We start from the raw sequence: 114479 nt of genomic DNA on the forward strand, positions 1-114479 counted from the left end.
AGTGTATCGGGCTTTATGGGATATCTGAAAGGTAAAAGCAGCCTGATGCTTTATGAGCAGTTTGGAGATCTAAAGTTCAAATATCGCAATCGAGAGTTTTGGTGCCGAGGGTACTATGTAGATACGGTGGGGAAAAATACATCCCGAATACAAGAGTACATAAAGCATCAATTGAAAGAGGATAAAATGGGGGAACAGTTATCGATCCCATATCCAGGCAGCCCGTTTACGGGCCGTAAGTAACCCATAGATGCAAATGTCAGATCGCGATGCGCCTGTTAGGGCGCGGCTGGTAGGAGAGCCTTATAGGCGCATATGAAAAACCTCCGGCTATGCCGGAGGATATTTATTTGCCTGCGTTTTGGCGCAGCTCAAAAGTTTTTCAGCACGTCCGTAATATGCACGATGCCTACCGCGTTCCCGTCATCGTCGACCACGGGCAGGACGGTGACGGGCCTGGGATGGTGGCTTTCCATCAGGTAGATGGCCTCCGAGGCCAGCTTATCCCGACGTATGGTCAGCGGGCTGCGGGTCATTAGCTCATGTACCGGCAGGTAGAGAATTTGTACGTCCTGCGCTAGACGTCGGCGAACGTCGCCGTCGGTAATCAGCCCAACCAGCTTTCCCTGCTCGTCAATGACTGACGTTGCGCCTACGCCTTTTTCCGTCATGATAAACAGCGCGTGCTCGACGTTGTTTTCCTGCGATACGACCGGATTTCTTCCATCGCTGCGCATTACGTGCTCCACCTTTAGAAGCAGCCTGCGCCCCAGCGCGCCGCCGGGATGGTAAAGCGCAAAGTCGTCGGCGGTGAACTGGCGCGCCTGCATGAGAACTACCGCGATAGCGTCGCCCAGCGCCAGCGCGACGGTCGTGCTGCAGGTAGGGGCGAGATCCAGCGGGCAGGCCTCTTTTTCTACCGAAGCGTCTAGGGTAACGTCGGCGAGCTTGGCCAGCGTTGACCTTTCGTTACCGCACAGCGCGATGATTCTGGCGCCGATACGGCGTATGGCGGGAAGAAGATTTAGGATTTCCGGCGTTTCTCCGCTGTTGGAGATAGCGATGACGACGTCGTTTTTAGCGATCATGCCCAGATCGCCGTGGCTGCCTTCCGCCGGATGAAGATAGTAGGCGGGCGTGCCGGTGCTCATCAGCGTGGCGGCAATCTTATGGGCAATATAGCCCGGCTTGCCCATTCCGGTGACGATGAGCCGGCCCTTTGCCGACGTTATTATCTTAATTGCCTCGATAAACTCCGAGCCGACCTTCGTCGCCGCACGCTCAATGGCCTGCGATTCGCTGAGCAAAACGCGTTTGGCCTGCCCCAGATATTTCTCATGTTCTTCCATACGTTCTCCGTTAAATCGGTTTAACGGCCTGCAACATAGCGCCGTGCGCCAACGACTTCCATGCCTCCAAAGGAAAGTTAACAGGTATTACCGGATGAAGATTAAGAAATTAGACGCGCCTAACATCTGCGATTTTAATTTGTGAAAGTGTTAATAGATTCACAGATGAAAGTATTTGCCCCCCCATACTAGCCTCAATTTTTACGCGCGGTTTTCACGCGCGTTCTGAAGTGAGGAAAGCCCATGCCTGATGTACCAAGATACAAAAAAATCCTAAATATCCTAGATAACTACGACTCTTGCAGCATCAACGATCTGGCCAGGCTGCTGGCCGTGTCCCACATGAGCATCCGGCGCGATCTCAAGCAGCTGCAGGAGCGCGGGCTGGTTCAGCTGGCCTACGGCGGTCTGGTCAAGAAGCGCTTTTTGGACCATAGCCCCGGCTATGACGTCAAAGAGGGCCGCTGTTTTGAAAGCAAGAGAATCATTGGCCAGAGGGCCTGCGAGCTGTTACAGCCGGATATGGTGGTCTTCATGGACGGTGGAACGACGGTACGGGAGATGATCCCGTATATCCAGCTGCCGATCACCGTGATTACCCTGGATCTCTCCATCGCGATGGCGCTCAACAGCAAGCCCGAGGTCAAGCTTATCCTGTGTCCGGGAGAGGTCATACCCAGAAGCCGCGCCTGCTATAACTCGGAAACGGTTCGCTATCTGTCCGAGCGTATTACCGATATTGCCTTTATCGGCGCGGATGGCTATAGCGAAGAGTATGGCGCGCTAACCACCAGCCAAATCAAGGCCGACTGCAAGTGGATGGCTATCCGGCGCTCCGTACAGCCCGTTCTTCTCGTGGACGAAAGCAAGCTGAACATCCGTTGCCGCTACAAGATTGCCGACCTGTCTACGTTTCACCGCGTGATTACCGACGGGGCGCAGCCTGAGTTTTCTCAGTGCGCCGAGTTGGCTCATCGCCCATTAGAGAAAAAATCATAATAAAACCAAGGAGAATGCGATGAAAGTTGCGATTGTCGCGGACGATTTAACCGGTGCGAACGCTACCAGCGCCCTGTTAAGCAAGAAGGGGTTTACTACCATAACCTGTCTGGAGGCGTTTCATCAGTCTTTGAGCCATTTTGAGATTGTCTCTTTTTCTACCGACTCCCGATCTATTTCGCCCGAAGAGGCCTATAGCCGCGTCAGCGAGTGTATCGAACAGTTTAGAGCCCAGGCGCCCTTAATCAGTAAGCGTATCGACTCAACGCTGAGGGGAAATATGGGCGCCGAAGTGGATGCCGTATTGGATAACTATCCGGAGCTTATGGCCGTAGTTGTTCCGGTTTACCCCTCCAGCGGGCGGATTTGCGTCGGCGGTTCGCTGCTGGTTTCCGGCATTCCTTTGCAAAACACCATGATGAGAGACGACCCGAAGAACCCGATGACGGAGTCTTCCGTCCTTGAGCTGTTTCGCCAGCAGTCGCGCTACGAGCCTCATCACATCCCGCTGCGCGACGTTCTGGCAGGCGTTGACGCGCTGTCGGAGAAGATAGCGACGGTCTACCGACAGGGGGGACGAATTGCGATCTTTGACGCAACGACGGATCTGGACATCGCCGCTATCGCAAAAGCGGTTGAGAAAACCGGCCTGCCGGTGTTCTGCGTCGACCCAGGGCCTTTTACCGCGCAGCTTGCCCACCTGCGTTATTCCAGCGCTAACGTGAAGACCAATAAAGTGTTTATCGCCATTGGCAGCGTCTCAGCGCTCACCCAGCGGCAGATCGAGAAGCTTAAGTACGACCGCAACGTCTGGCTGGAGGTCGTCCCTCCGCGTCAGCTGATTGATATCTCAAAACATCCCGGTAAGGCGGGGCCGCTGGTTCAGATGCTGCTGCGTAAGTCTGAACGGTATGACGTCGTGGGCATCGATACGGTGGAAACGCCAGAGCACGTCTGCGAGCTGGGCGAACTGGCGCAGGAGTACGGCGTCGACAAGTCGGAGGTGAGCTGCTTGATAAACAAAGGGATAGCCGAAGTGACGTCTCAGGTTTTGCTCAACGAGAAGTCGATGTTTCGGGGAATTTACACCAGCGGCGGCGACGTGACGCTCGCCGTTACCAACCGCTTGGGCAGTAAGGGATTCATCCTGAAAGATGAAGTTGAGCCGCTGGCAGTTTATGGCCACCTGCTGGGAGACAGGTGCAACGGCCTGTCCATCGTGACGAAAGGCGGATTTGTCGGTAACGACAGTACGCTCGTGCACTGCGTCGACTATCTGAGCACCAAAATTTCCAGCGGCGTATACGCCACAGAGAAAGAATTATCTAACCAACCTCAGGAGCTTAAATGAACGTAAAACCGCTAATCGGCATACCTATGGGCGATCCCGCCGGCATCGGGCCGGAGATTGTCGTGAAAACCCTGGCCAGCAGGGAAGCGCATGAATATGGAAACATGGTCGTTATCGGCGACCGGCGCATACTGGAAGAGGCGGCGGCGTTTTCCAACGTCAATCTCGACGTTCGCGTGATTGACTCTCTTCGAGACGCCGAATTCCGGGAAGGCGTGTTAAACCTTCTCCAGCGTGGAGAACTGGACTATGCGTCGTTTAAACCCGGACTTATTCAAGGGCAGTGCGGTAAAGCCGCTTTTGAATATATTAAGACGGCCACCGAATTAACGATGGCCCATAAAATAGACGCGCTGGCGACAACGCCGATTAATAAAGAGTCCCTCAAAGCGGGAAATATTAACTACATCGGCCATACCGAAATATTGGCGGATCTGACCGGCACTCAAGATCCGCTGACGATGTTTCAGGTCAAAGAGCTGAGGGTGTTTTTCCTGACGCGCCACATGTCGCTGGTGCAGGCTATTGAATCCTTAACGCCGGAGCGGGTGTGTGACTACGCCATTCGCTGCACCGAAGCGCTGCACAAGCTGGGCCTTAAAAATCCCAGGCTATCGGTGGCGGGTATCAACCCGCACTGTGGGGAGCACGGCCTCTTTGGCTCTGAGGACGACGACGTTCTGGCGCCGGGCGTTGAAATGGCAAGAAAAGCGGGCGTCAACATTGTCGGGCCTAAGCCTGCGGACAGCGTTTTCCACTTTGCGCTGCTGGGCGCTTATGATGCGGTGCTCTCCCCTTATCACGACCAGGGGCATATCGCGACCAAGATGGTGGACTTCCACCGCACGATTTCTATTACCAACGGAATGCCGATTTTAAGAACCTCGGTCGACCACGGTACGGCGAATGACATTGCGGGTAAAGGCGTCGCCAACGCGGTGAGTCTGATTGAGGCCGTTCGCCTGGCCGCGCTGTACGCGCCTTATTTCAAAAAATAAGGCCCAAAGCGATGCCTTAAATAATAAACGCAGGCCGGAACGCCGACCGCGTTATTAAATAAAAATATCAACATCATTTATTCCCGGCGCTATGCGTCCGGACGACTGCACCCGTCGTTCGGCCATAGGCCGGTATAAATACAATAACGGGGACGAACTATGAGTGTTGGATTTGCGATGTCGATGCTGATACTCGCCATTATCATCGTGGTGGTGTTATGCGTTTATTTCAAAATACATGCCTTCGTTTCTTTAATGACGGCGTGCCTGTTTTTAGCATTAACAATGGAAATGCCCTTGGCGAAAATCGTCTCGGCGTTTGAGTCGGGGCTGGGAGGGACGCTTGGCTTTTTGGCTCCCATCCTGGCGCTGGGGGCGATACTCGGCAAGCTGATGGAGATATCGGGCGCCGCAGAGCGGCTGGCGAGAACCCTGATTAACTTCCTCGGCAAAACGCACGCCCACTGGGCGATGCTGGTTGTCGGCTATATTTGCGGTATTCCGGTGTTCTTCCAGGTGGGGATCATCCTGCTTATCGCCCTGATGTTCTCGGTGACGAAAGAGTCAAACCTGCCGGTGATTCAGGTTGCGCTGTCAATGATAATGGGGTTGCTCATCGTCCACTGCGTCATTCCGCCACATCCTGCGGCGATGGCGATTGCCGGGTCGCTCAATGCCGACGTGGGGAAAGTCATTTTCTACGGCCTGCTGGTGGGCATACCCGCCGCGGCGATTGCCGGGCCGATTTACGGTAAATATATCTCCAGGCGTTTCCCGGTGGAGGTAACCGGCGCCTACGCCAATGCCGAGTCGCGTCCGGATTCCGAGCTGCCTTCTTTCGGCAAGACGCTGTTTGTCATCCTGCTTCCGCTGCTGCTGATGATTGGCAAAACGCTGGTTGAACTGACGATCGATAAGGCCAATCCTCCCGCCTATATGGTTTACGTCGACTTTATCGGCACGCCGATGATTGCGCTGTTTATCTCAGCCGTTGTGGCTTATTTCGTGCTCGGCACGGGGCAAGGCTTTACGCTGAACCAACTGGGTAAGTTCAGCGAAAGCGCGATGGCGCCGATGGCGTCTATTCTTTTGGTTATCGGCGCCGCGGGCGCATTTAACAAAATCATTATCGACAGCGGCGTCGGCGAAGCGCTGAAGGAGGTGCTGACCAGCATTCAGATAAGCCCGCTCATCATGGCGTGGGTTATTGCTATCGTTATGCGCACCGCTCTGGGGAGCGCGACCGTCGCCATGATGGCTTCGGCGGGCTTTATCCTGCCGGTCCTCAGCGGCTATCCGTCTCTTGACCCGGCGCTGGTGGCTATCGCTATCGGCACCGGCGCTATCGGCGGTTCTCACGTCACCGACTCCGGCTTCTGGTTCGTGAAGGAGTGTTTGGGCATTTCGGTCGGGACGATGTACGCCACCTATACGGTGGCGACCTGCATCGCCTCCGTGCTCGGGCTTTTGGCTACGTTGGGGCTAGCGATGGTTGTTTAGACGACGTTTTTTTAGTAAATATTTCAACATTGTTTTTTTGTCTTGACGAGAAACCGTCCGTAACAAATCTAAAAGCGCCCGGTGAGTCTTCATCTGGTGCTTTTTGCCTTATGTGAGTATGATATTTTACTTAGCCAAGTCCGGCGTACGCCCGCGCGTATGGTAAGGATTGCTGGACCATAAAGCGGCGCTCTGAAGTCGGGCGCCAGAGTTTATTTTATTGACGGATCGTAATGACATGAGCACAGCAAAAAATCTTTTAGCTATTCCCGCACTCCCTATCGTTCAAAGCGCAGTAATGTCGCTGGCGCCAACGTTCAACGGCGGCCGCCATGACGGTCACATGAACGTGCTGTGCGAGCTGGTTCGCGGTGAAAAGACGCCGGAAGCGGTCGTAGAGTATCTGAAAGCTAACAAAATTGAAGCTACGGCGGATAACGAATTTGCGCTGTTTATCGGCGAACGCCGTCCTGAGCAGGATACCGCCGCTGCGGCCTATATCGCGACAACCGTACTGATTCAGCCTAACCTTGGCGAATTCCTTGAGCCGGTAAAAAAGAGCGGAAACAGCAAGCAGCCGGAATTCTCCGTCAATCAGGAAAAGCTGACGACCTCTCTGACCACCAAGCTTGCGATTGCGCTGGCCAACGCAGACATTTTTGCGCTGATCGCGCGCGAGCTGCCGAAAGGTTTGACCGTTGACGCCTACCGCGCCGAAGTTGTCCGCCTGTTCGGTAAGCTGGCTCCGGCCTATCTGGGCCGCGTACAGTCGCACTATCTGAAAGGGTTGAGCTTCAACCTGCTGCAAATGCAGAACAACCAGTTTACCTTCGTCAGCTCTACCGGTTATCTGTTCAACTTTGACGTACAGGGCCTGTCGCTGCAGCTGGGCGGCATTAACTGGTACGGCCGTGGCCAACTGCTGGGCAAAGACTATGAGGTGCAGGTTGACTACTTCAATGACGCAACGCTGGAACTGCTGAAGTAAATTCACCTTTTGGATTGTGAAAAGCCCCGCCGGAAACGCCGGGGCTTTTTTATGCCTCGGCGTTGGCCAGCATAAGCGTGATTTCCGACAGGCGAATAGCCTCTTTGGCTGCCTCCGGCAGGGCGCTGTCGGTAATGATGGTGTCGAACACTGAGATGGGCAGCGCCATATAGGTGGCGATTTTGCCGTACTTTGAGGTGTCGCACAGCAGGATGCAGCGGTGGCTGGCGTCGACGATGGCTCTTTTTACCGACACTTTGTTTTCGCTGGGGGTCGACAGCCCGCGCATGCTCCACGACGAGGCGGAGATAAACGCAATGTCGATAAGCAGGTTGCGCAGGGCGTGAGCGGCGGCCTCCCCGACGCAGGAGCGGTTTTCCCGACAGACCGTGCCGCCGGTGTGGATAAGCGCACAGCTGCCGAATTCGATTAAATAGCTGGCGATGACAAAGTCGTTGGTGACGACGGTCAAATCGCTGCGATCGCCTATCTCTTTGGCAAGCGCCAGCGTCGTGGTGCCTGCATCCAGATAAATACAGCTGTCGGCGGGGATGATTTCCGCCGCGAGCCTGCCGATGCTGGCCTTCTGCTGGCTAAACATCGTCTCTTTATCCATGTGCGAAGGCTCGCTGATAAGCCTTTCCTGCGCCTGAACGCCACCCGACACGGGGATAACGGTACCCTGCTGTTCAAGCTTATGAAGATCCCTTCTAATGGTCATATGAGAGACGCCAAAGCGCTCCGTCAACTCGGCGATGCTGACGACGCCGCGTTCGGCAACCAGTTCTAAAATCTGTTGATGTCGTTCTACGGGTATCACGATGATTTCGCTCCGAGTGGACTATACCCAAAATAATTCGAGTTGCATGAAGGCGGCAAGGGAGTGAATCCCCAGGAGCTTACATAAGTAAGTGACTGGGGTGAACGAGTGCAGCCAACGCACATGCAACTTGAAGTATGACGGGTATATATGGCGTTAATTTTTGTTATAAGTTATCACAGTGCCCCCTAGAGTGTGAAGCGCATTAACAAAACATAACTTGCTAAAATAAATAAAGAAAAAATAAATCCTATGATTTCTATGCAATTGTTGAAACCTATGATGATGTTAATATCTGTGAATTGGATCGCGATATTGTTTTTTCAATTCCCTATAATTAACACAAGAGAACAAAGATTAACTAATTTTAACATCACGCTTTGATATTGGAGATTGGTATGCAGAATAAAGACTATTCCGTTTGTATCGTAGGGCTGGGTTCAATGGGCATGGGTGCGGCGCAGTCCTGTATTCGCGCGGGGCTAACGACCTACGGCGCCGATATTAATCCGGTTGCGCTGGAGCAGCTTAAGCAGCAGGGCGCAAAAGAGACGGCGACCAGCGCTCAGGCGTTTGCCGATAAGCTGGACGCCGTGCTGTTGCTGGTCGTCAATGCCGTACAGGTGAAAAAGATCCTGTTTGGCGAGAGCGGTCTGGCTCAGCACCTGAAGGCCGGTACGCCGGTGATGGTTTCTTCTACCATTTCCGCTGCGGACGCCAAGGAAATTGAGAAAGGCCTGGCCGAATTCGGGTTAAACATGCTGGACGCGCCGGTTTCCGGCGGCGCAGTGAAGGCCGCTGCGGGTGAAATGACCGTGATGGCTTCCGGAGCCGAACAGACTTTCAGCCAGCTGGCTCCGGTGCTGGACGCCGTTGCGGGCAAGGTGTATCGCGTTGGTGAAGAGATTGGCCTGGGCGCAACGGTGAAAATCGTTCACCAGCTGCTGGCCGGGGTTCACATCGCTGCTGGCGCTGAGGCAATGGCGCTGGCCGCGCGGGCGGGCATTCCTCTGGACGTCATGTACGACGTGGTTACCAACGCCGCCGGCAACTCCTGGATGTTTGAAAACCGCATGCGTCACGTGGTCGACGGCGATTACTCGCCCAAGTCGGCGGTAGACATTTTTGTTAAGGACCTGGGGCTGGTGGCCGACACCGCCAAATCTCTGCACTTCCCGCTGCCTTTAGCCTCCACTGCGCTAAACATGTTTACCGAGGCCAGCAACGCCGGCTTTGGCAGAGAAGACGACAGTGCCGTTATCAAGATTTTCTCCGGCATCGAGCTGCCGAAGGGTAAGGAGAACGCATAATGTTGCTAGGCGTTATTGCAGACGACTTCACGGGAGCGACCGATATCGCCAGCTTCCTGGTGGAGAACGGCCTGTCCACCGTTCAGCTTAACGGCGTTCCCGCAGACGACGTAACCGTCGACACGCAGGCGGTGGTTATCAGCCTGAAGTCCCGCTCCTGCCCGGTTGAAGAGGCGGTGGAGCAATCGCTGGCCGCGTTGTCGTGGCTTAAGCGTCAGGGCTGCCGTCAGTTCTATTTCAAATACTGCTCAACCTTCGACAGTACGCCGAAGGGCAACATCGGGCCGGTAACGGACGCCCTGTTAAACGCGCTGGGCGAGACGCAGACGGTCATCTCTCCCGCACTGCCGGTTAACGGGCGTACGGTTTATCAAGGCTACCTGTTCGTGATGGGGCAGCTGTTGTCGGAGTCCGGCATGCGCAACCATCCGGTGACGCCGATGACGGACAGCAGCCTGCTGTGCCTGATGGAAGCGCAGGCTCAGGGCAAGTGCGGCCTGGTGACGGCGTCGGATCTCGACCTCGGCGCGCAGGCGGTGAAGCAAAAGCTGGCTGCGTTGGCGGAAGAAGGAAAGCGCTACGTGGTGCTGGACGCGCTGAGCGAACGGCACCTGCTGGTGCAGGGCGAGGCGGTCAAGTCGATGAAGCTTGTGACCGGCGGTTCCGGTCTGGCTATCGGCATCGCCAGGCAGTGGGCGGTGGTAGAAGAGGCTGGGCAGGGAGCGTCTAACGCCAAGCTCGCCGGTGCGCCGCAGGGCAAAAAGGCGGTGGTGCTGTCCGGTTCCTGTTCGACGATGACCAACCTTCAGGTTGAGCGCTATCGCCAGCAGGCGGCGTCAAAGGCGATTAACGTGGAGCGTTGCGTCGCGTCGGATTCGGAGCGAGCGACTTACGCTGCGGAGCTGGCCCGCTGGGTTGAAGAGAATGCTGACGGCAAGCTTGCGCCGATGCTTTACGCTACGGCACAGCCGGAAACGCTGAAGCTTATCCAGCAGAAGTACGGCGCGCAGGCGTCAAGCCATGCGGTTGAGCATCTGTTTTCCGACGTCGTCTCCCTGCTTCACAAGGCTGGCTTTAGCCGCTTTATCGTTGCGGGCGGAGAAACGTCAGGGGTTGTTACCCAATCTTTAAACATTCACGGTTTTCACATTGGCCCCTGCATTTCCCCCGGCGTGCCTTGGGTGCGGGCGACGGAGCAGCCCGTCTCTCTGGCGCTGAAGTCCGGTAACTTCGGAGATGAAAACTTCTTTGCCAGAGCACAGCTGGAGTTTCCCGTATGAGTGAAAAGACGTTAATTCAAGCAGAGCTTGAGGCGCGCGAAGCCATGGTCCGCCTGGGCGCCTCTTTGTTCCAACGCGGCTACGCGACGGGCTCTGCCGGCAACCTTTCCATGCTGCTGCCCGACGACACGCTGCTGGCGACGCCGACCGGCTCCTGTCTGGGGGAGCTTAACGCCGACCGGCTCTCCAAGGTGGGGCTGGACGGAACGTTGATTTCAGGCGATAAGCCGTCAAAAGAGGTCAGCTTTCACCTGTCCTTATATCTCAACAATCCGGAGTGTAAGGCGGTCGTCCACCTGCACAGCACCTATTTGACGGCGCTGTCCTGCTTGGAAGATCTCAATATGGAAAACGCCATCCGCCCGTTTACCCCCTACGTGGTGATGAGAATGGGGAAAGTCCCGGTGGTGCCTTACTACCGTCCTGGCGATCGGCGGATTGGCGAAGATCTCGCCAAGCTGGCTAACGGCAACCGGGCCTTTCTGTTAGCCAACCACGGCGCGGTTACGCTGGGGCGCTCCCTGCGCGACGCCTCGGATAACTATGAAGAGCTGGAAGAGACGGCAAAGCTGATATTTACGCTGGGCGATCGTCGCATCCGCTATTTGTCTGAAGAACAACTTGCCGAATTACGGAGATAAACCATGCCGAAGTTTGCTGCCAATTTATCAATGATGTTTAACGAACTGCCGTTTCTGGACAGGTTTGAAGCGGCGGCCAAGGCCGGCTTCAAGGCGGTCGAGTTTCTGTTTCCCTATGAATACCCGGCGGAGCAGCTTGCCGAAAAGCTGAAGCAGAATGGGCTTAAGCAGGTGCTGTTCAATACCGCGCCCGGCAACGTCGCCGCAGGCGAGTGGGGGCTTACCGCGCTGCCCGGCCGCGAGCGCGAGGCGCGTGAAGATATTGACCGCGCGCTGGAATACGCCATTGCGCTCGGCTGCCCTAACGTACACGTGATGGCGGGCGTAGTGCCCGAAGGCGTAGACCGCCTGGCCTGCCGCCAAACGTTTATTGAAAACGTTCGCTACGCGGCGGACCGCTTTGCGCCGCACGGCATAAACGTGCTGATTGAAGCGCTTAGCCCGCCGATTAAGCCTAACTATTTGTTCAGCAGCCAGCATCAGGCGCTGGCGCTAATTGAGGAAATAAATAAGCCCAACGCTTTCGTTCAGCTGGACTTTTTCCACGCCCAACTGGTTGACGGCAACGTAACGGATATTATTCAGTCGATGGCCCGCCGCTACGGGCATATTCAGATCGCTTCAGTGCCGGAGCGCCACGAGCCGGACAGCGGAGAGCTGGACTACGGCTGGATTTTCAACAAATTGGATGAAGTTGGCTATCAGGGCTGGGTAGGCTGTGAATACAAGCCGCGCGGCGAAACGACGGCGGGGCTTGGCTGGGTGAAGCCTTATTTATAGTACTGATTTTTATATTGAGATGTAGCACTGAAATAAAGTTCGTAAAGTCCGTATAGAAACGAATTTATAAAAAAAAGAAACCCACCGCGTCGATGTAAAAATCGATGCGGTACCCTACTTTTACCTATTAAAGGGTCTAACCATGTCGACAATTGCACTGTTAACGATAGCGGCCTTGGGCGTGCTCTTGCTCCTGCTGCTAGTGATTAAAGCGAAAGTTCAACCGTTTGTAGCGCTGCTGATGGTCAGCCTGTTCGTTGCGCTGGCCAGCGGCATTCCTACCGGCGAAGTCATGAAGGTCATGACCGCGGGCATGGGTGGCGTTCTTGGCTCGATTACCATCATTATCGGCCTGGGCGCGATGCTTGGTCGAATGATCGAACACTCCGGCGGCGCTGAATCACTGGCCAGCTATTTCAGCAAAAAATTAGGGCCAAAGCGTACCGTCGCCGCGCTGACTATCGCGGCCTTTATTCTCGGGATCCCGGTATTCTTTGACGTTGGCTTTATCATTCTGGCGCCGATTATTTACGGTTTCGCCAAGGTAGCCAAGGTTTCTCCGCTGAAGTTTGGCCTGCCGATGGCCGGCGTCATGCTGACGGTGCACGTTGCGCTGCCGCCGCATCCGGGGCCGGTCGCCGCCGCGGGGCTCTTGAGCGCCGACGTGGGCTGGCTCACAATTATCGGGCTGCTGATTTCTATTCCGGTCGGCGTTATCGGCTACTTTGTCGCCCAGCGCCTTAACCGTAAAAACTATGCGATGTCGGTCGAAGTGCTGGAGCAGCTTCAGCTGGCGGCTCCGGAACCTGCGCCGGAAAACAGCGCGCCGATTACCGATCGCATGAATCCTCCGGGGGCGTTTTTAATCTCTGCGCTTATCATCATTCCTATCGCCATTATTATGATGGGTACCGTGTCCGCTACGGTGATGCCGGCCGGTTCGCCGATAAGAGACTTCTTCACGCTGGTCGGCTCTCCGGGCTTGGCGCTGATGATTGCGCTGGTGCTGGCGTTCTACTTCCTGGCGGTTCGCCGCGGCTGGAGCATGCAGCATGCCAGCGACGTCATGGGCGGCGCGCTGCCGACGGCGGCGGTGGTTATCATGGTGACCGGTGCGGGCGGCGTGTTTGGTAAAGTGCTGGTGGAGTCCGGCGTGGGCAAGGCGCTGGCCGACGTGCTGATGACCATCGGGCTGCCGCTGATTCCTGCCGCGTTCATCATCTCTCTGGCGCTGCGTGCGTCGCAGGGCTCGGCGACGGTAGCTATTCTGACCACCGGCGGTCTGCTGTCAGAGGCGGTGGTGGGACTAAACCATATTCAACTGGTGCTGGTCACGCTGTCCATGTGCTTCGGCGGCTTGGGTCTGTCGCACATTAACGACTCCGGTTTCTGGATCGTCACCAAGTACCTGGGGCTTTCCGTCGCAGACGGCCTGAAGACCTGGACGGTGTTGACGACGGTGCTGGGGGTGAGCGGGTTTGCGTTTACCTGGCTGCTGTGGCTGGTGGTGTAGGGTTGAGGTTGGACCATAGCTACCCGCATCGCGGGTAGCTATGGTTGCATTATGCTTTCCAGAGTTCATACATCAGAGGCTGGTTGACGGACTTCCAGAGGCTGATAATTTCACCCCATCAAGGCGCGGATTTCTTCGGACCTGCGCGCTAAAGTTAGTACCGGAAAAGCCACCTTCAGGGTGGCTTTTCTCGTTTGGAGGGACGACCCCTTTTTCCTTAAAGCGAACTAAGCGCTCTCCTTCATCACCTTTTCCGCCTCTTTACGCTGCCATATTTCTGGTGTATAAGACCGCCAATTATCGTTCAATATAAAAGGAATTAAGTTATGAGCGAACCCTCATCGTTCTTTCTGCATGTACATATCACAGAGGAAAACCTGGAACAGTATTTTGCCTCTCCTGCAAAAGATGTTGCTGATTATACGGACTGGACTGCATGGTTTAGTGAAAAGAAAAGAATGTATGGCGATCCAGTGAAAATGCTTAATGAGCTGAAGGGGTGTAACGCGGGAAGCAGCCGGGATAATATTTATGCGGAACACATCAATTACGATAAAGAAAAGCAGATCCTCACTATGGATCATATCTTCTTAGGTGAGAATTTTGGTATCTATATGCCATTAACGACCTGTCTGCGAGGTCTGGAGAGCTATATTACCCCTGCGACGCAAAATAACTTTTTGGTCATCTACCCATACTGGTGGGGAGGTGGGGCACAAGGGCTATCACCGGAGACGAGTATTTATCTGGAGTTTGCTGACGGCCACAGTCACCTTCTGTCAAAAACCCGCGAAGAAAATATCGCCATTGCCCAAGCATTTTTTGACGAGTACGGGGAAGAGTTGGCAAGGGAACTATATGATAAACAGGGATATATTTAAACTTTCGTATACCCGATAGCTGTAGTGTTTATTTGAGACTTTATCAGCAATCTTAACCACCCGCGATGCGGGTGGCTATGTTTTTGGGGACGAACTCTTCCCCTTCTTCACAACTCGCTAAGCACCCCCTCCTTCATCACCTTCACCGCCTCTTTCACCTGCTTAAGCTGGGTACGCAGCTCGTGTACTTCATCGTTATCGGGAATGAGCACAATGCAGTCGTCGGCAATCTTGACCGTCACGCCGACTCCGGTGTCGAAGCCGGCCTCTCTGAGCCATTTCCCGCCTAGGTTTATGGCGGGCGTGCTGGTATCGCCCTGATTGGGGACGTAGCCGACGGTGTAGCGGCGCTGGGTTTTAGCGGGTTTCTCGGATGAGGGGTGAGTCTGGGTAGGGATCGTAGCCATAGGGGCAGCCTCCAACAAGTCGTCAATTATACCGCCATCGGAAATGCTAATTTCACGGGTGGCGGAACCGGACGGAGTTAGCATTACCGGCCTTGTTGGACACCGGCGCGTCTTGCGACGCCACCGTCCGGCTCGCCATAGGAGTGTAGCCGTGTGCACGACATAAGAAAAGCGCAGATGCGCCGCTATGTCGCCAACAAGAGAATTTCAGGATGCTAAGCCCGGCGCCTGAATTTGCAGGCGCGGGCAAAAGATACCGCTATCGATAACGGGCGGCAAGCGATTTTATTAAGGGAAACAAGGCGTAATGCCAATATTGGAATACGCCTCGCAAAATTCGATAAGATGGTTGAGATACTAGCTCATGGCGCCCGAAATAGATTCCAACCAACGGTCAATTAAATCGCTTCTTTTAATACATATATAAAGAAGCCCGCTATTCTAATGTCGTCTATCGCCATCTTTTATCCGGGGCAGCAATATCGTCATTGAGATCTTTGATGCGGTTTTTTTATTATAGTTTGTGCAAAACGACTCACAGTTTAAAATATCATGAGGATAGTTAATTATAATAAAAAATAAAGCAGTGCGTTGACACCATCATCTTTTATTATTTAACACATCACAACTTTTCTGATAACCACCATCGCAGGATGTCTTAAACAATTCTAACGCCTTCTCTCTGGATTTAGTTATTCCCTGACCATTTTCGTACATTATGCCTAATTGATACATAGCGGCTAACTGATAATCGTTCCCCAAATAGTATTTAGCTCTATTCGACAATGTAGTAGAAAGTATTTCATAAAATTGAAATGCTTTTTTATAGTCCTGTTTAAGATAGGGTTCCACCCCATGATAGTAATAATAGGCAATTTGATGAATAGCTCTAAAGTGACGCTGTTCAGCTGCCTTTTGTAAATACTTTAGTGCCTTTTCAGTATTCGGTTCATCACGATATGTGTAATATTCATACAAAGAGTAGGCGGCGTCACTGTTGCCCTGATTATAAGCCTGAATGAAATAGTCACGGCCTTTTTCAGGATCTGATCTTAACCCGTACCCGCCTCTATAATAAATATAACCGATTTCATACTGCGCAGAGGCGCTCCCTTGTTTAGCCGCTTTTTCAAGGTAGTAAATTTTCTGATTGAGGTCGGATTTAAGCACTTCGTCGTCAGTATACATCCGACTCAGCTTATATGAAGCGTCAGCATTCCCACTATTAGACTGCTGCTCTAACTGTTTTTTATTTTCATTGCGAAATTTATGAAAACCCTCAGCGGCTTTTTTTAAATCCTGATCCGTTGCATGTTTATCATCATACATTTTACCTAAATTCAGCAATGCCTTATATTCACCTTGTAGTGCTGCTTGTAAGAACAAATTTCTGGCAAAATCTATATTTCGTGTTTGCACCCCCTTATTGGAATAATATAGTACGCCCAACCCATTCTGAGCCTGAGGGTTTCCTTTCTCAGATGCCTGCTCCCACAATTTCTTTGCCATATGATAATCTTGTGGTACACCTTCACCTGTGTAGTACATTTTCCCCAGATTATATTGTGATTGTATATCCCCCTGTTTAGCTGCCTGTTGGCAAACTGGTACATTCACCTGGCATTTGTCGTAAGATACATAACTCTCCCAACTTGTCTGTGCATTAACCAGAGGACTTATTAAAATCACGCCAAATAACGCCAGCTTTAACTGAAATCCTTTTTCTATACTATCCACCTGTATCCCCCTATATTGAGTAACACTGACAAAAGACTCAACCCACTCTTTCTCGCCATAAAACTATAAGGGACTCACTTCATTGACTACACAGCGAAACCCATAGCCAATCTTCGCCCCCTTTTTATCTCCATTTATATCGCCACTCCAGCGCAAAATAACCGGATTATTCCAGTAGGCTTTGCCACCAGACCCTCTTAACACCTTTTTATCGCCTTTTTCCGGGCCGGTGGGGTTCTTCTCCGACGAAGATTGATAATAGTCCGAAGCGTACCAGTCGTTGACCCAGTCAAAACCATTTCCCATCATGTCATATAATCCAAGGGGGTTAGGCGGATAGCTGCCTACAGGTTCAATGCTTCCTGCAAAACTTGCGTTTTCACCCTCCTCATCCTCATGCCAGATGTTATCTTTGTTCGCCATAATAAAAAACTGTCCACGGCTGCGCGCCGCATACTCCCACTGCGCCTCGGTTGGTAAGTCAACTTTCCGGCCACTTACTTTACCCACCCACAGGCAATAGTCCTTTGCTTCCTGCCAGAGAACCGCTGCGGGGTAGGAATCACCAGCAAACTTAGAAAAGGAGTCGCTCTCATTGTATGATTTAAATCTTGTATAGGCTTTTGATTTTGGTTTCCCCTGAATGTCCAGATAACGGTTATACTGCTTCCACGTTACTCGGTATTTGGACATACTAAAACTGTCAAGCGTCACCTTATGCAGCGGCTTATCATCCTGCTCAAAGCTGAAAGGTAAATGTTCCCCCATAGTCGGGCCAAAATCCCCCATCATAAAACTGCCGCCCGCCACAAACACCATATCGGCCAACTGTTCGTTTGCCAGTGTTATTTCTTCCTGTTTATCATCACAGCCGAACAACACTAAAGCCGCCATACCGGATAACAGGGTCTTACCGATATCAGACAATAACTTTGTCATGCGTACATTCCTTTAACTGCATTGTGCTGCTGACAGACCTGCGCCTTGTATATTTGAATAGCCGACCTGGCCTGCTGCGCCAGTATTCTCGCATCCTTTTTATCAATACCCGCGTCGCACAAGCTTTCTTCAATCTCGTCCCTGTCCGTAAACATCCCTTTTCTCCATGAGTCGATCGGTGTTACACAACAATAAAGCGCCGGGAAGCGTCAATGACAATCTTCCCGGCGCTTTTACTCAAAACCCTGCCGTTAATTCACTACGTTCTGCGGGTTCCCCGCCATATAGCGCTTAAGGTTTTCCACCGTGATCGCCATCAGGCGCAGGCGCGCTTCTTTCGGCGCCCAGGCGATGTGGGGCGTGAGTACGCAGTTTTTGGCCGTCAGCAGCGGGTTGCTGGCCGCAGGCGGCTCGGTGGACAGCACGTCAAGCGCCGCGCCGCCGACTTTGCCGCTGTTGAGCGCGTCGGCCAGGTCCTGTTCGACGATAAGCGCGCCGCGCGCGGTGTTGAGCAGCAGCACGCCGTCCTTCATTTTCGCAATCGTCGCGCGGTTAATCATGCCGGTATTTTCCGCCGTCAGCGGGCAGTGCAGGCTAATCACGTCGGACTCGGCCAGAAGCTCCTCCAACTGCACGACGCGAAGGCCGGGGCGCTCGTGCTTCTTGTTTTGGCTCGGCGTATAGACCAGGATTTCCATACCCAGCGCGGTCGCGACGGCGGCGAAGGCCGAACCGATTTGGCCGTAGCCGATAAGGCCCAGCGTTTTGCCCTGCAGCTCGATGAGCGGCGAGCGCCAGTAGCAGAAGTCAATGCTGCTGCTCCAGCCGCCGGCGCGTACGTCGTTGCTGTGGTCGCCCACGTGGTGGCAAAGCTCCAGCAGCAGCGCCAGGCTCAGCTGGGCAACCGAGATGGTGCTGTAGCTCGGCACGTTGCAGACGATAACGCCTTTTTCGCGCGCCGCCTTAACATCGACGATGTTATAGCCGGTAGCCAGCACGCCGATAAACTTGAGTGAAGGGCAGGCGGAAAGCGTTTGGGCGCTGATGGGCGTTTTGTTGGTCAGTACGATTTCTGCGTCGCCGATGCGTTCAACGATAAGGTCCTGCGGGGTGCGGTCGTAAACCGTGAGGTCGCCAAGCTGCTTAAGGTCGTTCCAGGAAATGTCGCCGGGGTTAAGCGTATACCCGTCCAATACCACAATTTTCATCGTTCACCTGAGAGTCCAGAGGGTTAAACGTTACTGCCGCGCCCGGTACAGGCGCGCGGCGATACGAATGCCCGCCGTGAGCGGGCTAGGCTGAGCCTAGTTCAGGCGCGATGTCGGCAATCAGCTCAAACGAGCGCAGGCGCGCCTGATGGTCAAAAATCTGTCCGTTAATCATAATCTCATCAACGCCGGTTTCTTGCAGCAGATTTTGCAATCCGTCGCGAACGTCCTCTTTATCGCCGACGATAGACAGGCTTAGCGTGTGGTTGACGCTGTAAAGCTCGTGCTTAGCAAGCTCCTTGGTCACGTCGTCTACCGGAGGCGGCAGCGGCCCCGGCTTACCGCGGATCATGTTGGCGAAGTGCAGCTGAACGGAGCTGAAAAGCCGCTCTGCCTGCAGATGGTTATCTGCGGCGATAACGTTGAGGCAAACCATGGCATAGGGCTTGGACAGCGCCGCCGAGGGGACGAACTCCCGGCGATAGACCTCCAGCGCCTGCATCAGCAGATCCGGCGTGAAGTGAGCGGCGTAGGCGAAGGGAAGGCCCATTTTTGCCGCCAGCTGCGCGCTGTAAAGGCTGGAGCCGAGCAGCCAAAGCGGCACTTTTAGCCCCTGGCCGGGAATGGCCTTAATGGGCTTGGCAGGGTTTTCATCATCAAAATAGCCCTGTAGCTCGTGCACGTTGGCCTGATAGTTTCTGGCGCTGTCGTGTTCGTCGCGCCGAAGCGCCAGCGCGGTTTCCTGATTGGTGCCCGGCGCACGGCCAAGCCCGAGGTCAATGCGGTTGGGGTAGAGCGTCGCCAGCGTGCCGAACTGTTCGGCGATAGTCAGCGGCGCGTGGTTGGGCAGCATGATGCCGCCCGCGCCGACGCGCATTTTTTCCGTTACGCCCGCGATGTAGCCTATCAGCACCGCCGTTGCCGAACTGGCGATGCCCTCCATGCTGTGGTGTTCCGCCAGCCAGTAGCGATGATAGCCGAGCCGCTCGGCCAGAATGGCCAGTTCACGAGAGTGAGCGAAGGACTGGGAAACGGAGCCGCCCTGAATAATCGGTGAGAGATCGAGGACTGAAAGAGGTATGCGGGAAGTCTGCGTCATACTAGATGTCTCCAATATCGCTGAGGGCCTGTTAAAACGGGCCCCAAGTCTCGGATTATGCCCCGCGCTTCCCGCCGTTTGCTATTTTACTTCACGGCCAGAGGGTTACTGGGCATTCGCCGCCGGTTTCTCGCCAGCCTGGTGTCGGCTGTCGTACTTACGAATAAATTCAACAATGGCCTGTTCCAGCGTCGCGCGATTGGTTCTCGCAGAGTCTATCTTAACGTAGGCGGCGCGCTCTTCGGGGACGAACGCCGCTTCGTTAACGCCGGTAAACGCTTTGAGAACGGCTGCCGACAGCCCTGCGCCGATGGCCGCCTCCGGCACGTTAATGCGCAGGCTGCTGACGTAAGGCGGCTGCTTCATAGTGGTGCTTAACAAAAACCACAGCCCGCACAGGACGACCGAGCCCAAAAACACCGCGCTGACGCCGTTTAGGCCAAACAGCCAACCGCCGATGCCGCCGCCTATCGCCACGCCGATAAACTGGCTGGTGGAGTAAACGCCCATTGCCGTTCCTTTGTAGCCGGCGGGGGCCTCTTTACTGATAAGCGAGGGCAGAATGGCTTCCATCGTGTTGAAGGCAATAAAGAATAGCTGTACGCCCGCAAACAGAAGCCACAAGCGTTGGTCGCTGGAAAAAAGTATAGCTTCAGAAATAAAAAGCAGTGCGACGCAGGTTAAAAATACCTGCTTCATTTTACGCTTTTTTTCCGCAACTATGATGAAGGGCACAACGGCGACAAACGAAACCAGCATGGTCACCAGATAAAGCTTCCAGTGGTCCGCCGGCATGAAGCCCGCATGCTCCATCGCCACGGGCAGGGCAAGGAAGGTGGTCATCAGAATAGCGTGCAGGCAGAGTATGCCGACGTTAAGCTTGAGTAGCCGCTCGTTGCGCAATACTTTGATAAAGCTGCCTTTAACCATGCCCGATTCGCGGTTCAGCACGTGTTCGCTGGTACTGGGAATAACGAACAGCGTTAGCGCGATGGCTAAGAGGCTAAGAACGGTAATGGCGAAAAACAGCGCGTTAAGGCCAAAGGCGTGCGTCACGACAGGGCCCAGCACCATAGCGATGGCGAAGGTGATGCCAAAGCTTACGCCGATAAACGCCATGGCCTTGGTGCGGTGCTGTTCGCGGGTGAGGTCCGACAGCAGCGCCATGACCGCGGCGGCGATAGCGCCCGAACCCTGAAGCGCTCGGCCCAGGATAATGCCCCAAATCGAGTCGCTCATCGCGGCGATAAGGCTGCCGCAGGCGAAAATCAGCAGGCCGCCAACGATAAGCGGCTTACGCCCCACACGGTCCGACAGCAGGCCAAACGGGATTTGAAACACCGCCTGCGTGAGGCCGTAGATGCCGATAGCAATGCCGATAAGCTGCTCGGTTGCTCCCGCCAGCGACATGCCGTAGGTGGTTAACACCGGCAGTACCATAAACATGCCCAGCATGCGCAAAGAGAATACCAAACCCAGCCCCGCCGTCGCGCGGCGTTCCTGTGGCGTCATGCGGTTATCGTTCATAGTGCCTCAAGCGGTGTGTCTGAATGGATTCGTCATACAACTCGAATATTTAGGGTATAGCATAATCGTAAGCGTGGGTTAATGCGCGGTTTTCTTTATCAACAAAGGGGTTATGCGCGTACGCCGCGCGGTTAACGCGGCGTACGGGAGAGACAAAGCTTAAGACCTGACCAGCGCCAGCAGCGTTTCCGGTGAAACGGTTTGGGTGTAGTCGACCGACATCATGACGCTCAGAGCGGTTATCGTCACGATGGAGAAGATAAACACCTTTTTCGCCCAAACGCGGTTGTCGTTGGTCTTATAGCCGGTCAGCGCCATGACCAGCCAGCAAAGGCCGACGGTGGCGGCGACGGCCAGATAGCCGTAGCCCGCATAGCCGCTAATGGCCAACATCAGCGTCGCGGCGATAAAGCCGATGATATAAAACGTGATGTGGTTTTTAGTCACCGAGATGCCGCGCTTGACCGGAAGAACCGGAATGTTCGCCGCCAGATAGTCCTTGTAGCGGAAAATCGCGATGGCGTAAGAGTGCGGCATTTGCCACAGGCTGAAGATAACCAGCAGCAGCATGGCGCCGGTGTCAAACTGGCCGCTGACGGCGCAGTAGCCGATAACCGGCGGCGCAGCGCCGGAAAGGCTGCCGATCAGCGTGCCGTAAACCGACTTACGCTTCATATAGAGGCTGTAAACGCCGACGTAAACCACAAACCCGAGCAGGGCGAAACCGACCGCCACTGTGTTTGTGAAAACGTAGAGCAGCGCGAAGCCCAGAACGCCCAGCGCGGTAGCGTAGCTGAGCGTGACAGTAGGGGAAATCAAACCCTGAACCAACACGCGGTTCTTGGTCCTTTCCATCAGGCAGTCAATATCGCGGTCAATGTAGTTATTGAACACACAGCCGGACGCCACGACGAGCGAGACGCCGACCACGGTGGCGAACATCAGGAAAGCGTCGACGTTCCCCTGGGCGGCCAGGAGAAAGCCGCCGATGACGGACACCATGTTGCCAAAGATGATGCCAGGTTTGGTGACCAGCAGATATTTCTTCATCATAGATACCGCGCTTAGTGAGCCATCATGTTGACGTTAAGGTTGTACATAATCCACAGCGAACCCACGACGACGATGGCGATGATAAGTCCAGTAAAAACCAGAGCGACGAAGTTCCAGCCGCCCTCTGACTTTGTGTTCATATGCAAGAAATAAACCAGATGCACCACTATCTGTACGACGGCAAACAGTGAGATGGCGACAACCAGCGTCTTCGGTTCCGCCGCACCCGTCATCACCATCCAAAACGGAATGGCGGTCAGAATGACGGACAGAACGAAGCCTATCAGATACGATTTTACGGAGCCGTGGCTGGCGCCGGAAACGTCAGTATGTTTCATTTAGATAGCCCCCATCAGATAAACCACGGTGAACACGCAGATCCAGATTACGTCGAGGAAGTGCCAGAACAGGCTCAGGCACATCAGGCGCGCGCTGTTTTTCGGCGTCAGTCCCTTTTTGGCCACCTGAATAATCATAACCGCCATCCAGATTAGGCCCAGCGTCACGTGCAGCCCGTGAGTGCCGACCAGCGTAAAGAAGCCGGATAGGAAGGCGCTGGCGCTGGGGCCGTAGCCTTCGCTAATCAGAAGGTGGAACTCGTTGAGCTCCATGACGATGAAGCCGAAGCCGAACAGGAAGGTGACGATAAGCCAGCCGATGACCTGGCTCTTTACCCCCTTGTTCATCGCGATAACCGCCATGCCGTAGGTGAAGCTACTGAGCAGCAGCAGCGCCGTTTCGCCAAGCACGTAGGGCAGCTCGAAAATCTCTTTGCCGGACGGGCCGTCGGCCACGCCGGTCACCAGCACCGCATAGGTGGCGAACACGCAGGCAAAGAGAATGCAGTCGCTCATCAGGTAGATCCAAAAACCGAAGACGGTTTTGGCGCCGCTGTCGTGGTGTTCATGCTCGTGCTCGTGAGCATGCGCGTTTGGCGCGATTAGCGTATCAGTTACCATGATTCACCCCGGCTTTGCTCAGTTGTTCAAAACGCTGCTGTTCGATTTTTTCTATTTCATCTACCGGCACGTAGTAGTCGGTATTGTCGTTAAAGGTGTAGGCGATGTAGGTTACCGCCATGCCAATAAGGCCCACGATAGCCATCCACCAGATTTCCCACACCATCGCGAAGCCGAAGACCACGCTGAAGGCGGCGATAATCACGCCGACGCCGGTGTTTCTCGGCATGTGGATTGGCTCATACTTGGCCGGGCGCGCGTAGGCGATGCCCTTTTCCTTTTGGTCTGCGAAGGCGTCGATGCCGTTAATGTGCGGCAGGTGGGCGAAGTTATAGAACGGCGCCGGAGAAGAGGTTGCCCACTCCAGCGTGCGGCCGCCCCATGGGTCGCCGGTGACGTCCAGATTTTTCTTGCGGTCCTTGATGCTGACCAAAAGCTGTAGGATTTGGCAGGCGATGCCCAGTGCAATCAGCACGGCGCCGAACGCGGCTACCAGCAGCAGGGTTGTCCATTCAGGCTGCAGGCTGTAGTTCAGGCGACGGGTCATGCCCATAAAGCCCAGCGCGTACAGCGGCATGAAGGCGACGAAGAAGCCGATAATCCAGAACCAGAAGGCGTACTTGCCCAGGCGCTCGTTAAGCTTGAAGCCGAAGGCCTTTGGGAACCAGTAGTTGAAGCCCGCCAGGCAGCCGAACACCACGCCGCCGATAATCACGTTGTGGAAGTGGGCAATCAGGAACAGGCTGTTGTGCAGCACGTAGTTGGCGCCCGGCACGGCCAGCAGCACGCCGGTCATCCCGCCGACGGTGAAGGTTACCAGGAAGCCCAGCGTCCACAGGATCGGCGTAGAGAACTGAATGCGCCCCTGATACATGGTGAACAGCCAGTTGAAAATCTTCACTCCGGTCGGGATGGAGATAATCATAGTGGCTATGCCGAAGAAGGCGTTGACGTTCGCCCCGGCGCCCATGGTGAAGAAGTGGTGCAGCCAGACGATAAAGGACAGCAGGGTGATAACTACCGTCGCCCACACCAGCGAGGTGTAGCCGAACAGCCGCTTTTTGCTGAAGGTCGCCACCACTTCGGAGAAGATGCCAAAGCAGGGCAGGATCAGAATGTACACTTCAGGGTGGCCCCATGCCCAGATGAGGTTGACGTACATCATCTGGTTGCCGCCGAGGTCGTTGGTGAAGAAGTGGAAGTCCAGATAGCGGTCGAGCGTCAGCATCGCGACGGTCGCCGTCAGGATGGGGAACGCGGCGATGATAAGCACGTTGGCGCACAGGGCGGTCCAGGTGAATACCGGCATGTCCATCATCTTCATGCCCGGCGCGCGCATCTTCAGGATGGTCGCGAAGAAGTTCACCCCGGTGAGCAGCGTACCGACCCCGGATATCTGTAGGCTCCATATCCAGTAGTCGACCCCCACGCCGGGGTTATATACCTTACCCGACAGCGGCGGATAGGCCAGCCAGCCGGTTTGGGCGAATTCGCCGACGCCGAGAGAAATGTTGATAAGCACCACGCCCGCCACGAACAGCCAGAAGCTCAGCGAGTTGAGGAACGGGAAGGCCACGTCGCGCGCGCCGATTTGCAGCGGCACCACGATGTTCATCAGGCCGATGACGAACGGCATCGCCATAAAGAAGATCATGATGACGCCGTGCGCGGTAAAGATTTGGTCGTAGTGGTGCGGCGGCAGGAAGCCTTCGCCCGAGGTGGCGGCGGCGACGGCTAGCTGGGTGCGCATCATGATGGCGTCGGCAAAGCCGCGCAGCAGCATCACCATGGCGACCAGGATGTACATGACGCCGATCTTTTTATGGTCGACGCTGGTCAGCCATTCGGTCCATAGCCACTTCCATTTTCCGAAATAGGTCAGCAGCGCCAGCACGGCGATGCCGCCCACGATAATCATGCCGACGGCGCCCATAATAATCGGCTCATGATAAGGAATGGCGTCTAGGGTTAATTTTCCTAACATGGTTTATTCCTCGGCTCCAGAGTGATGTGCGTGCTTGCTCTTGTCCATATCCATATATTGATTAATGATGTCCAGATACAGGCCGGGCTTAACGGTAGAGAAGTATTCAACCGGATTGTTTTCGCTCGGCTTGGCGAGCTTGCCGTAGTCGGCCCACTGTAGCTGATTGGGCGACTGTTTGACTTTTTCCACCCACTTGTTGAAGTCTTCTTCCGAGGTCACCAGCGCGTTGAACTTCATGCCGGAGAAGCCTTTGCCGCTGTAGTTGGCCGACATGCCGGGATAAACGCCTTTTTCATTGGCGATGAGGTGCACGACGTTTTGCATGCCGGCCATCGCGTAAATCTGGCTGCCGAGCCTTGGAATAAAGAACGAGTTCATCACCGTGTCGGAGGTTATCTTGAACTTGACCGGCACGTTTTCGGGGAAAGAGAGTTCGTTAACGGTAGCGATGCCCAGATCCGGATAGATGAACAGCCACTTCCAGTCCATAGAAACCGCTTCAATGGTGATCGTCTTGGCGTCGCTCTCGATAGGCGTTCTTGGATCGAGCGCATGAGTGCTTTTCCACGTCAGCGTGCCGAGGATCAGAATGATGATGCAGGGAATGCCCCAAACCACCAGCTCTATCTTGTTCGAGTGGGCCCAGTTAGGCGTGTATTTAGCGCTTTGATTGGATTCGCGGTATTTCCATGCGAAGAGAAAAGTCATAAAGATAGCGGGGATAACGACTATCAGCATCAGCAGAATTGCCGTGACGATCAGGGACTTTTGCTCCATGCCGATCTGCCCCTTGGGGTTCATCAGGGCCATATCGCAGCCGCTGAGGAGTAATCCCGTTAATCCGACTATCAACACTTTAGAAAGCGTCGTGCATTGTTTTAGTCTCATCGGTCGACCTCGTGACAAAGGACTCAAGTGCTTTGTTATATCCAGGGCTTTTGGGAATAGCCCGATTGTGAGCTGATTTTATTTAAAAGTTACAAAAATGTAAATAATATTAATTTATTGTCATCAAAAGATGATTTTTAAGTTAACCCAAATTCAGGGGAATAACGGTGCTTAATCGATTGATATAAGAAGAATAGACTGGTTTTTAAATTTTGGGCGGCGAATTGCAGTCATAAATCGCTAAATCAGTCAGATAGGGATATTGGTTAAAATGACATAAATCGCTAAAGGAGGGCGTTTTGGTGTGATATTCAGCGACTAAACCGGGATATTTAGCGGTTAACGCAGCAATAACCCACTATCCCGGCGTAAGGTAGGGATTATTGCTGTAATCGATTATTTCTATGAGGGTTGTTGAACTTCGGCCCGGTCTATTCTTCTGGCGACCATCATCGACAGCATCATGACGATCCCTGGTAGCCATACCCACACGAGCTCTGACTTGATGACGGCGATGCCGCTTGGTTCCAGATATTTTGCCAAGCTAAACGGCGCCACCTTGATGACCTGAACGGGCGCAAAAAAACGTTCCTGCGACCACGGCCACAGCCAGCCGACGCCCATGCCGCCGGTGGTCAACGAATCCAGCGCGCTGTGCGACAGTAAGGACAGCGTGAGAAAACACCATATTCTCCAGTATCCAACCTTAAACCACCGCTTGAGCGCCAGGGCCAGCGTCGGCAGCGCAAAGGCGAACAGCAGTGAATGAGTAAATCCCCGGTGGCCAAAGGCGTTGGCGTAGGCAACGCCGAACTTAAAGGAGAGCACGTCAAGGTCGGGAATGACGGCAAAGGCGACACCGGCCAGCAGTAAAGAGGGGGGAATCGCTCTTTTCCCCAGCCCAAGGCCGATACATAGGGGAACGGCGGCGTGCGTGACAACGGTTGGCATGGCTAACGTCCTGTTATGAAATCTATTGTCTATTTTTTAATGCTATCCGCGTCGTGTGAAGCGCGCATGAAGTAAGAGGGAGAACCTTAGCGCTCGCTTTTTCGTGCGGATTTACAACGAGAGGAGAGATTCTGTGCTCGCTTAGTGGAATAATAGCCGCAGTTTACCGGCGAGAAGATGAAGCCTTGCCGGCGTTTCTTTGGAGATGCGTCATGAGAAAGTTGTCCAGAACGGTGGCCGTTGCGCTGTTCCCCTGCCTGTTTGGCCTGTCTTTATTTTCGACCAGTACCTATGCGAAGTACGATCCCGCCAGGGATTATCAGGAAGTTCCTTCTATCGTTAAGCAGTTTCCCGCGCCCAGCCTCGATCTGGGAACGCCGGCCTTTGCCGCGGATAAAAGGGACTTCACCAGCCAGGACGAACTGACCGCGTTTATCGCCGGCTTGAGCAAGACCTCTCTCAATCTGCGCGTGACCACTATCGGCAAATCGCAGAAGGGCAAAGATATCCCGATGCTGGTTTTCTCCCAGACGCAGGACGTTTCCGCTCAGCAGCTGATAAAGAACGGTAAGCCGACGGTGCTTATCGTAGCGATGCAGCACGGGGATGAACCCGCTTCCGGCGAGGGCGCGTTGGCTTACGCCAAGAGCCTTGCACAGGGAAAAGAGGGCGACGTGCTCTCGTGGGTTAACGTGCTGATTGTGCCAAGGGCTAACCCGGACGGGGCCGACGCGTTTACCGAAACGTTGGCCAATGGGGTAGACCTGAATAAGGATCACCTTGCGTTAAGCTCGCCGGAAAGCCGGGCGCTGGCCTCGGTGATGAACGAATATCAGCCGGACGTCGTGCTGGACAGCCGTGAATACCAGCCGGCGGGCCGCTGGTTGGAAAAGTTTGGCGCGCTTGCGCGCTATGACTCGATGATTCAGTACGCCACCGCGCCCAACCTGTCGACCAAGGTGACGACGCTGAGTGAACGCACTTTCCGCCAGAGCCTGATTAACACGTTGGAGTCGAACGGGCTGAGCCACAGCGGCTACTTGACTCTTGACGGTGAAGGCGCCGACAAGGGGCTCGTCAACATGGGCAGCATCGACGCCAATACCTTTCGCAGTGCGGCCGGCTTACGTAACGCCGTTTCGCTCTCTTTCGCGACGCGCGGCGTTGGGCTTGGAAAGGCGCATTTTGCTCGCCGGGTTTACACCCAGTATTTATCCATACAAAGCCTGGTGAAGGCGGCGGCGAAGAATCATGACGACGTTATTGCGCAGCGCCGCGGCGTTCGCGAGGAGATTAACGCTCAGGCCGGGCAGGGCGCGATCGTCGTGCGGGGGAAGTCGCTGCCAAGCCCGATGACGCTGTCGATGATGGATGCTAAAACGGCGGACAACGTCAAGGTCAACGTTCAGGTGGAGTCGGCGTTGGACGTCATGCCGGTGCTTACCCGCCCACGACCTTACGCCTATCTGCTGCCGCCCTCTGAGAAAGCGTCGGTCGCCCGACTGAAGGCGCTGGGCGTTGACGTTTACCAGGTCAGCGAAAAGCAGACGATTAAGGCGCAGCAGTATGCGCTGGTTCCGTTAAGCAAGTCGGCGCAGACGATAAAAGCGCCGGAAGCGGCTCGCCGTCTGTTAAGCCATCTGGAGAGCGTGTCGCTGGAGCTTGCGCCGGGGTACTACTACGTGCCGCTAAACCAGCCGCTGGCCAACCTGGTAGTGACGCTGCTGGAGCCGGACGCGCCCGACAGCATGTTGGCGAGTGGCGTGATGAAAACGCCGGCTTCGCCAAAGGCGCAAAAGGGGAAAAAGGCCAAGGCGAGCGCCGCTAAAGAGGCTTCTAAAGATGATTCGCTGCGGCTGCCGCTTTATCGCGTGCATGAGAGGCCGGATATCGCCAGCGTGGCGATGTGAAGTTCGGCCATTGACCGAGTAGAGTAGATGAATATTTATCAAGGACGAGCGGGGCTGGCCGCACTAATCCTGCTGGCGGCGCAGTGCTTCTTCAGCGCATCGGCAGCGGACGACATGATGGCGCCGCTGTTTGACTGTTCGGCTTCACAATTAAGCATGGTCTCCGGCAGCAATCAGGCGCTTATGGCGGCGGAAGGCGTGTCGGAGAAAGACCTGCGCATTGAGGCCGAAGAGCAGGGCGGTAAAATCGCGCTCCACCTCTATGACCGGCGGAAAACGCAAACGCCGGAAACGCCGGGCGCGGGGGACTTGGGCTGGGTGACTTACGATCCGCAGAATAACTCGTTAACGGACGTCAACGACAGCCCGCTGACGTTTAACCAGGAAGCGGGAAAGCGCTATCAGCAGTGCCTTCAGCGGGCGAAAAAATGCCAGTCATTGTTTAGTCGTCTAAAGCTTGACGCCATTATGGTTGAATCTCCCCGCTGGGTCGTGAAAGGGAAATCTCGCGCCGGGTTTTATTCCGCACCGGTAGAACAATGTCGCAGCGAGTCCGTTTTCGTTATTCCCGGCGATATCGTTCAGGTGGTGGGATTGGGCGTGCGCGATGAGGCTTCGCAGCGTCTTTTAGACAAAGAAGCGGGAGATGAGCAAAGCGGCTATCTGCTGGTTCAGTTTAGAGACGTGATGGGCTGGGTGCGCGCTGACAGGCTGGATTCGGTGGATGATATTTGCGATGACGCCCTTCGACAGGCCAACGTCAGCACCTGGCCGGAAAGTAACTTCAGCCCCCGCCGGGTAGCGAATCACCGCCAGCGGCTATATTTTTACGATGCGCCGAACGGCGTTTGCGCGCGTGAAGATAAAACGTTCATCGTTGACGGCGACAGCGTGCAGGCGCTGAGCGAAAAGTCGTTCGCAGGCTTTACGTTTGTACGCTACGTCCATCCGGTGACGCACGAGGTTACCGAAGGCTGGGTTTTGGCCAGCGGCCTTAAATAAAATCGCCGCCGCGATAGGCCTATCGCGGCGGCGTGCGGTTAAGCCTATTCCGTCACCAGCTCCAGCCCCGCCACGCGCAGCCAGTAGCCGTTGCAGTCAGCCTGCCCTTTAAGCGCCAGCGGCGCTTCGCCGCGCTCGTTGCGGCGGAAGTCGTCAAGCAGCGTCAGGGTATCGAGCCCCATCGGCGACAGGCGAACTACGTCGACCAGCCCTTCCATATCCTTCAGGTTGTTGCCGAGGTTGTAGCAGTAGCCGCTCTGCGTCTGGATGCCGTTAAGTACGAACACGCGCTGCTCTTCCTGAGAAATCACCTCCCTGCCGTTGGGATAGTTGATGCAGCAGGTTTCGCATTCGTCCTTGGCGCGGTTTTCCGAACGGGCGGTAAAGCAGCGGGCGGAGTAGGCCAGCGGCAGGTTGCCGTAGCTGAAGACCTCAACTTCAAAGCGATTGCGGATATCCAGCGCTTCGCATTGGATCAGCAGATTGGCCAGCCAGTCGCGGGAAAGCTCGACCGGCATGCACCAGCGCGTCATGCCCTGCTTTAACAGCAGGCGCAGCGCGTAGGCGTTATAGCAGTTAAGCGCGGGGCCGGCGACGAAGGGCAGGTTGTTTTCAGCGGCCATGTTGACCGCCGCGAAGTCGTTGGCTTCAATCAAAAAGTCGCCGTTTTCAACGTAGCGCTTAAGCTCGGTCAGCTCCGACGGCGCCTGAATGAGCGTCAGCGTGGACAGCACGATTTGCTTGCCCGACTGCGCAAGCGCTTTCGCCAGCGCCAGCCAGTCGGCTACTTTCATCTCACGGCGCTTGCTGCACACCGTTTCGCCCAGATAAATCACGTCGGCGCTGCTCTCCATCGCCGCGCGATAGAAGGCTTCGGTGTCGGTTTTAGGCCAATAGTACAGCAGCGGGCCCAGTGCGTATTTCATCTCTTTCTCCTGCTACTGCCATTGACGATGGTAAGCGCCGAGGGTAGTCTGCGTACCCTCCGAGACGGCGCCCAGCGCGTCTCTCCAGGCCGGCTCAACGGTAAACGCCTGCGGGTTGGCCAGGCAGCGGTCAATCGCCTGTCGCCATACCTTCGCGACCTGACTGACGTAGGCCGGGCTGCGCTGGCGGCCCTCGATTTTCACCGAGGCGATGTTGGCGGCTAAAAGCTCTGGCAAAAGCTCAAGGGTATTGAGACTGGTGGGCTCTTCCAGCGGGTGATAAAGCTCGCCGTCAACCCGGTAGCGGCCTTTGCACAGCGTCGGATAGCCGGCGTTTTCGCCGTCCTGATAGCGGTCAATCAGCACGTCGTTAAGGCGCGACTCCAGCCCCTGCGGCGTCTGTTGCCAGCGCACGAAGCGGGCGGGCGAGCAGGCGCCGACGGTGTTGGGCGACTCGCCGGTCAGGTAGGAGGAAAGGTAGCAGCGTCCTTCCGACATAATGCACAGGCTGCCGAAGGCGAATACCTCCAGTGGAACCGGGCTCACGCGGGCAAGCTGCTTGACCTGATGCATCGAGAGCACGCGAGGCAGCACCACGCGGGCGACGTCAAAGTTGCGGTGGTAGAAACGAATGGCTTCTTCATTAGTGGTCGACGCCTGCACCGAAACGTGGCGCTCAAGCTGCGGGTGGCGCAGGCTTGCGTATTCCAGCATGGCGATGTCCGCCAGAATAAGCGCGTCCGCGCCGATGTCCGCGGCCTGATCGACCGCCCGTTGCCAGCGGGAAAAGCCGTCCGGGTGGGCGAAGGTGTTGATCGCCACGTGCAGCTTGCGCCCGCGCCGGTGAACGTAGTCCACCGCTTCGGCAAGCTTGCTGTCGGTAAAGTTAAGGCCCGCAAAGTGGCGGGCGTTGGTGTCGTCTTTAAAACCGATGTACACCGCGTCGGCGCCGTTATCTACGGCCGCCTTCAGCGCCGGCAGGTTACCGGCAGGGCAAAGCAGTTCCATCAAGAGTTCCTGAAAAATCATCACATAAAACGATTGGTGCCGATTGTAGTTAACCTTTTGATAACGAATTTTGATTTGAGGCAGCTATTTGTAGATTGGGATAATCTATCTGGCTTATGCGTTCGAGGTATCTGCCAGATTTATCGTTTGGTTACTGCGGTACGGCGTATGCTATGACGACAAAATCGTTGTCTACCGTATCTGGGGGGATAGCCACTAACAGCTTCATGTTGAATACGATGCGTGGTTTGTTCGCGTATAGTCTTAAAGAGCATAAGCCGTCAGTCAATATGTCCCGTTCAGACATGGCAATATTGATGACGGCTTAACCCGCTCTCAGGTTAGTTAATGTCGCGTGGGCTTAGGGGTAGCCCGGCCAGGCAGTTCTGCATCCGAGAGTTTCAACGTTAGCCAGGCATAGCGGCATCGCTTCCAGAAAGTATCTCCGTGTAGATGAGCAAGACAATCCCACACGACGTCACTGTCTGGATAGAGCGTTTTGGCAAAATGATACCAGCGCGCGCTTTGTTTCATATTAAACAGCTTTTTGTCCTGCTTGTTGCCATACAGCCGCGACAGCGTAACCATCGCTTCCATCGAGCCTTTGTCAGCTTCCTCATGCAACATATCCAGTCGTGCGTGCGCCAACGTGTAATCCTTCACCTCAAAAATATTGAGCAGGTATAACCGCCAGGCGCCTTCACGCCCGAGTTGGTGCGCCTGATACAGGTAATCGAGCATCTTTTTTTCATCGGCAAAGCGCTTGGGCTGAGAGGTTTCCTCCCGAATTAACCATTTGTAACACATGGCTATTCTGACATAAATATGTCCCAGGTCGTCTTCGTACTGTGTGTATTCGCCATTACTCACCAGCGGATATGCGATGCTGTCACGCAGGCTTATTTGTTTACGCAAGATTTCCGCCGCTCGCTGGTAATAGTCCAACGCGGTGGCGGGTTCATACGGCAACAAACTGTTATCGTCGCTGCTTTCGTGTTCCTGGCCCAACCATTTCATTGCGCCGGGAATATTTCTCTGCGCGCCAAGCTCCGCTAGCGGCACACAGTGTTCCGTGAGCTTGAGCCAGTGCAACGAGCGAATAGTCCAGTTCCAGGTGGGGCTACACTCGATACTATTAACGCTCTCTTTGTCCAACCACGCTTTAGCCCGTTTCTCGTTTTTCTCAAAGCCGAACAGCCCGGCGTACTGAAAATAGCCGCGATAGATTTCCACGCCTGAATATAACGTCTGCTGCGAGTTCTGACAGATAAAATTATAAATCCAGTTCGTGTCGGGAAAATCACGCAGTGCAAACGCCACTGCTCGATAGGTAAAATAGTTATTCAGCTTTCTCTTTTCCATGACGGCTAGCTGAATGCAGCGCCACAGCGCGTCTTCGTTTTCCAGATCGTCATAGCAGTTCATGAGCCACCCCAGCGCATTATGGCGAGCCTCTCGGCTGCGTGCGTGCAGGGCTATTTCTCTGGCTTTGGCAATGACGCGTTCCTGCTCTTCGGAGGAATCGATTTCCTTGATGCGCAGATCGCGGTAGTCATCCCACCAGATAAGTAGCTCCAGATGCTCCCGTTCCTCCGGCGACAGATGCGCGCAAACGGACGAGGCCAGAAACTCGCGGATCTCTTCATGCGAGCCTCTCCAGCGCGGCATTCGAAACGGTATGTATTCATCCAGCGCGTAAAACGCCGTGGGGAAAATACGCTGGCAGACGGAGAGCCAGTATTTCTGCCCGGCATCGCCTTTGCAAGCCGGTAGCCAGGAAGGACGAGGCAGAGAAGGGCAAATCGCGTTGTCGAACGACAACCCGGAATGCGCCATCAGCGCGTCCGTTTCTTGCGGTGAAGACTGACGATAGCGGGCAAGCTCTTGCATTATCGGCTGTCCTGTCACTTCTTCACCCTGCAAGAACGCAACCAGCCACGTCGGTTGACCAAAAACTTTTGAGTTGGTGCTGGTCAGCGCGGCGGCCATCCATTGGCGCGGCTCGCAGTGAATGGCATTAAGGGCGGCAATCACCATTTGTTCATTACAGGCCGCCGCGCAGATCCACATCGCATGGGTGGTTTCTCTTGCCCAGCCGTAGCTGCGATATAGCCATGCGTAATTGTTCCAGTATTGCGCCTCGGCAAGCCAGGCGTGAGTGGAGTACGGACGCGCGCGCTGCCAGTTTTTAATAAGCGCCAGACCGTCTGGTCCAGCTTTAACAGGAGCGCCCATATCATAGAAATCGGTCATGTTCGTCCACCAGGAGCGGAAATAGCGCTTTTCCGCTTCGCGGCAGGTGATGCTTTCAGCCAGCGCCTGGTTGTAGAGCGCATCCAGTTCGTCATAGCGCTCATCGCGTAGAAAGCCGACGATGTCGGCAATAAACCATTCGCGCTGCGGGCCGTTTTCCGTCATTTTGTTATTGCACATAGCCTGCATGGCCGTATGTAGGCGAGCATCCTGTTCCATAAACCGTCCTGTTAATGGGGGGCGAAAATGTTAAATTCATTCTACGGCGTATTTTGCCAGTTTTCGGTGCAATACCTGGAGGTATAACTGGCCGCTGAGGTAATTAGGGAAATCTTAGAAAAATGGTTGATGAGCCATTGTTTAATGGTTCCACCGTCGTTATGCAGCCAGCTGTACTGAGGGGCAGCCTTTTTTATGTCCGGCGTATTGATGATATTTCTAGAGTTGTCGCCATCACGAGAGAGATTATTTCCCATAACGTTCCGTGTCCAATGTTAATAGTTATACTATTCCACCCTGACCTACTGGAGTGTGCCGGAAAATATAACAAAAAATTCCGAGGCTTGATATTTTGTATTAAGTCGAGGGCAGTAATTTCTATGGAGACATGACCAGGTGAAATTCAAAATGAAAATAATAGATTATTTTGAGCTAAGCGATGGCCGAACCGTTTTTTTGGGATATATATCGGAAAATGAGGGAATGATTAGCGACTGCCGCTGCGATCTGCTCAGAAATGGCCTTTACGTGCAGCCGCTCCACGTTATGAGAGAAATGCTGATAAAAAAGTATGAAATAAACGACTATAGAGCGATTGAAGTCACTGGCCCTGTGCCATTCACGCATGAATGCGTAAAAAATGAGGTTTGGGAAATTTCTTATAACTCAAAATCCTTTAGCTAATTACCTCATTATTATCTGTAAGTGGGGGCATTGATGGCTGGGAATATTTTGGCGATATTCACTATTTCTAATGACATGCCTTTTCCTAAAGAAATGGGAATAAAGAGCAGCTATTCGCCACACCATAAGTTTAAAAATGTCGAGTATTTGGTTAGCGGCCGGCACCAGTATGAAGATGATGAGATCCATTACCCTGGGGAAGATCTTTATTGTCACAATCACTTTTGCCAGCTGGGAGTACATGAAAATGAGCTTGAACGTGGGAGATGAGTTTGAAGTGAGAGAAACGGGTCGCATTGTCGGCTATGGTAAGGTAGTGACAATTTTTTGAGCTACCCACACGATTTTCCCCTGCGTTGTGGCACAATAGCACCAATCGTTTTTTGCAGGAGTAAGCCCGTGTTAGCACAGTTAAGAGCACGTCTGGTCCGTCAGGGGCCGTCCTTCCTTCGTTTACCCATCAGGCTGACGCCGTTTGCGTTACAAAAGCAGGTGTTGCAGCAGCTCCTGAGCTGGCAGTTCAAGCAGGCGCTGGCGGAAGGGGAGCTGGACTTTCTGGAAGGCCGCTGGCTGAAGGTCGAAGTGCGGGATCTGGAGCTGCGTTGGTTCGTTACCGTGCGCGGCGGGGCGCTGCTGGTGAGCGAGAATCAGCAGGAAGACGTCAGCTTTAGCGGTGAAGCCAACGACTTAATCCTGATCGCCGCTCGCAAGCAGGATCCGGATACGCTGTTTTTCCAACGCCGCCTGGTGATTGAGGGCGATACGGAGCTGGGGCTTTACGTTAAAAACCTGATGGATTCTATCGATCTGGACAGCATGCCCGCGCCTTTGCGCATTGGCCTGCTGCAGCTTGCCGACTTCGTTGAGGCCGGCCTGAAAGAGGGCGGCGAAGCGGCTTCGCACGCGCCCGCATCATGCTGATCCGCGTCGAGATCCCCGTCGATGCAGCCGGCATTTCTCGGCTGCTTGAGGCATCCTTTCCCGGCGGCGAAGAGGCCGAGCTGGTGCATAGCCTTCGGGAAGACGGCCTGATTACGCTGGGCGTGGTCGCGACCGACGATGAGGGCGGCGTAATTGGCTACGCGGCGTTTAGCCCGGTGATGGTAAACGGCGAAGAGCTACAGTGGGTCGGACTGGGGCCGCTGGCGGTAGCGGAAGGCTATCGTAAGCAGGGGATCGGCAAGCAGCTGGTGTATGAAGGGTTGGATTCGCTCAACGAGTTTGGCTATGCGGCCGTCGTGGCGCTGGGCGATCCTGGCTACTACGGCGGACTGGGGTTTAAAAACGCCGCCGCCGCAGGGCTATACTGCAAGTGGCCTGGAACCGAAGCGGCGTTCCAGGTATATCCGCTGGCGGACGACGCGCTGTCGAGTGCGTCCGGGCTGGTGGCCTACTCTACGCCGTTCGATCGCTTTTAATTCAGGCGCGAACTACGCGACACACCCTAATAGGCGAGAAAGTTCAGAAAGCGAAGGCTGGTCTTGCACCAGCCTCTCTTTTTGCCTGCGATTAAGCTGCTTGATGCGGTATTCCAGCCGAAGCGCCAGCGAATGTTCGCCGATGAGGCACCGATAAACCAGCCTGAGTTCCCCCGCTCCCCGCAGCGCCTTAGCGCCTTTGCCGCACTGGTGCTGCTTAAATCGCCGCTCGACGTCCACGGTGATGCCGGTATACAGCCTGCCGTCGTCTGTTTCTATGATGTACAGATGCCAAACGGCCGCTAGAGCGGCCGGAGAGTCGTTTTCCACTCGGTGATTCCGTAAAGTTGCGCTGGCCGCTATGTTATCAGCTTTCTGACCAAAAGCGGTTGTGATAACGTGATGACCCTTCTCTCTTTTCTTCCTTGACGTTGAGGCCCCGTGAACGAAAACAGCGAACAGGCCCTGAAGGCCATCTGCCGCTATTTGAGCAAACAGCACGTCGTGACGCTGTGCGTTACTGAAGACGACGGCTTTCCCTGGTGCGCCAGCTGCTTTTATGCGTTTGACGCGGAATCGATGTCGCTGCTTTTAATGACGGAAGCGACGACTCGTCACGGGCGGGCGGCGCTGAATGATGAAAGAACGGCGGGAGCGATAACTGCGCAAACGCGCAACGTGCTTTTGATTCAGGGAATTCAGTACCGTGGGCGGCTGACGTTATTAGAAGGAGAAGAGGCCCAGCGGGCGCGAGCGCTCTATCTTAAGCGCTTCCCCATTGCCAGAATGGCGTCGGCGCCGCTTTGGCGGCTGAGCCTCGACGAAGTAAAAATGACCGACAACCGCGCGGGGTTTGGCGCCAAGCGGCTGTGGCGGCGCGCGCCGCAAGCGTCCGGGCCCGTTAGTGCGGAGTAGCGAAAAAGCGCTCGACGGCGTCGTCGTCCCACTGGTGTCCTTCTTTAGACCACTCGCCAAAAGCGTCGGGAAAGCCGGTTCGGCAGTAGCCGCGCTGGCTTTCAAAGTTGAACGCGCCGTGCGGATAGCCGTTAATTAGCAGAACGCACTTGCGGCCGTCTTCCGACCAGCCAATCTGTACGTCGGACGGCTTATCGCCGTCGGTAACGTCTTCAACGTTATAGATGTGTACGGCGTCCTGAATAGGATTCCCTTCAATCGAGTGGTCTAGCGCGTAGAAATAGCCGGTCTGGCCGTCGTCTTCAAAAACGGCGGCGAAAGCGCCTTCGGGGGCCTCGCTTTCTACCACCAGCTCGTTGCCGACGATAAGCTCATCCTGTGCGGTGACGTAAATCGCCATGTTTCCTCCTGAATTATGGGGTTTTCATATAGCCTAGCGCAGCCTGTGAACCACCTGATTGCTGCTGCCGCGCCACAGCAGGGCCGGGTCGGCCAGCTCTTTAACGAACTTGCCGTCAATCAGCACGTTAATGAGATCCACGACCTCCATTTGCTCCGGCGTTAATTCATCCAGCTTATATCCGGTCCAGACCCAGATATCCTTTCCTTCACACTCGCGCTTCACGCGCTGCACCAGCTTGAGTACGTCCGGCACGTTTTGCGGATGGAGAGGGTCGCCGCCGGACAGGGTTAGCCCCTGGCGCGGGATGCGGGCGTCGTTAAGGTCGGCAATGATTTTATCTTCCATTTCCGACGTAAAAAGCACGCCGGAATTGAGACGCCAGGTGCTTTGGTTGTAGCAGCCGGGGCACTGGTGGACGCAGCCGGAAACGAACAGCGTACAGCGGGTGCCGGGGCCGTTGACGACGTCGACGGGATAATACTGGTGGATATTCATAGCGGGTTCGATTGGTCGTGTAGCGTTTAAAGATACCGAAAGCCGCATCAAGCGGCTTTCGGTCAGCGGCAAAAGGGGATTAACCCAGCTGCCCTGCGCCCAGGTGTTTCACCCGACGCTTCACTTCTTCCTGCTTGCCGGCGTTAAACGGCCTGGCGTCCGGGCTGCCTAAGTAGCCGCACACGCGGCGAGTAACGGACACCTTCGACGAGTCGTGGTTGCCGCACTTCGGACAGGTAAAGCCCTTGCTGGTGCATTCGAACTCGCCGGAGAAGCCGCACTCGTAACATTCGTCAATCGGCGTATTGGTGCCATAGTACGGAACGCGGGTGTAGCTGTAGTCCCAAACGTCTTCCAGCGCCTTCACGTTGTGCTGAAGGTTCGGATATTCTCCGTAGCAGATGAAGCCGCCGTTAGCGAGCGGAGGATACGGCGCTTCAAAGTCCAGCTTGTCGTAAGGGTTAACCTTTTTCTCCACGTCCAAGTGGAAGCTGTTGGTGTAATAGCCCTTGTCGGTCACGTCTTCGATGACGCCGAACTCGGCGGTGTCCAGACGGCAGAAGCGGTTACACAGGTTCTCGCTCGGCGTGCTGTACAGGCTAAAGCCGTAGCCGGTCTCTTTCTTCCACTCTTCGACTGCGACCTTCAGGCGCTGAACGATTTCGACGCCTTTTTCACGCAGCGTTTGGTTGTCGTAAGGATGTTCCTTATTGCCAAACAGCGCGTTGATGGTTTCATGGATGCCGATATAGCCCAGAGAGATAGAGGCGCGACCGTTTTTAAAGATTTCCGCCACGTTGTCGTCAGGCTTTAAGCGAACGCCGCAGGCGCCTTCCATATAAAGGATGGGCGCGACGCGAGCCTTCACGCCTTCCAAACGGGCGATGCGGGTCATCAGCGCCTTCTTGGCAAGCGCCAGGCGCTGCTCAAGGATCTGCCAGAAGCGGGCTTCGTCACCGCGCGCTTCGATAGCGATGCGCGGCAGGTTCAGGCTGATGACGCCGAGGTTGTTGCGGCCGTCGTGAATCTGTTCGCCGTTTTCTTCATAGACGCCGAGGAAGCTGCGGCAGCCCATCGGGGTTTTAAAGGAGCCGGTAACCTTCACGACCTGATCGTAGTTCAGGATGTCCGGATACATGCGCTTGGTCGCGCACTCTAGCGCCAACTGCTTGATGTCGTAGTTGGCGTCGCCGAACTTGTGGTTTACGCCGTCTTTAATGGCGAACACCAGCTTCGGGAACACCGCGGTTTTGTGGTTCTTGCCTAGGCCCGCAATGCGGTTTTTCAAAATAGACTGCTGGATAAGGCGAGACTCCCAGCTGGTGCCAAGCCCGAAGCCAAAGGTGACGAACGGCGTCTGGCCGTTGGCGGTGTGCAGCGTATTGACTTCATATTCCAGCGATTGGAACGCGTCGTAGCACTCCTTTTCCGTTCTGGCGTGAGCGTAGCCTTCAACGTCGGGGATCTGCCACTCTTCGGCCACCTTGCGGTGCTTCTTGAAGCTTTCGGTAACGAACGGCGCCAGCACTTCGTCAATGCGGTTAATCGTGGTGCCGCCGTAGATGTGGCTGGCCACCTGCGCGATGATTTGCGCCGTTACCGCCGTCGCGGTAGAAATGGACTTCGGCGGCTCGATTTCCGCATTGCCCATCTTAAAGCCGTTGGTCAGCATGCCCTTAAGGTCGATGAGCATACAGTTGAACATCGGGAAGAAGGGGGAGTAGTCCAGATCGTGGTAGTGGATCTCGCCGCGTTCGTGAGCCAGCACCACGTCGCGAGGCAGCAGGTGCTGCTTGGCGTAGTGTTTGGCAACGATCCCTGCCAGCAGGTCGCGCTGGGTCGGAATGACTTTGCTGTCTTTGTTGGCGTTTTCATTCAACAAAGAAAGGTCGCTTTGCTCTACCAGGCCCTGAATTTCCTGATTCAAACGACCGCGCTTCTCGCGAGAGATATCGCGATCGTGACGATATTCAATGTAAGTACGGGCCAAGGTTTTGTAGTTACCGCTCATCAGGTGGTTTTCAACCGCCTGCTGAATTTCGTTGATATCTACCGCCGTGCGGCCTTCCATTTGGTCGGCGACGGCTTTTGCTACGCTGGCGCAGTAGGCGTCATCGTTAATTTCTGCGGCGGTGGCGGCCCGTACGATCGCTTCCTTGATGCGTACTTCATCAAAAGGCACTTTGCAGCCATCTCGCTTAATCACCACAGGTTTCACTATTGGCTCCTTCAATAAGTTCTCGGTTTTTACTGCATTATTCCAAGTTATCCACAAGAAAACCCCTTTTCATAGGGGAGATCTTGTGGATGAAAGGTGGATAAAATCACTACATATAGGCGTGTATTTTTATGGTAGGCACTATATATTGTATTCGCTACAAAGAAAAGCGCGTTTGTTTGACGAAGAGCAAAGATTTTGCTTTTTATCGAAGTCTTCAGAAAACGGTTGCTGAAAATTTCTTCGCTCTTCGCGTGGGGAAACGGGTATAATCGCGGCCCTGCAAGATAACCCGATAAAATAGTGATGAACCCCGTATGAGTACCCCCGTAAGCCTGATTCAGCCAGAACGCTCGCTGTTTTCCTATACGCCCTATTGGGCGGAGTGTTTCGGCACCGCGCCGTTTTTACCGATGTCCAAACAGGAAATGGACGCGCTGGGTTGGGACAGCTGCGATGTGATTGTCGTAACGGGGGACGCGTACGTCGATCATCCCAGCTTCGGCATGGCGATTATCGGCCGCATGCTGGAAGCGCAGGGATTTCGCGTCGGCATCATCGCCCAGCCGGACTGGACAAACAAAGAAGACTTCATGCGCCTGGGCAAGCCGAACCTGTTTTTCGGCGTGACTGCGGGCAACATGGATTCGATGATTAACCGCTATACCGCCGACAGGCGCCTGCGCCACGACGACGCCTATACGCCCGACAACGTCGGCGGCAAGCGCCCCGACCGCGCGACGCTGGTTTACAGCCAGCGCTGTAAAGAGGCCTATAAGGACGTGCCGGTCGTATTGGGCGGTATTGAAGCCAGCCTTCGGCGTATCGCACACTATGACTATTGGTCGGATACCGTACGCCGCTCGGTGCTGATGGACGCCAAGGCCGATATGCTTATCTACGGCAACGGCGAGCGTCCGCTGGTGGAGCTGGCGCACCGCCTGGCCGCCGGTGAACCGATTGACGCTATCAGGGATATTCGCAACACGGCAATTATGACCAAAGGGCCGCTGCCGGGCTGGTCGGGCGTCGATTCAACCCGGCTGGACAAACCGGGGCGCATTGACCCTATCCCACATCCTTATGGCGAGGATTTGCCCTGCGTTGACGAAGACAGCCCGTTTGCGCCGGAAAAGCAGCCCAAGGCCAAAGAGGTGGTGGTGCAGCCCGCCAAGCCCAAGCCGTGGGAGAAAACCTACGTGCTGCTGCCTTCCTATGAAAAGGTCAAAAACGACAAGGTGATGTACGCGCACGCGTCGCGCATCCTTCACCACGAAACCAACCCTGGCTGCGCTAGAGCGCTGCTGCAAAAGCACGGCGACCGCTACGTTTGGATTAATCCGCCGGCTATTCCGCTGTCGACGGAAGAGATGGACAGCGTTTTTGCGCTGCCCTACCAGCGGGTGCCGCATCCGGCCTATGAGGGCTCTCGGCTGCCGGCCTATGAGATGATCCGCTTTTCCGTCAATATTATGCGTGGCTGCTACGGCGGCTGTGCGTTCTGTTCTATTACCGAGCACGAAGGGCGGATTATCCAAAGCCGTTCTGAAGACTCTATCGTGCGTGAGATCGAAGCCATTCGCGACACGGTACCCGGATTTACCGGCATTATTTCCGACCTCGGCGGGCCGACGGCCAACATGTACATGCTGCGCTGCCAGTCGCCGAAAGCCGAACAAACCTGCCGACGCGCCTCCTGCGTTTACCCAGAGATTTGCCAACACATGGATACCAACCATGAGCCGACGATCAAGCTTTACCGGCGGGCGAGGGCGCTGAAGGGCATCAAGAAAATCCTGATCGCCTCCGGCGTGCGTTACGACTTAGCGGTGCAGGATCCGCGCTACATTAAAGAGCTGGCGACTCACCACGTGGGCGGCTATCTGAAAATTGCGCCGGAGCATACCGAGCAGGGGCCGCTGTCTAAGATGATGAAGCCGGGCATGGGCAGCTATGACAGGTTTAAAGAGCTGTTCGACGCCTATTCCAGACAGGCCGGTAAAGAGCAATATCTGATCCCGTACTTTATCTCCGCGCATCCCGGCACCACCGACGAGGACATGGTTAATCTGGCGCTGTGGCTGAAAAGGCACCGCTTCCGTTTGGATCAGGTGCAGAACTTCTATCCTTCGCCGCTGGCCAACTCGACCACCATGTATTACACCGGCAAGAACCCGCTGGGGAAGGTGGACTACAAGAGCGAAGAGGTGGCGGTACCTAAGGGCGATCGCCAGCGTCGTTTGCAAAAGGCCCTGTTGCGCTATCACGATCCCGCCAACTGGCCGATGATTCGCACCGCGCTTGAGGAGATGGGGCTTAAGCATCTGATCGGCAGCCGTCGAGAGTGCCTGGTGCCAGCGGCGACGATTGAAGAGCAGCGCGCCGCACGCAGAAGCCAGCGTAATACGCGCCCGGCGTTAACCAAGCACACGCCGATGGCGCATCAGCGCTCGGCGAGCGAACAGGGTAAAAAGAAGCGTCGCTAAACGTGAATTGGGAACGTTGCAGATACAGTCATCGTGAGAATGATGACCGTATCTGCATTCTTTGCTCACTGCCTTTTGCCGGCGGCCTCGATGCCCTGTTGGTTATTGTTACTTGATTGTTTGGTTCTTGTGTATTCATTAACAAAAAGTGAGGTTTTGCCTTTTAGGCATTCGGTCGGATTCATTAGCGGCGATCGTCCACCATCGTTTTTCAGTTCTTTTTCTCTCTTTTTTCCTTAGCGCACCGAAAGCGTATGCCTTGCGGATCCTTAAAAAATCATATTATTTTTATAAAACATTTTAATATCCGGGCTCCCACATTTTTGCATTGAATTTTATGTCTTTATGGAGCATTTGAGTTTTTTGTTTATTATTCTGTGATTCTGATTTGATTTTTGTATTCTAATAAAAATTTCATTCTTTACAGTTTAATGCTCTATGCTATAGTCAATTTCATGTGATGACTAATAATTAATCAATTATATTTATCACAACGTCTTTATTGGTAAACTAAAATTAAATTACACTATCTTTTCTATATAAGGGTGGCTACAGCTTTCTTATCGTATAGTTATAATTTATTGTTATAAGCATTAGTAACTCTTTTTTTATTTTCACATAAGACATTTAGGGCTTGACTCTCATATGTGTGGATTTATTATAATTATATGATTTTTATGTATAAATTTTCTATTTCATTGGCGTTGTTATTATATCTTTTTGAGGATTATTGAGATTAATTGAGGAGAATAAAGTTCATTGTTACAGAGAGTTCACATAGTATAGGCCTTAACAAGCTAATATATAGAATGCTATATAAATTAAAGTGATAAAAGCATAGGCTAAGTTTCAAGGGAAAGAGGAGGAGTCAGGGACTGACAATCTTTTAATAGAAGAACACCATTAGGATGATGGAAATAGTTTTCACTTATACTTTGAGATTGAGTTTAGTTTTTAACCAATATGGCAGGCTTAATTCTTGTTAAGAAATTTCGGATAAATATTCTGATATTCCTTTCTATCTTTGTAAAAAGGGGACGCATACGCAATAACAATTCTGATAAATGAATAAATAAAACGGTTTAACACTGTTTTTGAACGGAAGCGTGTGCATATAGACACAGATAGTTTCAGGCATGAAAACAAGGGACGACAGGCCTATGGATACTAAATTTAAACTGGAGAATGGCGTTGAATTTTCTCCCTCACAGCGATGCCTAATTGCTTCGGATGGAACGATACTAGAGCTGACTGAGAACAGCTTACGTTTTCTCAGCCTGCTGTTGGACGGCGTAACCGAAAAAGAAAAGCTGATTCATCAGGTTTGGAAAGAGCAAAGCGGCGCTATCAGCGAAAGTAGTTACTACGGTCAGCTGTATACGTTAAGAAAGGCCTTCTCCCAGGTAGGTCTGCGTGAAACGCTGATACGTACAATTCCTCGAAAAGGCGCGCAATACGTGGGTAAGGTAACCAAGGTAGTCGCAGCCGAAGAGAGAGCCAAGATAGTTCAGACGGCTCAATCCGAACGGCCCGCAGTGGTTTTTCCTTTAAACGGCGCGGCGTCTGTCGTTGAGCGAATGCCTCATGAAAATTTCCGCTTCGGCGAACGAGAGCAGAGTAAGGAACCGGCGCGTGGTCGATTTTTTACGCAATCACGTTGGAACACCTTTGTCTCCATACTGGCCGTAGTGGCGGTGTGCTGGTTAAGCATACTCTCTGTGTTGATTATTTATATCTTTTTAGAACATTCAGGGTTGAACTGAGACTTTATTTTCTTCAGATATAAATAACTAAGAATATATAAAAAAATTTGAAGTAGTGAATGTGGGGTAATAAAAATTTAATGTGGTCTACTGGCGTTGCTATCTTCTGGTGAGCTATTTAAGTCAACTGTAGATTGTATTCTACTTTGAGTTGAAGTTTATTAGTTCAAGAGATGGTTAAAGTAGAACGGTAATAGCGATATTCGAATTCTGGATGTTCGATATCTCCGAATCATATTAACTTTTTTCAGTCACAGATCTTCTTATAAAGGAATTTAACATGCTTAACATTATGACAAAAGGCTACATTTCTGCATCTCTTTACGTTCGTGAGTTTGTCAAGAGCCAGCGCGGCATCACGGCTATAGAATATGCGCTGATCGGCGTGGCCGTCGCTTCACTATTGGCTTTGGTGCTGGGGAATGGCGCCAATAGCGGCTTCTTGTTCGAGCTGAAACAAACGTTTGAGAAGATCGCTGCGTCTATCCGGAGCGTCACCGTTGCCTCTGGTAGCTGATTTTTGACGTTGACGGCAGCTGAGATTAGCGGTGGCTGCCGTCATTAAAAATGCGTCGACTTTTAAGAACGTTGCTCTGGATGAGAAATTGACTTTTTATCCATAAAATAATAAGAGTTAATATGGAATTTATTATTACTGGCTTGATGACTGTTATTTTTTTGTCCTTATTGTGGATAGTCTATACGGATATTAGATATAGGATTATCAGTAATAGGGCCGTTGTTATTATTTTCTTTTTATCTCTTCTGTTAGGATTTTCTCGCGACGGAACGGTTAACTATTTTCTCGCGCTTTTCTTTCTGCTGTCCGGATTCATTCTTTTTTATTTCAACGTCGTTGGCGCCGGGGATGTCAAGCTTATTTCGGCGCTTTCGCTTTCTTTAACGTTTGACAGTGCCTGGCTTTTTTTATGGTTTACGGCCGTATTGGGCGGGCTGATCGCCCTCTTTGGACTTCTTTTTTTTCACAAATCAATTCGCCGTTTGGGGGTGCCCTACGGCCCGGCCATTGCCGGAGGTTTTCTTTTAATTTTATTTACCCACTGAACGGATCTTAATCACTTTCAATTGAGTAACAGCAAGTATCACCTGCTCTTAAAAATAAAGGGAGTTTCTTATCAGTGAACCATAAAACGATGTTTTTCATTTCATTAGTCGTCATCGCGGTCGGGATCGTCGGCATGATTGTGCGCAGCGGCGACGCCCCTGACGTAAAGGAAGCGCCGCCGCAGACGGCGGATAGTCCGCGTTCTCAGCAGAAAACGATTACGCTGGCGACGGCGCGCGTCGATCTTCCTAGTGGCCACGTTCTTGGTGCTGAAGACTATGAAATTAATGAGATAACGGTAGACGAAAAGAGCGATCTTGTTCGTTTAGATGTTTCATCGTTAAACGCGGACTCGCTGCGCGGCTTTTTGCTTAACGGCTCGGTGAAAGCGGGGAGTTATTTACCGGCGCCTATGTTGGAAAGCCCCAATACCGTGGGGTTTGCGCTTAACAGCCTGCGAAGCAATGAAACAATTTATCAGTATCCGGTAAAGGCCGTTAATGGCTATTTGCTTGATTCTATTCGAGGTGGCGACAAAGTCTCGCTCTATTTACGCATGCTGGAAGTGCCAAAAGACAAGCGGATTAAGTCTAACGTGGGCGTGGAATCCAGTACTGACGCCGGAGGGAAAAGCGGCAAATACGTTCTTAGCCGTCTGATTTCTCCTTTGACCGTATTGAAGGTTCAGCGGCGAGAAGCCAGCCAGAGCGACGACGTAGTTGGCTACCTTCAGCTTAAGGCCAATACGCATGATTTAGAACTTATTTATACCGTTGAGAAAGTGGGAGATCTGTTGATATTGCCGGTAGGCGGCGGTACTGAGACGGGCAAAATCGAGCTGGATTCTCTATTGCCTCAATTAAAAACAATAAAAGAGATCAGAGGGTGACATCGTGGTGAGAGAAAACGTTAAGCGGTTTTGGCTGTATATCCCTCTGCTCTTGTCCGCGCTGTTCGTTGCCAAGGCGCAGGCTTATGACGTCTATTTAGAACCCGGTGAATCTCGGTTGATCAAGACGCAGGAGAGCATTGACAGCGTATTTATCTCTTCGGCGGATATTGCCGACTATGAGCTGGTCAGCGAAAACGATTTGGTTTTGTACGCGCGTAAAGAGGGACGTGCGGACCTCAGCGTGTTTGATAAGACCGGCCGGCCGGTAGTTCAGGTTTCTATTGTCGTTAACGGCCTGCTCGGTAACGTGGATAAAACGATCCGCACGGAGTTTCCCGACAGCAACGTGAGCATACAGCGCTCTGGGAAGACTTATTTAATTACCGGACAGGCGCCGAACGAAGAGGCCCGCGAGCGCATTTACCAGATTGTCGGCGAAGGCGTCGGGGCGGAGAGAAACGAAGTTAAAAAAACGGTGAAGAAGTTGGGCGATAGCGACAGCGGCTCCGGCGGCGAAAGCGAAAGTCCGTCGACGTTCCTTACCGAAGTTACCTACAAGGGCGTGATTAACAAGCTCAGGCTGCCCGTTACCAACCAGGTCAACGTCAAGCTGTCTATCGTTGAGGTCACTAAGGAATTTACTGACAACGTTGGCATTGATTGGAGCACCGTGGGGCAAAGCGCCGGCACTTTCCGCTTCGTTAAATTTGACGCGGATTCGTTAACCAACCTGGTGCACGCGATTCGAAATGATTCTATTGCCAGAGTTCTGGCCGAACCGAACCTTTCGGTGCTGTCGGGAGAGACGGCAGATTTTCTGGTTGGTGGCGAAATTCCGATTGTTACCAGCTCCCAAAACGGTACTAACGTTCAATATAAAGAGTTTGGCATCAAGCTCAACATCGGCGCCAAGGTCAACGATACGCGCCGTATCCGCCTGACGTTGGGCGAAGAGGTCAGCAGCGTTGACAACGTTTATAACACGGACGCCGGCGACTCGTTTCCCTCTCTGAAAACGCGCCGCGCCAGAACGACGGTAGAACTGGGGGACGGCGAGAGCTTTTTGCTTGGGGGGCTTATCAACCTTTCGGAAAAAGAGTCGCTGGCGCGTTTACCCTACATTGGCGATATCCCCATCCTGGGGGCGTTTTTCCGCAACGCCAAGACCGAACGAAATCGTACCGAGCTGATGGTGGTGGCGACCGTTAACCTGGTCAAGCCGCTCTCTTCTCAGGATATTAGCTTCCCTGGGTTTATTCGAACCAGCACTACGGAGCGTTTCTTCAATTTCAGCGCGCTGGGCGAAAGCCGAAGCAAAAAGCGGGCGGTGGACTTTCTTGGTAAAGGAGGATTCATTCGATGAAATTTTCGACTGCATTACTTTTGCCCATTCTTCTTTTTCTCTGTTCAAGCGCCGGGGCGAACGATGCGTATCAGAGAGATAAAAACAGCTACTCCAGCGCAGAAATCGAAACGCAGACGTTCTCACTGGAAGGCAATAACAGTATTGATAGAGAAATACTGGTGGGAAAAGTGCTTGGCGCCGTCCGCGACGACAGGGGAAGCCGCGTTCGCATTGCCTGGTCTAAGCGTGAAGCGAAGGATGAAGCTGACGCCGTCAGGCAGGCGCTGATAGTCAGCGGCGTTGCGCCCTATACCGTAACTATCCTTCAGGAGAAGGGCGGCTTCAGCCTGAGCGAACGCGCAAGCCTGACGGTAACGGTGGAGAGAGTGCGACTGCGGGAGCGCAACTGCCGCTATAACGCACAAAACTATCGCTATCGAGACAATGACTCTCTTGGTTGTGCGCTGAACAACAGCTTACGTAAGAGCTTGGTTAATCCAATGGAATTTATATTTTAGGGAGCTTTCCCGTCATGTTGTTGACGCTGCAAAAAGACAATGCTCGCAAGAGCGACGTCCAAAGAGAGAAGTGTACCCTGGTGATATCGCCTCGCAATGCGTTGCGTATGGAAATCTGCCAGAAGCTGCGTATGGCCGGCATTTTTGGCGTTGAGGAGCGCGCTTTTAGCTTTTTTAGCCCGGTGCGCCTTGAATTGCCGGATAACCTTAGCGGTGTGGTGATAGACATTGAGAACAGCGCTGACGCGGCGAGGATCGTCGCGTCCATTTATTCAAAGATCCCCAGAGGCTGCTGGTGCGCCGTAGTGGGCGACGTCGATTCTATCGCTATGTCGCAGGCGTTTATGGCTCAGGGCGTCTCCTACTTCTATTCCGCCCTACAGCTGGATGCGCTGGTGGAGACGGCGGCCGTCGGCGCGATACAGAAAAGCCGCCGCCGTGCGGTAAATATCAGCATATTGGGCTGCAAGGGCGGCATCGGCGCCACGCTTATTAGCTACCAGCTGGCGCGGCTGATTACGCAGGAAAAGTCGCTGCCCTTATTACTGCTGCAGGGAAATAACGGATCGTTTGATATCGATCTGATGTTGGGAAAGAAGCTGTCTCAGGACGCGGCGAGCTATGGCGAGCAGCTGTATTTTAAACGCGAAGGGGCGCTGTTTTTGCCGGACTTATCCGATGAAGAGTACCAAAAATACAACTTCGTCGTTTTTGACCAAAGCATTCACAACTGTAGCAAGGAGCAGCTGAGCGGACTGGCTGAAAGCTCCCAGTGCAGCGTGTTGGTTATCGATCACAGTGCGGCGTCGATTCGCGCCGCGCGGCGGTTTTTAGACGAGTCCGAACGCCTTTTGCGCGGGGGGACGCCCTGCGGACGGCGCAACCTGATTTGCCTGAATGAGAGTCGCCCCCCTTTGGGCTCCGCTCTGGCGCTAAGCGATCTGGAAACGCTGTTAGGGCGGCCTATTGATATCCGATTTCCTTATGTCAAAAAGGCGGGGGAAGGGTTGCTGTCGCCGCGGCTTTGGCTGCGGGGCCGTAAGCGTCCGATAGAAAAATTGATGCGCTACGTGCTGGGCATGGAAGAGTCCAGCATTGTCAAAGTCGCGCCTTTGCCGCTTTATGAGCGGCTGCGTCAAACGTTGTTGTCGAAGTAAGGAAAAGATATGGCATTGGATATCGACACTCAGGCTCTGATCCGCGATGAGACGCTCAAAAGTATCGAAGTCGATAAAATCGAGCGCCTGGTCGATCGCGACGCGCTGATTTTGGAACTGTATAACAACGTCGACAGCGTCATTGTTTCTCATAACCTGTACGTCAGCGCGGCGGAACAGAAAATGATGGTTGAATGCATCGCTGACGAGATTCTGGGCTTTGGGCCGCTGCGCGAGTTTATAGAGGACGACACGGTCAGCGATATTTTGGTCAACGGGCCGGAGTCGATTTTTATCGAGCGCAACGGCCTGCTTAATAAGACCTCGCGTCGCTTTATTAACAACGCTCAGCTAACCGACATCGCCAAGCGCCTGGTGCTGCAGGTCGGCCGCCGCATTGATGAAGGGCGGCCGATGGTGGACTCTCGCCTGCCCGACGGTAGCCGTCTGAACGTAGTTATTCCCCCCATCGCCTTGGACGGTACGTCTATTTCCATACGTAAGTTCAGCAAGCACAACAAAAGCCTGCCCGATCTGGTAGCGCTGGGCGCAATGAGCAGCGACATGGCGAACTTTTTGCTGATTGCCGCGCGCTGTCGCATCAACATCATTATTTCCGGCGGCACCGGCTCGGGCAAAACGACGCTGCTTAACGCGCTGTCGCAGTATATCAGTGAAAACGAGCGCATTCTGACGTTGGAGGATGCCGCCGAGCTCAGGCTGATGCAGCCTCACGTCGTCAGGCTGGAGACGCGGATGGCGGGCGTAGAGAACACGGGGCAGGTCTCTATGCGCGAGCTGGTGATCAACGCGCTGCGTATGCGGCCGGATCGCATCATCGTCGGGGAGTGCCGGGGAGAGGAGGCGTTCGAGATGCTGCAGGCGATGAATACCGGCCACGACGGCTCCATGTCGACGCTGCACGCCAACTCGCCGAGAGACGCAATCGCGCGTTTGGAAAGTATGGTGATGATGTCCGGCATGAACATTCCCATTACGGCCATTCGCCGCAATATCGCATCGGCGGTTAACCTGATTGTGCAGGTTTCTCGTCTGAATGACGGTTCCCGCAAGGTGATGAACATCAGCGAAATTATGGGCATCGAAGGCGACAACGTCATATTGCAGGACATCTTTACTTTTCAAACGAAAACGGAGCGTACTGATGAAGGCGGCGTTGCGGGCGAATTTAGAAATCACGGCCTGCTGATGCGCTCGGTCGTGATGAATAACGCAATAATGTTCGGCCTTGCCGGCGAACTTAAGCACCTATTCGGTATGACATCATGATAGTTCAATGGCTGATTGTCTTAGCCGGCGTGCTTATGCTGGCGCTGAACGTTTTGCAATGGAAAAAGCGTCGGGGGATGCTTGAGGGCGTAAAAGGCGAGCGCCCGGCGCAAAACGCGCTAAGAGAAAAGGCGGGCGAGCTATGTCGTGAATGGCTCCAGTATTTTCGCGGCTACCACGACGATAAGACGGTGCGCAACCTGTCGCTGGTTTTCATCATCTTCGGCGTCGTTGCGGCCATTAACGCGTGGTGGACCCGATTTGACTGGTTTACCGTCATCACGTTGACGGTCCTGGCTACGATATGGGGCTTTTTACGGATGGGGCGCATCGAGAATCGTCGCCTGTTTGATAACGCGTTCCCCGAAGTGCTGTCCGTGGTTAACGCGGCCGTTTCTTCCGGCAGCAGTATCCACCATGCGATAGAACGCGCCGGGCAGGACGTGTCCGGCCCGCTTGGCGCAGAGTTTCACCGGATAGGGCGCCGTTTGAATCTGGGAGAGGACGCTGAAGTCGTATTTAACGACGCCTATCAGCGCTTCAAATATAAAGAGTTCTATTTTTTCATCATCGTGATGCTGGTTAGCGTGCAGCGCGGCGGTCAGCTGCGCGTTCTGATGAGTCGCCTTGCTCGCGTCGTGGCGAACAGTAAGGCGATGGAGCGCAAAAAGCTTGCTATGACGTCAGAGGCGAGAATGTCGGCCAAGATTGTCGCTGCAATACCGGTTCTGTTCTTTTTCGGCATGAAGTTTTTCTCCCCTGAGAACTTTGATTTCGTGGTAGGAGATCCCGCGGGGAGAATCATTCTCTACTACGTTTTAGCCAGTGAAGCTCTGGGGCTGGGCATTATCTGGCTGCTGGTCAGGAGGGTCACCTGATGACGATCTTCTACCTGATGCTGGTGGTGCTTGGCTGCGCGTTTATTCTGCTGCTGCTGCGCGAACGTCAGCTTATTCAACGCGTAAAGCAGGCGATTGAGGGCGATGGCGGCGAAGTCGCCAGCCCGCGCTCTTCCCGCACAGAGTATGAAAGTCTGATTATCAACAATAGTCGAATCATTCGTTTCTTTAATGAGTTGGATAAGAACGTCGGCCATAAGCTGATGCTGTCGAGCGCCTCTACCCTGCTGGCGTATTTAGCGGCCAAATGCGTCGATATACACATTTCTCTCGATGGCGTGGCCATCATTGCGGTTTTAATGCTGATCGTTGCAATCGTCGTACCCGCTCAGGTGCGCAACGCGATGATGAAAAGAAAGGTCGCCGCCATGATGAACGATATGCCCTACTTCATCGATCTGGTCGCCGTGTGCGTTCAGGCCGGTATGACGATTGAAAGCTCATTGGAATACGTCTCCGCCCGGTTTGGCGATATGAACGCCGACCTGGCCAAGACGCTGGATAGGGTGATTCGGCAGGCGGAGGTCAGAGGGCTTGAATCTGCGCTTAAAGAGCTTTACGCCACGCTGCCGACGCTGGAAATCAAAATGCTGTGCTCCACGCTTGGGCAAAGCGTCTACTTTGGTACATCCGTTTATGAGCAATTAATGGATTTATCTAAAGATATTAGAGATATACAGCTCCTTGGAACAGAGGAAAAAGTGGGGAAACTGTCGGCCAAAATGAGCATTCCGCTCATTCTATTGGTGATGTTTCCAATCGTCATTCTGATTGCCGCACCCGGACTATTAAGGATTTTGTCACATGTCTAAACGTCTTTTTTACTCACTGGCGCTGAGCGCCGCGATGCTGATCTGCGGCTGCGTCAATACTCAACGAATGGATGCGACGGCCGACAGCGCCAGGGAAGACATCTTGCTGAGCGCAAAAAACTACAGCGGGCTCATTGACCTTTATCGCGGATGGTTAAAGGAAAAAGAGGACCCGAAGGTGCGCTATAAGCTGGCCTATTACTACTACCTGACAGGCGACAGCGAAGCCTCTATCTCCTACCTTCAGCCGCTGATGCAAAATCCTGACGACAGCATTTATATGCTGCAGGCCAAAAATATGATTGCGCAGGCGCAGTACGACAAAGCGCTGCGCGTGACGGACATGATGCTCACGCGCAATCCGGAAAGCGGCGATGCCTACAACCTTAAGGGCATTGCCTATGCGCAAAGCGGCCGCCTGACGGAGGCCAAAGAATCCATTGAGCGCGCCAGAACGCTGTTTATTGCCGACGACGTCGCCATTAACAATTTGGCGATGGTATCGATCATCGATCGGCGCTACGACGATGCGGTTCGCCTGCTGCTTCCTCAGTATCTGCGTGGACGAAAGAGCGAGCAGCTGCTGCACAATCTGGTGTTTTCGCTGGTTAAAGTGGGCGACGTTCGCTATGCCCGCGACGTTATTGAATCGGAAAAACTTTCTGACGATGCCGACAGCATTATCGACGCGCTGGATCGCGTTGACGGCATTCCGTTGGCAAAGGGAAAGGAGAAGGGATGATGTTACTGAAAATCAATCAGTTCGTTATAAAGCGAGAGGGCGTTGCCGCGATCGAATTCTCAATGGCGTTTTTTGGCTTCTTTATCATGGTGATGTTCGTTGCCGAGATTGTTCGGCTTGCCTATATCTCCTCGGCGGTCGATCTGGCGGTCAGCGAGTCCGCGAAGGAGGCCAAGAACGCTCAACTGCAAGGCGCTTCGAACTATGAAACGCGTTTTCGCATGCGTATGACAAATGAAGGGGGGCGGCTGTGGCATTTTCTTGCCAATAGTCAATCCGTTCAGGTTCAGGTGCAGTTCGCTAATAACGTAGCCGATCTGCTGAACGATAACTACAGCGCCGCATCGGACAACCGCCCATTGGCCCGCTATCAGGTAGCGTACGACTATAAGCCAATGTTTTTTCCATTTCCGGGCATATGGGCAAAAACCTTGTTAAAACGGGAGGTGATCTTTGTTCAGGAATACGAACGTTCAGAATTTGTGGACTAATCAGCGTGGCGCCGTTGCCGTGGAGTTCGGCCTGATAGCGCTGGTCCTGATATTTTTTATCATGTTTCTAGTGGACCTGATGCTGCAGCAGGCGCTGGTCGGCAAGCTTGACCGCGTTACCTATTCAGTAGCCGGCACGCTCAGGGAGAGGACCCAGCTTTACGGCAGCGATGAGTATCTGTCTCAGGAACAGGCCGAGCAGGCCGTCCTGCTTGCGAAAAAAACGCTGCAAAACATGCACAGCGATGCGGACTTAAGCAAGCTGTCCGCAACGGTCGAAGAGCTGCACTTCGTCGACCTTAAGCTGCTGAGTTCAGATCGTAAAGAGATATCGCGCTATAACCGCTATCACGTGGGCGCTGCGTCCTGCGAGCCTTACTCTAAGCTCGATACGTTACAGGAGCTATCCCCAAAAGGCAGCTATAACCGCTGGGTCCCGATGTATCAGGTCACGCTGTGCTTACCGTCTGCAAGCTGGTTTAAAAAGCTGACGGACTTCAACAGCGAGGGGGCTCAACAAAAATCGTTCGCTATTGTTGTGGTCAGATAGCGGATGGGCGTGAGGAAAACATGGGTTTGCTGCCTTGCCGCTGGCTGCATAAGCGCGCTGAGCGTAAACGCTGCCGCTGACCCCGATGCGCTGCTGTTTATCGACTCTTCGCGTATTGAACAGCAGCTGCTGGTTATTGAGTTCGATCGGGAGATGTCTTACAGCCCGACGCTGCAGCAGCGGCTGCACGTTCAGGTTGTGGACGTTAACCCGGATTCACGCCCGTTCAGCGGTTCTCTGGACTATGGCCGCGATCTGCATGGCGAATGGGTAGCCAGATATCGGCCGGGACGTTTGCCTTATCTGGTCTGTTTTAGAAAAGGCAAAGAGACCCATCGACAGGAGCTCCATCAGAGTAGTGAGATAAGAATATGCATAAACAAAGAGTAGTGAAACAGGACAGGCTGCGTAAAAAGAGGTCCATCAGCGACTTTGCCCGCAACGAGCGGGGCGCCATTGCCATTATGTTTGTACTTATGGGCGGTTTTTTGCTCGGCATGGCCGCATTGGGTTTTGAAGGATCGCGGTTTCTCATTGAACGCGCTCGCCTTTCCGACGCGATGGAGCAGGCTGCGCTGGCGCTGGCTGCGGAAGATAACGGAAACCAGACGCCGGAGGCCGTGGCCCGAAATCGCGTTCTTGCGACCCTCTATTTGGGGAGCTATATGCGTAACGATAAATCGGTCTCCGCTCCTGCAATCAGCGTTTCAGACGTTATCAGCGTGCCGCATAGCAGCGACAGCGTTCAATACGTGGAGTATCGCCTCAACGCCGTTACCGAGCACGACGCCTGGTTTTCGTCATCCTATTTCCCGAGTTTTCAATCAACGGTCTACGTGGGAGATAACGGCGCAGCGCGCAAGTATCGCGCCAATATCGACGTTGTTTTTGCGGTAGATTTTTCAAACTCAATGAATGGGGAGCTGTCCGGCGGGGGAAGTAAAGTTGAGGAACTCAAGCGCATCGTGCTGAAGCTAAGCCGCGAGCTTTATTCATACAATGTGACCAACCGCGTTGGCTTCGTGCCCTTCGACTGGGGCATTGGCAGCGGAGGGCGTTGCATCATGCCGATATCGACCAATACAAGGCTTGATGAAATCCCTGGTGCCGTTGTCGATACGTTTGAAAACTACATTGACTACGCTGAAACTCTTAACGCAATTCCCGGCGAGCCTGCTAATAGCGTCAATGCGATTGCGGTAGAACACTGGGCTTGCCTGAAATCGACTAACGCTCACGAGGTACTTTTGACCGATAGATACGATGAAATATCGCAGATAAGCGATATGGTGGCGTATGGGAATACGTTCATTAGTCCGGGTATTTTACGTGCCGCGCAGCTGCTAAGCCATAGCCGAGCGGCCAAGCGCGTTATTGTGATTGTGTCCGATGGCGAGGATCATCCCAATATTCAACCCACAATAAACCTTATTAATGGCGGGATGTGCGATAGAATTAAAGCGTCGATGGCAACCCGCTATTCGGCCGGTAAAATCGCCTTTGTCGGCGTAGGATATAAGCCTTCGACCGACTGGACTGCCTGCGTAGGGAAGAATAACTTCTTTGTCTCCGAGTCAGTAGACGAATTGGAAAAAGACCTGCGGCGAGCGGTATTCGAGGAAGTTGGGCACAATACGCTTAAGGTATTTTAAATTTTGTTAAGAAGACGGATAAACGCGACGAGCGTTTATCCGTTAACGCCATAGCCGACGGCCGCTACGATAATGAAAACCCTTACACGCTTTCTTAATTTATTATAGTTGATTAGCTATATATTCCTTCCTCTCTTCAGTAAGAACAATTAAGGAAAATTGATTATATGGAATTATATTTAGCCGTTAATATTTCCATGGCGAGCGAATAAACTTATTTGCGTAATTTATATTTATGCTCATGTGATTATTTGGTTCGTATATTGGTTTTTTACGGAAATTATTTTTATTTTCCTATATGGGCTAGCGACTTTTCTCCTATAAGAGACAGTCGGTTTTAATTGCTCACTCTTTTGGTTTTTGGGAGAGGAATTAAAGCGGGGCTAGGCCTTTGCTTACACGGAAAGTTAGTATTCATTTATTTAATAGGTATTAATCGATATGAAAATTAAACAGTTAGCATTCGTCGTTGCCGGTCTGGCTTTTTCTGGCGCCGCACTGTCTGCTCCGGTAACCAACTATGACACGCGTTTCAACGTCACGGCTGAAGTTCCTGACGGCGTTCTTATCACCGATCCGGACGGAAACCCGGTTACCGAGCTGGATATTCGCCTGACTCCGGGCGGAAGCGGCCACGCATCGGCTACTAACACCATGTCGGCCGATACGCTGAAAGTTAAATCGCTGCGTCTGTGGAGCAACAACGTCTCCGATCTTAAAGTGAAGCTGACTCTGGACGATCAGTACGCGAGTACTGGTTCCCCGTTCCAGTTGAACAGCACCACCGGCGGTCAGTTGAACAAGATCCCGTTTACCGTAGCGACCATTGAAAGCGGCGCTGCCAAGCAAACGTTTGTGAACTCTGGCGACAGCAAAAACTACAACATGACGGCGGTTGGTTCCGGTGCGACGGGCCACACCGAGAAGGAAGTTGCGTTTGTGTTTGAGTCAACCAGTGCTTACAACACGTATGCTTCCGGCGGCTATAGCGGCGTTGTGTATGCCAACGTGGCCGTTGCACCCTAATAACGCTTAACTTTTATCAAGCGGTCGGGCCGGTTTCGATCGGCCCGATAGTAGAGCGATGAAAATGAATAAACGAATTTTATTGGCCCTGTTAGGCATCCACTTCTGCGCTTTTTCAGCCGGGAGGGGAACGAGTATTGACGTCACCGTTGATGCGGATATGCCGGCTAAGATCGTTATTTATTATAAGGGCGTTGACGTAACTTCCGGAGAAATTAATTTTCCTCTCTACGTTGATGCGGGCACAAGAAAATATATCAATACTTCGGATTATATTTATCTGGTTGGAAACGTAAGCCAGGCAAAAATTATTATGGAGAGCAGCCCGTTTGAATTGACTTCCAAAGATGCTCCGGACATTAAAATGCCGCTTAATGGCTATTTCACGATGAACGCTTCACAAACGAGAGCAGAAAACGAGCGCATCGTTCCGGTATTAGCGCAATTAAGTCAAGGAAGTAAAGACAACGGGTTAAAGGTGACTTTCGAATCAAAAGAGCGCGCCGATAATTATGGCGCCGGTGGCTATATAGGCCAGTTTACGATGATAGTCACGCCCATATTATAAGCGACGTCCGCAAAAGTTTGGTGTCGGCCCTGTTGCGGAGCGCAAAAACGACGGCATGGATAACACATGGACAGTAAAAATAATTTTAACCTCTATTTGGGCGTGATAGTTACGCTATTTCCCTTAACGGTTTGGCCGACGGCGACGACGCTCCCCTCCATTTCGCTACCCCAAGGGTTTGATGAAGTGTTTAACTCAGAGGCGGTCGGCATTTTGGATGTGATCGTTGCCGATGTTAACGTTGGTACTTTCGCCGTAGCTTACACCATGTCCTCCGTCACGCTGGAGGATCCGGCAAACGTTGCCGGGCGCGTTTTGTCCGCGTCGATCCCGGGCCTTATTGTCGATGAGGCCGCGCTAAGAGAGGCGCTGTCTAAACCGCTTGCGCGCGTGAATAAACTGGGATTTCCTCAGCCTTTGGTAACGGCCTACATTAATGAAAGCGAGGCGCGCCTTACGCTGGTTTTACCGGCCACCTATCTGTCGTCAAAGCTCGGCGACAAGGGCGGCAACCCGTTTATCGACTATCAAAACCGTATGGGGTTCGTCCACAGCCAGAGTCTGAACTACTTTGACGATAGCTATGGTTCTAACTTCAACCTGATGTCCAACGATACTCTTAGTTTGACCGGCAATAGCTACCTGAATGCAGACTGGAGCGTATCCCAAGGGGGAAGCACCATATTTGATGAGGCTGCCCTGTATCTTGAGGATCGGTTAGTTCGCTACAAAGTCGGTAGACAAAATATTACCAATAACCTGACGGGCAGTACGCCGTCCATGTCCTATAGCTTCATGAACCCGGTCAACTTTGACGGCGTATCGCTGGGCTATCTGTCGGACTACTACCGCAGTCGTAACGCGGGCGCATCCTCTCCCGTAACGCTTTATATGCCGACGTCCGGTACCGTCGAAATATACCGCCAGGGCAAACTGATTGATATGCAGCAGCTTGGCGCGGGCGTACAGGAGCTCAAAACCGACCGCTGGCCTACCGGAGGGTATGACATCACGCTGGTGTCAAAGCTTAGCAACGGCAGCGAAGAGCGAAAAATTCAGCCGTTTTATAAGCGCTACGGCGATTTCCGTGCCGGCAACGTCGAGTATCTGGTTCAGCTCGGCCGCTATGATGGGCAAATGAGCGACATTCTCGGGCAGTGCGGCCGAGACTGCCAAAAGAACAGCAAAAAGAACGAAGTCAAAAATAACGACTTCGGCAGCCTGGCGGTTTCTTATACCACTGAAAACGCAGTGTCTCTCGGTACGGGCGTTATCAGTGACAACAGTTTGACCTACGGCAACGCCAGCGTGGATATGCCGGTTAACTTTCTGCTGCTTGAGAGGCTCTATGCCGACGGCATTTACGGCGATGCCGGTTCTTATGGCTACAGCGTCGGGGGAACGAAAACCTTCGACAACACCAGCTTCAACGTGACTTACCGCAAGAGCGTTTTTAACGGCGACGAGGAAGACTACGGCAGGTTTGGCATTATTCCTACCTATGACAGCGAGTATTTGCAGCTGAGCATGAGGACCTATCTGCCGTGGCGAATCGGCTTTGGCGTCGACTACAGCCGAGCCACTTCTTACAGCAGCGGCGGTCGTGATAATAAAGGCAAGCAGGACGCGTTCGACGTTCTGGTTAACCGCGATTTCCAACTGAGCAGAAACGTCAACCTGCGATTGGACGCTGGCTACCATACCGGGAAAGACGTCTATGACGGCGACGACAGCAAGCGCGATCATCAAATTTATAGTCAGGTTACTCTGGGCCTGATAGACAGCCGCTATAACCACTACCAGTCACTCTATTTGAAGGCGCGAAACTCCGATCGCGGCGACGATGACGGCACCTACAGCGCCGACTATGCCCTGACGCTTAACAACCCCGAATTCGATCGCGGCGGGCGCTATAACCTGTATCTCACCGCGTCGGATGAGGTTGGCGTTAACGAAAGCGTCGGCGGCAGCCTGACGGTCAATAACCGGTTTGGCTATACCTCAGTCGGCACCAATAAATCCTTTAGCAACGACCGGTACCGTCAGAGCTTTGTCACGCAGCGCAGCGGTTTTGCCATCGGTGACGGCGCGGTAGCTTACGGCACCGTGATGGACCAGAGCGCGCTGGTGGTTGACGCCACGTCACTGCCTGAAAACGAACACTTTGAACTGCGCAACAGCAACAGCGGCAGCGTAATCGTACCGGGTGGAAAGGTGACGACGGTCAGCGTTCAGCCCTACACCAAGATCGATACCAGCGCCGAGCAGGTTTTTACCGGCAGCGAAAACAACCTCTATAACGTGACGGCTAAAAACGAATCAACCCACGTGCTGCCCGGTCAGGCATATAAGGTGACGCTGAGCGCGTTGAAAAACCAAACGGTGACAGGAAGGATTTACTACAACGGCCGGCCGCTGGCTAACGCCCGAGTAGTGGGAAGTAACGGTATTTCTGATGAATCCGGCTTCTTTATCGGCGACTTCATGATGAAGGCTGAAGAGACGCTGGAAATGCTGAAGGTGCGCCTCGGCGACTCGCAGTATGAGTGCCGCGTTAACGAGGGGCAGGCTAAAAGCGTACGGGGAGTAATTCAACTTAACGGAGTCGAGTGTGAACAAATTTAACTTTCAGCCGGTGTGGCTGGCTGCCGTCTTTGCAACGTCCGCTTTCTCTGCGTCAGCAATAGAGGTCGTGCCGATTATCAAACAGATAAGAATGGATACGCCGCGGGAAAACTACATCACGATTAAGTCCTCTTTCCCCGCATCGGCGGACAAGGAGAAGTATGAGTTTGTCACGCTCGATCTGTTTCGCGTAACCAATCCGGGAGAGACGAAGGAGAAGGTTGAGCGGGAGCTGGAAAAGGCAGACCCGACGCTTATTTTCTCGCCGACCAAGGTGGTTGTTCCCTACGGCGAACAGAAAAAGATCCGCGTTATGACGCTAAAACCGGTGGAAAAAGAGCAGATTTACCGCCTGCGCGTGCGCCCAAGCTATCCGGAAGATGCCATTGAACCGGGCAAGGTGCGTTTTGCTATCGGTTATGACGTGCTGATCCGCTATTTGCCAAATGGCTCTCTAAGCCAGGAGTTTAAGGTCGACTGCAAAGGCGGAAGCTACAGATTCGAGGCGCTGGGCAACAGCCGAACCGAAGTGCGTAACGTGAAAGCCGACGGCGCCGCTTACGAAGATGTCAACGTCTATCCCGGTCAGGCGAGGAGCGTGAAGGCGAGCCGCGAGTTGGCGTTTGAGGTTGATGGGAAAACCTACCGCTACGTTAACTGTTCATTGCAGGGGTGATGTATGAGAAACGATGCGAAATACGGGCTACGCCTAATATCGATAGCGCTTTTGGCTAGTGCAGTCGGACCATGCGCCAATTTTGCATCGGCGGCAGAGGCCCAGGGGCGTGGCGATGTGATCGTCAACGTGGAGAGAAACGGCGCAGGCGGCTATCGCGCGACGGTAGTAAGGGAAGGCGGTTCCAGCCCGCTAGGGCCCTCTTACTATACGGCTGCGGTTTCTGCCGGAGAGACGCTGAGCGGACAGGTATCGGCGGCAGGCCAGGGCGTTTGCCTAGGGCGATTTATTTCCGGTAACGGCGAACTCAGCGGCGTGCGGATCCCGATTGCCATGTTTAGCCAACGCCCTTACCGCTATGAGAAAAACTATCTGTGCGGCAACCCGATAAGCTTTGCTGCGCCCAGCGGCGACAGCGCTATTGGATTTGTTCTGGGCGGCAGCGCAGAGGGGGATGCGCCTGAAATCACGCTGGACGACAGGGCCGATCTCAGTCGTTATCAAGGACAGCGAGTATTGCTGGGACGAGTACGGCTGAGCGACGCTGGCGGAGAGGTGCAGGCAAATAACGTATATCTGTCTTTCCCCCGATCGCTTAGGGGGGATACCGCGATATTGACCGCCTCGTTCATCAAGGCCGACGCGGCGACGTTTAACGAGGTCGCCACCGGGATGGACAGTAGAAAAACGGCGACGCTGGTCGTCGGTCGGACCCTCACCGCGCCGCCCGTCGTTATACCGTTCAAGCTCAGCTTCGAGTCAGCGAAGGGGGCGCCGAACGCCGATTTCCGCATGTATGGTCATGAAAATGTCGACAGATATATCCCCTATTCCGTCAGCGTTAACGGCCAGACGATAGGCTATCGCGACGAGCTGCGCTATTCGCTGGGCAGCTCGCCGGGCGCGACCCAAATGATTGATATCACCTTCACGCTGCGAGGAAAAGATCTTGCAGGATTGAAGGGGGGAACGCATTTTTCCGACACGTTTACCGCCGTCGTTACGCCGGAACTGTAAACGAAAGCCACGCCAACCAAGGAAAACAGAATGAAAATAGGAAAATATCTCATCGCGCTGGCGCTGCTCGTTTCCCAGCCGCTGTCGGCCGTTGTAACGGTAAGAACCTCTATCGAAGTGACCGCAGAGATAGCCACCAGCGTACGGGTTGTTTACGACCGCAACACTGACGTTACCGAAGGCGCCGTTCAGCTTAAGCTGGAGGATAAAGACGGCTATATGCAGGGCATGACCAAAGCGTTTCACTTCATCGGTAATGCCTCTAAGGTCAGCCTTGAGCTGATTGCGCCTGCGGGCGGCGGTTTAACCAAAACCGACGATCCGGCCGTCATCATGCCACTGGGCGCCTACTGGCGCTTTAGCCAAACCGGAGGGGACAGCAGCACGGGATTTAGCGCTGAAGCGTCGGTCTATCCGACGATCTCCGATATTCCCTCCGACACTTCCGGCGTTTATATTCGCTTTGTTTCGGCGCGAAAGACGGAAACCTATGGGTTAGGCACCTATAAAGGCACTTACGTGCTGAACGTAAAGCCTAAAAGCTAAGCGGAGTGTCCGGCTTGTCTTTCTCTTTGAGCGTCGGCTTTGGCCGGCGCTCTGTGCATTTGGGGGCGCAAGTGTTCGAAAGGGTAGGCAGCGACGCGACGGCGAAGCCGATTACGTTAGCGCGAAAGAAAGAGAGCGTCATCATGATAACCTCCAATCGTAGCGAGCGGGCGCGAGGCCGCTGTCGGATAAGTATAGACGAGCTGAACCTGAAGCGGTAACGAGGCTGCGGAGCCGCGGGCCTTTTCCGTTAGAGAGAATTTATCCTAAACGAGAATCGGGCGTTTTTTGACGCGACGGTTGTAGGGTAACAGCCTATGTCGTGACGCCAGCCCGTAGCGCTCCAACAGCCGCGTGATGCCCCCCAGATTTCGTTTTGTATCGGTAATGCCGGGGATAAGCGGCGTACGGGGGATGATGGAAATACGGGTTTCATTAACCAGCCGGGACAAATTGGTCAAAATAAGCGCATTGCGCTTGCCCGTGTAGTGGTGGTGGTCCGCGCCGTCGATAAGCGTGATGTCAAAATAAATTTCATCGACGTGAGGCGCGACAAAGTGAGCGAAGCGTCGATAGTCAAAGTGGCCGCAGGTTTTGATAGTGACCGAAATGTCGATCTGCTGCAGCCGCTTTGCCAGCCTCCCGACATAGCGCGGAAACAGCAGCGGTTCTCCGCCGCTAAAAGTGACGCCGCCGCCGGAAATATCATAGAAAGCCTTATCGTCTTCCAACAGTTCAATAAGTCGGTCATCGCAGTAGGCTTCGCCCACCTGACGCAGCGCGTTTGGTACGCAGCTAGCCGCACAGGCGCCGCAGCGGCGGCAGGCGTTAACGTTGACGCGAGGGACAATATTCATCGATATTGCGCCCGATGGGCAGGCCGCCTCACACTTGCCGCAGAAAAGGCAGAGGGACTCGTCGAACGAAAGGCCGCTTTGAACGCTAAACGACTCCGGATTAAGGCACCAGGCGCAGCGTAAGGGGCAACCCTTAATATAAACGACGCTGCGGATCCCTTTGCCATCGCTGAGGCTGCCGCGCTTTATCGCGAAAATCAGCGGTTGGGTATTCATTTCAAGCCTCCTTTTTATGGCCGCTTCGGCTTGGCCGCCGCGCCATATCGTTAGGCGTAATTTACTCCTACTGACGCGCTGTGTTATTTGTCGAAGCCCCGTTTTACGGCGTCTCTCACCCGTTTGGCAAACACGTTGAACCAGAAAAAGTCCTCTCCGTGGACGGCGAGCGTTTGCCTCGTCAGCACGGAGGGAAGCGAATCGTTAGCGGCGTTCAGTTGAGCCATCTCTCTGGGCAGAGTCGAAATTTCATCTTCTTGCTCAACCAGAGAAGGATCGCCATCGGAAAAAATGTCCGCCAACGCCTTTTCCCCATTAACGGCCCGCTCAACGAGGTCGACGGCCGCGTTTGAATTAGCAACGCGGGCGAGCGAAGACGGATGCGGCTGGCTTAACGACTGGCTCAACAGCGCGCCGACGCGATAGTCGTAGTCGATATCGGGAAAGCTTTTACGCCAATGGATAACCAGCTTCTTCGGCTCTTTTTCCCTGGTCAGAAAGCCCCGCCGCACCGCAGCGCCTATCGGTTCCCATTCGCTTTGAGAAAGCGCCTTCAGCCCGCGGCAGTCGCGAAGAAAGTTGAGCAGGCGCCGGGCGCAGAGCAAAAATTCGGCGGTGTTGTCTCTCGTGTATTTCAGGTCGAAAAGCGCATGGTCGCGCTTTTTTTGCCGGGCGGTAAAGCAGAGGAAGGTCTCATCCGGCGAGTGGCCAAAGGTAGCGTGGCCGACGAAGGGAGAGGGCAGCCCGCCGTCGAGAGCGGCGGGTTCGCCGTTTGCTTCAGCGGTGACGCGCGGAGCATGGCTTTGTTCCAGATTGTCGTAAGAGGACGTCACTACGCCGTGATTCCACCAGCCGCCGAAGCCGGAAAATTTCTGGTGAGCGTAGGTATCGGCAAAAACGTGCAGCAGCAGGCCTATCAGGATCAGGTTTTCTCTCGCCGCAGGCGCGTTCCGATAGCGCTCTTTGGCGTAGAGCATCAGGTCTCTCAGTACGGTCGGTTTCTCGAACGTTTCCGGCGCGACGCGCCAGTCCGGCGAGCCCTCAGGAATTTTAGCGTTCAGCGGCTGAGGAGGAATAAAGTGAAAGGGGATAGCGATATTGCGCTGATTGTCGCGGCTGAGCAGCTTGGCGAAGTCGAACCAGCTGGAGAATCCGGTTGTTACGCAGTGAAAGCACCAGCCGCGCCCTTCCTTTTTCGCCAGGTGCCTGGCGAACTCCGGCACGTTATCAAGCATAACGGTTCCCGCGCGGTTGTAGTCGTCGACAAACTGGGAATAGCTGGCGATAAGCTGCGATTCGTCGGCGGAAAAACCGGCTTTGACCGCGAGAGACTTTACGGCGAAGTAGTGAAAGTTAATGTCCATATCCTAATCCTGAAGTTTGGGGCTTTCGTCGTGCCCGTTTGTTTTATCCGTTCGGCGCGCCGTTTTTATCTGCGCCGCTACGCTTAAGGATAGTTGGGTATTTCAATAATATTCGCAGTAATAGTTAATGAATGTGGCTTTCTTTTTTACGCGTCACATTTCTAAAAGAAACCGCAGCGAATTCGCTGCGGTTTTGAGAACAGGATTGGGTTTAAGCGTCAGCGCTATGAAAGCTCCGGGAAGAAGGCGCGTTTTAACGCCAGCTCCACGCCGCGTACTTCCGCCAGCCCCTTCAGGCGGCCGATAGCCGAATAGCCGGGGTTGGTCTTTTTCTTCAGATCGTCAAGCATCTGGTGGCCGTGATCTGGGCGCATGGGGATCTTGCGCAGGTCGCCGACCTTTTGGCGGCGAGCTTCTTCTGCAAGGATGGCTTTCACCACCGAGTACATGTCCACGTCGCCGTTGAGGTGCGCGCCTTCGTGGAAAGTTTTTGGATTCTCTTCCCGGCAGGTGGAACGAAGATGGGTGAAGTGGATGCGATCGCCGAAGGCTTCAATCATCTTCACCAGATCGTTGTCGGCGCGCACCCCGTAAGAGCCTGTGCACATCGTGAAGCCGTTATAAACGCTGTCGACGGTTTCCTTCAGCCACTGCATATCCTCAATGGTGGAGACGATGCGAGGCAGCCCCAGGATCGGGCGCGGCGGATCGTCCGGATGGACTGCCAGCCGCACGCCGCAGGCTTCGGCCACCGGTACTATCTCTTTTAGGAAATAGGCCATGTGCTCGCGCAGCGTTGCCTTGTCGATGCCGTCGTAGGTCGCCAGGTGGTTGCGGAACTGGTCCAGCGTGTAGCCTTCTTCCGCACCGGGCAGCCCGGCGATGATGTTGCGCGTTAGCTTGTCGATATCGGCCTGACTCATGGCGTCATAATAGGCCTTTGCCTGAGCCGCTTCTTGCTCGGTGTAGTCGGCCTCGGCGCCCGCGCGCTTGAGGATGTGCAGCTCAAAGGCGGCAAAGGCGATTTGGTCAAAGCGCAGGGCTTTGGAGCCGTCGGGCAGTTCATATTCCAGGTCGGTTCGCGTCCAATCCAGCACCGGCATGAAGTTGTAGCACACGGTGTCAACGCCGCAGGCGGCCAGGTTGCGAATCGACTGCTTGTAGTTGTCGATATGCTTTTGATAACTGCCCGTGTGGGTTTTGATTTCTTCGTGCACCGGAATGCTTTCCACCACTGACCAGGTTAAGCCCTTCGATTCGAGCAGCGCCTTGCGCTTTTCAATCTCTTCAACCGTCCAGACTTCGCCGTTCGGTATGTGGTGTAGCGCCGTCACTACGCCGGTAGCTCCCGCCTGTCGAACGTCGTCCAAAGAGACCGGATCGTTCGGGCCATACCAACGCCATGTTTGTTCCATAATGTATACCTCTGTTCAAACTGTTCAAAAAAACGTGTTCTTTAGCAACATCGGGCGGCTATCAGGCCTCGATGGGGTCTTTCACGATGAAGAAATAGGCCAATGCGCCTGCAAACGTCACGCAGGAGCAGACGATAAGCGCCCAGTTGAACGAACCGGTCGTATCCAGCACCCAGCCGGTGACGATCGGCGCAAAGGAGGCGAAGATAAAGCTGCCGAAGTTCTGGATGCTGCTGACTGACGCCACCATTTTTGCCGGCGTGATGACCTGCACCAGCCCCCAGCAGGAGGTGCCCGCAAAGTGGACGAAAAACAGCGCCAGACTGATAAAGGCGACCGCCATTGCCGTAGTAGTGGACTGCACGACCAAAAGCGTACAGGCAGCGGAGCAAACGAGGCCGAAGCAGATAAGCAGCTTGCGGCTGGTCATCAGCGAGAAGCCCTTTCTGGCCAGACGGTCGGCTACCAGGCCGTTAACCAGCATGCCCATAGAGCCGAACAGGAACGGGATCGCCGCTACCCAGCCGGTGTTGGCCAGGCTCAGGCCGCGTTCGGCCTGTAGGTATCCCGGCAGCCAGGCCAGATAGAGCCAGCCGGTGTAGTTCACGCCGCTGAAGCCTAAAATCATGCCCCACACGGTGCGCTTTTTGAAAAGCAGAGCCCACTCGCCGAAGGTGACGCGAGTTTTTGCCGCAGGCTTGCTGCCGGCGTTCAGATAGGCCAAGTCTTCTTTACCGAGGTTGAGCTCTTCGCGGTTGCGGTAGTAGGCGTACCAGCATACGCCTATCAGGATGCCCGCAACGCCGATGATGATGAACATGGCGCGCCAGCCAAAGGCCAACATCAGAGCGACCAGAATCGGCGGAGCGAACGCCTGTCCGATGGTGGTGGACGAGTTAAAGATGCCCATCGGCGTGCCGCGCTCTTTGACGTTAAACCAGTCGTTGACCACCTTGACGCCGCTGGGCATAAACGGCGCTTCGCCAATGCCCAGGCCGATGCGCAGCGCGATGAACTGCCAGAAGTTGTGCACAAAGCCGGCCATGCCCTGCATAGCGGACCAGAAGATCAGCCCGGCGCCCAGCACGATGCGGGGACCAAAGCGGTCGAGCAGCAGGCCGGAAGGCAGCTGTGAGATGCCGTAAGAAAGAGAGAATGCCGACAGCAGCACGCCAAACTGCGTGGCGGACAGGCCCAGATCGCCGCGGATCGCTTCGTTTGCCACGGACAGCGAGCCGCGGTCGAGGAAGTTAATAATGCCGGCGAAGAACAGCAACATCAGAGAAATTGTCTGTATTCTGCGGACCTTTGCCGTTTTTGCCGCGTCGAGAGGCATGACAGTATCAGGAGAGCTCGTTTGCATGTTTTGTCCTAATCCCATGAATTTTTATTGTTATCGTCGACGTTCGTTTTGGCGTCGGCGGTATAAATTAATTTTGGTCCAGTGGCATGATGGTCCGGCCACTGGACCGATCGGTATCATCCATGAAAAAGAACCTGATTGATGTGACTATAGTCACATTTATGATCCTGTGGGATCCGGGGCGCGTCCCCGATGGAACAGGAGATTGTGATATGCTTACAGCTATAAACGTTTTTCCGCTCCCGGAGGGGCGAAATGGAATTACCTACTCTCAAAGTTGAACGGCTCTATCGCCAAATATCTAACCTGTTGATTGACTGCATTAAAAAGGGGCAGTTTTTGCCGGGCGAGCCGCTGCCGTCGGAGCGCGATCTCTCCAAGCAGATGGGCGTGAGCCGCTCGTCTATTCGCGAAGCCTTTATCGCCCTTGAGATGACCGGCTGGATTGAAATTCGCGTGGGCAACGGCGTATACGTCGCCAATCCGCTGCCGCAGGAGCGTGCGCAAGAGGCGGCGCCAACCGATGCGACGCGTCAGGAAGAGGAGTTCAGCCTGCAGGCGCTCCTGAAGGCGCGGCAGGTGTTTGAAACCATGCTGGCCGAACTTGCGGCCCGCAACGCGACCGACGATCAGCGCGCCGAGCTGGTGGAAGTGCTGCAGGATCTGGAGAAGCAGCGCGATAACGACGAGAACTTCCTGCGCGAAGACAAGCGCTTTCACCTGCTGATTAGCGAAATGAGCGGCAATGAAGTGCTGAGGGACATGATGGAATACCTGTGGGATAAGCGTAACTCGACGCGCTTCGTTCGCCTGGAGGCCCACTATGCCGATCCCGATCTGGCGCTGCATATGAACGTCGATCACGCCCGCATTGGGCAGGCTATCTTAGACCGCGATCCGAAGCGGGCCTCGGCCAGCATGCGCGAACATCTACAGAACGTTTATGAGCGGTTCTTTAAGATCGAGTAACGCGGCTAACGGGCGGACGGTGGCATAGAAAGCACCGCCGCTTCGCCTTGGTTCTATTCTTTGGGCCATTCATAAAACAGTCACTTTGTAACGCTATGCTTAGTCACTAAGTCTGCTACCAAGGATGCCTGAAAATGAAAAAAGCCTCACTTTCACTGCTGTTTGCTTCTCTTTTTCCCCTGTATGCCAGCGCGGCCGATGCGGATATTCAGGTTAGTCGGTATACGGTAAGCTTCCCCAAAAACGATAGGGTGGCGTATCGCGGTTCGGCGTTTCCCGACGGCCTGCCGGTGGGCGTCGGCTCCGGCCTGCTGTTTTTGCATAAAGAGGGGAACGATCTGATTTTCGCTACCGTCACTGACCGCGGTCCGAATGCGGATGCGCCAAAGGCGGGAAAGCGTGAGTCAAAAATTTTTGCCAGCCCAGACTTTACGCCGCTGTTGATGAATATTCGGGTCAGTGCGGATAAGGCTCAGGCCGTTGACGCCCGCGCGCTGCACGACGCCGAGGGGAACATCAGCGGCCTGCCGCTGCCGGAAGGGCTTATCGGCGCCACTAACGAGGTGGCGCTCGGCGAGTCTTTACACGCTCTGAAAAGCGACAAGCGAGGCCTGGATTCTGAAGGGATAGCCCCGGACGGTAAAGGCGGCTACTGGCTGTGCGATGAGTACGGACCGTTTATTGTCCATATCGACGCCAGCGGGAAGATACTTGAGAAATTCGGCCCGCAGGCACAGGGCGAAGAACGAGGCGTGGCGGGCGGCCTGCCCAATATCATTAAATGGCGCCAGCCGAATCGAGGCTTTGAGGGACTAACCCGCATGCCGGACGGGCGCATTCTCGCCGCCGTGCAGAGTACGCTCGATATCGACGGCAAAACCAAAAACAGCGCGCGGTTCACCCGTCTGGTGAGCTTCGATCCGGCTACCGGTAAAACCGCGATGTACGGCTACCCGATTGACGTCGAGGCTTATAAAAAAGCAAAGGATGCCAAGATCGGCGATATCGTCGCATTGGACAATCACCGCGTGCTGGTGATTGAGCAGGGAGCGGATAAAGACAAAAACATGCGCAACCGTATTTATCTGGTAGACCTCAGCCAAGCCAGCGATCTGAGCCAGTTCGATAAGCAGCCGCCGGAGTTTGACGACGCCGATGGTCTGAAGACCAGAGGGATTACTCTCGCCGCGAAAACGCTGGCGGTAGACCTACGCGCGCTAGGCTGGCGACAGGAGAAGGCAGAAGGGCTGGCGCTTATTGACAATAAAACTCTGGCGGTGATTAACGACAACGACTTCGGCATTCGCCCCGAGCTGGTGAATGCGGCAGGCGGCAAGAAGAACATGGATGATTACGAGGCCGACGGTAAAGGTAATCTGTTGGTTGACGGTAATCCGACGCAGGCCAAAATCGTGATTCAGCCGCTGGATAAGCCAGAGAGCGAAAACGATCTCTGGATTATCAGGCTGCCGAAGGCGCTGTGATTTGTATTAGGCTGACCGTCAACGCGCTCTTTGGGGCGCGTTGACGCTTTCCCTCGCTCGGCGTATTTTCCATCGCGCCGCGTCAAACAGTAAAAAAGCCGCCAGGCTTACCCCCATAACCGGCAGCGCGTAGCCCAGACCAGCGGCAACGATAAGAGAAGCTGCCTTTTGAGGTACGGATAGAGGCAGCCAGGCGTTGAGCAGGGTCTGCGCGGGGGCGCTTTCCTGCGACGTCGGCCGCTTCAACCACCACATCCTGTAGCCGAAGGCGATAAGCGCGCAGAGGCCTAATCCAAAGGCGGCTAAAATCAGCTGATTAGGCAGGCCAAAAAGCACGCCCATGTGGGCATCGACGCCCCAGCGGGTGAGTTTGGCGATAAGGGGAAAGCGTTTAAATTCGGCCCTGTCGACGAGCGCGAAGTCGTCGGGGTGAATGGACACGGCGTCTACCCGCGTTGGCCAACTGCGGTCGATTTCCGCCACCGTCCACGCGGTTTGGGCGTTTTTGGGCTGACGAATTTCAAGCTTTGATGCCTTGATGCCCGCGCTGCGGGCGGACGTAAGCACGTTGTCCCAGTCGGCATTACGGGCATTTTCCTCAAAGGCGGCAGGGCGTTGCGCCATGTGGTGATGAGCATGTTCTCCTTGAGGAACGTTTGGGGGAACGCCGGTCAACGTTGCATTAACCTGCGGCGTAAGCCAGCCCAGTTGAGCCCGCAGGCTGTCAATATTGCCGCCCGCCCACTGCGACCAGGTCAGCCCGGTGGCCGAAAAGAAGAGCAGGCCGAGAGAAAGCGTAACGCCAATTAAAACGTGGCGACGCCGGGTTTTTGCCGCCGCACCCCTGGCGGCGCTAACCGTGCAGCGAGATCGAGACGTCCACCATAGCCAAAGCCCGCCCAGCGCGGCGACCCAAAGCCAGGAGGCCGCCAGCTCGCTGTAGTTTCTGCCGACGTTGCCTAAAAGCAGGTCCCGGTGCAGCCGGTCAATAGCCGTTCTCAGCGGTAAAATGCCGCTGGTGCCGTAAACGGTCAGGTCGCCTTTAACCGCGAGCGTATAGGGGTCGATAAAGACGGCGCGAGATTCGGACTCGCCGAGCGCGGGGTCGGTAAACTGTACGCGCGTCGTATCTGTCGCTTGCGGCGCAGGGCGAACGGCGTAAATTCTGGCATCTTGCCCCGCGTAGGCCCGTGCGGCGGCGATCTGTTCGGACAGCGCCTTCGCTTCACCCAGAGGCTCGGCTTCCAGCGCGTCGGCGTAAATCCGATTCTCCAACTGCGGCGTTAGCGCGTACAGCGCCCCCGTTAGGGCGGCGATAAAGATAAAGGGAGCGATGAACAGGCCGATATAGAAGTGCAGACGGCGAATGAGGTTTAGCAGCGCTGACGGCGCGCGGGGATGCGGCATGAGATCTCCAATGAGGCGGGCGCACATCCCTGACGCGGAGCAAACGGAATAGGCGCAGGATAGCTTTTTGTTAATTTTATGTAAATAGCTAAATGAGCTTGGCGTATCAGACAGGCTATTCTCTGGTTCTGTCGCTTTGAAGGCTACGTAAGCAGTATCGAAGAGGCAATGATTCCACCTATCGTCATGGCTGCGCCCAAAATAAGGCCGGGAATTAAAATAAACAGCCGCAGGGGAGATACATAAGGCGTGATTTCAATCCGGTACTCTGGCCTGATAAGCTCCGGCGTAATACAGGTTATTTCGTACTCTCCCGGTTCCTCGCACTGGAATGTTCCTATCTGTAAAGACTGGTTTCCTCGCATGTCGGTTCGTCTCACGGTCAGCAAGTTCAGACGGTTTCGAGGGAAGTAGGCGATGCCTTCGCCGGAATGGCGAGAAGTGAGGGCGAAATCAGCGGAAAAGTGAGAAACGCCTATCAGGATTTTTGAGGGAGGAATAAGGACTGAAACCACATAGCGCCCTGTTTCAGGTAGCGTCAGGCGTACGTTATTATCCTGCGCGGAAAAAAGGCTGCGCGTTTTAGGAGAGACGATCCTTGCTAGCTTTCCGATGCAGCGAACAGCAAGCCATCCACCAAGCGGAATTAATAGAGGTAAAAAATACTTAAGCAACGGTAGGATATCTTCCATGATAAGGCGGTTTCCTGATAATAACGTAATGAAAAAACGGGAATAGTATAAGAATGCGCGTTTGCCATCTTTTTGCGATAGGTGCGCGTTATGCTTGGAAAAAGAAAAAGCGCCTATCAGAAAATAAGCGCTTTTTGAAATCGAGATATACGCAGCGAGATTAGTTCATGCCGTACTTTTTAAGCTTCTTACGCAGCGTACCGCGATTGATGCCCATCATCAGGGCTGCACGGGTCTGGTTGCCGCGAGTGTACTGCATCACCATATCCAGCAGGGGCTGTTCAACTTCTGCCAGGACCAGTTCATAGAGATCGTTAACGTCTTGACCGTTAAGCTGAGCAAAGTAGTTCTTTAAAGCTTGTTTAACCGAGTCGCGCAGGGGTTTTTGCGTGATTTGGTCTTGTGAGTTGACGGTGGCGACAGTTAATACATCAGAATTTACGCGTTGTTCGAACATGGTTCTGTTAGCTCTTCTATCTGTTTAGGCAAAATTTCAAAATACGCCTTCAGCGCATCAAGCTGCTCATCGGCATCCTCAATGGCGTTGAAGGTCCGTCGGAACTGGTCGTTGGGGGCATGCTCCTGTAAATACCAGGAAACGTGCTTACGTGCGATCCTAAGCCCCTTGCCCGACCCATAAAAGTCGTGCAGGTCGCTTACGTGCGCCGTTAACAAACGTTCCACCTCTTGCAGCGGCATCGGTGGAAGCTGCTCCCCTGTGTCCAGGTAATGCTGGATTTCCCGGAAGATCCAAGGTCTTCCCTGAGCAGCGCGGCCAATCATCAGAGCGTCGGCTCCGGTGTAGTCCAGTACTGCTCTGGCTTTATGCGGGTCAGTGATATCTCCGTTAGCGATAACGGGTATACCTACATTCTCTTTTACAGACTTGATGCTGTCGTACTCCGCTTCACCGTTGAACAGGCAGTGACGCGTCCGGCCGTGAATCGTGATGGCCTGAATTCCGCAGCGTTCGGCAAGCTGGGCGATTTCAACGCAGTTGCGTTGTTCTGGGTCCCAACCGGTGCGGGTTTTCAACGTCACCGGCACGTCAACGGCGTTGACGACGGCGCGAAGAATTCTCCCAACCAGCTCCGGATACTGCAACAGTGCAGACCCCGCCAGCTTGCGGTTGACCTTTTTGGCCGGGCAGCCCATGTTGATATCTATCAGCTGAGCTCCGTTTTCCACGTTGATGCGAGCGGCCTGCGCCATGTCCTGCGGATCGCAGCCTGCGATCTGAACGGCGCGAATGCCGGGCTCATCGTAGTGGACCATGCGCAGCTTTGACTTATCGGTCCGCCACACTTCCGGATTGGAAGAGAGCATTTCCGATACCGTCATTCCGGCGCCCATCGAATGACAGAGCGTTCTGAACGGGCGATCCGTAATTCCCGCCATAGGGGCGGCAATTAGGCGGTTTGTCAATTCAAGGTTACCAATGCGCATGGATAGTCAAACGGCCATATGTGTCTGCAAGGGCGCGTATATTACGCATTTTTCGGCCCAGATGAAAGGCCAAACTTTGAACAATTTTCGACTAAAATCAAAGAAACGAGAGGCCGAACGTGATGTAAAATATCTTTTTCATATTTTACAATAAGTTGTATAAACACGGCTAAATACGGCTTTTTAAAGCCAACGTGCTCCCTCGGTCGACCGCTTGATTTGTCGTCGGCGGCGCCTGAAATAAAGAAAAAGCGCCCGCGCTGCGGGCGCAATGCGTTTTATGCCTTCCTGACGCCGGTAATGCGGCACCACTCGGCGTTTTCAGCCACCGGATCGAGCAAAAACAGGTCGCTGTAGGCGGCGCTGACGTCCTGCGCCTGTGAAGAGAGGATGCCAGACAGCCCCAAGTGGCCGCCAGCCGTTGGCAGTTTGCCAATCAGCGGTGCAAGCTCTCTTAGAGGGCCTGCGAGGATGTTGGCGACCACGACGTCGGCGCTCAGGTCGTCCGGCTGGTCTTTGGGCAGATAAAGCTCAAGCCGGTCAGAAACGCCGTTGCGCTCTGCGTTATCGCGGCTGGCGAGTATCGCCTGCGGGTCAATGTCGATGCCGATGGCTCTGGCCGCGCCGAGCTTGAGGGCGGCAATGGCTAAAATGCCCGAACCGCAGCCGAAGTCGATAACGGTTTTGCCGGCCAGATCCAGCCCGTCCAGCCACTGTAGGCACAAAGAGGTGGTGGGGTGAGTGCCGGTGCCGAAGGCGAGGCCGGGGTCGAGCATCACGTTAACCGCGTTTTTATCCGGCACTTCGCGCCAGCTTGGGCAAATCCACAGGCGTTCGCCGAAGCGCATCGGGTGGAAGTTGTCCATCCACTCGCGCTCCCAGTCTTTATCTTCCAGCTGTTCAATCTTATGGGCGAAGCCTGTACCGAGCAGCGGGTGATGCTCCAGCATCGCCACGACGCTTTTCATGTCGGTTTCTGCGTCATACAGGCCGATAACGTCGGTGTCGCCCCACAGGCGGGTTTCCCCCGGCAGCGGCTCGAAAACCGGCACGTCGTGGGTATCTTGAAAGGTCACCGAGACGGACCCGCTTTCTACCAGCGCGTCGCCGATGTCTTCGGCGTTAGCGCCGGTGGTATTTAACTTCAACTGTATCCAGGGCATAGCGTCTCTCTTTAATGCGAACTTAGGCGGGGCTGCGCCCCGAATCTTTTATCTTAAGGCGGCAGAGGAATGCGAGCTGCGTTCCCCCACGGCGTTGCCAAGCAGGAACGTAACGATGCCCAGTGCAAGGGACGGTACGATCGGATGCAGGCCGTAAAGCTGCAGGCTTAGCGTCGCCAGTACCGCGTAGCAAACGGCGCCGCACACCATAGAGCACAGCGCGCCGTAGGCGTTGGCCCGCTCCCAGTAGAGGCCAAGCACCAGCGGCCACAGGAATACCGCTTCCAGCCCGCCGAACGCGAGCAGGTTCCACCAGATGATCATCTGCGGCGGCCGCCAGGCGGCGAGGATAAGCAGCAGGCCGAGAATAAAGGTCACCCAGCTTGAAATTTTCGCCAAACGCCTGTCGTTTTGCAGCTGTTCCGGCTTGAGGCTTAGGTATAAATCCTTAATCAGCGTAGCGGACGCCTGCAGCAGCTGGGCGTTGATAGTGGACATAATGGCGGCCAGCGGCGCGGCGAGGAAAATGCCGGCGGCAACCGGCGGCAGCACCTTAATCATCAGCGCCGGAATAACCTGATCCGGAATGGTCATTCCGGGCATGACGGCGCGGCCCAGCGCCCCGGCCAGGTGCATGGTGAACATCAGCACGGCGACGATAACGGTACCGATAATAATGCCGCGATGCACCGCTTTGCTGTCCTTATAGGCGATGCAGCGCACTGCCGTGTGGGGCAGGCCGACAACGCCAAAGCAAACCAGGATCCAGAATGAGGCCATAAACGGCAGGGAGAGGAAGTCGTCCGCCCCGGTAGGAGAAAGCAGTTTGGGATCGATCGCCTCCAGCTTGTCGACGGCAGAGCCTACCCCGCCGGCGGCATAAATGACCGCGATCAAGAGCAGAATGGCGCCGACCAGCATCACGACGCCCTGCAGCGCATCGTTAAGCACGCTGGCGCGAAAGCCGCCGAAGGCGGTATACAGCGCGATGGTTGCGCCGAAAATCAGCAGCCCGATGTCGTAGGGAACGCCGGCCGCGGTTTCCAGCAAGCGAGCACCGCCGATGAACTGAACGGTCATCGCGCCAACGAAGGCTAAAAGCAGGCTGATGCTGGCAAACCAGACCAGCGTTTTGCTTTTATAGCGGGCGTAAAGTACGTCGTTGAGCGTTACCGCATTGTAGCGACGCGCTAGAATGGCGAACTTTTTTCCCAGTACGCCAAGAGAAAGCCAGACTGCGGGCAGCTGGATCATGGCCAGCAACACCCAACCCAGCCCATATTTGTAGGCCGCGCCCGGCCCGCCGATAAACGAGCTGGCGCTAATGTAGGTCGCCGTCAGCGTCATAGCCAGTATAAAGCCGCCCATCGAACGATCGCCAATGAAGTAGTCATTGAGAAAGTTGCCTTTCTGGCGCTTGACGTAGGCGTAAATCGACAGGCCGAAAACCAGAAAGAGATAGGCTATCAGCGGCAGAATAACGTCAAATTGCATCGTTATGCTCCTCTGGGCTGTCCTCTAGCGGGATATCGCGAAAAACGAAGCGGACCATAAGCCAGCACAGCAAAATGAAAAGCAGCGGCACCAGCAGGCAGGCCATCTCAAACCAGTGCGGCAAGCCGGTGAAGCCCTGCTGCGCATCCGGCAGATAGGCGGCCAGCGACCAGGCGAGCAGGTAGACGAGCGTCAGCCATACCGCCCAACGGGCTTCTTTATGGGCCTGGGAAAAACGAGGATCCATAGTGCGACTCCGTCATTGTCTGTCAGTACAGTCAATCTCCCACGACAATGAGCCGTAGGCGAATAAGATTCAAGGGATAGGATTGTACGGAAACGTAAGCGTTTGCACAGCACTATTTTAACGTAGGGAACTGAAAGCGTTGGTGGAAAGAGAGGGCAGTGCGCCCTCCTGAATTTGGGGCGATAGGCAGAAAAGGCGCTATCTTTCGTCGGGCGACCAGTCGGGGCTAAAGCCGCCTAACGTGGGATGGTACATCTCATCTCCAGCGTGCTGGGTGAACTCGACGTTGAGGCGGTCTTCCCTTAGGCCCAGTATTTCTACGCAGTCGGCGATAAGCCGCTTTGCCAGCGCCATTCTCTGTTCGGCCGGTCGCCCTTGCCGAATATCGCACATGAGTACGGAGACCTGCTCGAGGTCCCCCTGCTCGTTTACCGTTCGCCAAACGCCGCCGTCGCCGGTTTCCCGAATGGCTATGCTGATGCGGCGAATGTCGACTGCCATCATTGCGGTATAGGTTTGGCAAAGCCTTTTGGCTAACGCCTTTTTACGTTCGGCATCGTAGCAGCCGTTAACGTCTAGCTGTAAATAGGGCATAGTGTTCTCCTGAGGACAACATTCACACTATGATTGTAGGCCTTGTCGTTCGCCTTTTCACCGATAAAGCCTTGTTTAAGCCGCCGGGACTGTCTCCGCTGAGGTATCGACGGCGGCGCCATAGCCAAGAGAGGAGGTCTTTATGTCAGATACTCAAGCCGCACACGGACGCTGCCTGTGCGGTAACGTCGGTATCACCGCCGCTAAAATGAGCCGCAGCGTGGGCGCCTGCCACTGTGGAATGTGCCGTAAGTGGAGCGGCGGGCCGTTTCTTGCGGTCGATTGCGGTACGGAGGTGACGTTTAGCGGTGAAGAGCACGTCGGCGTATTTCGGTCATCCGAATGGGCCGAAAGGGGATTTTGTAAGATCTGCGGCACCAGTTTGTTCTATAGGCTGATGCACAACGGACAGTATGAAATACCGGTAGGGCTGTTTGATGACGCTCAGCGCCTTGCCTTGACGATGCAAATATTTACCGACCGCAAGCCGGACTATTATGACTTCGCCAACAAAACGGAAATGATGACCGAAGCCGAAGTGTTTGCGATGTTTGCCCCGCCTGACGAACCGTAGCGCGGTAAAATAAAAAACGCCGGAAACTGAGTTCCCGGCGTTTTAGTCATTACGATTAATCGACAATCACTTCTCGTGCATGCCCAACATTTTTTCCAGATAGTGGATGTTGGTGCCGCCCTTTTCAAAGCCTTTGTCTTCCATAATGCGCATTTGCAGGCTGACGTTGGTTTTGATGCCGTCGATAATCAGCTCGGCCAGCGCGTTTTTCATGCGCGAAATGGCCACCTCGCGGGTTTCCCCGTAGGCGATGAGCTTGCCTATCATTGAGTCATAGTACGGCGGTACGGTATAGCCCGCGTAAATATGAGACTCCCAGCGAATGCCGAAACCGCCCGGCGCGTGGAAGCGGGTAATTTTACCCGGCGACGGCAGGAAGTTGTTCGGATCTTCCGCGTTAATGCGGCACTCGATAGCGTGACCCTTAACGTGAATATCCTGCTGCTTGATAGACAGCTTCTGGCCGTCGGCGACGCGCAGCTGCTCTTTGATAAGGTCAACGCCGGTGATCATCTCGGTGACCGGGTGCTCAACCTGAATACGGGTGTTCATTTCAATGAAATAGAACTCGCCGTTTTCATACAGGAACTCGAACGTACCGGCGCCGCGATAGCCGATTTCAACGCAGGCTTTCGTACAGCGTTCACCGATGCTGCGGCGAACTTCTTCCGTAATGCCGGGCGCCGGCGCTTCTTCCACCACTTTTTGGTGGCGACGCTGCATTGAGCAGTCGCGCTCGGCAAGATAGACCGCGTGGCCCTGGCCGTCCGCCATGACCTGAATTTCGACGTGGCGCGGGTTCTCGAGGAATTTCTCCATGTACACCATGTCGTTGTTGAAAGCAGCTTTCGCTTCCGCACGGGTCATGATGATGGACTCTTCCAGATCCTTTTCATTACGCACGACGCGCATGCCGCGACCGCCGCCGCCGCCAGAGGCTTTGATGATAACCGGATAGCCGATTTGATTGGCCAGTTCGCGGTTTCTCACCATGTCTCCGTCCAGCGGGCCGCCGGAGCCGGGAACGCAGGGAACGCCGGCCTTCTTCATCGCGTTGATAGCGGACACTTTGTCGCCCATCATGCGGATGGTGTCGGCCTTGGGTCCGATAAAGATAAAGCCCGAGCGCTCAACCTGTTCTGCAAAGTCGGCGTTTTCCGACAGGAAGCCGTAGCCAGGGTGAATGGCGTCGGCGCCGGTGATTTCCGCAGCGGCAATCAGCGCAGGAATGTTCAAATAGCTCTTGGTTGACTGAGCGGGACCGATGCATACGGTTTCATCGGCCAGCAGCACGTGCTTTAAGTCACGGTCCGCGCTGGAGTGAACCGCAACGGTTTTGATCCCAAGTTCCTTACAGGCGCGCAGGATGCGTAATGCAATTTCACCGCGGTTTGCAATGACAACTTTTTCAATCTTGCCCATTTTTTTAGACATAAGCTCGCCTCGTTATTCAATGATGACGAGCGGTTCGTCAAACTCCACCGGCTGCCCGCTTTCGAGCAGAATTGCCTTAACGACGCCCGCTTTATCAGCTTCGATTTGGTTCATCATTTTCATCGCTTCAACGATGCACAGCGTATCGCCGACGGCAACGGTCTGACCGACTTCGATAAAGGCCTTGGCGTCCGGGCTCGGCGTACGGTAGAAGGTGCCTACCATCGGTGAGCGTACGACGTGGCCGCTGATGGCCGCGGGCGCGGCTTCAACCACTGCCGCTGCGGGCGCTGAAGGCTGAGCCATAGGCGCAGGTTGAACGGCGGCGAACTGCTGTACGGGAGCCGGAACGTAGCTGCCAGCTACGGGGCCGCGGCTGATGCGAACGGACTCTTCTCCCTCGGAGATTTCCAGCTCGTTGATGCCAGATTCTTCAACCAGTTCGATCAGCTTTTTAATCTTACGAATATCCATAGGTGTGATTCCGTATTCTCTTGTGTTTGAATGGAAAACGTTATTGCAAACGGCGGGCTGCCGCCTGCAGGGCAAAGTCATAACCGTCTGCGCCGAGACCACAGATGACGCCGACCGCAATATCTGAAAGATAAGAGTGGTGTCTGAATGGCTCCCGGGCGTGAACGTTAGACAGGTGTATTTCTATAAAGGGGATACTGACCGCCAGCAGCGCGTCCCGTAGGGCTACGCTGGTGTGAGTGAAGGCGGCCGGATTGATAAGAATGAAGTCTACCGAACCGCGCGCCTGATGGACGGCATCAATCAGCTCATGCTCGGCGTTAGACTGTAAGTGGGAGAAGGCAAAACCCATACGCGCGGATTCGCCGGCAAGGCGATTAACAATATCCGTCAGCGTGGTATGACCATATTTATCGGGTTCGCGCGTCCCCAACAGGTTCAGGTTGGGGCCGTTTAACAGCAAAATGTGCGCTTTTTTCGTCATTGTGCTGACATCTCCGGCAATAAGAAACTAATCGCTAAAAATAACTCGATGCGTTCCAATTGTCACCTTTCTTATGCATGAAATTGGCCTGAGCCGCGAATTAAAGTGCGCCATTATAACGATATCGCCGAAATTAGCAGCTTTTTACTGGTCTTATCAGCGAAGATTTGTGGCGAAGCTTTAAGCGCCGGTCCGTCAAGCATGTTATCAATCGGTAAAAAATGTTGATTTATCTGTGAGTTAACCAGAGGTTATCATTTTTGCGGTTGCTTACATTTCCCGTTAATTATTATACAAGGCTGTTCAATTTCCATTTAGAACGCCGCTTTTTTAGGAAGTTCGCACTTTAAGATAAACGTTTCAGCTTTTGTGATCGCGAGCGCTGATAAAACGACATCTGTACAAGCGTGTTAGTTAAGAAAGCCCCTCTGTTTATGCACCGGGGGGTGATAAAAGAGGGGCTAAAGGCATTAACGAACGTTGACCAGCACGCGTCCGGTAATTTTTCCATCCAGCAGGTTGTTGGCTGATTTAACAACGTCGTCCAGGCCAATTTCGCTGGTTGCGCGCTGATAGAAGCTTTCCGGCAGCAGTTCGCTCAGGCGCTGCCACGCTTTCAGGCGGCGATCCTGCGGCGTCATGACGGAGTCGACGCCCTGAAGGCGGACGTTTCGCAAAATGAACGGCATTACGGTGGTCGGCAGTTGGAATCCGCCCGCCAGCCCGCAGGCGGCAACGGTTGCGCCATAGTTCATTTGGGCTATTACTTTGGCCAGAATAGGGCCGCCGACGACGTCGACGGCGCCGGCCCAGCGCTGCTTCTCCAACGGCTTTGCCGGCTCTTCGAAGCTGTCGCGCTCAAGAACCAGATTCGCGCCGAGAGAAAGCAGGTATTCAGCGTTGTGCAGCCGACCGCTGACGGCGGATACCTGATATCCCAGCTTGTGCAGCAGCGCAACGGCGACGCTGCCGACTCCGCCGCTGGCGCCGGTCACCAGAACTTCGCCGCTTTGAGGCGTAACGCCGCCGTCTTCCAGCGCCATTACGCACAGCATGGCCGTCAGCCCTGCCGTACCGATAATCATGGATTTACGCTGATCCAAGCCTTCGGGAATGGGGATAAGCCAGTCGCCGTTAACCCGCGCCTGCTGCGCCAGGCCGCCCCAGCGGGTTTCGCCAACGCCGAAGCCGGTAAGCAGAACGCTTTGGCCGGGGCGAAAGCGGGGGTCTTCGCTGGTTTGTACCGTACCGGCGAAGTCGATGCCCGGCACCATCGGAAAGTCGCGAATAATTTTGCCTTTGCCGGTAATGGCCAGCGCATCTTTATAGTTGATGCTGGACCAGTTGATGTCGACGACGACGTTGCCTTCAGGCAACTGTTCTGGAGTAATGTCTTTTATTTCCCCTTGGATTTGCCCGTCGAGCTGTTCGAGAATGAGTGCTTTGGTCATAGGTTTATGCCTGATAACATTTTGTTAATAAAAGAAATGTGTCCGTCGCTTTTGAAGCACGGTACCCTGAAGCTTTTTAAAACGCGCTGAGCGTAAGTGTATAAAATTGCTTTATTATCGCTGCATTATTCGCTTTTGTTATTACAGAAGCAATGCTCTGTGCAGCGTCGCCAAGCTACGGCTAGGTAAAGAATACTTGCTTTTACCCACTCATGAGGCGAAAAGAGCGGAAAATGCGCCCTTGCTCAAACTTCGCGTTTTTCGTCGGTGAAAAGAATGCGAACGTAGTCACTGTCGCGCGAGTCCATATCGCCCAAATAGCATCGAAGGCTTTCAGGAACGGCCAGATAGGCCTTGCGAAGTTCTTCTCGCCAGTAATCACTGGTATTTTCCAGATACTGATAGTAAACGTCTCGGCAGCGCTGAAGGCGATCTTTACCGTTGAGCTTTTCATAAATGACGTCCAGTTCTTCTAGCTTATCGCTCAGCAACTCGGTATATCCGTCTTTGTCGGCGGCAAAGGTCAAAACGCCCAGTTCACCAATATGTATTTCCGTCGCTTCTGTCAGTTCAGTAAAAAACTCGCCCCGCTGCGCCCGCTGCTTAAATTCGTCCAGCGTCAGCAGAAAGTTAACGTGCGGACAGTCGACCTGTATTTGACCGCTTTTATAAACGACGACGTTGACGAGGTGATTAATCCCCTCTTTGTGCATGAAAAAATAGGACCTTTCGCCGCATTCCGTCTCATAAAACAGTTCCTGGACGACCCGAAACGGCGACGACTTGGCGAAAACCACGCAGCGGCGTTGTTCCCACAGGGCCAGCTCTTGCTCGGTGTAGTAATAAATATTGGCCATTTGCGGGTTGAGCTGCTTGACCTTTTCGGCGATCAGCTCGCAATAGCTTGGCGGCGTGTGCGTCCAGTTCGCGTCGACGATCCGGTAGCTTCCTAATCCGGAAATGGACAGCTCTGCGCCCGTCGGGAGCTGCGTCATCATCCGCAACTTCGGGCTGCCAAACCGTGTCTTGATGCTGTTGAGATCTTCCATCTCCCAAGCGCTTATTCGCCCGTCCTGGTAAATTTCTACGTCGGTATAATAGTAGCCGCCGTTATTTACGATGCCGGCGATCGTCAAACCTTCGATTCTTTCCTTGCGTTCGATCTTGGCCATAGGCTTATTCCCTGTGAAAGCGTGTGATAACCGGCGGCAGCGCCAATCAGAACGTGCTTACTTATTGATTTAATAACGTTATGGTAGCCGCTTTTCTGATGGAAAAAAGAGTGATATGCGTCAGAAAAACACTTCTTTGTAGTTATATCGTGGTGCGATCGGCCAACAAAGAGGCGATTACCTGTTAAAATATACTAAGGCGCAGGAACGTGCTGGTAAAGTCTGCTACTCTTGCATCCTGCTTGCATTTGCTCATGGTGAAGGTAAGCGGGAAAAGGAGCATGGCCCGAGTGGCGGACGGGTTAGCGCTTACGCGTGGGCATAGTTATGCATAGTTATCCCACAACCGATTTTTATTTTTATGCATTTGATAAATCGTTATGGGAATGAGATTCATCGCGAGACTGTCCGTTTTTGTCTCCATACTGGTTTTTCTTACTATGATTTTAGCGCTGCTGACCAGTACGCTGAGCGTCTATTTGGTCGGCGGAAGCAAAATGGCCGACCACTGGCGGCCCCTGATTGAAACAGTGGACAGAGCGTTAACCTATCCTACCCCGGTCATCTATAACTATGGTTTACCTACCGTGATGTCAGCGACGGGAGTGAGCCATCTGGAAGTCAGAGACGATCGGAAAAATTCGATTTATACCCATCAGCTCGATACCCATCGCGATTTCTGGCGCCATTTTCATACCCAAAGCGAGACTGAGATAGCGCTGGAGAAGCATCCGGGATATACGCTGCGTATTACTTACGCTAACCCCATTCTAAGCACCCTGTTTTCACTGCCGTTTTTTTTATCGATGTTAGCCGTGGTTTTGGCGATCGCCATCATCATGTTCTGGTGGATTCGGTGGCTTAAGCGCCAGTTCAAGGGCGTCGAACTGCTGGAGGAGAGGGCGCAGAGAATTTTGTCCGGCGAGCGGGAAGACGTCATGGGGGGTGACGTGCGCGAATGGCCGATTAACGCCAGCGCCGCGCTCGACCGCCTGTTGGCTGACTTAAAAAATATGAGCGAGGAGCGAATTCGGGTTGATAAGCTTATTCGTTCTTTTGCCGCCCAAGATGCCCAAACGGGTCTTAACAACCGCCTGTTTTTCGACAACCAGCTGGCGACGCAGCTGGAGGAGCCTAACGCTCACGGCGTGGTGATGATAGTCCGCCTGCCGGAGCTGGAGCTGCTGCTGGAAGAGTATGGAAAAACGAGGGTCGACGACCTGCTCTACATGCTGGTCAACATGCTGTCGACGTTTATCATGCGCCATCCTGCGGCGCTATTGGCTCGCTATTTCAGCAATGACTTTAGCGTCATCTTGCCCCACCGTTCTCTGAAAGAGGCGGACGCCATAGCCTCTCAGCTGGTTAATGCTATAGACGGCCTACCCCTGCCTTCTAACGTTGAGAAAGAGAGCCTTATTCACATCGGCGTTTGCGCCTATCAGGGCGGGCAGACGCCTGAACAGATTATGGATAACGCGGAACACGCCGCCAGAGCTGCGGTGCTTCAGGGAAGCAACGGCTGGTTTATTTATGAGAATCAGGCTCCGCCTCTGGTCAGAGGCAGCGTTCGCTGGCGCACGCTGTTGGAACAGATGCTGGCGCGCGGCGGGCCTGAGGTATACTACAAGCCGGCGATAACCATAAATAATGAGCTTAACCATCGGGAAATTTTGCTGCGCATCCGCGACGGCGATGAGGAGCTGCAGCCCGCCGAGTTTATGCCGCTGATTCAGCAATTCGGCATGACGGAGCGCTTTGATCGACTGGTGTTGAGCAAAACCCTGCCGCTGTTGAACAGCTGGCCCGAGGATACGATCGCCGTATCGGTTACCGTGGACTCTTTGTTGAAACACTCTTTTCAGGTCTGGCTGCGCGATCACCTGTTGGAAAAAGAAAAATCGGCGCGAAAGCGAATTATATTTGAACTTGCGGAGGCCGACGTCTGTCAATATAACGACCGCTTGCGGCCGGTCGCCAGGCTGCTGTTCGGACTGGGGTGTCGGCTCGGCGTCGTTCAGGCCGGCCTGACGGTGGTCAGTTCGATGTACGTCAAGTCTATGCCGATAGAGGTTATCAAGCTTCACCCTGGGCTTGTGCGCAACATTGACCGGCGTCCTGAAAACCAGCTGTTTGTCGACAGCCTGGTTGCCGCCTGTCAGGAGACGTCGGTTGCGGTAATGGCGGCAAGCGTAAGGACTCGCGCAGAGTGGGAAACGCTGCTTTCTCGCGGGGTTGTCGGCGGACAGGGTGAATTTTTTGCCTCGCCGCAGCCGATACCGGTTTCGAAAGAAAAAAATAGTCGACAAAATCGTCATTTTTAACTCTGAAATGTGCGCGGTTTTCACGTAGAATAGTGCGCCTTGCTTGTCCTTGTTTGGTCTAAGGCCGACTAACGCTGTGCATTGGCCAATATCATCAGGTTAAAAAGTTTAAAGAACGCTTGCCGTCTATCGTTTTAAACGGCATGTGAATCGAGTTCACGCGGGATGCCGGAAAGACGCGCACGCGCCGTTGCGTCTTGTTGCTCCTTCGCGTGGTTGGTAAAGTAGGCGATTCACTTCGCCTCAGCTTGCAGGATTACTCTCAAGAATGTTTAAGAAATTTCGCGGCATGTTTTCCAATGACCTGTCCATCGATTTGGGAACGGCAAATACCCTGATCTACGTTAAGGGACAGGGCATCGTTTTGAATGAACCTTCCGTCGTGGCAATCCGTCAGGATCGCGTCGGCTCACAAAAGAGCGTGGCCGCAGTCGGTCACGAAGCGAAGCAGATGCTGGGCCGTACGCCGGGCAATATTTCCGCTATCCGTCCGATGAAAGACGGCGTTATTGCGGACTTCTTCGTTACCGAAAAAATGCTTCAACACTTTATTCGTCAGGTTCACAGCAACAGCATTCTACGCCCAAGTCCGCGCGTGCTGGTCTGCGTGCCGGTCGGCGCCACTCAGGTTGAGCGTCGCGCCATTCGTGAATCAGCCCAGGGCGCAGGCGCTCGTGAGGTTTATCTGATTGAAGAACCTATGGCGGCCGCGATCGGCGCCGGGTTGCCCGTATCAGAAGCCACAGGCTCCATGGTTGTGGATATCGGCGGCGGTACGACCGAAGTGGCCGTTATCTCTCTTAACGGCGTGGTTTACTCTTCTTCCGTTCGCATCGGCGGCGACCGCTTCGATGAGGCGATCATTAACTACGTGCGCCGCAACTACGGTTCACTTATCGGTGAAGCGACCGCAGAGCGCATCAAGCACGAAATCGGTTCAGCCTATCCGGGCGACGAAGTGCGCGAAATCGAAGTTCGCGGCCGTAACCTGGCCGAGGGCGTGCCGCGCGGCTTTACGCTGAACTCAAACGAGATCCTTGAAGCGCTGCAAGAGCCTCTGGCAGGCATCGTCAGCGCGGTGATGGTAGCGCTGGAACAGTGCCCGCCGGAGCTTGCCTCCGACATCTCCGAACGCGGCATGGTGTTGACCGGCGGCGGCGCGCTGCTGCGCAATCTCGATCGTCTGCTGATGGAAGAAACCGGTATTCCGGTGGTTGTCGGCGAAGATCCTCTGACCTGTGTGGCCCGCGGCGGCGGCAAGGCATTGGAAATGATCGATATGCACGGCGGCGATCTGTTTAGCGAAGACTGATCCCGCGTACGCCTCATGACAGCGAATGCGCCTTATTCAGCGTCGGACTTTAGGTTCTTCCGTTTATTGAACCTGCCGAACTGGGGAGGCGCTTCTGTCCTTTTTAGGAGCGACAGAATCCGGTTGTCCCTGCCGAAGGAGCCTCGCGCTTCTTCATATCGACAAGGATAATGCCAACTATATGAAGCCTATTTTCAGCAGAGGGCCGTCTCTACAGCTACGCCTTATTCTGGCCGTCGTTTTGGCGGTTAGTCTGATTATTGTCGACAGCAAGCTTGGCGTATTTTCCAAAGTGCGCAGCTATCTTGATACGGCGGTAAGCCCTTTCTTTTTTGTGGCGAACGCGCCGCGCGACGTTCTTGACGGCGTTTCTGACACTCTGGCTTCAAGGGAGGAGCTGAAGAGTGAGAATCAGCGGTTGCGCCAAGAGCTGCTGTTAAGGAGCAGCGATCTGCAGCTGCTTGGGCAACTCAGACAGGAAAACAACCGGCTGCGCGAGCTGCTCGGTTCTCCACTGCGCGGCGACGAGCACAAGATGATTACTCAGGTGCTGTCGACCGAATCGGATCCTTACAGCTATCAGGTCGTTATCGATAAAGGCTTTCAGGACGGCGTTTATGAAGGCCAACCGGTTATTAACGATAAGGGCGTCGTCGGGCAGGTCGTTGCCGTCGCTAGAAATACCAGCCGGGTCTTATTAATCTGCGATACGTCCCATTCTCTTCCTATTCAGGTGTTGCGTAACGATATTCGCGTCATCGCCATGGGCGCGGGCTGCACGGAAGATCTTCAGCTTGAATATTTACCGCGCGACATCGATATTCGCGTGGGTGACGTGCTGGTGACTTCAGGCTTAGGCGGCCGTTTCCCGGAGGGTTATCCGGTGGCGGTTGTTTCATCCGTGGCCATCGACGACCAGCGCGCCAGCACCGTCATTCAGGCGCACCCGACGGTCGCTCTTCAGCGCCTGCGCTATCTCCTCCTGCTTTGGCCTACCGATCGCGACGGCAATCAGCCGCTGCCGCCGGAAGAGGTTCGGCGCATCGCCAAAGAGCGCCTGCGCCAGATGATGCCGCAGGTTTTACCGCCGGAATCCGAGCCGCCGACTCCGCCGTCCAACGCGACGCCGCCTTCCGCCGTACCGTCGCCGACGACTGCGCCAGCTCAGCCTAACCGAGGGGCGCGATGAGCAGCAGCTATCACGGATCCGGGCGTTGGATTGTTTGGTTCTCCTTTATTCTGGCTCTGGTGCTGCAAACCATGCCGTGGCCGGAAGAGCTGTATCTGTTTCGCCCCTCCTGGGTCATGCTAATTCTGGTTTATTGGGTCATGGCGCTGCCGCACAGGATAAACGTCGGCACCGCCTTTATTTTAGGGCTGCTTTGCGATCTGACGCTAGGGGCGACGCTCGGCGTACGGGGGCTGGCGTTGGGCATTGTCGCTTACGTCGTCGCGTTTCGCTGTCAGCTGCTGCGCAATCTCGCCCTGTGGCAGCAGGCGCTGATTGTGGTGCTGCTGTCGCTAGTGATGGAGGTGATCGTGTTCTGGGCTGAGTTCTCCGTTCACAACGTTGCCTTCAGGCCGGAAATATTGTGGAAAAGCCTGATTAACGGCCTGCTTTGGCCGTGGCTTTTTCTGTTAATGCGTAAAATACGTCGGCGCTTCGCCGTTAGATGAGGGCTGCATGACGCCGTCGATTTACCTCGCTTCCGCCTCTCCGCGCCGCCGCGAGCTGCTGGGGCTTTTGAACCTCTCTTTTGAACGATTGAGCACTGACGTTGAAGAGCGCCGGGAAGCCGGCGAGTCGCCGTTGGATTACGTATGCCGCCTGGCCAAGAGTAAGGCGCAGGCCGGCGTGGCGGTAGCCGAGCGGGATTGGCCGGTGCTGGGCGCCGACACCATCGTCGTTTTGGACAGCGAGGTGCTGGAGAAGCCCCAGAGCGAAGAGGACGCCGCCAGGATGCTTCGCGCGCTTTCTGCCCGCCAGCATCAGGTTATAACGGCAATTGCATTTGCGAATCAACGGCATGTGATGTGCTACTCTGTCACAACTGAAGTGACCTTTTGCCGCCTGAGCGAGCAGGACATCGCGGCGTATATCGCCAGCGGCGAGCCAATGGATAAAGCCGGGGCTTACGGCATTCAAGGATTGGGCGGCGCGTTCGTCCGTTCGATTAACGGCAGCTATCACGCGGTGGTAGGCCTGCCGCTGGTTGAAACTCGTGAGCTGCTCGACGCGTTTTTGCAGTCGCAGGCCAAGCCCCAAAATCAGGAGCCAACATGACGGCAGAACTTTTGGTTAACGTTACCCCTTCAGAAACCCGCGTAGCCTTTATTGAGGGCGGCATTCTGCAAGAGGTGCATATCGATCGCGAATCCAAGCGCGGCATCGTGGGCAATATTTATAAAGGCCGGGTCAGCCGAGTGCTGCCGGGAATGCAGGCGGCCTTTATCGATATTGGTCTTGATAAAGCCGCCTTTCTTCACGCTTCAGACATTATGCCGCATACGGAATGCATTGCGGATACTGAGCAAAAGCAGTTTCACGTCCGAGACATCACTGAACTTGTGCGTCAGGGCCAGGATTTGGTTGTGCAGGTAGTGAAAGACCCGCTGGGCACTAAGGGCGCTCGCCTGACGACCGATATTACGCTGCCTTCGCGCTATCTGGTTTTTATGCCCGGAGCGGCTCACGTTGGCGTATCTCAGCGCATCGACAGCGAAGAAGAGCGTGAGCGGCTTAAGGGTATCGTCGCCGAATACTGTGACGAGCATGGCGGGTTTATCATCCGTACGGCGGCGGAAGGCGTCGGTTCCGAAGAGCTGGCGCAGGACGCGGCCTTTTTAAAGCGCCTGTGGAATAAAATCATGGAGCGCAAGAGCCGCAGCGGCACTAAGAATATGCTGTACGGCGAGCTGGCGCTAACCCAGCGCGTGCTGCGCGACTTTGTCGGTGAATCGTTGGACCGGATCCGGGTTGACTCCCGCCTGACCTACGACTCTCTGGTTGAGTTTACCGCCGAGTTTATGCCCCAGGTAACCAACAAGCTTGAGCGCTATACCGGCAAGCAGCCGATCTTCGATCTGTACGACGTGGAGAACGAGATTCAGCGGGCGATGGATCGCAAGGTCGAGCTTAAGTCCGGCGGCTATCTGATCATCGACCAGACCGAGGCCATGACTACCATCGATATTAATACCGGTGCGTTTGTCGGCCACCGCAATCTGGATGAAACCATCTTCAACACCAACATTGAGGCAACGCACGCGATCGCGCGCCAGCTCAGGTTGCGCAATCTGGGCGGCATCATCATCATCGACTTTATCGATATGGCCAATGAGGATCACCGTCGCCGCGTTCTGCACTCTCTCGAACAGTCGCTGTCTAAAGACAGGGCCAAGACCAGCGTTAACGACTTTTCTGCTCTGGGGCTGGTGGAAATGACCCGCAAACGTACGCGGGAGAGCCTGGAACACGTGCTCTGCGGCGAATGCCCGAGCTGCCGGGGCCGTGGGCGCGTGAAGACGGTGGAAACCGTCTGCTATGAAATTCTGCGTGAAATCGTCCGCGTTCACCACGCCTACGATGCCGATCGCTTCCTGGTCTATGCGTCTCCCGACGTGGGGGAAGCGCTCAAGAGCGAAGAGTCTTATTCCGTGGCGGAAGTCGAACTCTTCGTCGGAAAACAGGTTAAAATTCAAGTAGAGCCGCTGTACAACAGAGAACAGTTTGACGTCGTTATGATGTAGCGATGGAGTAGTTGCTGGGGGCGTTGTGAGGGGAGGAAGGATGGGGCGAAGCAGTCGCATAGTGTTGAGAATAGCCGTTGCGCTTTTAGTGCTGCTGACGCTGGCCGTCGGCGCTCTGCGCTTTATGCTTCCTCGCATTAATGACTACCGCGAGCCCATTCTCGCCACCGTCTCGGACATGACCGGTATCCCGACTCGCATCGAGCATATGGAAGGGAAATGGGAGATGTTTGGCCCAACCCTCGACCTGCGCGAACTTTCTTTACAGACCGACGTTGGCGAGGTCCGCGTCGACCGCGTCACGGTGGCGCTCGACGTTTGGGCCTCTTTGGTTAACTTCCGCTGGCAGTTTCGCGATCTGACCTTTTATCGCGTACAGGGCGCCTTGAACTATACGGTAGGCCAGTCCCAGAGCGACGATGGGCGTGAGCCTACCGGAAGCGCCACGCTCAAGAATATTTTCCTTAAGCAGTTTGACCACTTTATCCTGCTCGACAGCCAACTCTCCTTTCTGGGCGCCTCCGGCGAGCGCATTTCTCTGGCCATTCCAAGGCTGAACTGGCTTAACGACCGCAAGCGCCATCGCGCGGAAGGGCAGGTCAGCGTATCAACGGAGAACGGCCCTAACGGCCTGCTGAAGGTTCGCTTTAACCTGCGCGACGAGGCGGATCTGATGGATAACGGGACCGTTTATCTTCAGGCGGATAACGTTAACGTGCTGCCGTGGCTCAGCCACTGGTTTAAGACCAATACCGGTTTTGACGATGCGCGATTCAGTCTGGAAGCGTGGCTGTCCGTTAAGGCCAGTCAGATTGACGGAGGCGCTCTGCTGCTCAGCCAGGGGCGCGCCGACTGGCATAAAGGGGATGATTTGCACCGGCTGGACGTTGAGAAGCTGGCGGTTTACGTCAAACGACAGGGCGACGGATGGCGTCTGGACGCGCCGGCGTTGAATCTAAAAACCGACGGCCATGCGTGGGCAAAGGGCGGACGGGTTAGCCTGTTCTGGCAGCCAGAGAACCCCAGCCTTCAGGGGGAAGAAGGTGAATCAATGCTTCGGATCCGTGCGGCTAAGCTGGATCTGGAAAGCATTAACCCACTGCTGCCGATGTTTAGCTTCCTGCAGCCTGACGCGCTTGACGCCTGGCTACAGATTCGGCCAAAGGGCAATCTGGAACGGCTAGCGCTGGACATTCCCCTGAGTACGCCGGAAAAAATCCGCTTTGAAGGCCGTTGGGAAAACGCCAGCTGGCAGCCTTGGAAACATATTCCAGGAGGCGATCGCGCCGAGTTTGAGGTGGCGGGAAGCGCTGCGGGAGGAACGGTTGGGGTGCGTCTCGATCAAAGTACGCTGCCCTACGACGAGATGTTCCGCGCACCGCTCATCGTCAACAGTGCCAACGCCTCCATTCACTGGTTAAACGATGAGCATGAGTTCAGGCTTTGGGGCGATAACATTGACATTCAGGCCAAGTCCGTATGGGCTAACGGCAGCTTCAGCTACCGTCAGGGTGGCGACGATGCGCCTTGGTTAAGCATTTTGGCCGGAATCAGGGCATATGACGCAGGCGACGCCTGGCGCTATTTCCCTGAGCCGTTGATGGGTACCCCGCTGGTTGACTACCTTTCTTCCGCCATCGTTGCCGGCAAGTCCGACAACGCGACGCTTATTTTTAACGGCGATCCGCATCATTTCCCCTATCCGCACAACGACGGGCTGTTTGAGGTCTATGCTCCGCTGACGGACGCGGTATTCAAGTTTCAGCCGACCTGGCAGCCGCTCAGCGATATGACCATCAACCTGAATTTCATTAACAGCGGCCTGTGGATGCACTCGCCGTCGGCAATGCTGGGTAAAGTCAAAGGCACTGACATTGACGCCGTTATCGCCGACTTCCATAAAGGGCAGTTGGACATTAACGCCAAGGTTAACGGTCAGGGGCCGGACGTGCGGGACTACCTAAAGCAGTCTCCGCTCAAAGATACCGTCGGCTCGGCGCTGGATGAAATTGACGTCGGCGGCGAGGTTAACGGACGCTTGCGTTTGGATATCCCGCTGGACGGTGAGCAGGCCCACGCCAGCGGTGAGATAGACCTCAAAGATAACCGCCTGCACATTAAGCCTATCGACAGCATCATGGAGAAAGTAAGCGGTCGCTTCCGTTTCGACGACGGTAACCTCAGTAGCGAAAGGATGAGCGCCGAGTGGTTTAATCAGCCCATAGGCCTGAATTTCTCCACCCGTCAGGGCGCGAAAGATTATGCGGTTCAGGTTGGCATCGACGGAAACTGGGCGGTAGCCCAGCTGCCGTGGCTGCCAGTGGACGCCGCGAAGCAGCTTTCCGGCAGTGCCCGCTGGAAAAGCGACGTTAACATCACGCTGCCGGAAAAGGGACGCCCCAGGTATGACGTCGCGTTAAGCGGCGACCTTAACGGAGTAAGCAGTCGCTTACCTGCGCCCTTGAGCAAGCGCAGCGGCAGCGTGCTGCCGGTGACGCTGAAGGCAAAGGGAGATACGGTTGGATTTGATCTACAGGGGCTCATTGCCGGCAATCAGGCGATAAACAGCCGATGGACGCTGGGGAAAAATCAGGTTCAGCTCACCCGATTTGCCTGGCGAATGAACAGCAAAAAGACGCCGGAGCTGCCTTCTGACGCCCGTTTAGACATACAGTTACCCGCCGTAGACGGCGAGCGCCTGTTGGGACTGCTGTCGCCGCTGTCCGGTTCGGACGGCAAAGAGAGCGCTGTCGCGGCCAAGTTTACTCTGCCGTCGCGCTGGGTGATCCATTCGCCGCAGCTTGAGCTTGCGGGGCAATACTGGCGCGATCTTACGGTAGACGTTAACCGCAGCGCCGGCGCAACCAGCGTCGCGCTCAACGGTAAGGAAATTCGCGCCAGTCTGGCGATGAACGGCAGCCAGCCGTGGCAGGCCGACATTGACTATTTTTACTTTAACCCTAAATCCGATCTGTTTTCGGTTTCCTCAACAAAAAACAAAGGTGCGGGCGCCGCTTTCAACCGTTTCCCTCAGCTTCCCTCTATTGCCGTGCGCTGTAAAGAGTGTTGGGTGGTCGGCCAGCGTTTGGGGGTGGTTAACGCCGATCTGCGCTTTCGGGGCGATAACCTGAGCGTGACGAACGGGCTGGTGGATACCGGTACGACGAAGTTAACCTTTTCTGCCGACTGGCTTCGCTCGCCGGGCGGCTCTGCGACCCGCTTTGACGGTACGCTGTCAGGCAAACGAATCGATCGCAGCATGAATTACTTTGGCGTTTATACGCCGCTGAAAGACGCACCGTTTAACGTCGATTTCGACCTGAACTGGCAGGGGGACCCTTGGTCTCCTCTGGTCGATACGCTCAACGGCGGCGTAACGGCCAAGCTTGGCAAAGGGCAGGTGGACAACGCGGGCGGCGGCCATGCGGGCCAGCTTCTGCGGTTGCTGAGCTTTAACGCACTGTTGCGCAAGCTGCAGTTTGATTTTCGCGATACCTTTGGTAAAGGTTTTTACTTTGATACTATCAGCGGTAGCATCAAGTTAACCAACGGTGTGGCAAAAACCGACAACCTGTTGGTTGACGGACTGTCAGCGGACATCGCGATTGACGGTGATATTGACTTCGTTAATCGCCGCCTGGGCCTTAACGCCGTGGTTGCGCCGGAAATTTCCGGCACCGTTGGCGTAGCGACGGCCTTCGTCGTTAACCCGATAGCCGGCGCGGCGGTGTTTGCCGCAAGCCAAGTGCTGTCGCCGCTGTGGAATAAGATTTCGCTGATACGTTACAGAATTGACGGTGATTTAGATGAGCCTGTCGTGCATGAGGTGCTACGACAGCCAAAGGGAGACTCTAGTTAATGAAAAGCGCCAACGTTGCTTTGTTACAGTTATGCAGTGGGGAAAATATTCGCGCTAACCTGGCGCAGATTGAGCAGCAGATCAAGCAGCTGAAGCCGCACGTCAAGCTGGTGGTGACGCCGGAGAACGCGCTGCTTTTTGCCGATACGCAAACCTACTATAAGCACTCCGAAACCGAAGGGACGGGTCCGCTGCAGGACGCCATCCGTGAAATGGCGGTGCGCTACGGCGTGTGGATTCTGGTGGGCTCGATGCCGCTTATCAGCCGCGAAAACCCTGAGCGTTTAACCGCCAGCAGCCTGCTGTTTGACGATAAGGGCGAGCTGAAGGCGCGCTACGACAAAATGCACATGTTTGATGTGGACGTCGCCGACAGCCACGGCCACTACTGTGAGTCCGATACTTACGACTACGGCCAGCACCTGACCGTGGTGGATACGCCGGTCGGCCGTCTGGGCATGACGATTTGCTACGATCTGCGCTTCCCTGGCCTGTTCCAGGCGCTGCGCGATCGCGGCGCGGACATTATTACCGTTCCCGCCGCCTTTACCCGCGTGACCGGCGAAGCGCACTGGGAGATTCTGCTGCGCGCCCGGGCGATTGAGAACCAGTGCTGGATACTTGCTCCGGCGCAGGTGGGGCGTCACGGCGCTACGCGCCGCACCTGGGGGCATACGATGGCCGTTGATCCGTGGGGCAGCGTGGTGGGCATTAACGCCGATGCGGTCGAGGGCATCAAGGTGCGCGTCGATACCAGCGGGCTGCCGAAGCTGCGCGAGCAAATGCCGCTAATGAAACATAACCGCTTCGAGCCGGTGCTTAAAGCGGTGATAAAAAAAGGTGAGTAACGCAATGAATCTTACTCTGGTCAGTGAGCAGCTGCTTACGGCCAATCGCTTAAGCCATCAGGACCTGTTTGACGTTCTGGGGCAGATGTCTTCACGTCGATTGGACTATGCCGATCTTTACTTTCAGTCCAGCTACCATGAGTCTTGGGTGATTGAAGATCGCATCATTAAAGAGGGTTCCTACAATATCGACAGAGGCGTCGGCGTGCGCGCCGTTCACGGTGAGAAAACCGGCTTTGCCTATGCCGATCAGATAACTCTTCAGGCGCTGATTCAGAGCGCCAACGCCGCCAAAAGCATTGTTAACGACGTCGGCGACGGCAAAACCCACGTGCTCGGCGCGGTGGGCTATGCGCCGCTGTATCCCGCCCTCGACCCGCTGCAAAGCCTGTCGCGTGAGGCAAAAATTGACCTGCTGCACTTGGTCGACAAGACCGCTCGGGCGGAAGACGCCAGGGTGCAGGAAGTTAACGCCAGCCTAAGCGGCGTGTATGAAACGGTGCTGATTGCAGCGACGGACGGCACGCTGGCGGCGGACGTTCGGCCGCTGGTTCGCCTGTCGGTGAGCGTTCTGGTCGAAGAAAACGGCAAGCGCGAGCGCGGCTCCAGCGGCGGCGGCGGTCGGGTTGGCTACGATTACTTCCTTGAGCCGACCTCGGAGGGCGTTCGGGCCGAGGCCTTCGCTCGCGAAGCCGTCCGGCAGGCGCTGGTGAACCTTTCCGCCGTTGCGGCGCCCGCGGGCGCAATGCCGGTCGTGCTCGGTGCCGGTTGGCCGGGCGTTCTGCTGCATGAAGCGGTGGGGCACGGCCTTGAGGGCGACTTTAACCGCAAGGGCGCGTCGGTGTTTAGCGGCCGCATGGGGGAACTCGTCGCGTCTGAGCTCTGTACGGTTGTCGATGACGGTACGCTGTCGGGCCGTCGCGGTTCGCTTTCCGTCGACGATGAGGGCGTTCCCGGTCAGTACAACGTGTTGATTGAGAAGGGCGTACTGAAAGGCTACATGCAGGATAAGCTTAACGCCCGCCTGATGGGGCTTGCGCCCACCGGTAACGGTCGCCGCGAGTCCTACGCCAGCCTGCCGATGCCGCGAATGACCAACACCTATATGCTGGCCGGCGAGTCCACCAGAGACGAGATTATTGAAAGCGTAGACTTTGGTCTGTATGCGCCGAACTTCGGCGGCGGTCAGGTCGATATTACGTCCGGAAAGTTCGTGTTTTCGACGTCTGAAGCCTATCTTATTGAAAATGGCCGCATCACCAAGCCGGTGAAAGGGGCGACTCTGATTGGCTCAGGCATTGAGGCGATGCAGCAAATTTCTATGGTTGGCAACGATCTGGCGCTGGATAAGGGCGTCGGCGTCTGCGGGAAAGAGGGGCAAAGCGTTCCGGTCGGCGTCGGCCAGCCTACGCTGAAGCTTGACAGCCTGACCGTGGGCGGAACCGCCTAAAGAGAGAGGAGTGCCGCCTCTACGAACCTCAGGGGTTCTGCGAGCGCGGCGCGTGGGGTAGTCTGACTTTCAGGAGTGATACGATGAGCTTGTCCTATTATCAGTTGGCAACACAGAGTACGATCCGCGTACTGAACAACCTCGACTTTCTGATGAGCATTGCGACCGCGTTTTGCAAAGAGCGACGCATTGAGGAGCAGGTGCTGCTCAACTCTCGCCTGGCGCCGGACATGTTTCCGCTGGTGCGTCAGGTCCAGCTGGTCAGCGACATGACCAAAAGCTGCGCAGCGCGCCTTGCCGGGCTGGAACCGCCGATTTATGAAGACAACGAGACGACATTCGCCGAGCTTAAGGCGCGGATAGCTAAGACGATTGACTACATTAAATCGCTGGAAGAGAAAGATTTCGCCGACAGCGAATCGCGCCAGATCCAACTGCCTTGGTACGACGAACCGATGCGCGGCGACGTTTTCCTGCTACAGCACGCGCTGCCGAACATCTATTTCCACATTACTACTGCCTATAACATTTTGCGCAACAACGGCGTAGCCGTCGGCAAGCGCGACTATCTGGGCAAAATCTGACGACGTTTGCCGCTCGACTACCGTCGGGCGGTAAAATTATTCTGACTTCACGTTTGCTTCACGCGCTTTACACATAGCCTGATTATTCTGCATATAACGTTTGTTCTATTTGCAGGGATTTTGCTATGTCCGCGATTGCCGTTTATGACAACGACTGCCTGAGGGAATACCGGTATCCGTGGTATATGCCTTCGCCGATGCGTCGCTTGCCTTTGCCTCTGCTGGAGTTTTGGAGTTTTGGCATTAAAGAGGCGCTGAGCTGCGCGTTCGCCGTTTCTTTCTTTATTACTCTGGCGTTGTCGAAAGCGTTGCCGATGGGTGATTTACCCCGCTATGACTTTATTCTTATCGTTGCGCTGGCGGTGCAGTTTGCGCTGGTGTATTACGGATTAGAGACTAAAAGAGAGCTGGCGGCCGTTTCGCTGTTTCACCTTTTGGGGCTGGCGCTGGAAATCTTTAAGACCTCTCCAACCATCGGCTCGTGGGCTTACCCTGAGTTTGCCTACTCCAAGCTTGCCGGTGTTCCGCTCTACAGCGGGTTTATGTATGCGGCGGTTGCCAGCTATATGCTGCAGTCGTGGCGCTACCTTTCGCTGCGGCTGGCTGGCTACCCACCTCACTGGCTGGCGGTTACGCTGGCGTTTGCGATTTATCTGAACTTCTTTACTCACCACTTTATCGGCGACTACCGCTGGCCGCTGACGCTGGCTTTGGTGGCGGCCTTCTGGCGTACCCGCGTCTATTTCCGTCCGATGGTAAGAGAGTTTTGGATGCCGATGCCGCTGGCCTTTTTGCTGATAGGCTTTTTTATCTGGATTGCCGAGAACGTAACTACGCTGTTTGGCGGCTGGCAGTATCCAAATCAGACGGGAGGCTGGGAGCTGGTGCATCTGGGAAAAATCAGCTCGTGGGGGCTGCTGGTCGTGATTACCTTTACCATCATCGCGGAATTAAAATTCTTTAGCCAACGTAAAGAAAGCGAAAATAAGCTGACGAATTGAAAACAATGTCATACTTTTATTATTAATGGCTAGGATAAATGGCCATTAAAGAGTAAATAGGCAGGGTGTGTAATATAAATACGTTGAATGGCAGAGATATCCCCAACAAGCGCTGAGTGATGAAAAGAAATACGCAATTACTACTCGTTGTTTTTCTGTTACTGATTATTGGCGGCTTAGCCTTTAATTTTTTACATAGTAACAACGGCGGCATATCGGACGGCGTTGCGGGCAGTATCTCTTCGTCTTCTCAGGCCGTTCAGGATATTGACCGCCTGACTCAGCGACAAACGGTTGTGAATTACGTGCGCGAGCACGGTCGCCTGCCGGACTATTACATCACCAAGAGTCAAGCCCGTTCGCAAGGCTGGGATGCGCGCGACGGTAATCTGTGTTCCGTTCTGCCCGGAAAGGCTATTGGCGGAGATCGCTTTTCTAACCGGGAAAAGCGCCTGCCGCAGGCCAAAGGGCGAACGTGGTTTGAAGCGGATATTAATTATCGCTGCGGCCATCGAGGAGCAGAGAGGTTACTGTATTCAGATGATGGTTTGATTTATGTAACGATAGACCATTATCAACGTTTCATGGAGGTAAAGTAATCATGAGAAGCGTTGTTTTTGATTTTGCTAAAATAGGTTCAATGCCCGATTTTTATCTACAGTTTGTCGACACCTTTTTACTGCCGGACTGGTTTGGTAATAATCTGGATGCGCTGTGGGATGCGTTAACCGTAGGAATAAACCTGCCGGTTCAGATAGTGTTTACCCACTTTGACAGGCAGGCGTTGGACTTTCTTCCTTTGTATCGCCTGTTCGAACAGGCGCAGCAGGAGCTGGATGGCCTGTTGCTTTTTAACAGCCAATAGGTCGTTCAACACGATGCGCGCTCTTTCACAGTAGCGGATGCGCTACTGCGCGTAGATATCGCGGGTGATGCCCAGCTTTTTCATCTTGCTGTACAGCGTGTTGCTGTTGACCTGTAGCATCTGCGCCGCACCGCCTTCGCCGGATATTTTTCCGTTTGTTCTTCTCAGCGTTTCAATAATGTGTCTTCGCACGATTTCGTCTAATGGCAGAATAGATCTGTTCCTGTCGTCGGCGCTCTGAACGTACTCTTCCGGCTTAACGTCCAGCACGTCGGTGCTGCAGGCGAGCAGCGCTTTTTCCAGCCGTGCGATAAGCTCAGCGATGTTTCCAGGCCAATCATAGTGCAGCAGCGACTGCTGAAAGCGCACGGAAAGCAGCGGCGGCCTGTGCTGCGTATTCTGGCTAAGCTTAAGCAGGTAATAGGTCACCAGTTCGGGAATATCCTCCCGCCGCTGCCTTAAGGGAAGCAGCGTGACCGAGAGGCAGTAAAGAGAACAGTAGCATTCACAGCTCAGCAGCGCTTCGGGGTTTATCTGATGGCGCTGCGACTGCGTTCTGGTGATGATGACGCTGGTGGGCCATCCTTTCTCTTTATGAATGCGGATGCTTTTCATTAGGTCACAAAGCAGCTCTTCGGGCAGGCTTTCTACGTTCTCAATCAAAAGCGTTCCGCTGTTTACCTGCGCAAGCAGCGTACCGTCCGTTAGCGAGCTCGGCGTTAGCGTACGCGCTTCGGTGGCTTGGCCGTCTCGGTGGATAAACAGCGTCAGCGTTTCGGCGTAAAGCACGGCCAACTGCTGCTGCGAACGGTCCGACTGTTGATAAAGATGGTGGGCCAACAGCGATTTCCCGCTTCCCTTTTCCCCCTTGATGACGATGACCCGCTGACTTTTTGCAATGTCGGGAAGGCGCATAAACAGCGAGGCCATGGGGCTTTTCTGCGTGGCGATGACGCCGGCGGGCAGGCTGTCTTCCTGCATCGATGCGCGATGGGTGTAGCTGGCTTTCAGCGTTTCTTCGCTGATGATTTTAAGCTGGGACAGCGCTCGGGAGGCTAGCAGAGAGAATGGCCCCCTCAGCGATTCGGCCAGTTCCGCATGGTGTGCGTTAAAGGCGTTTGCCCTGTAGCTAAAGAAAATAACCGCCCCTAAGCGGATATCGTCCACTTTCAGGCGCATGACGATGGCGGATTTCACCTTCCGAAAGTGGTGTTTAATAACGAATTCGGTGAGAGGATCGTCCGACAGCCGGTTGAGGATGGTGGTGGTAAAGTTTTCCCTGACGATAAATTTAGACAGTACGTGAATCGGAATCGACAGCACGTTCAACTTCGCCCGGCTGCGCCGCCTTGTCGCCAGCGCGAGGAACTGCATGCTTTGAATGTCGTCGCGGTAATAGTTGAGAAAGATGCCGTCAATGGGAAAGTCGCTGGGCGCGGCTTGAATACAGGCCGCAATGGCTTTCTCAAGATGCAACGTACTGCAAAGTGCTTCACGCATGGCGCGTAGACCTTCCTTTATGTCTTCTTGTTATTTTTATAGATACGGATAATAAAACGACACTCCCCGAACAATATTAAGAAATGTAAGACGGAGCGGAAGGGGCGGCACTGATTTATCTCAATATTTATTACAAAATGTGAATTTGTGTTTCTTTTTATAAAAAGGCCCCTTAATGTTCAAGGGGCCGTGCGTTGATTAATCGCGGTTGTCTGAGTTTTTATTCCTATGGCGGTGATAGCCGTCAATCATTCCCTTTATCAGTGCGCTAAGGCTGTCGCCCGTGGTGCAAAGATAGAGATGTACCAGCAGGAACGCCAGTGTGGCGGCGGCCAGCCCGTAGTGCGACCAGGCAACGAGCTGCTTGCCGGGAAGGCCAAACAGCATTTCCGGGACGTATTCCGGGTAGAGCATCAAAAGCCCGCTGGCCAACAGCAGAGGCGCCATCAGGAACATCACGCACAGATAGCCTAGCTGCTGCAGCGTATTGAACTTACTGCGTTCGTTCGGCGTTTCCGGGTGCGGCTCATGGCGGAAGATGCCTATCAGGTAATAGCGCGCCTGGCGGATGATGCGGCCCGCTAGCCCCTGCATCCGAACCCGGTAGTGGTGGCCGTTTCCGGTCAGGTTCACCAGCAGGAACAGCAGCCAAACGCCGCACAGGGTAAGCCCCGCCGCATTGTGCACTTCTGCCCAGAAGGCCAGATCGCCGATGGCGAAATGCATCACGACGCCGGAGAACAGCAGAACGATAAAGCACAGTGCGTTGAGCCAATGCCAGACTCTGACCGGCAGCGTGTACAGATAGGTTCTGTGCCACTCTGCGCCCGCTTCGCGTTTGCCTGTCAGCAGGCGAATAGCGCCATGAGAGACTAACAGCGCAGCCAGTATTCCCATCGCCCAGAAAATGGCGAGATCGACCCTCGGGGAGCCGTTCGCACCGACCATATAGCTGTCGATGAACGCACCTGCGTTTTCTACCTGAACCTGCTGCCGTGCGGGTATGCCGCCGAGCGAATCCAGCGTTTTAATCAGCGATGCGTCGTCAAAAAGGCCGTGGCCCAGCAGGCTTCCTGCGCGAAGCGACGCTGGCGGCGTGAAGCGCTGGCGCTCGGCCAACAGCGACGACTCGCTGTGGCACTGCCTGCAGGCGACGCTCTCTTTTGCCGGCGCAACGTTGTGAAGCGTGCCGTCTCCCGTCGCCGCGTGGCAGTCCGTACAGCGCAGTGACGACAGGTGCAGCTGTGCAGCAGGGAGCTGAGGATGGCTCAGGTCTTGCTCAGTGACAGATTTGCCGGACAGCGCTTTGTAGTCCGCCGCTCTCGTGTGGCAGTCAGTACACAGCGCGTTAGTTGCCGCTATCTGCGACCTGCTTGGCCGTGTAATAACGGTGGGCTGCATGGTGTGGGCATCGTGGCAGGACTGACAGCTAAACTTATCCTGAGCGATTTTCTGCGCGTGAACGCTCTTTTGGTAGGCGCTGACGATATCGTGTTTGACTACGCCGTGGCAGCTTTCGCACGCGTTGGCGACCGTGGCGACCTCTTTGTGCGGCAGCGCTTCAAACCCGGCGTTGCCCGCCGGGCTTTGGTGGCAGGCGACGCACGGCAGCGAGGCGTGAACGCCTTCCCGATAGGCTTCATTGGATATAAACAGCCTTTTTCCCGCGTTGGCGGGCGTTACGGCGTGAATATCGCTGTCGGCGTGGCAGCGCAGGCACTGCCCGTTGTCAGGCTCCGCCGCGAGCGCGCTGGACAGCCACACCAGCGCGCCGAACGCGATGAGCGGCCTTAGCATTCTCCCTATCTGTCTCATGTTCATCGCATCCTCATCAGGGTTTCATGTTCGGGTACTTGAACAGGTGGCAGCTGTTGCAATAGACCTGAGACGGCTTGTGTTCACTGTGGCAGGCGCTGCAGGGAACGTCTTTACCGTAGTGGATGGAGTTGTGCGGATTGGGCTCAGGATGGCCCTCTTTAGACTTTGGCTCCGTCAGCGCGGCAATCTGATCGAGACTGCCGTGGCAGGTCAGGCAGTTGCCGTCGTCCGGCGGCGTTGCGGGCGTTTTGGCTCCGTGGCAAAGCTGACAGCTGGCGTCGCGCCCCGTGGCCGCCAAGGGCTGGTGGTAGGGTTTTATCGTCATGCTGTCGAGCTTTTTCTGGAAGGCGCGGGCATCGTTGACCGATGCATTATTGCCCTGAGCCCAGCAGCTGGCGCAAAACAGCAGCGCCAAAATAAAGGCGATTCGTTGATATAAAGACATTTTCTCTCCCATGGCTTAGGCGTTATCAACAAACAGAGGCGTCGCGGTTTGGGTCGCGACGTGCGCGCCGGCGACTCGCCCGAGCACCAGCCCGTCGGCGATGGCGCAGCTGCCGAGTCGGCTTGCGCCATGAGGACCGCCGGTAACTTCTCCCGCCGCGTAAAGCCCGACGATGGGCTCACCGTTAAGGGCGTTAAGCACCTGACCGTTGACGTTGATCTGCACGCCGCCCATGGTGTAGTGCACCTTGGGCCAAACGCGGACCGCCACGTAGGGGCCTTCCGCCAGCGAAATGGCGCGGGAGACGTCTTTCCCCATGGGGTCGCCGCCGCCGTTTTTTACCGCCTGGTTATAGGCGTCCACCTCTTTTTGCAGGTTGTCATAGGGGATTGAAAAATGGTCGGCCAGTTCTTTTAGCGTATTAAACTGCCAGGCTACGTTGTACTTAAGGGCGGCGGGCAGGCTTTGCGCCAGCTTGGCGCCCTCAAGGTTGGTAAAGCACACCGGGTAGACCGGCTTGCCGTTCGCGTCTCGCTGGGCCAGGATGGCATCTTCCCGCGCTTTGCGGTCGGCCAGCTCGTTGGTAAAGCGCTTGCCGGTACGAACGTCAACCATAATTCCCATCGGATAGCCGGCGATGGTGTTGAACTGGGAAACGTTGCCGAAGCCTTTCTCGTCAGGGGACGACCAAGGGCCTAGCTGAATCAGATCCAACTGTACCGGCGTCGCGCCGATGCCCAGCATGGCGAGCAGCCCTTCCGCCGTCGCGCCGGGATGGTTGGTGGTATCGATGTCGCTGACCAACTGCGGATCCTGTATCTGGCGGAAGCGAAGGTCGTTGCCAAAGCCGCCGTTGCACATGACTACGCCATAGCGAGCTCCGTAGTTTCTGAGCGTGCCGCTGCTCTCATCGGGGAAACGGTAGTCGTCCCGCGCCTGTAGCCCAATCACCCGGCGTTTGTCGTCTTGAATGAAGGATTCAAACTTGCAGCGGTTTTTGAAAATGACGCCCATCTTCTGCGCCGAGTTGCGCAGCGGCATGACGATGCCCGCGCCGGAGCTTTCAACGGTTTGCAGCGTGCGGGGCACCGAGTGGCCGCCGAAGTGCTGAACGAACGGCTTGTAGCGAACGCCGTGCTTGATGGTGAACTCATAGGCCTCCTGCGTGCCGTTGACCAACACGTGAAGAATGTCGTGATGGTTCAGCCCGCGTCCGGCTTTCAGCATGTCTTTGTACATCAGCTCCGGCGAATCTTCGATGCCGGCTTCTTTTTGCAGCGGGGATCCGGCGACGGCAAACGCGCCGCCGTTGATGGTGGAGTTGCCGCCGTAGACCGCCATTTTTTCGATAACCAGCACGTCAAGGCCGCGGCTCTTGGCTTCCAGCGCGGCGGCGAGGCCGGCGAAGCCGCTGCCGACCACGATGACGTCGTAAATCTGGTGAAAGCGCGTCCTCCCTCCGGTGACGGTTTCGGGCACGTTTACCGTGACCGATTGCGCCTGCGCGCCGGGTAACGCAAGCCCCATCAGGCCTCCCGTCGCCAGTAACGCCCCCTTGGTGAGAAAATCGCGCCGCGCCGACGGGCGCTCTTTTTTACTGTGGCTCATGACCCGCTCCTATTTTTGCACCGGGTAATCGGCAACCAGCGCTGCGCCGTTTTTAATGTCGTCGCTGTAGATGCGGTCCTGGTCAACAAACGGGACGACTTTGCGATAGGCCTGATACAGCGCCTGGGTTTGCTGGCTCATCTTCATCTCCGGCATGACTTTCTTGCGAAGGTCGATGGCCTGCGTCGAGTGCAGAAGCTCCAGGCTGTAGATGGTCGTGACGTTGTCGACGATGCGCTGCAGGCGCTGAGAGGCGTACAGATTATTGGTAAAGGTATCTTCGATAGTGCCCGCCATCACCTGGCCGTCCAGCGAGACCGGATTGGCCAGATCGACGTTTTCAGAGTGGAGCGCGACCTGTGGCTTTTGGATGGCGCCAAAGGCGTGTCCGGGGTTGCCTTCCGCCGTCAGGAAGCGGCTCAAGCCGGTGAAGTGGTCGTCAGACAGGTGAAGCGTGCGCTGTACGCTGTTGTGGGACAGATGGGCCAACGATACCGACAGCTTCTGCACCGCCAGCGCCAGAGGCAGCGGTTCAAAGTTGGAGGTCGGGTAAATCGCGCCCTTAATGTCTTTGCCCTTCACGTAATACTGCTTCACCTGGCCGTTTTGCGCGTACTCTTCGCTGGCGTCAAGAATCACCGCCGGGTTGTCATCGGAGCTGTTCATCTGGATGGACAGCATTTCCTGCGCGTTAGCCAGATCGCGCTTGGCTTCGTTGAGCGCAAATACGGTGGTGCGGAAAGAGAGCGGATCCTGAAGCGGGCGCTTTTCGTTGGGCTGCCACAGATAGGAACCGGTTAGCGCGTCGCGAATGGACTTGGCGCTGTCGGCCAGGCCGGGGAACGGACGAACGGAGATGCTCTGCGGCAGCACTGGAGAAACGTTGCCGTTAAGGCCTTCTAAACTCAGGCCAAACACCACTGGCGTCACGTTGACGACCTGCTCCGCGTTCATAATCGCTTTGGCGGAGTAGGCGGTAGAGATTGAGTTGGTGGAAAGGATGGAAAGGGCGTCTTTACCCATCGGCTCCAGCGGTTTAATGCCCGCGTTTTTCAGCGCAACGGCGGCGGGGATGGTCTTATTATCTACGATAACCCGCCATTCTCCCATCATGGCGTCGCCGATGTGGGAAGCCAGCGTGATGTCCGCTTCGCCGACGGAGCCCTGTGAGGGGACGACCGGCGTAATGCCCTTGTTGAGGAACTGCTCATACAGTTCGGCGACGTAAGGCTGCGCGCCGGTAGCGCCGGTCAGCATGGTGTTAAGACGAATCACCATCGCCATTCTCACCAAATCGACGGGCATATCCGGCCCTACGCCCGCACCGTGAGCACGCAGCGCGTTGCGGTTAAAGGCGCGAGAGGCATCCAGCACCTCCGGGCTTAGCTTGCCGTGGGCGTCGAACAGCGATTTGTCTTTATTCAGACCTACGCCGACGGTCAGGCCATAAACGGGTACGCCCTGTTCAGCGGCCAGCATCAGCAGCTCGTTAGAGCGCTTCATCTTTTCCATAGCGCCTGTGTCTATCTTGACAATTTTTCCCTGCGCGGCAACGGCCCAAGCGTCTTCCAGAGTCAGGTTTTTTCCGTTAAGTACGACGGCGTCGGCCGCCAAAACGCTTCCACTAAAAGTCACGCCCATGGCTAGAGCGCAAACGCTAAGGGTTGTAGTCGTCTTGTTTTTCATTTTAAGTCCCCATAATAAATTTGGGGATATTCTAATTATTTATAGGTAGTCAGACTTAGAGCCCGATGACGCATTGAGCGTGAGGATTTTTGATATTTCGTGAGAGATGCGGAGCGTTTAACACTGTGGAAAAGAAAAATAAACAAACGGCCGAAAGAGCGCTCTCTCGGCCGTTTGTTTCGGGCTAAAGGTGGAGCGCTACTCGTCCTGCTCCGCCAGCTCTTTAAGGTATTGGAAAATTTGCCGGTACGCTTTAGGCGGCTTGTTGCCCGCGCGCTCTTTTTGCGCGGTTCTGACCATTGAGCGCAGCTGCTGGCGATCGCCGTTTGGATAGAGGTTTATCACCTCAGTAATGGCGTCATCGCCGCCGTCGATCAGGCGATCGCGCAGGCTTTCCAGCTTGTGGAAAACGACGACCTGCTGGTTGTGGCGGTTTTTAAGCTTATCCAGCGCCGTTTGGATGGGCTCGACGTCTCTGGCGCGCAGCATTTTGCCAATCAGCTGGATCTGGCGGCGGTAGCCCTCTTTTTTGATGCGCTGGGCGAGATCGATAGCGGCGCGCAGGTCTTCGTCAAGAGGGATGCGTTCTAATGCGTTTTTCCCAAGTTTTACCAGCTCTACGCCCAGATCCTTAAGCGCTTCGGCGTCCCGCTTAATTTCACTTTTGCTGACCCATATAATCTCTTCGTCTTCTTCAGGCTGGTCACCGGGAAGGGGATCGTCGAGCCACTGCTCGTCATCTTTAAATTTGCTCATCTTGTCATCTGGCCTGATTCTGAAAAATCGGCGTTAGCCGTCACATGTGCTAATAGTAACAGGTTGTCGACGATGTGCGAAATTGTGCTCGGATCCTGTTAAACTGTGGTCATCTTTTTTTAAGACCATGGCGAACCTTGAAGTATGAGCATTGTGAATCAGGTGGCAGAGCAGCGTAAAGCGCTGGAACAGGCAGTAGCCCAGGCGCTGGAGCTGGCGAAGACGGCATCCGACGCGGCGGAAGTCAGCGTGACGAAGTCAACGGGGATTGGCGTTTCCACCCGCTTTGGCGAGGTGGAGAACGTTGAATTCAACAGCGACGGGGCGCTCGGCATTACGGTATTTCACCAGCAGCGCAAGGGCAGCGCGTCGTCTACGGATCTGAGCCCGGATGCGATTGCGCGCACGGTTCAGGCGGCGCTCGACATTGCTCGTTACACCTCCGCTGATGCCTACTCTGGCATTGGTGAACGCGATCTGATGGCCTTTGACGCGCCGGATCTGGATCTGTTTCACCCCGTTGAGCTTGACGCGGAACGCTTCATCGAACTGGCCGCTCGGGCCGAGCGCAGCGCGCTAGAAGCCGACCCGCGCATTACCAACAGCGAGGGCGGCAGCTTTAACAGCCACTATGGCGTAAAGGTCTACGGCAATAGCCACGGCATGCTGCAAAGTTACTGCAGCAGCCGACACTCTATGTCCTGCTGCGTTATCGCCGAGCAGGACGGCGACATGGAGCGCGACTACGCTTACACCATCTCCCGCGTGGCGTCCGATCTTAAGAGCGCCGAGTGGGTAGGGCAGGAGGCCGCTCGCCGCACGCTGTCCCGTTTAAGCCCGCGCAAGCTGCCCACGATGCAGGCACCGGTGATGTTCAGCGCCGAAGTGGCGACCGGGCTGTTTGGCCATCTGGTTTCGGCCATCAGCGGCGGCAACGTTTATCGTAAGTCCACCTTTTTGTTAAACGAGCTGGGCAAGCAGATACTGCCTTCCTGGCTTACGATTAGCGAACGTCCGCACATCCTGAAAGGGTTGGCCTCAACGCCGTTTGACAGTGAAGGGATCGCCACGCGCTCTCGCGAAATCGTCAACGCCGGCGTGCTGGAAACCTGGCTTTTGACCAGCTATTCGGCCCGTAAGCTCGGCATGACCAATACTGGCCACGCGGGCGGCATTCACAACTGGCGGATTGCCGGGCAGGGGCTGGGCTTTGACGCCATGCTTAAGCAGATGGGGCGCGGTCTGCTGGTGACTGAACTCATGGGGCAGGGCGTGAGCACCGTTACCGGCGACTATTCCCGCGGCGCCGCAGGCTTTTGGGTTGAGAACGGCGAAATTCAGTATCCGGTCAGCGAGATTACCATTGCCGGCAACCTGAAAGAGATGCTGCGTAACATCGTTACCGTTGGGGACGACGTTGAGACGCGCAGCAACATTCAGTGTGGTTCGGTACTGATCGAGCAAATGAAGATTGCGGGTGAATAAAGCGCCTTTCTTGCGGTAAAAAATTACGATAAAAAAATGGGCCGATGCAAACCGCGCGGCCCATTTTTTATTGTCGGCTTTTCGTTACTGGTGTTCGCCGGCGGCTTCCGGCTGGTGCAGCAGTTCCAGCACTTTAATTTTCGTGACCGTACCGTTGGGCAGATGCCAGCTGATGTCAGCGCCGACGCGAAGGCCGAGCAGCGCGGCGCCGATAGGCGCCATTACGGAAAGCTGTTCGTTGCTGTCCGTCAGGGCGTTAGGGAATACCAGAGTCCGCACCCGCTCTTCCTGATTGCTGAGATCGATAAAACGAACGCGGCTGTTCATGGTAACCACGTCGGCCGGCATCTGCTCGGGGGCGACGATCTCTGCCCTGTCGATTTCTTCAGTCAGTGCCTGAGCCACCGGCGATGAAGCGAACTCAGGGCGTTCAAGCAGCATATCGATACGCTCTGCATCCAGTTCATTGATGATGATGGTGGGTTTAAGCATACATTACTCCGATAATATCCTTGATGAAGTCCCAATTAACGTTGTGCGGGCTCTAAGCAAAACAAAACCCCCGCAGCTTAATGCGGGGGCTTAACGTAAGTTGCAACCCGATTATCAATAGGTATTAAGCAAATTAAAACGATCGGGATCGCATAATAAGCCATCCGATCGCCGCGTAACGTAAAATTCGTCAGCGCGGAAACGTGTGTTAACTCTGTGCATCATATCAGCAAAGTCAGGGAATGGCTAACGGGTTATTTTTTGCTTTAACCGCCGCTTTTTCCATCAGTTTTACGCTTTTCCAGCGTGCGGTGGCGGGACTGGACGTTCTTCCCGCGCGAGCGGAAATAGTCCGCCAACTGCTCAGCGACATAGACGGAACGATGCTTGCCGCCCGTACAGCCGATGGCGACCGTCAGGTAGCTGCGGTTGTTGGTTTCCAGCATCGGCAGCCACTGCTCCAGATAGCTGCGGGTCTGATAAATGAAGTTGTGAACTTCCGTGTGTCGGTCCAGAAACGCGGCTACCGGCTTGTCGAGCCCGGTCATTGGGCGAAGCTTGGGATCCCAGTGGGGGTTAGGCAGGAAGCGCACGTCAAACACGTAGTCGGCGTCGATGGGGATGCCGTGCTTAAAGCCGAAGGATTCAAACACCATCGTCAGCTCGCGTTCGCGCTTGCCGAGCAGGCGGGCCCTGAGCATTTCGGCCAGTTCGTGTACGGACATTTCGGCCGTGTCGATAATCAGGTCGGCCCGCGAACGCAGAGGCTCAAGCAGGGCGTCCTCTTCGTCAATAGCGCTCTCAAGCGACAGGTTTTTATTCGACAGCGGATGCAGACGACGGGTGTCGCTGTAGCGGCGGATAAGCGTATTACGGTCGGCGTCTAAAAACAGAAGCTGGGGCGTGAAGTCGCCGGGCAGGCCGTTGAGCACCTCTTCCAGGATCTCTGGCGTTTCAGGCAGGTTTCGTACGTCAATGCTGACGGCGGCGGACGTTTCTCGCTGAGAGAGCGTTTCCGCCAGCTGCGGCAGTAGCACCACAGGCAGGTTGTCGACACAGTAGAACCCCATATCCTCCAGCGCACGGAGCGCGACGGATTTACCCGAGCCGGAACGGCCGCTGACAATCATCAGCACCATGTTACTCTTCCCCTTAGTGATCGTAATACGAGGTTAATCTACGGTCGGCTGTGCTATCGCTCATCGCCGCAGGATAATTCGTTTGCCTTCATTGGCACTGTATACGTATATAGCGATAACGTTTTCACTCTACATGACAAAAGCAACTTTATGCCATCATTTTGTGTCATTACTTCTCATCATGCGATTCATCAACGGACGAATCTTCTTCAGGCTTCGGCGCTTCTTCCTGAGCGTCCGTCGCACCGGCCAGCAGCTGGTACAGCTCTTCGTCCGTCTGTGCGATGCGCAGCTGGCGGCACAGGGTTTTATCGCTAAAACGTTGGGCAATTGCTGACAGCGTTTCCAGATAGCTTTGGCACTCGCCCTCAGGCACTAAAAGCGCGAACAGGATGTCGACCGGCTGGTTATCCGCCGCGTCGAAGCTAACCGGTTGCTCAAGCGTAATAAATACGCCAACGGCGCGGGTGGTGTCTTCTTCCAGCTTGCCGTGAGGGATTGCGACGCCTGCGCCGATGCCGGTTGTGCCCATGCGCTCACGGCTGAGGATAGCCTCAAAAACGGTGGCGACAGGGATATTTAGCTGCTCGGCGGCCAGCTCGCTGATAATTTCCAGCGCGCGCTTTTTGCTGGAACAGTGAACCGCGCAGCGCGTGCTTTCAGGCTTGAGAATGGCGCGTAGTTGTGTGGTGGATAGCGTGCTCATCATTTATAGCAACCGTTGGCTCAAACCAGCTGCTTACGCAGGTTTGAGGGAGGAATGGACAACGACTCTCGGTATTTTGCCACGGTCCTTCTGGCGACCATAATTCCCTGTTCCGTTAGCATATCGGCGATTTTACTGTCGCTGAGCGGCTTGGAGGGATTCTCGGCCGAGATCATTTTTTTCACCAGCGCACGGATGGCGGTAGAGGAGGCTTCGCCGCCGCTTTCGGTGCTCACATGGCTGGAGAAGAAGTATTTTAGCTCAAAAATGCCGCGCGGGCTGTGCAGATATTTTTGCGTAGTCACCCGTGAGATGGTGGACTCGTGCATATCAACGGCCTGGGCGATGTCTGCTAAAACCATGGGCTTCATAAATTCCGGCCCTGACTCGAAGAAGGCCTCTTGGCGCTCCACGATGCATTCCGTTACCCGTAGCAGCGTATCGTTACGGCTTTCCAGGCTTTTTATCAGCCACTTTGCGTCCTGCAAATGGCTGCGGATATACTGATTATCGCTGGCGTTATGCGTGTTGGTCATGGCGGCGTAGTGCTGGTTGATGCGAAGCCGCGGAACGCTTTCCGTATTGAGCTCCACGCACCATTTCCCCTGAATTTTACGCACTAGGACGTCGGGAATGACGTATTCCGATTCGCTGGCGTATATCGATTGGCCGGGGCGCGGATCGAGGCTTTGAATAAGCTGCATCGCTTCTTTTAGCAACGATTCGCTGATTCGAGTCAGTTTTAGCAGCGTTCTAAAGTCGTGATTGCCCAGCAGGGTCAAGTGCTCTGAAACGATCTCACACGCCTGCGTAAGCCCCGGGGTGTTTTTATCCAGCTGGGATAGCTGCACCAGCAGGCATTCGCGCAGGTCGCGCGCGGCGACGCCGACCGGATCGAAGCGTTGAATGCGCTTAAGCACCGCCTCAATTTCTGCGATGTCTACCGCTTCATCTTCCTGCCCCAGGCTTTCGGCGATGTCTTCCAGCGGGACGGTAAGATAGCCCGCATCGTCGACGGCGTCGATGATGGCGACGGCGATAGCCTTATCCAGCTCGGTAAAGGGGGTGAGATCCATTTGCCATATCAGATGGTCCTGAAGCGTCAGCGTGGTCTCGCCCTGAAAGACGGGCAGCTCGTCGTCCCCGTAGTCGTTGCGGGTGCCGGAAGGCGTACCTGCGGTGTAGATTTCGTCCCAGGAGGCGTCCAGCGGGAGGTCTTCGGGAATATCCGACTGTTGCAGCGCGTCGCTGGTGTCAATATTCTCCATCTCGGGCTCTTCGCGCGCGTCGATTTCGTCGTGGGCGTCAGCCTGTTCAAGCAGCGGGTTGCTCTCCAGCGCGGTTTGAATCTCCTGCTGTAGCTCAAGCGTCGACAGCTGCAGCAGACGAATGGCCTGCTGTAGTTGGGGCGTCATGGTTAACTGTTGGCTTAGCCTGAGCTGTAAACCTTGCTTCATAGTACCGCTTTACGTCTCTTTTGCTTAAAGTCTGAACTCGTTGCCCAGATAAACGCGCTTAACGTGTTCGTCTTCCAGAATAGAAGAAGGCGTACCGTGGGCAATCAGATGGCCTTGGCTTACGATATAGGCGCGTTCGCAGACGTCCAGCGTTTCGCGAACGTTGTGGTCCGTTATTAGTACGCCCAAGCCGCTGTCGCGCAGGTGCTCGATGATCTTTTTAATATCAATGACGGAAATCGGGTCAACGCCGGCGAACGGTTCATCCAGCAGGATAAACTTGGGGTTGGCGGCCAGCGCGCGGGCGATCTCTACCCGACGGCGTTCACCACCTGACAGGGACTGCCCCAGATTCTTGCGCAGGTGATCGATATGAAACTCTTCCAGCAGCTCGTTGGCGCGGTCTTCGCGCTGTTGGCTGTTTAAATCGTTACGAATCTGAAGCACTGCCATCAGGTTATCGTAGACGCTCAGACGCCGAAAAATAGAGGCTTCCTGCGGCAGGTAGCCAATGCCGCGGCGGGCGCGGGCATGCAGCGGCAACAGGCTAATGTCTTCACCGTCGATAGCGATAGAGCCTGCGTCGCGCTGCACGATGCCGACGACCATATAAAAGGTCGTTGTCTTTCCCGCGCCGTTAGGCCCCAGCAGGCCAACGATTTCGCCGGAGTTGACCGTCAGGCTGACGTCTTCTACGACGCGGCGGCCTTTGTAGGCTTTTGCCAGATTCTCTGCTGTTAGTGTTGCCATGCGTTATCGTTTACTCTTCTTTTCGTCACGCGCAAGCGCGCCATGGTTAATTCTTTTTCTGCAGCTGGGACGGCACCAGAATGGTGGTGACGCGCTTGCCTTTGTTACTAAAGGCTTCCATCTTCTGCTCTTTAACTTTATAGGTGATTCGGTCGCCCTGTACGTTGCTGTCCAGCTGTTCAAGGTAGGCGTTGCCGGTCAGATCGACAAAGTCGGTCGCCAGCTCATAGCGCAGCTTCTGACCGTGCCCCTTCACCGGCTTGCCGTTGTCTTGAAGCTGGTAAAAGGTCACCGGATTGCCGAAAGCTTCCACGACCTCTTTGCCTTTCTCGTTTTCAGGGCGGGTTACAACGACTTTGTCTGCGCGAATGTCGATAGAACCCTGCTTGACGACCACATCACCGGTAAAGGTAACGACGTTACCCGTCATGTCCAGCGACTGTTGGGCTGACGTAATGTTGATCGGCTGGTTTGTGTCGTCCTTTAGCGCAAACGCCGACGTGCTGGTCAAAAGCAGTGCGGCGGCAACAAGCGCCGAGCGTCCGACGTTAGGGTTACGGTGCATTTTTGTTACCGGCTTTTGGTTGAACTTCATAATAGGTTTTTACCTTTTCAATCAGCTTAGCTGTTTTACTGCGCAGGTTTCCGCGCATCTTCATCCCTTCAGAGGTAAAACTTGCCCCATAAAGCGTGACGCGATCGTCAGAGCTGATATCTTGCGTCGTCAGGTTGATATCAGCGTTGTCTGTCTTGATTTTTTCCAACTGCGAGGTGGCCGTCAGGCTGTTGACCTCCACATCGCCATACAAATAAAGCATGCGGCTTTTTGTCAGTTTCGCACGGTTTGCCCGGATCGACCAGATGGCGACCTGCTCTTTATCGAATACGATCATCACCGGGCTGGTAAACCAGGTGTCTTCCGGCTTGGCGTAGTATTTTACGTCTTCCGCCGTTAACTTGTAGTTTAATAGACCTTCGGGATTATACACGATGGTGATCATTTGCTGGCTTTGGTAGGTCGGCTCTTTGTCGTCGGGCGGAACGATGGACTGAGCGTCCTCTTTATCCGCCAGATTCCAGCCGATCAGGCCCAAAACGGCGAGCGTCAGCAGTACGGTGATAACGGTCTTCAGCTTGCTCATATCGATAGCCCCCGAGCGTCGTCAAGCTTTCCCTGCGCCTGTAATATAAGGTCGCACAGCTCGCGTACTGCGCCTCGGCCGCCCGGCGTTCTGGTCACAAAGTGCGCTTTGGTCAGAAGCCAGGGATGGGCATCGGCTACGGCCACGGCTAAACCAACCTGCGCCATAACGGGCCAGTCGATAAGATCGTCGCCGATATAGGCGACCTGCTCAGGGGCCAGCGACAGCTCGTGAAGCATTTTGTTGAACGGAACGAGCTTATCAGACAGCCCCTGATAAAGATGAGCGATCCCCAGCGTTTTTGCGCGCTCTGCAACCAGCTTGTCCTTACGGCCGGTAAGAATCGCTACCTCAACGCCAGACGTCAGCAGGCAGCGGATGCCGTAGCCGTCGCGTACGCTAAACGCCTTCAGCTCTTCGCCATGGTTGCCCATATAGATAAGTCCGTCGGACATCACGCCGTCC

At 54.7% G+C, this 114479-nt stretch carries 110 protein-coding genes and 2 pseudogenes (1 of these 112 running past the window's edge); 58 read left to right on the forward strand and 54 right to left on the reverse strand.

The genetic code is table 11. From position 1 onward, the window contains the following. On the forward strand, window positions 1–243 hold a 243-nt coding region (locus G544_RS0111675; protein WP_027274778.1), incomplete at its 5' end, for an IS200/IS605 family transposase. Window positions 244–371: 128 nt separating this feature from the next. Here G544_RS0111675 and G544_RS0111680 read toward each other — a convergent pair. Then, window positions 372–1349 (reverse strand): KpsF/GutQ family sugar-phosphate isomerase, encoded by a 978-nt coding sequence (locus tag G544_RS0111680; protein ID WP_027274779.1) that lies wholly within the window; start codon window positions 1347–1349, stop codon window positions 372–374. Between the two features lie 243 nt (window positions 1350–1592). Here G544_RS0111680 and G544_RS20410 point away from each other — a divergent pair, with 243 nt between their 5' ends. The 5 genes from G544_RS20410 (at window position 1593) to G544_RS0111705 (ending at window position 7185) form a co-directional block, all read left to right on the forward strand. Next, entirely contained in the window at window positions 1593–2348 is a 756-nt protein-coding gene (locus tag G544_RS20410; protein WP_051155713.1) for a DeoR/GlpR family DNA-binding transcription regulator, read from the forward strand. 19 nt (window positions 2349–2367) lie between these two features. After that, window positions 2368–3699, forward strand: coding sequence for a four-carbon acid sugar kinase family protein (locus G544_RS20415; RefSeq protein WP_051155714.1), 1332 nt, complete (start codon window positions 2368–2370; stop codon window positions 3697–3699). Further along, window positions 3696–4697 carry a 4-hydroxythreonine-4-phosphate dehydrogenase PdxA gene (gene pdxA, locus G544_RS0111695; protein ID WP_027274780.1) on the forward strand — a complete coding sequence of 334 codons (1002 nt, stop codon included), beginning with the start codon at window positions 3696–3698 and terminating at the stop codon, window positions 4695–4697. The genes G544_RS20415 and pdxA overlap by 4 nt, the downstream gene beginning before the upstream one ends. 159 nt (window positions 4698–4856) lie before the next feature. Then, window positions 4857–6197 (forward strand): GntT/GntP/DsdX family permease, encoded by a 1341-nt coding sequence (locus G544_RS0111700; protein ID WP_027274781.1) that lies wholly within the window; start codon window positions 4857–4859, stop codon window positions 6195–6197. A gap of 238 nt (window positions 6198–6435) precedes the next feature. Next, on the forward strand, window positions 6436–7185 hold the full coding sequence (locus tag G544_RS0111705) for a hypothetical protein (protein WP_134389196.1): 750 nt from the start codon (window positions 6436–6438) through the stop codon (window positions 7183–7185). Between the two features lie 49 nt (window positions 7186–7234). Here the strand turns inward: G544_RS0111705 and ygbI are convergent, their stop codons facing one another. Next, window positions 7235–8005 (reverse strand): DNA-binding transcriptional repressor YgbI, encoded by a 771-nt coding sequence (ygbI, locus tag G544_RS0111710; protein WP_027274783.1) that lies wholly within the window; start codon window positions 8003–8005, stop codon window positions 7235–7237. A gap of 398 nt (window positions 8006–8403) precedes the next feature. Between ygbI and ltnD the strand changes: the two genes are divergently transcribed. From ltnD to G544_RS0111740, 6 genes are all read left to right on the forward strand, one after another. After that, window positions 8404–9315 carry an L-threonate dehydrogenase gene (ltnD, locus tag G544_RS0111715; protein WP_027274784.1) on the forward strand — a complete coding sequence of 304 codons (912 nt, stop codon included), beginning with the start codon at window positions 8404–8406 and terminating at the stop codon, window positions 9313–9315. After that, entirely contained in the window at window positions 9315–10595 is a 1281-nt protein-coding gene (gene otnK / locus G544_RS0111720; RefSeq protein ID WP_027274785.1) for a 3-oxo-tetronate kinase, read from the forward strand. Before ltnD ends, otnK begins: the two co-directional genes overlap by 1 nt. Next, window positions 10592–11236, forward strand: a complete 645-nt coding sequence (gene otnC, locus G544_RS0111725; protein ID WP_027274786.1) for a 3-oxo-tetronate 4-phosphate decarboxylase — start codon at window positions 10592–10594, stop codon at window positions 11234–11236. The genes otnK and otnC overlap by 4 nt, the downstream gene beginning before the upstream one ends. A 3-nt stretch (window positions 11237–11239) precedes the next feature. Continuing rightward, window positions 11240–12016: a 2-oxo-tetronate isomerase gene (gene otnI / locus G544_RS0111730; RefSeq protein WP_027274787.1), complete on the forward strand. Its 777-nt coding sequence runs from the start codon at window positions 11240–11242 to the stop codon at window positions 12014–12016. 142 nt (window positions 12017–12158) lie between these two features. Further along, the gene (locus tag G544_RS0111735; RefSeq protein ID WP_027274788.1) at window positions 12159–13529 is read left to right on the forward strand and encodes a GntP family transporter; all 1371 of its coding nucleotides are present in this window, start codon (window positions 12159–12161) and stop codon (window positions 13527–13529) included. A 326-nt stretch (window positions 13530–13855) separates the two neighbouring features. Beyond that, the gene (locus tag G544_RS0111740) at window positions 13856–14410 is read left to right on the forward strand and encodes a hypothetical protein (protein WP_027274789.1); all 555 of its coding nucleotides are present in this window, start codon (window positions 13856–13858) and stop codon (window positions 14408–14410) included. A gap of 107 nt (window positions 14411–14517) precedes the next feature. On the opposite strand, the gene G544_RS0111745 is transcribed toward G544_RS0111740, so the two are convergent. The 13 genes and pseudogenes from G544_RS0111745 to G544_RS0111805 all read right to left on the reverse strand — a co-directional run bounded on the left by G544_RS0111745 (window position 14518) and on the right by G544_RS0111805 (window position 27165). Continuing rightward, window positions 14518–14817, reverse strand: coding sequence for a SymE family type I addiction module toxin (locus G544_RS0111745; protein WP_027274790.1), 300 nt, complete (start codon window positions 14815–14817; stop codon window positions 14518–14520). Between the two features lie 600 nt (window positions 14818–15417). After that, window positions 15418–16554 carry a tetratricopeptide repeat protein gene (locus tag G544_RS0111750; RefSeq protein ID WP_027274791.1) on the reverse strand — a complete coding sequence of 379 codons (1137 nt, stop codon included), beginning with the start codon at window positions 16552–16554 and terminating at the stop codon, window positions 15418–15420. Between the two features lie 63 nt (window positions 16555–16617). Continuing rightward, window positions 16618–17493 (reverse strand): formylglycine-generating enzyme family protein, encoded by an 876-nt coding sequence (locus G544_RS0111755; protein WP_027274792.1) that lies wholly within the window; start codon window positions 17491–17493, stop codon window positions 16618–16620. Continuing rightward, window positions 17490–17648 carry a hypothetical protein gene (locus G544_RS22190; protein WP_154656330.1) on the reverse strand — a complete coding sequence of 53 codons (159 nt, stop codon included), beginning with the start codon at window positions 17646–17648 and terminating at the stop codon, window positions 17490–17492. The genes G544_RS0111755 and G544_RS22190 overlap by 4 nt, the downstream gene beginning before the upstream one ends. Before the next feature lie 96 nt (window positions 17649–17744). Continuing rightward, window positions 17745–18701 (reverse strand): D-2-hydroxyacid dehydrogenase, encoded by a 957-nt coding sequence (locus G544_RS0111765; RefSeq protein ID WP_027274793.1) that lies wholly within the window; start codon window positions 18699–18701, stop codon window positions 17745–17747. 85 nt (window positions 18702–18786) lie between these two features. Further along, the gene (locus G544_RS0111770) at window positions 18787–19800 is read right to left on the reverse strand and encodes an LLM class flavin-dependent oxidoreductase (protein WP_027274794.1); all 1014 of its coding nucleotides are present in this window, start codon (window positions 19798–19800) and stop codon (window positions 18787–18789) included. 174 nt (window positions 19801–19974) lie between these two features. Beyond that, window positions 19975–21327, reverse strand: a pseudogene (locus G544_RS20420) (MFS transporter); the annotation flags it as partial. Window positions 21328–21486: 159 nt separating this feature from the next. After that, on the reverse strand, window positions 21487–22380 hold the full coding sequence (cyoE, locus tag G544_RS0111780; RefSeq protein WP_027274795.1) for a heme o synthase: 894 nt from the start codon (window positions 22378–22380) through the stop codon (window positions 21487–21489). A gap of 11 nt (window positions 22381–22391) precedes the next feature. Continuing rightward, window positions 22392–22718 (reverse strand): cytochrome o ubiquinol oxidase subunit IV, encoded by a 327-nt coding sequence (locus tag G544_RS0111785; protein WP_027274796.1) that lies wholly within the window; start codon window positions 22716–22718, stop codon window positions 22392–22394. After that, window positions 22719–23339 carry a cytochrome o ubiquinol oxidase subunit III gene (locus tag G544_RS0111790; protein ID WP_027274797.1) on the reverse strand — a complete coding sequence of 207 codons (621 nt, stop codon included), beginning with the start codon at window positions 23337–23339 and terminating at the stop codon, window positions 22719–22721. Further along, on the reverse strand, window positions 23329–25323 hold the full coding sequence (cyoB, locus tag G544_RS0111795) for a cytochrome o ubiquinol oxidase subunit I (RefSeq protein ID WP_027274798.1): 1995 nt from the start codon (window positions 25321–25323) through the stop codon (window positions 23329–23331). The genes G544_RS0111790 and cyoB overlap by 11 nt, the downstream gene beginning before the upstream one ends. Window positions 25324–25326: 3 nt before the next feature. Continuing rightward, window positions 25327–26214 carry a ubiquinol oxidase subunit II gene (gene cyoA / locus G544_RS20425; RefSeq protein WP_051155715.1) on the reverse strand — a complete coding sequence of 296 codons (888 nt, stop codon included), beginning with the start codon at window positions 26212–26214 and terminating at the stop codon, window positions 25327–25329. A 402-nt stretch (window positions 26215–26616) separates the two neighbouring features. Next, the gene (locus G544_RS0111805) at window positions 26617–27165 is read right to left on the reverse strand and encodes a metal-dependent hydrolase (RefSeq protein WP_027274799.1); all 549 of its coding nucleotides are present in this window, start codon (window positions 27163–27165) and stop codon (window positions 26617–26619) included. 212 nt (window positions 27166–27377) lie between these two features. Here G544_RS0111805 and G544_RS0111810 point away from each other — a divergent pair, with 212 nt between their 5' ends. Further along, a complete protein-coding gene (locus tag G544_RS0111810) occupies window positions 27378–29075 on the forward strand; it encodes a M14 family metallopeptidase (RefSeq protein WP_027274800.1) in 1698 nt (565 codons plus the stop codon). Between the two features lie 27 nt (window positions 29076–29102). Continuing rightward, window positions 29103–30077, forward strand: a complete 975-nt coding sequence (locus tag G544_RS0111815) for a hypothetical protein (RefSeq protein WP_027274801.1) — start codon at window positions 29103–29105, stop codon at window positions 30075–30077. A gap of 44 nt (window positions 30078–30121) precedes the next feature. On the opposite strand, the gene G544_RS0111820 is transcribed toward G544_RS0111815, so the two are convergent. The 4 genes from G544_RS0111820 to G544_RS0111835 form a co-directional block, all read right to left on the reverse strand. Then, window positions 30122–31003: a U32 family peptidase gene (locus G544_RS0111820; protein ID WP_027274802.1), complete on the reverse strand. Its 882-nt coding sequence runs from the start codon at window positions 31001–31003 to the stop codon at window positions 30122–30124. Window positions 31004–31015: 12 nt separating this feature from the next. Continuing rightward, window positions 31016–32011: a ubiquinone anaerobic biosynthesis protein UbiU gene (gene ubiU / locus G544_RS0111825; protein ID WP_027274803.1), complete on the reverse strand. Its 996-nt coding sequence runs from the start codon at window positions 32009–32011 to the stop codon at window positions 31016–31018. Window positions 32012–32356: 345 nt separating this feature from the next. Further along, on the reverse strand, window positions 32357–34483 hold the full coding sequence (locus G544_RS0111830) for a DUF4034 domain-containing protein (RefSeq protein ID WP_027274804.1): 2127 nt from the start codon (window positions 34481–34483) through the stop codon (window positions 32357–32359). Window positions 34484–34524: 41 nt separating this feature from the next. Continuing rightward, the gene (locus G544_RS0111835; RefSeq protein ID WP_027274805.1) at window positions 34525–34740 is read right to left on the reverse strand and encodes a hypothetical protein; all 216 of its coding nucleotides are present in this window, start codon (window positions 34738–34740) and stop codon (window positions 34525–34527) included. A 151-nt stretch (window positions 34741–34891) separates the two neighbouring features. On the opposite strand from G544_RS0111835, the gene G544_RS0111840 reads away from it, so the two are divergent. The 3 genes from G544_RS0111840 (at window position 34892) to G544_RS0111855 (ending at window position 36585) form a co-directional block, all read left to right on the forward strand. After that, a complete protein-coding gene (locus G544_RS0111840) occupies window positions 34892–35167 on the forward strand; it encodes a hypothetical protein (protein ID WP_134389192.1) in 276 nt (91 codons plus the stop codon). Between the two features lie 399 nt (window positions 35168–35566). Further along, window positions 35567–36088, forward strand: a complete 522-nt coding sequence (ubiT, locus tag G544_RS0111850; RefSeq protein WP_027274808.1) for a ubiquinone anaerobic biosynthesis accessory factor UbiT — start codon at window positions 35567–35569, stop codon at window positions 36086–36088. Next, window positions 36082–36585, forward strand: a complete 504-nt coding sequence (locus G544_RS0111855) for a GNAT family N-acetyltransferase (protein ID WP_027274809.1) — start codon at window positions 36082–36084, stop codon at window positions 36583–36585. Before ubiT ends, G544_RS0111855 begins: the two co-directional genes overlap by 7 nt. 12 nt (window positions 36586–36597) lie before the next feature. Here G544_RS0111855 and G544_RS0111860 read toward each other — a convergent pair whose 3' ends face one another. Beyond that, window positions 36598–36915, reverse strand: a complete 318-nt coding sequence (locus tag G544_RS0111860) for a GIY-YIG nuclease family protein (RefSeq protein WP_036023945.1) — start codon at window positions 36913–36915, stop codon at window positions 36598–36600. A 111-nt stretch (window positions 36916–37026) separates the two neighbouring features. Between G544_RS0111860 and G544_RS20430 the strand changes: the two genes are divergently transcribed. Further along, window positions 37027–37500 carry a YhbP family protein gene (locus G544_RS20430; RefSeq protein WP_036023948.1) on the forward strand — a complete coding sequence of 158 codons (474 nt, stop codon included), beginning with the start codon at window positions 37027–37029 and terminating at the stop codon, window positions 37498–37500. Here the strand turns inward: G544_RS20430 and G544_RS0111870 are convergent. The 3 genes from G544_RS0111870 to nrdD form a co-directional block, all read right to left on the reverse strand. After that, window positions 37487–37900, reverse strand: a complete 414-nt coding sequence (locus G544_RS0111870) for a DUF2251 domain-containing protein (protein WP_027274811.1) — start codon at window positions 37898–37900, stop codon at window positions 37487–37489. The two genes, G544_RS20430 and G544_RS0111870, sit on opposite strands and share 14 nt — an antisense overlap. 33 nt (window positions 37901–37933) lie before the next feature. Next, complete coding sequence (nrdG, locus tag G544_RS0111875; RefSeq protein ID WP_027274812.1) at window positions 37934–38398, reverse strand: anaerobic ribonucleoside-triphosphate reductase-activating protein; 465 nt, start codon at window positions 38396–38398, stop codon at window positions 37934–37936. Between the two features lie 79 nt (window positions 38399–38477). Then, the gene (gene nrdD / locus G544_RS0111880; protein WP_027274813.1) at window positions 38478–40616 is read right to left on the reverse strand and encodes an anaerobic ribonucleoside-triphosphate reductase; all 2139 of its coding nucleotides are present in this window, start codon (window positions 40614–40616) and stop codon (window positions 38478–38480) included. A 317-nt stretch (window positions 40617–40933) separates the two neighbouring features. Between nrdD and G544_RS20435 the strand changes: the two genes are divergently transcribed. From G544_RS20435 to G544_RS22195, 23 genes are all read left to right on the forward strand, one after another. Then, window positions 40934–43102 carry a YgiQ family radical SAM protein gene (locus G544_RS20435; protein ID WP_051155716.1) on the forward strand — a complete coding sequence of 723 codons (2169 nt, stop codon included), beginning with the start codon at window positions 40934–40936 and terminating at the stop codon, window positions 43100–43102. Between the two features lie 1160 nt (window positions 43103–44262). After that, window positions 44263–44865, forward strand: coding sequence for a winged helix-turn-helix domain-containing protein (locus tag G544_RS0111890; protein WP_027274814.1), 603 nt, complete (start codon window positions 44263–44265; stop codon window positions 44863–44865). A gap of 280 nt (window positions 44866–45145) precedes the next feature. Then, a complete protein-coding gene (locus tag G544_RS0111895) occupies window positions 45146–45382 on the forward strand; it encodes a Flp family type IVb pilin (RefSeq protein ID WP_036023950.1) in 237 nt (78 codons plus the stop codon). A 122-nt stretch (window positions 45383–45504) separates the two neighbouring features. Continuing rightward, a complete protein-coding gene (locus G544_RS0111900; protein ID WP_027274816.1) occupies window positions 45505–45930 on the forward strand; it encodes an A24 family peptidase in 426 nt (141 codons plus the stop codon). A gap of 74 nt (window positions 45931–46004) precedes the next feature. Continuing rightward, entirely contained in the window at window positions 46005–46820 is an 816-nt protein-coding gene (locus tag G544_RS0111905; protein WP_027274817.1) for an SAF domain-containing protein, read from the forward strand. A 4-nt stretch (window positions 46821–46824) separates the two neighbouring features. Next, the gene (locus G544_RS0111910) at window positions 46825–48186 is read left to right on the forward strand and encodes a type II and III secretion system protein family protein (protein ID WP_309297257.1); all 1362 of its coding nucleotides are present in this window, start codon (window positions 46825–46827) and stop codon (window positions 48184–48186) included. Next, window positions 48183–48686, forward strand: coding sequence for a hypothetical protein (locus tag G544_RS0111915; RefSeq protein ID WP_027274819.1), 504 nt, complete (start codon window positions 48183–48185; stop codon window positions 48684–48686). Before G544_RS0111910 ends, G544_RS0111915 begins: the two co-directional genes overlap by 4 nt. A 14-nt stretch (window positions 48687–48700) precedes the next feature. Next, window positions 48701–49843, forward strand: coding sequence for a CpaE/TadZ family protein (locus G544_RS20440; RefSeq protein WP_051155718.1), 1143 nt, complete (start codon window positions 48701–48703; stop codon window positions 49841–49843). A gap of 9 nt (window positions 49844–49852) precedes the next feature. After that, complete coding sequence (locus tag G544_RS0111925; protein WP_027274820.1) at window positions 49853–51133, forward strand: TadA family conjugal transfer-associated ATPase; 1281 nt, start codon at window positions 49853–49855, stop codon at window positions 51131–51133. Next, the gene (locus G544_RS0111930) at window positions 51130–52011 is read left to right on the forward strand and encodes a type II secretion system F family protein (RefSeq protein ID WP_036023952.1); all 882 of its coding nucleotides are present in this window, start codon (window positions 51130–51132) and stop codon (window positions 52009–52011) included. The genes G544_RS0111925 and G544_RS0111930 overlap by 4 nt, the downstream gene beginning before the upstream one ends. Then, on the forward strand, window positions 52011–52844 hold the full coding sequence (locus tag G544_RS0111935) for a type II secretion system F family protein (protein ID WP_027274822.1): 834 nt from the start codon (window positions 52011–52013) through the stop codon (window positions 52842–52844). Before G544_RS0111930 ends, G544_RS0111935 begins: the two co-directional genes overlap by 1 nt. After that, complete coding sequence (locus G544_RS0111940; RefSeq protein WP_027274823.1) at window positions 52837–53586, forward strand: tetratricopeptide repeat protein; 750 nt, start codon at window positions 52837–52839, stop codon at window positions 53584–53586. The genes G544_RS0111935 and G544_RS0111940 overlap by 8 nt, the downstream gene beginning before the upstream one ends. Next, a complete protein-coding gene (locus tag G544_RS0111945; protein ID WP_245614598.1) occupies window positions 53583–54077 on the forward strand; it encodes a TadE/TadG family type IV pilus assembly protein in 495 nt (164 codons plus the stop codon). Before G544_RS0111940 ends, G544_RS0111945 begins: the two co-directional genes overlap by 4 nt. Continuing rightward, window positions 54040–54627, forward strand: coding sequence for a tight adherence pilus pseudopilin TadF (tadF, locus tag G544_RS0111950; protein ID WP_027274825.1), 588 nt, complete (start codon window positions 54040–54042; stop codon window positions 54625–54627). Before G544_RS0111945 ends, tadF begins: the two co-directional genes overlap by 38 nt. A gap of 9 nt (window positions 54628–54636) precedes the next feature. Further along, window positions 54637–55017, forward strand: a complete 381-nt coding sequence (locus G544_RS0111955; protein ID WP_134389190.1) for a hypothetical protein — start codon at window positions 54637–54639, stop codon at window positions 55015–55017. Next, window positions 54999–56279 (forward strand): TadE/TadG family type IV pilus assembly protein, encoded by a 1281-nt coding sequence (locus tag G544_RS0111960; protein ID WP_027274827.1) that lies wholly within the window; start codon window positions 54999–55001, stop codon window positions 56277–56279. The genes G544_RS0111955 and G544_RS0111960 overlap by 19 nt, the downstream gene beginning before the upstream one ends. Before the next feature lie 441 nt (window positions 56280–56720). After that, entirely contained in the window at window positions 56721–57305 is a 585-nt protein-coding gene (locus G544_RS0111965) for a hypothetical protein (protein WP_027274828.1), read from the forward strand. Window positions 57306–57369: 64 nt separating this feature from the next. Further along, window positions 57370–57873: a hypothetical protein gene (locus G544_RS21345; RefSeq protein ID WP_027274829.1), complete on the forward strand. Its 504-nt coding sequence runs from the start codon at window positions 57370–57372 to the stop codon at window positions 57871–57873. Between the two features lie 66 nt (window positions 57874–57939). After that, window positions 57940–60498, forward strand: coding sequence for a TcfC E-set like domain-containing protein (locus G544_RS0111975; RefSeq protein ID WP_051155721.1), 2559 nt, complete (start codon window positions 57940–57942; stop codon window positions 60496–60498). Further along, on the forward strand, window positions 60485–61174 hold the full coding sequence (locus G544_RS0111980) for a hypothetical protein (RefSeq protein ID WP_027274831.1): 690 nt from the start codon (window positions 60485–60487) through the stop codon (window positions 61172–61174). The genes G544_RS0111975 and G544_RS0111980 overlap by 14 nt, the downstream gene beginning before the upstream one ends. 3 nt (window positions 61175–61177) lie before the next feature. After that, the gene (locus G544_RS0111985) at window positions 61178–62191 is read left to right on the forward strand and encodes a hypothetical protein (protein ID WP_134389187.1); all 1014 of its coding nucleotides are present in this window, start codon (window positions 61178–61180) and stop codon (window positions 62189–62191) included. A gap of 30 nt (window positions 62192–62221) precedes the next feature. After that, window positions 62222–62737 carry a hypothetical protein gene (locus G544_RS0111990; protein WP_027274833.1) on the forward strand — a complete coding sequence of 172 codons (516 nt, stop codon included), beginning with the start codon at window positions 62222–62224 and terminating at the stop codon, window positions 62735–62737. A gap of 14 nt (window positions 62738–62751) precedes the next feature. Then, a complete protein-coding gene (locus G544_RS22195; RefSeq protein ID WP_154656331.1) occupies window positions 62752–62958 on the forward strand; it encodes a hypothetical protein in 207 nt (68 codons plus the stop codon). Between the two features lie 45 nt (window positions 62959–63003). On the opposite strand, the gene G544_RS20450 is transcribed toward G544_RS22195, so the two are convergent. From G544_RS20450 to G544_RS0112015, 4 genes are all read right to left on the reverse strand, one after another. Next, complete coding sequence (locus G544_RS20450) at window positions 63004–63810, reverse strand: glycyl-radical enzyme activating protein (RefSeq protein WP_051155722.1); 807 nt, start codon at window positions 63808–63810, stop codon at window positions 63004–63006. A gap of 83 nt (window positions 63811–63893) precedes the next feature. Further along, window positions 63894–65174 (reverse strand): DUF6765 family protein, encoded by a 1281-nt coding sequence (locus G544_RS0112005; protein WP_027274834.1) that lies wholly within the window; start codon window positions 65172–65174, stop codon window positions 63894–63896. 224 nt (window positions 65175–65398) lie between these two features. Next, window positions 65399–66589 (reverse strand): mannonate dehydratase, encoded by a 1191-nt coding sequence (uxuA, locus tag G544_RS0112010; protein ID WP_027274835.1) that lies wholly within the window; start codon window positions 66587–66589, stop codon window positions 65399–65401. A 61-nt stretch (window positions 66590–66650) separates the two neighbouring features. Then, complete coding sequence (locus G544_RS0112015) at window positions 66651–67952, reverse strand: MFS transporter (protein ID WP_036023955.1); 1302 nt, start codon at window positions 67950–67952, stop codon at window positions 66651–66653. A gap of 255 nt (window positions 67953–68207) precedes the next feature. Here G544_RS0112015 and G544_RS0112020 point away from each other — a divergent pair, with 255 nt between their 5' ends. Both G544_RS0112020 and G544_RS0112025 read left to right on the forward strand, forming a co-directional pair. Next, a complete protein-coding gene (locus G544_RS0112020; RefSeq protein WP_027274837.1) occupies window positions 68208–68921 on the forward strand; it encodes a FadR/GntR family transcriptional regulator in 714 nt (237 codons plus the stop codon). A gap of 134 nt (window positions 68922–69055) precedes the next feature. Then, window positions 69056–70405 carry an esterase-like activity of phytase family protein gene (locus tag G544_RS0112025; RefSeq protein WP_027274838.1) on the forward strand — a complete coding sequence of 450 codons (1350 nt, stop codon included), beginning with the start codon at window positions 69056–69058 and terminating at the stop codon, window positions 70403–70405. Window positions 70406–70438: 33 nt separating this feature from the next. Here the strand turns inward: G544_RS0112025 and G544_RS20455 are convergent. From G544_RS20455 to G544_RS0112070, 8 genes and pseudogenes are all read right to left on the reverse strand, one after another. Next, window positions 70439–71839 (reverse strand): annotated as a pseudogene (locus G544_RS20455) (PepSY-associated TM helix domain-containing protein); the annotation flags it as partial. A 116-nt stretch (window positions 71840–71955) separates the two neighbouring features. Beyond that, window positions 71956–72504 (reverse strand): hypothetical protein, encoded by a 549-nt coding sequence (locus tag G544_RS20460; RefSeq protein ID WP_051155724.1) that lies wholly within the window; start codon window positions 72502–72504, stop codon window positions 71956–71958. A 160-nt stretch (window positions 72505–72664) separates the two neighbouring features. Beyond that, complete coding sequence (gene fis, locus G544_RS0112040) at window positions 72665–72961, reverse strand: DNA-binding transcriptional regulator Fis (RefSeq protein ID WP_027274839.1); 297 nt, start codon at window positions 72959–72961, stop codon at window positions 72665–72667. Next, window positions 72943–73950: a tRNA dihydrouridine synthase DusB gene (gene dusB / locus G544_RS0112045; RefSeq protein ID WP_027274840.1), complete on the reverse strand. Its 1008-nt coding sequence runs from the start codon at window positions 73948–73950 to the stop codon at window positions 72943–72945. Before dusB ends, fis begins: the two co-directional genes overlap by 19 nt. Window positions 73951–74228: 278 nt before the next feature. After that, window positions 74229–75113, reverse strand: coding sequence for a 50S ribosomal protein L11 methyltransferase (prmA, locus tag G544_RS0112055; RefSeq protein ID WP_027274842.1), 885 nt, complete (start codon window positions 75111–75113; stop codon window positions 74229–74231). Window positions 75114–75161: 48 nt separating this feature from the next. Next, complete coding sequence (panF, locus tag G544_RS0112060; RefSeq protein ID WP_027274843.1) at window positions 75162–76607, reverse strand: sodium/pantothenate symporter; 1446 nt, start codon at window positions 76605–76607, stop codon at window positions 75162–75164. Beyond that, entirely contained in the window at window positions 76597–76854 is a 258-nt protein-coding gene (locus G544_RS0112065) for a YhdT family protein (protein ID WP_027274844.1), read from the reverse strand. The genes panF and G544_RS0112065 overlap by 11 nt, the downstream gene beginning before the upstream one ends. 198 nt (window positions 76855–77052) lie before the next feature. Then, complete coding sequence (locus G544_RS0112070; RefSeq protein ID WP_027274845.1) at window positions 77053–77448, reverse strand: tautomerase family protein; 396 nt, start codon at window positions 77446–77448, stop codon at window positions 77053–77055. A gap of 142 nt (window positions 77449–77590) precedes the next feature. Between G544_RS0112070 and G544_RS0112075 the strand changes: the two genes are divergently transcribed. Continuing rightward, the gene (locus G544_RS0112075; protein ID WP_027274846.1) at window positions 77591–78022 is read left to right on the forward strand and encodes a GFA family protein; all 432 of its coding nucleotides are present in this window, start codon (window positions 77591–77593) and stop codon (window positions 78020–78022) included. Between the two features lie 66 nt (window positions 78023–78088). On the opposite strand, the gene accC is transcribed toward G544_RS0112075, so the two are convergent. The 5 genes from accC to G544_RS0112100 form a co-directional block, all read right to left on the reverse strand. Then, on the reverse strand, window positions 78089–79444 hold the full coding sequence (accC, locus tag G544_RS0112080; RefSeq protein ID WP_036024017.1) for an acetyl-CoA carboxylase biotin carboxylase subunit: 1356 nt from the start codon (window positions 79442–79444) through the stop codon (window positions 78089–78091). A gap of 24 nt (window positions 79445–79468) precedes the next feature. Beyond that, a complete protein-coding gene (gene accB, locus G544_RS0112085; protein ID WP_027274848.1) occupies window positions 79469–79930 on the reverse strand; it encodes an acetyl-CoA carboxylase biotin carboxyl carrier protein in 462 nt (153 codons plus the stop codon). 40 nt (window positions 79931–79970) lie between these two features. Then, entirely contained in the window at window positions 79971–80414 is a 444-nt protein-coding gene (gene aroQ / locus G544_RS0112090) for a type II 3-dehydroquinate dehydratase (RefSeq protein ID WP_027274849.1), read from the reverse strand. Window positions 80415–80884: 470 nt separating this feature from the next. Next, complete coding sequence (gene acuI, locus G544_RS0112095) at window positions 80885–81865, reverse strand: acrylyl-CoA reductase (NADPH) (protein ID WP_036023958.1); 981 nt, start codon at window positions 81863–81865, stop codon at window positions 80885–80887. A 245-nt stretch (window positions 81866–82110) separates the two neighbouring features. After that, window positions 82111–83037, reverse strand: a complete 927-nt coding sequence (locus G544_RS0112100) for a DUF7638 domain-containing protein (protein WP_027274851.1) — start codon at window positions 83035–83037, stop codon at window positions 82111–82113. A 386-nt stretch (window positions 83038–83423) separates the two neighbouring features. Here G544_RS0112100 and csrD point away from each other — a divergent pair, with 386 nt between their 5' ends. The 13 genes from csrD (at window position 83424) to G544_RS0112165 (ending at window position 99030) form a co-directional block, all read left to right on the forward strand. Beyond that, window positions 83424–85361: an RNase E specificity factor CsrD gene (csrD, locus tag G544_RS0112105; RefSeq protein ID WP_027274852.1), complete on the forward strand. Its 1938-nt coding sequence runs from the start codon at window positions 83424–83426 to the stop codon at window positions 85359–85361. 268 nt (window positions 85362–85629) lie between these two features. After that, window positions 85630–86673, forward strand: a complete 1044-nt coding sequence (mreB, locus tag G544_RS0112110; protein WP_027274853.1) for a rod shape-determining protein MreB — start codon at window positions 85630–85632, stop codon at window positions 86671–86673. 181 nt (window positions 86674–86854) lie between these two features. After that, window positions 86855–87862 carry a rod shape-determining protein MreC gene (gene mreC, locus G544_RS0112115; RefSeq protein ID WP_027274854.1) on the forward strand — a complete coding sequence of 336 codons (1008 nt, stop codon included), beginning with the start codon at window positions 86855–86857 and terminating at the stop codon, window positions 87860–87862. After that, entirely contained in the window at window positions 87859–88350 is a 492-nt protein-coding gene (gene mreD / locus G544_RS0112120) for a rod shape-determining protein MreD (protein ID WP_027274855.1), read from the forward strand. Before mreC ends, mreD begins: the two co-directional genes overlap by 4 nt. Before the next feature lie 7 nt (window positions 88351–88357). Continuing rightward, on the forward strand, window positions 88358–88957 hold the full coding sequence (locus G544_RS0112125) for a Maf family protein (RefSeq protein WP_027274856.1): 600 nt from the start codon (window positions 88358–88360) through the stop codon (window positions 88955–88957). Beyond that, window positions 88954–90423, forward strand: a complete 1470-nt coding sequence (rng, locus tag G544_RS0112130; protein ID WP_027274857.1) for a ribonuclease G — start codon at window positions 88954–88956, stop codon at window positions 90421–90423. The genes G544_RS0112125 and rng overlap by 4 nt, the downstream gene beginning before the upstream one ends. A gap of 40 nt (window positions 90424–90463) precedes the next feature. After that, window positions 90464–94282, forward strand: coding sequence for an AsmA2 domain-containing protein YhdP (yhdP, locus tag G544_RS0112135; protein WP_027274858.1), 3819 nt, complete (start codon window positions 90464–90466; stop codon window positions 94280–94282). Next, window positions 94282–95130: a deaminated glutathione amidase gene (gene nit1, locus G544_RS0112140; RefSeq protein WP_027274859.1), complete on the forward strand. Its 849-nt coding sequence runs from the start codon at window positions 94282–94284 to the stop codon at window positions 95128–95130. The genes yhdP and nit1 overlap by 1 nt, the downstream gene beginning before the upstream one ends. A gap of 4 nt (window positions 95131–95134) precedes the next feature. Next, window positions 95135–96580: a metalloprotease TldD gene (tldD, locus tag G544_RS0112145; protein WP_027274860.1), complete on the forward strand. Its 1446-nt coding sequence runs from the start codon at window positions 95135–95137 to the stop codon at window positions 96578–96580. A gap of 83 nt (window positions 96581–96663) precedes the next feature. Then, window positions 96664–97164 carry a DUF1993 domain-containing protein gene (locus tag G544_RS0112150; RefSeq protein ID WP_027274861.1) on the forward strand — a complete coding sequence of 167 codons (501 nt, stop codon included), beginning with the start codon at window positions 96664–96666 and terminating at the stop codon, window positions 97162–97164. A 125-nt stretch (window positions 97165–97289) separates the two neighbouring features. Beyond that, window positions 97290–98165, forward strand: a complete 876-nt coding sequence (locus G544_RS20465) for a DUF817 domain-containing protein (protein ID WP_051155725.1) — start codon at window positions 97290–97292, stop codon at window positions 98163–98165. Window positions 98166–98281: 116 nt separating this feature from the next. Continuing rightward, complete coding sequence (locus G544_RS0112160; protein ID WP_027274862.1) at window positions 98282–98764, forward strand: ribonuclease domain-containing protein; 483 nt, start codon at window positions 98282–98284, stop codon at window positions 98762–98764. A gap of 2 nt (window positions 98765–98766) precedes the next feature. After that, on the forward strand, window positions 98767–99030 hold the full coding sequence (locus tag G544_RS0112165; RefSeq protein WP_027274863.1) for a barstar family protein: 264 nt from the start codon (window positions 98767–98769) through the stop codon (window positions 99028–99030). Window positions 99031–99072: 42 nt separating this feature from the next. Here G544_RS0112165 and G544_RS0112170 read toward each other — a convergent pair whose 3' ends face one another. From G544_RS0112170 to yjgA, 6 genes are all read right to left on the reverse strand, one after another. Continuing rightward, window positions 99073–100530 (reverse strand): AAA-type ATPase lid domain-containing protein, encoded by a 1458-nt coding sequence (locus tag G544_RS0112170; RefSeq protein ID WP_027274864.1) that lies wholly within the window; start codon window positions 100528–100530, stop codon window positions 99073–99075. 198 nt (window positions 100531–100728) lie between these two features. Next, window positions 100729–102345, reverse strand: coding sequence for a thiosulfate reductase cytochrome B subunit (gene phsC / locus G544_RS21740; protein ID WP_036024023.1), 1617 nt, complete (start codon window positions 102343–102345; stop codon window positions 100729–100731). A gap of 16 nt (window positions 102346–102361) precedes the next feature. After that, complete coding sequence (locus G544_RS0112180) at window positions 102362–102793, reverse strand: cytochrome c3 family protein (RefSeq protein ID WP_174788503.1); 432 nt, start codon at window positions 102791–102793, stop codon at window positions 102362–102364. A 15-nt stretch (window positions 102794–102808) separates the two neighbouring features. Next, window positions 102809–104401: a flavocytochrome c gene (locus G544_RS20475; protein ID WP_036023965.1), complete on the reverse strand. Its 1593-nt coding sequence runs from the start codon at window positions 104399–104401 to the stop codon at window positions 102809–102811. A 9-nt stretch (window positions 104402–104410) separates the two neighbouring features. Further along, window positions 104411–106087 (reverse strand): HAL/PAL/TAL family ammonia-lyase, encoded by a 1677-nt coding sequence (locus tag G544_RS0112190; RefSeq protein ID WP_027274866.1) that lies wholly within the window; start codon window positions 106085–106087, stop codon window positions 104411–104413. A gap of 198 nt (window positions 106088–106285) precedes the next feature. Next, a complete protein-coding gene (gene yjgA / locus G544_RS0112195) occupies window positions 106286–106843 on the reverse strand; it encodes a ribosome biogenesis factor YjgA (protein WP_027274867.1) in 558 nt (185 codons plus the stop codon). 144 nt (window positions 106844–106987) lie between these two features. On the opposite strand from yjgA, the gene pmbA reads away from it, so the two are divergent. Then, window positions 106988–108328 (forward strand): metalloprotease PmbA, encoded by a 1341-nt coding sequence (gene pmbA, locus G544_RS0112200; RefSeq protein ID WP_027274868.1) that lies wholly within the window; start codon window positions 106988–106990, stop codon window positions 108326–108328. A gap of 84 nt (window positions 108329–108412) precedes the next feature. On the opposite strand, the gene rnk is transcribed toward pmbA, so the two are convergent. The 8 genes from rnk to kdsC all read right to left on the reverse strand — a co-directional run. Further along, window positions 108413–108820, reverse strand: coding sequence for a nucleoside diphosphate kinase regulator (gene rnk, locus G544_RS0112205; protein ID WP_027274869.1), 408 nt, complete (start codon window positions 108818–108820; stop codon window positions 108413–108415). 266 nt (window positions 108821–109086) lie between these two features. Further along, the gene (rapZ, locus tag G544_RS0112210) at window positions 109087–109959 is read right to left on the reverse strand and encodes an RNase adapter RapZ (protein ID WP_027274870.1); all 873 of its coding nucleotides are present in this window, start codon (window positions 109957–109959) and stop codon (window positions 109087–109089) included. Window positions 109960–110128: 169 nt separating this feature from the next. Further along, window positions 110129–110665 carry a PTS IIA-like nitrogen regulatory protein PtsN gene (ptsN, locus tag G544_RS20480; protein WP_071783377.1) on the reverse strand — a complete coding sequence of 179 codons (537 nt, stop codon included), beginning with the start codon at window positions 110663–110665 and terminating at the stop codon, window positions 110129–110131. Window positions 110666–110685: 20 nt separating this feature from the next. After that, window positions 110686–112122, reverse strand: a complete 1437-nt coding sequence (gene rpoN, locus G544_RS0112220) for an RNA polymerase factor sigma-54 (protein ID WP_027274871.1) — start codon at window positions 112120–112122, stop codon at window positions 110686–110688. Between the two features lie 24 nt (window positions 112123–112146). Beyond that, on the reverse strand, window positions 112147–112872 hold the full coding sequence (gene lptB, locus G544_RS0112225; protein WP_027274872.1) for an LPS export ABC transporter ATP-binding protein: 726 nt from the start codon (window positions 112870–112872) through the stop codon (window positions 112147–112149). Between the two features lie 46 nt (window positions 112873–112918). Further along, on the reverse strand, window positions 112919–113437 hold the full coding sequence (lptA, locus tag G544_RS0112230; RefSeq protein ID WP_027274873.1) for a lipopolysaccharide ABC transporter substrate-binding protein LptA: 519 nt from the start codon (window positions 113435–113437) through the stop codon (window positions 112919–112921). Further along, the gene (lptC, locus tag G544_RS0112235; RefSeq protein WP_027274874.1) at window positions 113427–114014 is read right to left on the reverse strand and encodes an LPS export ABC transporter periplasmic protein LptC; all 588 of its coding nucleotides are present in this window, start codon (window positions 114012–114014) and stop codon (window positions 113427–113429) included. The genes lptA and lptC overlap by 11 nt, the downstream gene beginning before the upstream one ends. After that, window positions 114011–114479, reverse strand: partial view of a 3-deoxy-manno-octulosonate-8-phosphatase KdsC gene (gene kdsC, locus G544_RS0112240; protein WP_036023970.1) — the 3' portion only. The gene runs 80 nt beyond the window's last position; 469 of the gene's 549 nt are visible here — the last part of the coding sequence; its start codon lies off the right edge, out of view — the gene reads right to left on this strand; it ends in the stop codon at window positions 114011–114013. Before kdsC ends, lptC begins: the two co-directional genes overlap by 4 nt.

This window comes from Leminorella grimontii ATCC 33999 = DSM 5078 (assembly GCF_000439085.1).
GTDB lineage: Bacteria > Pseudomonadota > Gammaproteobacteria > Enterobacterales > Enterobacteriaceae > Leminorella > Leminorella grimontii.

What these genes read in the sequence shown, in the direction of transcription:
- G544_RS0111790 (WP_027274797.1), bottom strand. Translation starts at nt 23,339, where the DNA reads ATGGTAACTGATACGCTAATCGCGCCAAACGCGCATGCTCACGAGCAC.
- ptsN (WP_071783377.1), bottom strand. Translation starts at nt 110,665, where the DNA reads ATGAGCACGCTATCCACCACACAACTACGCGCCATTCTCAAGCCTGAA.
- G544_RS0111835 (WP_027274805.1), bottom strand. Translation starts at nt 34,740, where the DNA reads ATGGGAAATAATCTCTCTCGTGATGGCGACAACTCTAGAAATATCATC.
- rng (WP_027274857.1), top strand. Translation starts at nt 88,954, where the DNA reads ATGACGGCAGAACTTTTGGTTAACGTTACCCCTTCAGAAACCCGCGTA.
- G544_RS20475 (WP_036023965.1), bottom strand. Translation starts at nt 104,401, where the DNA reads ATGAGCCACAGTAAAAAAGAGCGCCCGTCGGCGCGGCGCGATTTTCTC.
- G544_RS0111735 (WP_027274788.1), top strand. Translation starts at nt 12,159, where the DNA reads ATGTCGACAATTGCACTGTTAACGATAGCGGCCTTGGGCGTGCTCTTG.
- G544_RS0111815 (WP_027274801.1), top strand. Translation starts at nt 29,103, where the DNA reads ATGAATATTTATCAAGGACGAGCGGGGCTGGCCGCACTAATCCTGCTG.
- tldD (WP_027274860.1), top strand. Translation starts at nt 95,135, where the DNA reads ATGAATCTTACTCTGGTCAGTGAGCAGCTGCTTACGGCCAATCGCTTA.
- G544_RS0112190 (WP_027274866.1), bottom strand. Translation starts at nt 106,087, where the DNA reads ATGAAAAACAAGACGACTACAACCCTTAGCGTTTGCGCTCTAGCCATG.
- G544_RS0111925 (WP_027274820.1), top strand. Translation starts at nt 49,853, where the DNA reads ATGGCATTGGATATCGACACTCAGGCTCTGATCCGCGATGAGACGCTC.
- G544_RS20410 (WP_051155713.1), top strand. Translation starts at nt 1,593, where the DNA reads ATGCCTGATGTACCAAGATACAAAAAAATCCTAAATATCCTAGATAAC.
- G544_RS0111740 (WP_027274789.1), top strand. Translation starts at nt 13,856, where the DNA reads ATGAGCGAACCCTCATCGTTCTTTCTGCATGTACATATCACAGAGGAA.
- rapZ (WP_027274870.1), bottom strand. Translation starts at nt 109,959, where the DNA reads ATGGTGCTGATGATTGTCAGCGGCCGTTCCGGCTCGGGTAAATCCGTC.
- G544_RS0111890 (WP_027274814.1), top strand. Translation starts at nt 44,263, where the DNA reads ATGGATACTAAATTTAAACTGGAGAATGGCGTTGAATTTTCTCCCTCA.
- G544_RS0112015 (WP_036023955.1), bottom strand. Translation starts at nt 67,952, where the DNA reads ATGCAAACGAGCTCTCCTGATACTGTCATGCCTCTCGACGCGGCAAAA.
- G544_RS20450 (WP_051155722.1), bottom strand. Translation starts at nt 63,810, where the DNA reads ATGAATACCCAACCGCTGATTTTCGCGATAAAGCGCGGCAGCCTCAGC.
- ltnD (WP_027274784.1), top strand. Translation starts at nt 8,404, where the DNA reads ATGCAGAATAAAGACTATTCCGTTTGTATCGTAGGGCTGGGTTCAATG.
- panF (WP_027274843.1), bottom strand. Translation starts at nt 76,607, where the DNA reads ATGCAATTTGACGTTATTCTGCCGCTGATAGCCTATCTCTTTCTGGTT.
- G544_RS0111945 (WP_245614598.1), top strand. Translation starts at nt 53,583, where the DNA reads ATGATGTTACTGAAAATCAATCAGTTCGTTATAAAGCGAGAGGGCGTT.
- G544_RS0112075 (WP_027274846.1), top strand. Translation starts at nt 77,591, where the DNA reads ATGTCAGATACTCAAGCCGCACACGGACGCTGCCTGTGCGGTAACGTC.
- G544_RS0111975 (WP_051155721.1), top strand. Translation starts at nt 57,940, where the DNA reads ATGGACAGTAAAAATAATTTTAACCTCTATTTGGGCGTGATAGTTACG.
- nrdG (WP_027274812.1), bottom strand. Translation starts at nt 38,398, where the DNA reads ATGAATATCCACCAGTATTATCCCGTCGACGTCGTCAACGGCCCCGGC.
- G544_RS0112025 (WP_027274838.1), top strand. Translation starts at nt 69,056, where the DNA reads ATGAAAAAAGCCTCACTTTCACTGCTGTTTGCTTCTCTTTTTCCCCTG.
- G544_RS0112005 (WP_027274834.1), bottom strand. Translation starts at nt 65,174, where the DNA reads ATGGACATTAACTTTCACTACTTCGCCGTAAAGTCTCTCGCGGTCAAA.
- G544_RS0111785 (WP_027274796.1), bottom strand. Translation starts at nt 22,718, where the DNA reads ATGAAACATACTGACGTTTCCGGCGCCAGCCACGGCTCCGTAAAATCG.
- G544_RS0111930 (WP_036023952.1), top strand. Translation starts at nt 51,130, where the DNA reads ATGATAGTTCAATGGCTGATTGTCTTAGCCGGCGTGCTTATGCTGGCG.
- accC (WP_036024017.1), bottom strand. Translation starts at nt 79,444, where the DNA reads ATGGGCAAGATTGAAAAAGTTGTCATTGCAAACCGCGGTGAAATTGCA.
- cyoB (WP_027274798.1), bottom strand. Translation starts at nt 25,323, where the DNA reads ATGTTAGGAAAATTAACCCTAGACGCCATTCCTTATCATGAGCCGATT.
- cyoA (WP_051155715.1), bottom strand. Translation starts at nt 26,214, where the DNA reads ATGAGACTAAAACAATGCACGACGCTTTCTAAAGTGTTGATAGTCGGA.
- G544_RS0112020 (WP_027274837.1), top strand. Translation starts at nt 68,208, where the DNA reads ATGGAATTACCTACTCTCAAAGTTGAACGGCTCTATCGCCAAATATCT.
- dusB (WP_027274840.1), bottom strand. Translation starts at nt 73,950, where the DNA reads ATGCGCATTGGTAACCTTGAATTGACAAACCGCCTAATTGCCGCCCCT.
- G544_RS0111770 (WP_027274794.1), bottom strand. Translation starts at nt 19,800, where the DNA reads ATGACGCAGACTTCCCGCATACCTCTTTCAGTCCTCGATCTCTCACCG.
- mreB (WP_027274853.1), top strand. Translation starts at nt 85,630, where the DNA reads ATGTTTAAGAAATTTCGCGGCATGTTTTCCAATGACCTGTCCATCGAT.
- G544_RS22190 (WP_154656330.1), bottom strand. Translation starts at nt 17,648, where the DNA reads ATGTTTACGGACAGGGACGAGATTGAAGAAAGCTTGTGCGACGCGGGT.
- G544_RS0112125 (WP_027274856.1), top strand. Translation starts at nt 88,358, where the DNA reads ATGACGCCGTCGATTTACCTCGCTTCCGCCTCTCCGCGCCGCCGCGAG.
- G544_RS0112180 (WP_174788503.1), bottom strand. Translation starts at nt 102,793, where the DNA reads ATGTCTTTATATCAACGAATCGCCTTTATTTTGGCGCTGCTGTTTTGC.
- accB (WP_027274848.1), bottom strand. Translation starts at nt 79,930, where the DNA reads ATGGATATTCGTAAGATTAAAAAGCTGATCGAACTGGTTGAAGAATCT.
- yjgA (WP_027274867.1), bottom strand. Translation starts at nt 106,843, where the DNA reads ATGAGCAAATTTAAAGATGACGAGCAGTGGCTCGACGATCCCCTTCCC.
- G544_RS0111965 (WP_027274828.1), top strand. Translation starts at nt 56,721, where the DNA reads ATGAAAATTAAACAGTTAGCATTCGTCGTTGCCGGTCTGGCTTTTTCT.
- pdxA (WP_027274780.1), top strand. Translation starts at nt 3,696, where the DNA reads ATGAACGTAAAACCGCTAATCGGCATACCTATGGGCGATCCCGCCGGC.
- mreD (WP_027274855.1), top strand. Translation starts at nt 87,859, where the DNA reads ATGAGCAGCAGCTATCACGGATCCGGGCGTTGGATTGTTTGGTTCTCC.
- acuI (WP_036023958.1), bottom strand. Translation starts at nt 81,865, where the DNA reads ATGACCAAAGCACTCATTCTCGAACAGCTCGACGGGCAAATCCAAGGG.
- phsC (WP_036024023.1), bottom strand. Translation starts at nt 102,345, where the DNA reads ATGAGACAGATAGGGAGAATGCTAAGGCCGCTCATCGCGTTCGGCGCG.
- G544_RS0111960 (WP_027274827.1), top strand. Translation starts at nt 54,999, where the DNA reads ATGCATAAACAAAGAGTAGTGAAACAGGACAGGCTGCGTAAAAAGAGG.
- mreC (WP_027274854.1), top strand. Translation starts at nt 86,855, where the DNA reads ATGAAGCCTATTTTCAGCAGAGGGCCGTCTCTACAGCTACGCCTTATT.
- G544_RS20435 (WP_051155716.1), top strand. Translation starts at nt 40,934, where the DNA reads ATGAGTACCCCCGTAAGCCTGATTCAGCCAGAACGCTCGCTGTTTTCC.
- ubiU (WP_027274803.1), bottom strand. Translation starts at nt 32,011, where the DNA reads ATGGAACTGCTTTGCCCTGCCGGTAACCTGCCGGCGCTGAAGGCGGCC.
- yhdP (WP_027274858.1), top strand. Translation starts at nt 90,464, where the DNA reads ATGGGGCGAAGCAGTCGCATAGTGTTGAGAATAGCCGTTGCGCTTTTA.
- G544_RS0111810 (WP_027274800.1), top strand. Translation starts at nt 27,378, where the DNA reads ATGAGAAAGTTGTCCAGAACGGTGGCCGTTGCGCTGTTCCCCTGCCTG.
- G544_RS21345 (WP_027274829.1), top strand. Translation starts at nt 57,370, where the DNA reads ATGAATAAACGAATTTTATTGGCCCTGTTAGGCATCCACTTCTGCGCT.
- G544_RS0111805 (WP_027274799.1), bottom strand. Translation starts at nt 27,165, where the DNA reads ATGCCAACCGTTGTCACGCACGCCGCCGTTCCCCTATGTATCGGCCTT.
- G544_RS0112065 (WP_027274844.1), bottom strand. Translation starts at nt 76,854, where the DNA reads ATGGATCCTCGTTTTTCCCAGGCCCATAAAGAAGCCCGTTGGGCGGTA.
- otnI (WP_027274787.1), top strand. Translation starts at nt 11,240, where the DNA reads ATGCCGAAGTTTGCTGCCAATTTATCAATGATGTTTAACGAACTGCCG.
- G544_RS0111895 (WP_036023950.1), top strand. Translation starts at nt 45,146, where the DNA reads ATGCTTAACATTATGACAAAAGGCTACATTTCTGCATCTCTTTACGTT.
- G544_RS0111700 (WP_027274781.1), top strand. Translation starts at nt 4,857, where the DNA reads ATGAGTGTTGGATTTGCGATGTCGATGCTGATACTCGCCATTATCATC.
- G544_RS0111915 (WP_027274819.1), top strand. Translation starts at nt 48,183, where the DNA reads ATGAAATTTTCGACTGCATTACTTTTGCCCATTCTTCTTTTTCTCTGT.
- G544_RS0112165 (WP_027274863.1), top strand. Translation starts at nt 98,767, where the DNA reads ATGAGAAGCGTTGTTTTTGATTTTGCTAAAATAGGTTCAATGCCCGAT.
- G544_RS0111830 (WP_027274804.1), bottom strand. Translation starts at nt 34,483, where the DNA reads ATGGAACAGGATGCTCGCCTACATACGGCCATGCAGGCTATGTGCAAT.
- lptA (WP_027274873.1), bottom strand. Translation starts at nt 113,437, where the DNA reads ATGCACCGTAACCCTAACGTCGGACGCTCGGCGCTTGTTGCCGCCGCA.
- cyoE (WP_027274795.1), bottom strand. Translation starts at nt 22,380, where the DNA reads ATGATGAAGAAATATCTGCTGGTCACCAAACCTGGCATCATCTTTGGC.
- G544_RS20465 (WP_051155725.1), top strand. Translation starts at nt 97,290, where the DNA reads ATGTCCGCGATTGCCGTTTATGACAACGACTGCCTGAGGGAATACCGG.
- pmbA (WP_027274868.1), top strand. Translation starts at nt 106,988, where the DNA reads ATGAGCATTGTGAATCAGGTGGCAGAGCAGCGTAAAGCGCTGGAACAG.
- G544_RS0111765 (WP_027274793.1), bottom strand. Translation starts at nt 18,701, where the DNA reads ATGAAAATTGTGGTATTGGACGGGTATACGCTTAACCCCGGCGACATT.
- nit1 (WP_027274859.1), top strand. Translation starts at nt 94,282, where the DNA reads ATGAAAAGCGCCAACGTTGCTTTGTTACAGTTATGCAGTGGGGAAAAT.
- G544_RS0112070 (WP_027274845.1), bottom strand. Translation starts at nt 77,448, where the DNA reads ATGCCCTATTTACAGCTAGACGTTAACGGCTGCTACGATGCCGAACGT.
- G544_RS0112100 (WP_027274851.1), bottom strand. Translation starts at nt 83,037, where the DNA reads ATGGCCAAGATCGAACGCAAGGAAAGAATCGAAGGTTTGACGATCGCC.
- G544_RS0111840 (WP_134389192.1), top strand. Translation starts at nt 34,892, where the DNA reads ATGAAAATAATAGATTATTTTGAGCTAAGCGATGGCCGAACCGTTTTT.
- G544_RS0111940 (WP_027274823.1), top strand. Translation starts at nt 52,837, where the DNA reads ATGTCTAAACGTCTTTTTTACTCACTGGCGCTGAGCGCCGCGATGCTG.
- rpoN (WP_027274871.1), bottom strand. Translation starts at nt 112,122, where the DNA reads ATGAAGCAAGGTTTACAGCTCAGGCTAAGCCAACAGTTAACCATGACG.
- G544_RS20415 (WP_051155714.1), top strand. Translation starts at nt 2,368, where the DNA reads ATGAAAGTTGCGATTGTCGCGGACGATTTAACCGGTGCGAACGCTACC.
- G544_RS0111855 (WP_027274809.1), top strand. Translation starts at nt 36,082, where the DNA reads ATGCTGATCCGCGTCGAGATCCCCGTCGATGCAGCCGGCATTTCTCGG.
- G544_RS0111745 (WP_027274790.1), bottom strand. Translation starts at nt 14,817, where the DNA reads ATGGCTACGATCCCTACCCAGACTCACCCCTCATCCGAGAAACCCGCT.
- aroQ (WP_027274849.1), bottom strand. Translation starts at nt 80,414, where the DNA reads ATGACGAAAAAAGCGCACATTTTGCTGTTAAACGGCCCCAACCTGAAC.
- csrD (WP_027274852.1), top strand. Translation starts at nt 83,424, where the DNA reads ATGAGATTCATCGCGAGACTGTCCGTTTTTGTCTCCATACTGGTTTTT.
- lptC (WP_027274874.1), bottom strand. Translation starts at nt 114,014, where the DNA reads ATGAGCAAGCTGAAGACCGTTATCACCGTACTGCTGACGCTCGCCGTT.
- uxuA (WP_027274835.1), bottom strand. Translation starts at nt 66,589, where the DNA reads ATGGAACAAACATGGCGTTGGTATGGCCCGAACGATCCGGTCTCTTTG.
- G544_RS20440 (WP_051155718.1), top strand. Translation starts at nt 48,701, where the DNA reads ATGTTGTTGACGCTGCAAAAAGACAATGCTCGCAAGAGCGACGTCCAA.
- G544_RS0111755 (WP_027274792.1), bottom strand. Translation starts at nt 17,493, where the DNA reads ATGACAAAGTTATTGTCTGATATCGGTAAGACCCTGTTATCCGGTATG.
- G544_RS0111680 (WP_027274779.1), bottom strand. Translation starts at nt 1,349, where the DNA reads ATGGAAGAACATGAGAAATATCTGGGGCAGGCCAAACGCGTTTTGCTC.
- G544_RS0111990 (WP_027274833.1), top strand. Translation starts at nt 62,222, where the DNA reads ATGAAAATAGGAAAATATCTCATCGCGCTGGCGCTGCTCGTTTCCCAG.
- otnK (WP_027274785.1), top strand. Translation starts at nt 9,315, where the DNA reads ATGTTGCTAGGCGTTATTGCAGACGACTTCACGGGAGCGACCGATATC.
- G544_RS20460 (WP_051155724.1), bottom strand. Translation starts at nt 72,504, where the DNA reads ATGGAAGATATCCTACCGTTGCTTAAGTATTTTTTACCTCTATTAATT.
- G544_RS0112170 (WP_027274864.1), bottom strand. Translation starts at nt 100,530, where the DNA reads ATGCGTGAAGCACTTTGCAGTACGTTGCATCTTGAGAAAGCCATTGCG.
- otnC (WP_027274786.1), top strand. Translation starts at nt 10,592, where the DNA reads ATGAGTGAAAAGACGTTAATTCAAGCAGAGCTTGAGGCGCGCGAAGCC.
- fis (WP_027274839.1), bottom strand. Translation starts at nt 72,961, where the DNA reads ATGTTCGAACAACGCGTAAATTCTGATGTATTAACTGTCGCCACCGTC.
- prmA (WP_027274842.1), bottom strand. Translation starts at nt 75,113, where the DNA reads ATGCCCTGGATACAGTTGAAGTTAAATACCACCGGCGCTAACGCCGAA.
- lptB (WP_027274872.1), bottom strand. Translation starts at nt 112,872, where the DNA reads ATGGCAACACTAACAGCAGAGAATCTGGCAAAAGCCTACAAAGGCCGC.
- G544_RS0111935 (WP_027274822.1), top strand. Translation starts at nt 52,011, where the DNA reads ATGACGATCTTCTACCTGATGCTGGTGGTGCTTGGCTGCGCGTTTATT.
- G544_RS0111985 (WP_134389187.1), top strand. Translation starts at nt 61,178, where the DNA reads ATGAGAAACGATGCGAAATACGGGCTACGCCTAATATCGATAGCGCTT.
- G544_RS0111870 (WP_027274811.1), bottom strand. Translation starts at nt 37,900, where the DNA reads ATGGCGATTTACGTCACCGCACAGGATGAGCTTATCGTCGGCAACGAG.
- G544_RS0111820 (WP_027274802.1), bottom strand. Translation starts at nt 31,003, where the DNA reads ATGAAATACGCACTGGGCCCGCTGCTGTACTATTGGCCTAAAACCGAC.
- rnk (WP_027274869.1), bottom strand. Translation starts at nt 108,820, where the DNA reads ATGCTTAAACCCACCATCATCATCAATGAACTGGATGCAGAGCGTATC.
- G544_RS0111900 (WP_027274816.1), top strand. Translation starts at nt 45,505, where the DNA reads ATGGAATTTATTATTACTGGCTTGATGACTGTTATTTTTTTGTCCTTA.
- G544_RS0112150 (WP_027274861.1), top strand. Translation starts at nt 96,664, where the DNA reads ATGAGCTTGTCCTATTATCAGTTGGCAACACAGAGTACGATCCGCGTA.
- G544_RS0111705 (WP_134389196.1), top strand. Translation starts at nt 6,436, where the DNA reads ATGAGCACAGCAAAAAATCTTTTAGCTATTCCCGCACTCCCTATCGTT.